Below are 114,137 nucleotides of genomic sequence, written 5' to 3'. Positions count from 1 at the left end.
GGCATTGACCAGGCGTCCATCCTGCTGCTTCCAGCCGGCGGCGGCAAAAAGCTGCGATGCCTCGCGCAGGAGCTTGCGGTCGTTGCCGCTGCCATCGCTGACCGGCTGCACCCAGACCTCGCCGAACACCTCCGGCATCAGGTCGGCGCGCAACGGCTCCAAGATCGCCAGCTCTTCCGGAGATGGCGCGCCGGTGGCGACGAAGTCCGAGCCCTCGAAGCAGGAGTTGGAATGGGTGCGCAGGCCGAAGAGGAGGTTGGCGTTGGTCCATTCGAAGTCGAAGCAGAGGTTGATCGCCCGCCGCACCCGGACATCCTGGAACCGCTCGCGCCGCTGGTTGAGCGCCCAGCACTGGAACTTCGGCCGCGTCTCCTCGGGAAACTCGCGCTTGACCACGCGCTTGGCCGCGACCGCCGGAAATTCGTATTCCGTCGCCCAGGCCCGGGTGGTGAACTCCTCGCGAAAGTCGATCTCGCCCTTCTTGAAGGCCTCGAGCGCCGGCTGCCGGTCGCGGAAGAAGTCGATGCGGATGGTCTGGAAGTGGTCGAGGCCGCGGGCGAAGGGGAGGTCCTTCGCCCAGTAGTCCGCCCGCTTCTCGTACTCGATGAACTGGCCGACCTTGAAGCGGCCGACGGTATAGGCGCCGCTGCCGGGAATTTCGGTGAGGTCGTTGGTCTCGAACGAGCGGTCCGCGAAGAAGGCCTTCGGCAGGATCGGAATGCCGAGCGCCTCCAGCGCCTCCTGCTGGGTCTGCTTGCCGGAGAAGACGATCTTCACCGTGCCTTCGTCGACCGCGACGACGTCGGTCACGGCTTTCAGGATCGTCATCAGCGCCGGATGGCCTTTCTCCTTGATCGTCAGATAGGAGAAGGCGACGTCCTCGGCGGTGACCGCCGCGCCGGTCGAGAATTTCGCCTCCGGCCGCAGGACGAAGGTGAAGCCGGTGCGGTCGGCCGAAAGACTGACGCTCGCTGCCAGCGCGCAGTACAGGCTGTCCGGCTCGTCCAGCGAGGAGACCATCAGCGCGTCGTAGAGCTTCTCGACGCGCGGCGGTGCGTTGCCGCGCAGCACGAAGGTGTTCAGCGTGTCGAAGGTCTGCGTCGACTGGTTGAACAGCCAGTTCGGCACCGAATAGTTGATCCGTCCACCCATCGGGGCGTCGACCGCGGCGTAGTCGAAGGCCTGGAAGTCGGGGCCGTATTTCAGGTCCCCGAAAGCCGAGACGCCGTGCAACGGAGTTTCCGTCGGCGTCGCGGCAAAGGCGAGGCGCGGCAAGGCCGCGGATGCGCCGGCCGCCACCAGCAGCTGGCCGAAACGGCGGCGCGTCAGACCGAGTGCCGTGCTCATCGCGCCGCCGGGATCTTGGCGGCCTTCGCCTGATCGTACCACCAGACCTGTGGCCAGCCGACGCTGTATTCCGGCAGCTTCTCGGGATGCGAGAAGCGGTCCCACATGGCGATCCGCTGGTCCTTCGGCACGTAGGAGGGGATGATGTACTGGTTGGCCAGCAGCACCCGGTCGAGCGCATGGGTCGCGGCGATCAGCGTCGGCCGGTCCTTCGCCTGCACCACCTCGCGCACCAGCGCGTCGACCGCCGGGTTCTTGATGCCGGCATAGTTCTGCGAGGCCGGCTTGTCGGCGGCCGCCGCGCTGAAATAGTCGTACTGCTCGTTGCCCGGCGACAGCGACTGCGCCTGCCCGCCGTAGATCATGTCGTAATCGCGGCCGCGAACCCGGTTCACGTACTGCGAGGGATCGACGGTGCGGATGCGCATCTCGATGCCGATCCGCTTCAAGCTGTCCTGGTACTGGGTGACGACACCCTCCAGCGCCGGCCCGTTCAGCAGCACCTCGAAGGACAGCGGCGCGCCGGTCTTCACCTCGACCATGCGGCCGCCCTTCTGCTCGTAGCCCGCCTGCTTCAGAAGGCCGACGGCGGCACGCAGATTGTCGCGGATCTTGGCGTTGTCGCCGGCGACCGGGTTGGCGTAGGGCGCGGTGAAGACGCTGTCGGGGATCTGACCCCGCAGCGGCTCGAGGAAGGCAAGCTCGTCAGCGCCGGGCACGCCCGAGGAGGCGAGCTCGGTGTTGAAGAAGAAGGAGTTCGGGCGGACGTATTCGCCAAAAAACAGCGTGCGCTGCATCGTCTCGAAGTCGAAGGCGAGGTTCAACGCCTTGCGCACGTTGATGTCCTGGAACACCGGACGGCGCAGGTTCGGGATGAAGCCGACCATCAGACCGGCGGTGCGATAGGGGTTCTCGTAGCGCGTCTTGGTCACGAAGCCGTCCCGCGCCGCCGGGAAGTCGTAGCCCGAGGCCCAGCGCGCGGCCTTGTTTTCCAGCCAATAGTCGAACTGGTTGCCCTTGAACGCCTCGAAGGCGACGGTGTCGTCGCGGAAGTAGATGTACTCGATCCGGTCGAAATTGTTCTGCCCGACATTCACCGGCAGCGCCGCGCCCCAGTAGTCGGGAACCCGGACATAGCTGATGCCGCGACCGGTCGAGACGCTGTCGACCTTGTAGGGTCCCGATCCCAGCGGCGGCTCGAGCGTCGTCTCGGTGATGTCGCGCGGCTGCCCGGCGGCGTTCTTGCCGGTCCACCAGTGCTTCGGCAGGACGATCAGCTGGCCGACGATGTTCGGCAGCTCGCGGTTGTTCTTCTCGTCGAAGGTGAAGGTCACCTCGCGCTCGCCGGTCGCCGCCGCCGACTGGACGTGGCGGTAATAGAAGCCCTGGCTCGGATTGACCTCCTTCAGCGTCTCGAAGGTCCAGATCACGTCGTCGGTGGTGATCGGCGTGCCGTCGTGCCACTTCGCCGAAGGGTTCAGACGGTAGGTCACCGAGGAGTAGTCGGCGGGATAGGAAATGGCGTCGGCGATCAGCCCGTAATTCGTCGAGCTCTCGTCGCTCGAGGGCGCCATCAGCGTCTCGTAGACGAGGGTGATGCCCTCGGCGACGTCGCCCTTGGAGAGGATCGGGTTCAGGCTGTCGAAGCTGCCGCTGCCGTCGAGCCGCACGGTGCCGCCTTTCGGGGCATCCGGGTTGACGTAGTCGAAATGCGGGAAGCCTTGCTTGTACTTCGGCTCGCCGATGAGGCTGGTACCGTTCCGCCAGTCGTGCGTCGCGGCCGCGGCAGGTGGGGCCGGGGCGATCTTCTCCGGCGTGTTCTCCAGCTTGTTCTCGGGTGCGTTGGCACCGGCGGCCGCAGCGGAACCTTGGTCCTGCGCCAGGCTGCCCGAGGGGGCAAGCGTTCCGAGGAGGCTGGCGAGAAGCAGAGCGCGGGCGGATCGCGAGAGCAGCGTCAAATAAGACCTCCGGTGCGGCAGACAGGTATTTTCCACCGTCGGGGCGGTTTGTGGCCTTCGTTCGGCGCGAGCGGCGCATGACGAAAGTTTCACCCGGCTGAAGCCCGCGGCAGCATCAGCCTTTTCATGCAGGCCCCGGTCCCACAAGTCAAAACTCCGGCAGCTTCGGCCCGCTTCCAGGGGCCCCCGCCCATAACAAAAAAGCCCCGGCGCGGGCCGGGGCTTCTGAAGGTCTGTAGCAACCGTCGATGCTGCTTACTTCGGGTTGCCGCTTTCGTCGAAGCTCGCGAGGTAGGCCAGCACGTTGGCGATGTCTTCCGGCTTCTTCAGGCCGGGGAAGGCCATCTTGGTGCCGGCGACGAGGCCCTTCGGGTTGGCCAGCCACTGTGTCAGCAGCTCCGGCGTCCAGACCGGGTTGGTGCCGGCGAAGGCCTTCAGTGCCGGCGAGAAGCTGTAGCCTTCGACGCCGGCGACAGCCTCGCCGATGATGCCGTTCAGCTCCGGGCCGACCTTGTTGGCAGCGCCCGCGCCGACGGCGTGGCAGGCCTGGCACTTCTTGAAGACGTTGGCGCCGGCCTTGGCGTCTCCCGCGGAAGCGGTCTGCGTCGCGGCAGGAGCCGCCGGGGCGGCTGCACCCTGCTGGGCGGGAGCGGCAGCCGGTGCGGCCGGGGCCGGGGCAGCAGGTGCGGCAGGGGCAGCGGGCGCTGCTGCAGGGGCCATGGCAGGCGCGCCGGCAGGAGCCGGTGCAGCCGGCGCCGGCGTGGCGGGCGGGGTCGCCGGCGAAGCAGGCTCAGGCGTCGAGGTTGCCGGAGCCGCTGCGGCTGGTGCAGGGGCCGCGGCTGCGGCGGCCGGCGGGGCGGCATCGGCGGTGGGGGCGGAACCGTCGGCTGCGGGCGCCGCAGCGGCATCAGCCGGCGCGGCCGCAGCCGGATCCGGCAAGGCTGCCGGGCTGGCGGCGAGGGTCCGGAGGTAGGCGATCAGGTCGGCGCGGCCCTGCGGGTCCTTCAGGCCGGCAAAGCCCATCGCGGTGCCCGGCACGTACTGCTTCGGTCCCTTGATGAAGTGGTAGAGGTGATCGTAGTCCCAGTTGACCGAGCTGCCCTTCGAGAAGTCCTTCATGCCGGCCGAATAGGAGAAGTCGCCGATCGAAGCGACCGGGCGGTTGACCACGTCCCAGAGATGCGGGCCGACCTTGTTCGGGCCACCTTCTTCGCCGCTGTGGCAGGCCTGGCACTTCTTGAACTCGGCCGCGCCCTTCTCGGGATTGGCGGAGGCGAGCAGCGTCGCGATCGGTGGATCCTCCGCGACGGCGGCTGCGCTCTCTCCGGCCGCCGGGGCTTCGGCCGCGACGATCGTGTAGCCCGCCGTTTCCGGCGTCTCGGAATGATAGATGCCGCCCGCGAGCAGGCTTCCGCCGAAAACGAGGAAGACCGTCGCCAGAACGGCGCCGGCAATCTTGTTGAACTCAAACGAATCCATGGACAGAGCGGCTCCCGGGTCGATGAGGCCGTCTGTTGCGGCCGTTTTGGCACTGAGCAGAAGACGCGTGAGACCCGGTCTTTTGCGGATTGAGGGCAACATCTGTAGAAGGCGCTGCGAAGCAACCTTTTGACACTCCGGTGCCGATCATTCAATCCGCTCCTTAGCATCTTTCCAAGTTTCGCCGTCATCCATGTTTCCCAGGGCCCCATGTCCATCCTGATCCTGATCCCGGCCCGCATGGCCTCCACCCGCCTGCCGGGAAAGCCGCTCGCCGACATCGCCGGCCGGCCGATGATCGTCCGGGTCGCCGAACGTGCCGCGGCCGCCGGCATGGGACGGGTCGTGGTGGCGACCGACACCGAGGCCGTGCGCGCGGCGGTGACCTCGGCGGGCTTCGAGGCGGTGATGACGCGCGCCGACCATCCGTCGGGCTCGGACCGGATCTTCGAGGCGCTGACGCGCCTTGACCCAGACGGCTCGGTCGAGACCGTGATCAACCTCCAGGGCGACCTGCCGACGATCGAGCCGGAGGCGGTCCGCCAGGTGCTGGCGCCGTTCGAGGATCCGCGCTGCGACATCGCGACGCTGGCGGTCGAGATCCGGTCGCAAGCCGACCGCGTCAACCCGAACATCGTCAAGCTGGTGGGGTCGCCGATCGCGCCGACGCGGCTGCACGCACTCTACTTCACCCGCGCGACCGCCCCCTGGGGCGAGGGGCCGCTCTACCACCACGTCGGCATCTACGCCTATCGCCGTGCGGCGCTGGCGCGCTTCGTCGCGCTGCCGCCCTCGACCCTCGAGAGCCGCGAGCGGCTGGAGCAGCTGCGGGCGCTCGAAGCCGGCATGCGGATCGACGCCGAGATCGTCGACACGGTTCCGCTCGGCGTCGACGCGCCGGAGGACCTCGAGCAGGCCCGCCTTCACTATCAGGCCAACGCTGGAGCTGCCCGATGAGCCGCAACAACCTCATCGCCTTCCAGGGCGAGGCCGGCGCCAACTCCGATACCGCTTGCCGCAACATGTTTCCCGACCGGGTGCCGCTGCCGTGCCCGTCCTTCGAGGATGCGTTCGCCGCCGTCACCAACGGCGAGGCGGATCTCGCCATGATTCCGATCGAGAACTCGATCGCCGGCCGGGTCGCCGACATCCACCACCTGCTGCCGATCTCGGGCCTCAAGATCGTCGGGGAGTACTTCCTGCCGATCCGCTTCCAGCTAATGGTGCTGCCGGGCGTGTCGCTCAGCGAGATCCGCAGCGTCCACAGCCATATTCATGCGCTCGGCCAGTGCCGCGCCATCATCCGCTCGCATGGCTGGAAGCCCATCGTCGCCGGCGATACGGCAGGCGCGGCGCGGATTATCTCGGAGGCCGGCGACCGGAGCGCGGCGGCGCTGGCGCCCCGCCTTGCGGCCGAGCTCTACGGGCTCGAGATCGCCGAGGAGAACGTCGAGGACGCCGACAACAACATGACCCGCTTCGTCGTGCTGTCGCGGCCGGGCCCGGAAGAGGACGCCCTCTGGACGGCACGAGACGCCGGCGGCGCGCCCGTCAGCCGCAACGTCGTCACCACCTTCGTCTTCCGGGTGCGCAACATTCCGGCGGCGCTCTACAAGGCGCTCGGCGGGTTCGCCACCAACGGCGTCAATATGACCAAGCTCGAGAGCTACCAGATCGGCGGCAGCTTCTCGGCGACGCAGTTCTACGCCGACATCGAAGGCCATCCGCACGATCCGGCCGTTTCGCGGGCGCTGGCGGAGCTCGCCTTCTTCTCAGCCGAGCTTGCCGTCGTCGGCGTCTACCCCGCGGCCCCCGACCGCCAGCAGTTTTTGACGCCGGCGGAATAGCCTCCGTCGGAAAATCGGCAAGTCGACTGAGCAGGCTCAGTCGACGAGGTCGACGAAGGCCTGCACCAGATGGTGCGCGATGGCGAAGGGTTTGGGCGCGGTGAGGCCGTCGGGATGCGTCTCGGCGATCATCGCCCGGACCTCGTCGCGGCCGAACCAGCGGCAGTCCTCGAGTTCCACCGTGTCGAAGCTGATCTCGGTCGAGGCGGCGAGCGCCATGCAGCCGATCATCAGCGATCCCGGGAAGGGCCAGGGCTGCGAGGAGTGGTATCGGACCTCGCCGACGGCAATTCCGGCCTCCTCCATCGTCTCGCGGCGCACCGCCTGTTCCAGCGTCTCGCCGGGCTCGATGAAGCCGGCGAGGCAGGACCACATCTTCTCGGGAAAACGCGGCGAGCGGCCGAGCAGGCAGCGACCGGCGCCGTCGTGGATCAGCATGATCGACACCGGATCGGTGCGCGGGAACTGCACGTCGTCGCAGCCGGGGCAGCGCCGCCGGTAACCGGCGGCATCGGCGAGCGTCGGCGTCCCGCACTTGCCGCAGAACCGGTTGCGCCCATGCCAGTTCAGGAGATGCTCGGCCTGTCCGAGCTGGCTTTCGGTGTCGGCGTCGAGCAGGCGTCCGGAAGCCAGCGCCCGCAGCGGCTCGGCCCGGATGCCAGTCTCCTCCTCCGGCGGCAAGGTGACGGCCATTGCGGCAAGGCGCGGCCCTAGCCCGTCGGGATCGTGGCCGAGAAGGACGATGTCGCCATCGCCCGCCAGCGCCAGGGCAGCGGCGGTGTCGAAGCTCGGATCTGCGCTACTGGCATCGCCGCGGCAGAGCCAGCGGCCCTCGTGCATCAGGTAGACCCGGGCCAGCGGATCGGCGAGCGCGTTCGCCAGCGTGTCCGACAGACGGTTCTCGCCATCGCGGACGAGGCGGTTGCCGGCAAAGCCGAGCGGCACGGTGCCCTCGGCCCTCATGGCGCGAGTACCCCCTCGCGGATCGTTCGCACGAACGCCTCGGCCGCATCCTCGGCGTAGGGAACGGCGGTGCCGACACCCCAGACCGGGCCGGGCCAGGCCGTATCGCCGACCCGCCGCGCGATGACGTGCATGTGCAGCATCGGCACGACATTTCCGAGCGCGCCGAGGTTCAGCTTGTCGGCCATCACCGTCTCCTTCAGGCATTTGGCGACGAGCGCGGTTTCGAAAGCCAGCATCGTCTGGTCGAGCGGGCTGAGGTCGTGCACCTCGGTGATGCCGTGGCGCTTCGGCACGAGGATCAGCCAGGGCCAGCGGCTGTCGTTCATCAGCCGGAGGTCGCAGAGACCGAGCGGCGTGACGGCCAGCGTGTCACGGGCGAGCCGGGGGTCGAGTTCGAAGCCGCGCATGGGGGATCCGTCGGAGGAGAAGGAGATGTCCACCATCTAGAGTCTCCTGGCGAAAAGGGGAATCGGTCTTCGCTGCAAAACATCAGGCGCCTGGGGGAAGCGTGCCGTCGGGGAGGGGCCAACGCCTCGATCTTGGCGAAGGCCGGATGCGGGTCTTGCGTTTCGACGGCAAAAGCGCGATATGAGCGCCGGGAGGTTGGTGGTGGACGAGCCACTCGCCAACCGGGTCAGATCCGGAAGGAAGCAGCCCCAACGAGCACGGCACGGGTCATCGTGCCAGCCTCCCACCTTTTCCCTCTTCCCGCGATAATATCCTGCCGCGATCCGGGCCGGTCCTTTCAGGGCCGCGGCCCTTGGGATCGTGGTTTTTCCGCGTGTCACGAGATCCGCAGCAGGACGGGCAGGATGCCGGTCTGCTGCAGCGTTTCCACCACCTCGAAGGCCGGTATGGCGACGAAGAACACCATCCCGTCGGTCAGCGTCCGGTAGACCAGGCGCGTGCGCACGGTCAGCTCGGTCTTGTCGCGAAACTGGCTGAAGCGCGGAAAGAACCGCGGAACCGCGTCGAGATAGGCCTGGTAGGCCGGACCGAACTGCACCGACAGATACTGCTCCTCCCGGCGGATGACGATGAGAAAGCTTGCGATGCAGGCGACGAGGAAGATCAGCGCCAGCAGAACGCTGCCGGTCTGCGCGCCGACACCCGCCGCCGCGATCGAGGAAAACACGTAAAGCGGGTTGCGGGTGATCGAGTAGGGCCCGGTCGAGACAATCTCCGAAGCCTTGCGGCCGCCGATATAGAGCGTGCACCAGATCCGGCCGAGAATGCCGACGACGATCAGGCCGCGGCCGATGGCCTCGACATATTCGTGGAACTGTCCGTCCGAACTCGAGCGCACCACCAGCAGCAGCAGGAAGGCGATGCCGATCAGAATGGCGAGCGCCAGTCGGCGGAAGGACTGGTATCGTGACAACGCCATGGAACGCTCCTGGGGGACATGCGCCCCCCCGGCGGAGGTCTGCATCGGTAAATCGTCTGCGGCGCGCGTTGCAGCGAAGGCTGTTGCGGCGTAGCGGGGCAGATGCGCGGAACTCATGGCCGGATTGCGGCGCTTCAAAAGCTTGCCGTCTTGCTCTACGCTCGTCTTGCAATCTTCCGGCAGCCGTTCCAGATGCGCTGCAGCACCGTATCGCCATACCCGCGGCCTACAGGGCGCTCCCAGTGTTCGTTTCAACGCGACGTTCGTGCTGCGATCTGTCGTAGGATCAACGGGGCGCAGCGGTAACCGAAGGACGACTGCCGAGGATGGACGATCAGGAAAAACCCGAGGCGGCCGAAGCCTACCGCGTGCTTGCGCGAAAATACCGGCCGACGAGCTTCGAGGACCTGATCGGTCAGGAGCCGATGGTGCGCACGCTCACCAACGCCTTCGAGACCGGCCGCATCGCCCAGGCCTGGATGCTCACCGGCGTGCGCGGCGTCGGCAAGACGACGACCGCCCGCATCCTCGCCCGCGCGCTGAACTACGAGACATCGGAGATCCACGAGCCGACGATCCACATGCGCACGCCGGGCATCCATGACCAGGCGATCATGGAAGGCCGGCATGTCGACGTGGTCGAGATGGACGCGGCCTCGCACACCGGCATCGACGACATCCGCGAGATCATTGCCCAGGTGCGCTACCGCCCGGTTTCGGCGCGCTACAAGGTCTACATCATCGACGAGGTCCACATGCTGTCGACGCAGGCCTTCAACGGCCTGTTGAAGACGCTGGAGGAGCCGCCGGAGCACGTGAAGTTCGTCTTCGCGACCACCGAGATCCGGAAAGTCCCGATCACCGTCCTGTCGCGCTGCCAGCGCTTCGATCTCCGCCGGGTCGACGCGGCGACGCTGATCGGCCATCTCGGCCGGATCGCCAAGGCCGAGAACGTCGAGGCCGAGGACGACGCGCTGCGGCTCATCGCCCGCGCCGCCGAGGGCTCGGTGCGCGATGCGCTGTCGCTGACCGACCAGGCGATCTCGCACGGCGCCGGCGCCATCGGGGCGGATACCGTGCGCGACATGCTGGGCCTTGCCGATCGCGGCCGGGTGATCGACCTGTTCGAGCATTTGATGCGCGGCGATGCGGCGGCGGCGCTCGGCGAGCTCAGGGCGCAGTACGATGCCGGCGCCGATCCCGTCGTGGTGCTGGCCGACCTTGCCGACTTCACCCATCTCGTGACCTCGCTGCGCTTCGTGCCGGATTCGGCCGACGACGCGACGCTGTCGCCGGCCGAATCCGGGCGCGGGCTGGAACTGTCGAAGACGCTGTCGGTGCGCACGCTCTCCCAGGTCTGGCAGATGCTCTTGAAGGCGATCGAGGAGGCGCGCGCCGCCACCTCGCCGCGCCAGGCGGCGGAAATGGCGATGATCCGCATCGCCTATGCCGCGGACCTTCCCTCGCCCGCCGACCTCGTGCGGCTGATCCAGACCGGTGCCGGCCTTCCCGCCGGCACGCCGCAGATCCCCGGCCCGCATGGAAACGGCGGCGAGGGCGGCGTTTCCCCCGGTGCAGCGCCGTCGACGCCGGCCGGCAGCGGCATGGCGCGAACGGGTGCGTCCGCCGTTTCGGCGCCGGTGATGGTCTCTCAGCCCGCGGCGCCGGTGATGGCGTCGCCGCCGCGGCTGATGCTGGCAGCGCAAGGCCAGCGTCCCGCAGCGCAGCCGGCCCCGCAGCCGATGGAAGCGATGCCGGACATCCGCAGCATGCAGGATCTCGTCGCACTGTCTGAAAAGCACCGCGACTCGCTGATGAAGGTGTCGCTGACGCGCTACATCCGGCCGGTGAAGATCGAGCCGGGGCGGATGGAAATCTCGCTGACCGACGGCGCGCCGCGCTCGCTGCCGGGCGATCTGCAGCGGCGCCTGCTCGACTGGACCGGCAAGCGCTGGGTGGTCACCATCTCCAACGAGGCCGGCGCGCCGACCATTGCCGAGGCTGCCGAAGCACGCCACACGGCGCTCGTCACCGACGCGATCGCCGATCCGGAGGTCGCCGCCATCCTGCAGCAGTTCCCCGGCGCCAAGGTGATCGACGTCCGGCTGCGCGGCGACGCCGCGGCCGAGGCGGAGGCGGTCGAGACCCTCTATCCTGGCAGCGCCGGCAGTGCCGACTTCACCCCCGAGCCGCCGCTCGAATCCGACGACGACGACGATTTCTGAGGAGAATAGACGTGAAAGACATCCTGGGCATGATGAAGCAGGCGAAGGCCATGCAGGAGAAGATGCAGGACCTGCAGCAGGAGATCGCCGACATCTCCGCCACCGGCCAGTCCGGCGGCGGCCTCGTCACGGTCCGGCTGAACGGCCGCACCGAGATGGTGCAGCTCACCATCGATCCCTCGCTGATGAAGGAAGACGAGAAAGACATCCTCGAGGACCTCATCGTCGCCGCGCATGCCGACGCCAAGGCCAAGCTCGAAGTGGTGATCCAGGAAAAGACCCAGGCGCTCACCGCCGGCCTGCAACTGCCGGGCGGGATGAAGCTGCCGTTCTAGGCGGGTTTGGCGAGGGCTGGCGTGACGGTGGCGGTTGAGGGCGCGGCGTTGACACTTCGCCGTTTAGGCCCAGGCTAGGGAACGTTGATAGGGCCTGGCGAAACCTCAACGCTTCGTCATCCCGGACTTGATCTCTGCGAAACCGAAGGTTTCGATGGGATCCATTCCTCTCCGCCGCGCCGGACGGTCCGGATCAGAACGACGGGAATGTCAACCGGACCGTTGATGTTCAGCGTAGAGGAATGGATCCCGGGTCAAGCCCGGGATGACGATTCTGAAGGGGTTGCGTCCCATCTCCACCGCCGCAAGGCAGCGCCCGCGCGATCAGCCCGAATTGCCATTTCTCACAACCTTGGCCCTACCGGTCGAGCCACACCCACCTCTCACCTCCACTGCGATTGATCGACCATGGCAAAACCCATCGCCGGCCCCGAGATCGAGCGGCTGATCCAGTTGCTCGCAAAACTCCCGGGGCTCGGGCCGCGGTCGGCGCGGCGTGCGACGCTGCATCTCGTCAAGCGCAAGGAGCAGCTGCTCGGCCCCCTGGCGCAGGCGATGAACCAGGCGCTGGAGCGGGTGCTGGTCTGCTCGGTCTGCGGTAACATCGACACGCAGGACCCCTGCACCATCTGCCGCGACCAAGCCCGCGACCAGTCGCTGGTGGTGGTGGTCGAGGACGTCTCCGACCTCTGGGCGCTGGAGCGGGCGAAGGCGCTGAATGCCGGCTATCACGTACTCGGCGGCGTGCTGTCGCCGCTCGACGGCGTCGGGCCGGAAGACCTCACCATCCCGCAGCTGGTCGAGCGCATCGCCAAGGGCGCGGTGCGCGAGGTGATTATCGCGGTCAACGCCACCGTCGAGGGCCAGACCACGGCGCACTACATCACCGACCAGCTCGCCGGCTTCGACGTCAAGATCACCCGCCTCGCACACGGCGTGCCGGTCGGCGGTGAGCTCGACTATCTCGACGAGGGCACGCTGTCGGCCGCGATGCGGGCGCGGACGGCCTTTTGAGACGGCAACGGCCCGGCTGACGGGCGAGGAGATGGAAATGACGCCGACAAGCCTTGCCGCCTATTGCCTGGCGCTCGCCATCGCCGCGGCCATTCCGGGCCCCGGGGTCGTCGCGCTCGTCGCCCGCTCGCTCGGCTCGGGCTTTCGGCACGGCCTCGCCTTCCTGGGTGGCCTGGTGCTCGGCGATCTCGCTTATCTCGCCGCCGCCTGCTTCGGCCTTGCCATCGTCGCCGAAGCCTTCGGGGAGGTCTTCACCATCATCCGCTATCTCGCGGCCGCCTATCTCGCCTATCTCGCCGTCGTCCTCTGGCGCTCGGCGGGCGAGATGGGGCGGATCGAGGCTATGGCGTCGGAGCGGATGTCGAAGAGCTTTCTTGCCGGCTTCGTCGTCACGCTGTCGAACCCGAAGACCATCTTCTTCTACCTGGCACTGCTGCCGACGCTGCTTGACCTCTCGCGGATCGGCCTCCGCGACTTCGCGGTGCTGGTGCCCGCGACCGCCCTGGTGCTCGTCGTCGTCCTGACGCCGTATGCCGCCCTGGCTTGGCGCGCCCGGGCCGCGCTGCGCCGGCCGGAAATGCTGGCGCGGCTCAACCGCTCGGCCGCCGCGATCCTTGCCGGGGCCGCCGTCTGGACCGTGATGCGAAGGGTTTGATGACATGAGAGCGAAGATGACCGCGCGCTTTGCCGCCGTGGCCTTGCTGTTGCTGGCGCCTGTCGCCGCGTCGGCGCAAGGAACTTCGGTCGAAAAGGGTTTCCAGACCTTCCTCGAGAAGGACATCTGGCCGGCTGCGAAAGTCCGCGGCGTTTCCCGCGCCGTCTTCGACGCCGCCTTCAAGGGCGTCACGCCGAACCTCAAGCTGCCGGACCTGCAGCTGCCGGGCGATACGGCGAAGGTCGAGGAGAAGAACCGGCAAGCGGAGTTCCAGAGCCCGTCGGCCTATTTCGACGAGAAGAGCATTTCAGGCGTCGCCGCCAAGGGCCGGGTGCTGGCGAAGACCCATGCGGCGGTGCTGGCGCGCATCGAGAAGCGCACCGGCGTGCCGGCCGCCGTGATCCTCGCCATCTGGGGCCGGGAATCCGGCTATGGCGCGGCGAAGATCCCCTACAACGCCTTCGAGGTGCTGGCGACGAAGGCCTATCTCTCCCGCCGCAAGGAGATGTTCCGCACCGAGCTCCTCTCGGCGCTCGACATCGTCGCGGACGGCCATCTCACCGTCGCCGACATGCGCTCTTCCTGGGCCGGGGCGCTGGGGCAGCCGCAGTTCATGCCGTCGAAGTTCATGGCCTATGCCGTCGACCAGGATGGCGACGGGCGTCGCGACATCTGGAAGTCGGTGCCCGACACGCTGGCCTCGATCGGCAACTATCTGCAGCAGTCCGGCTGGGTCGCCGGTCGCGACTGGGGATACGAGGCGAGCGTGCCCGCGGGCGTTTCCTGCACGCTGGAGGGACCGGACCAGGGCCGGCCGATCGCCGACTTCACCAAGGGCGGTGTCACGCGGATCTCCGGCAAGGCGTTCGCGCCCAGCGAAGCGCGGGCGACGGGGCATCTGATGATGCCGGCCGGCCGGCTCGGCCCGGCCTTCATCGCGACGCCGAATTTCTACGTCATCAAGACCTACAACAACTCCGACCTCTACGCCCTCTACATCAGCCAGGTCGCCGATCGCATCCGGGGCGGCGGCGCGTTCGAGGGCCGGTGGACGCGTGTCGAGGGCATGACCCGCGGCGACGTCGCGCGGCTGCAGGAGCGGCTGGTTTCCAAGGGCTACGACGTCGGCGGCGCGGACGGCCTGCCTGGCTTCAAGACGCGGCGGGTGATCGGCACGGTGGAGAAGAAGCTCGGGCTTCCCGAGACCTGCTGGCCGAGCAAAGCGCTGGCGGCGAAGCTTTAGAAGCTAGCTGATCTCCCCCCTTGAGGGGGAGATGTCCGGCAGGACAGAGGGGGGGCATAGGGCGCCGAGGTTTGAAGTTCTGCAGTTCAAGGGCAACGGCCAGCGTCGCGCTTTAGCAATCCTATCCAGCGTAACTGGGCAGCAGCTTGCCCCCCTCTGCCTGCCGGCATCTCCCCCTCAAGGGGGGAGATCGACAATTGCTTCACTCCGCGATCTGTCTCGCCACCAGCGGCTCGGCCTCGCCGAGTTCCACCAGCGCGATCTTCTCGCCGCGCTTCATGAGCTTCTCGGTCGAGACGAGGATCTGGTCGACGTCCCGCCCGGTCTGGGTGAAGTGCGTGCGGAGCGCGGCGACGCGGGCGTCGAGGCGGCTGAGGTCGTCGGTGAGGAGGCGTACTTCCTTCTGGATCAGGCCGGCTTCCTGGCGCATCCGGGCATCGCGCAGGATCGCCTGCACCACCTGGATCGACAGCATCAGCAGCGAGGGCGAGACGATCACCACCCGCGCCCGGTGCGCCTTCTGGACGATGTCGGGAAAATGCTCGTGCAGTTCGCCGAAAATCGACTCCGAGGGCACGAACAGGAAGGCGGTGTCCTGCGTTTCGCCGGGGATCAGGTACTTCTCCGAGATCGCCTTCACGTGCACGTCCATGTCGCGGCGCAGGCGCTGGGCCGAGAACAGGCGGTGCGCCTCGTCTTCCGCCTCGCGAAAGGCCGACCAGGCTTCCATTGGAAACTTCGCGTCGATGGCGAGCGAGGGCGCGCCGTTCGGCATCGAGATCAGGCAGTCCGGCCGCTTGCCGTTGGACAGCGTCGCCTGGAAGGTGAAGGCGCCGAGCGGCAGGCCGTCGGCGACGATCGCCTCCATCCGCCCCTGGCCGAAGGCGCCGCGGGTCTGCTTGTTGCTGAGGATGTCCTGCAGCCGCACCACCTCCCCGGCAAGGTCCGAGATCCGCCCTTGCGCCCGGTCGATCATCGCCAGCCGCTCGGCCAGCGCCGAGAGGCTCTCCTTGGTCTCCTTGGTGGTGTCGAGGATCGACTGGCCGACCCGGTTCGACATGCCGTCGAGCCTTTCTGCGAGGGTTCGCGCCATGTCGGCCTGCCGCTCGCCGAAGATCTCCGCCATGGTCTGCATCCGCCCGGTGACCTCGGCCTGCGAGCGCAGGATGGAGTCGAGCCGGTCGGAGGAATCAAGCGACAAGGCCTCCATCTCGCGCCGCAGCTGGCTGCGGCCGGCAAGGAGCATCAGGACGGCGAGCGACAGGACGAGGCAGAGCCCGGCAAGCGACGCCGTGCCGACGCCGACCACATGGCCGGACAGGACGAGCAGCGGTGCATCGAAGGCGTCGAGGACGGAGGTCATGCCTCAGCTGTAGCGCGGAAGGCGCGGATTGAGAAGATCAAAACAAGAACGCACTGGCCGGAAGGCAAGCGGCGGGGCGTTGCGGCCCGGTGCCTGCGGCGCGCCGGATTGACCGTAACGCCGGCAGGCATTACGTCAGCGCGATGACGATCAAGCCCCTCATCATCCTGCCCGATCCGGTCCTGCGCCAGGTCTCCCGCCCGGTCGAGACCGTCGATGCCGCGCTGCGCGCGCTCGCCGACGACATGCTGGAGACGATGTACGATGCGCCCGGCATCGGCCTCGCCGCGATCCAGATCGGCGAGCCCTTGCGCATGCTGACCATCGATCTGTCCGGCGAGGACGAGGAAAAAGCGCCGCGGGTGTTCCTGAATCCCGAGATCCTGTCCTCGTCAGACGAGCGGTCGACCTACGAGGAAGGCTGCCTGTCGATCCCCGAATACTATGCCGAGGTCGAGCGGCCGGCGACGGTCGTGGTTCGCTATCTCGGCCTCGACGGCAAGCTGCACGAGGAGGAGGCGAGCGGCCTTCTTGCAACATGCTTGCAGCACGAACTCGACCACCTCAACGGCGTGCTGTTCATCGACCACATCTCCAAGCTGAAGCGCGAGATGGTGGTGAAGAAGTTTACGAAGTTGGCGCGGCGGGGGTAGCGTTCCCTCGGGATGACGAGCCTTTGAGGCCTGCGCGGCACCAGCGCCACCAGTTCACCCGTCGTCGACAAACCCGGAGACCACCCCATCATGCCGCTGACTGTCGTCTTCATGGGCACGCCGGTCTTTTCGGTGCCGACGCTCACCGCCCTGTCGGACGCCGGGCATCGGATTGCCGCCGTCTACACTCAGCCGCCGCGTGCCGCCGGGCGCCGGGGGCTGACGCTGACGCCGTCGCCGGTGCAGGTCGAGGCCGAGCGGCTGGGGCTGCCGGTGCGATCGCCGCTGTCGCTGAAGGATCCGGCGGAGATCGCCGCGCTGAAGGACCTGAACGCCGACATCGCGGTCGTCGTCGCCTACGGCCTGCTGCTGCCGCAGGCGGCGCTCGACGCTCCGAAGCGTGGCTGCCTCAACGGCCACGCCTCGCTGCTGCCGCGCTGGCGCGGGGCCGCGCCGATCCAGCGGGCGATCGAGGCGGGCGACCGGGCGACCGGCATGATGGTGATGCGGATGGAGGCTGGGCTCGATACCGGCCCGGTGGCGATCACCGAGGAGATCACGATCGGCGACACCGAGACCGCGGGCGAGCTGCACGACCGGTTGTCGGCGGTGTCGGCCGCGGCGATGGTCGAGGCGCTGGCAAGGCTCGAGGCGGGCACGCTGAGCTTCGAGGACCAGGATGCGATGGCCGAGCGTACCGGCCGGCAGATGGTCTACGCCCGCAAGATCGACAAGGCCGAGGCGGAGCTCGACTTCACCGCGGGCGCCGAGGCCGTCGCGCAGAAGATCAACGCCTTCTCGCCGTTCCCCGGCGCCTGGACCTTGCTCGACTTCGGCGCCGGCCCTGAGCGGGTGAAGTTTCTGCGCGCGGCGTTCGAGGCCGGACGGGACGGTGCGGCGTCGGGCGATGTGCTGGACGACCGCCTGCTGATCGCTTCCGCAAACGGCGGCGCCGTGCGCGTGCTCGAGCTGCAGCGCGCCGGCGGCAAGCCGATGCGGGCTGCCGATCTCCTGCGCGGCACGCCGCTGCCGGCCGGCGGCCGGGCCGGCTGATGCCCCGCTACAAGCTGACCATCGAGTATGACGGCACGCGCTATGTCGGCTGGCAGCGGCAGAAGAACGGCTATTCCGTGCAGGAGGCGATCGAGACGGCGCTGGCCGGCTTCATCGGCGAGCCGGTGACGATCTTCGGCGCCGGGCGGACCGATGCCGGCGTGCATGCGTCCGGCCAGGTGGCGCATGTCGATTTCGCCAAGGAGTGGGAGACCGACACCGTCCGCGACGCGATGAACGCGTTCCTCCGCCAGGAGAGCGTCTCGATCCTCGCCGTGGACAGCGTGCCCGATGGTTTCGACGCCCGCTTCTCGGCCCGAAAGCGGCATTACCTCTACCGCATCTTCAACCGTCGTCCGCCGCCGGCGCTGCTCGCCGGACAGGTCTGGTGGGTCTGGAAGCCGCTCGACGTCGCCGCGATGGACAAGGCTGCCAAGCTGCTCCTCGGCACGCACGACTTTACCACCTTCCGCTCCACCCATTGCCAGGCGAAGAACCCGGTCCGCACGCTCGACCGGCTCGACGTGGTCCAGGGGCCGGGCCACGAGGTGCACATCCACGCCTCGGCACAGTCGTTCCTGCACAACCAGATCCGCTCGCTCGCCGGCTCGCTGAAGCTCATCGGCGAGCACCGCTGGACTGGCGACGACCTCGTCGCGGCGCTGGAATCGCTGGACCGCAAGCGTTGCGGCCCGGTCGCCCCGCCGGACGGCCTCTACCTCACCCAGGTCGATTATCCCTGACGTTCCCGCCTGCGGGAACGGCACCCTGACGTTCCCGCCTGCGGGAACGGCACCCTGACGCTCCCGCCTGCGGGAGCGGCGCCTGACGTTCCCGTTTGCGGGAGCGGCACCTGACGTTCCCGTTTGCGGGAGCGGCACCCTGACGTTCCCGCTTCCAAGCTTTGGCGAAGATCACGCCGGTCACGCGCGCGCCCTTGCAAAAAGGCCGTGCCTGCCATGCGTTTTCGCCGGCTAGGCACTCCGTCGTCACCCCGCTATCGCTAAGGCTTGCTTCTATATGGCGCCGTCCGATCGCGTCGGACCCGTCCCCGCCTGATTGGCGGGCCGCCGCGTGACGAGGCTCCGGAGACCGCCCGTGACCCATATCGCCCTCGACGAGAACGCTCCCCTTCGCCACGCCGGCGACGGGGTGCCGCAGGTGTCGCGCCGCGCCGGAGCGCTGACTGAACTTGCGCTCGCGACCGGCAGCTTCGCCATCGGCACCGGCGAGTTCGCGATCATGGGGCTGTTGCCGAACGTCGCCGACGGCCTGGCGATCTCGACGCCTGAGGCGGGGCACATCATCAGCGCCTATGCGCTTGGCGTGGTCATCGGCGCGCCGGTTATCGCCGTGGCCGCCGCCAAGCTCAGCCGGCGCTTCCTGCTCTTGTCGCTGGTGGTGATCTTCGCGCTGGCCAACCTCGCCAGCGCGCTGGCGCCGACCTATGGCTCGCTGCTGGTCTTCCGCTTCCTGTCGGGCATGCCGCACGGCGCCTATTTCGGCGTCGCCGCGCTCGTTGCGGCGTCGATGGTGCCGCACCACAAGCGGACCCAGGCGGTCGGCCGGGTGATGCTCGGCCTGACGGTCGCCACGCTGATCGGTACGCCGCTCACCACCTATGTCGGCCAGGTGTTCGGCTGGCGCTCGCTGTTCGCCATCGTCGGCGCCATTGCCGTCCTCACCTTTGTACTGGTCTGGACGCTGGTGCCGCAGGACAAGGTCAAGGAAGGCGCGAGCCCGATGCGCGAGCTCGGCGCGTTTCGGCGCAGCCAGGTCTGGTACACGCTCGGCATCGCCGCCATCGGTTTCGGCGGCATGTTCTCGGTGTTCAGCTACATCGCCGACACCGCCATGCAGGTCGCCGGCATGGACGCGTCGAGCGTGCCGATCATCATGGTGTTGTTCGGTGCCGGCATGGTCGTCGGCAACATCGTCGGCGCCTGGCTGGCGGACCGCTCGCTGATGGGCACGATTGGCGGCATGCTGGTGGTCGACACCGTGGTCCTCATCGTCTTCGCGCTCACCGCCGCGAGCCCGGTCATGCTGTCGATCTGCGTCTTCCTGATCGGCTGCGGCGTCGCCGTCGGGCCGGCGCTGCAAACCCGGCTGATGGATGTCGCGGGCGACGCGCAGACGCTGGCCGCCGCCCTCAACCACTCCGCCTTCAACGTCGCCAACGGCCTTGGCGCCTGGCTCGGCGGCCTTGCGATCGCGAGAGGCTACGGCCTTGCCGCGACCGGCTGGGTCGGCGCGGTGCTGGCGATCGGCGGCTTCCTCATCTTCCTCACGGCACTGGCGAGCGAGCGACGCGCCGGCGCACGGCAAACGCCTGCCGCCTGATCAGATGAGCGCGACGCCGGTCACGTCCATCACCGCGCCATAGGCGAGGAGCGAGGTGACGATCATCAAGGCCACGACGGCGATCGCGGCCGGCAGGTCGCGGCCGATCGCCGACGCCGCAAGCCGGATGGTGAGGACGATGGAGCCGAGGCCGACGGCGTAACCGATGCCGTCCATCACCGGGTTCGGGCCGGTGGCGTAGAGCAGCAGCCAGTAGGGCGCGAACAGCCAGGCGAGCAGCGCGCCGCCCCAGTTGGTGGCGACCACCAGCGGCACGATCTTGCGGCGGAAGCCGATCGACGTCGCCAGCACCATCAGCACCAGCACCGGCAGGATCCAGGCGAGTGCATCGGCCAGGGCGTGCGCCGCGTAGATCATCAGCGGCCCGGCATCGGTCACATGCCCCGCGCGCTCGCTGTTCTCGTACTCGATCCAGGACAGTACCAGCGGCGGGGCCGAGACGATCATCGCGAAGAACGATGTCCAGAAACCGTCGGCGGAGAGATCGAGCCGCCGCAACCCCTCCGGGTTTCCCGCCATCAGCTGCGCCGAGCCGGCGAAATACTGCAGCACCTCACCGACGGTCGGCGTCGTCTCGGGGGTCGGCGGGGAGCCTGCTGGAAAGGAAGACGTCATGGTATCCGTCAGCGAAGCGAGAGAAGCATCCGCTCCATTGGCCATGCCGGCGGTCGTCTCGACAAGCCCCCTCGCGTGGCCGTTGCGGCGATCGGGAGCAGCCGGGCAGAATGGCTTTTCCACAGGCAAGGAATTTCGCGCCAAGCCTCGCGCCATGTTTGGCGGCAATAGTTGCCAAAAGGTTGCAGTCCGGTGCACAACGTGATCGGCGCCCTGCTGGGGCCGCTTCCTGCCTTCTCGCTGCCATGTTTGGCATCGATCTGAATTCATGAACGATCTTTAACGTTCTCGGAGAACAGCATGCGATCAGCAACGAAAATGCTTCGGCGGTCCGTCACCCCTGCCAGCTTTCGTCCGATCGCCCTGATCGCCCTCTCCGCCCCGTTCTTCCTCACGGCCTGCGTCTCCAACCAGGCGGGCACCAAGACCAGCTCGCTCGAGCCAAAAAACCAGACGGGCACGCCGAGCGTCGATGCCTATGGCTACGCGCCGGTGCGGATCGCCGCGTTCAGCGATGGCAGCCGCATTGCCCAGCCCTCGCAGAAGCCCGACGCCGCCAAGCTCGCCGCCGCCCCGCCGGCACCAGCGCCGGCGCCCGTCGCCACAACCTCTGCCGCAGGCAAGACAGCGCGGCTTTCCGCTGCAACGCCGGCAGCGCCTGCCGCGGTCGAGCCGGCTCTCGAAGTGGCGGCCCTGCAGGCCGACGTCGCTGAGCGCAAGGCGACGACGCTGGCGCCCGAGATCCTCGTCATCGCGCCGGACGATCTCGTGGCACGCTCTGGCGTGGTGGCAGCGCAGAAGCGCCCGTCGGCGCTCGACAACGTCGCCGCCGTCGCCACGGCATTGAACCCGGTGAACGCCGTGCCGGCGACCGTCGCCGCCGTCGCCGATACTGCCGTCGCGGTGAAGATCGCCGCCGTCGAGACCGGCGCCAAGGCCTACAACGTCGTCACCGAGCGCTTCGGCGACACGTTCGGCGGCAAGGACACCATCACCGGCAGCGCGTCGATCGACAAGATGATCGAGCGGGCTGCGGCCGACAATGACATCCCGAGCGAGCTCGCCTATGCGGTCGTGCGGGTGGAAAGCCATTACAATCCGAAGGCGCGGGGCAGTGGCGTCTACGGCCTGTCGCAGATCCAGCCGTCGACCGCCCGTAGCCTCGGCTTCTCCGGCCAGGCCTCCGATCTCTACGATCCCGAGACCAACCTGCGCTACGGCATGAAGTATCTCGCCGGCGCCTGGAAGCAGAGCGGCCACGACGTCTGCGGCGCGGCGATGAAGTACAAGGGCGGCCACCGCACCACCGTGATGAGCCGTTCGGCCGCCGCCTATTGCGCCAACGTCAAGCGCCATATGGCCGCCATCGAGCGCCGCCGCGGCCCGGTCAATGCCGGAACGCTGGTCGCCGCCAACGAGCGCCAGCGCCAGGTCGACATCGCGTCGAACCCGGCGACGATCCGCGCCCGTGCTGCGATCGCCTCGGTCCGCAAGGGCACTGTCGCACCGGCCGGGACGGCGCCGGTCGCCATCATCGCCAGCACGGTACCCGCGGCGCCCGCCAGCCCTGGTGCGATCGCGCCGCTGCCGGGTGTTCGCCAGGGCATCGCGCCCGTCGCTGTCGCCAGCGAAGGCGGCCGTGGCGGTCGCATTCTCACCTCGGCCAAGCCGATGGCCGCCTCGCTCGCCTTCGACGAGTAGGCTCTCCTTCGATATTACGCCGACGCCGTCCGGGTCCTGCCCGCGACGGCGTCGTCGTTTTAGGGGAGATCAGCTGCGCAGCAGCTCGTTGATCGAGGTCTTCGAGCGCGTGCGCTCGTCGACGCGCTTGACGATCACGGCGCAGTAGAGGCCAGGGCCAGGCGTGCCGTCCGGGAAAGGCTTGCCGGGAAGGGTGCCGGACACCACCACCGAATAGGCCGGCACCTCGCCATAGCTGATCGCGCCGGTCGCGCGGTCGACGATGCGGGTGGACTGGCCGATGTAGACGCCCATGCCGAGCACCGAGCCCTCGCGCACGATGCAGCCCTCGACCACTTCCGAGCGGGCACCGATGAAGCAGTTGTCCTCTATGATCGTCGGGCCGGCCTGCATGGGCTCCAGCACGCCGCCGATGCCGACGCCGCCGGAGAGATGGACGTTCTTGCCGATCTGTGCGCAGGAGCCGACGCTCGCCCAGGTGTCGACCATGGTGCCGGTGTCGACATAAGCGCCGAGGTTGACGAAGGACGGCATCAGGATGACGTCGCGGGCGATATAGGCCGAGCGGCGGGCGATGGCGCCGGGCACCGCGCGGAAACCCGCCTGCCGGAACTCGGCATCGCCCCAGCCCGCCCACTTCGCCGGCACCTTGTCGAACCAGTGGGCACCGTCGGGGCCGCCGGAGACGGTCGACATCGGGTTCAGCCGGAACGACAGCAGCACCGCCTTCTTCAGCCACTGGTGCGTCGTCCAGGCGCCGTCCGCGCCGCGCGAGGCGACACGGGCCTCGCCGCTGTCGAGGAGGTTCAGCGCGGTTTCGACGGCGTCGCGGACCTCGCCCTTGGTGTCGGTCGAGACCGTATCGCGGGCCTCGAAGGCGGCTTCGATCGTCTGGGCCAGGGAATCATGGGTGGTCATCGGGCAGCTCTCCGGGTCGGACAATCGTTTTATCCTGCCGTCTTCGTCTAGTAGAAGGTCCCGAATCGGTCAATCGACGGCGGGCCTCGGGCCCTGGCGACCAGCGACAAGGCGATGCGCATGACGGAAGACGACACGGCCAAGGGCACCTGGGACCCGTTCCCGAGTTCGCATTCGGACAAGCAGGAACTCGCCGCCAAGCCCGATACGCCGCAGACGCGATCGCCGAGCTACCGCCTCGCCTATGCCGACGAGGATTTCCTGACCAGCGCGGCGATGCGCGGGGTCCGCCTGCAGCTCGAACTGGTGAAGACCGAGATGGCGCTGGTCGAGGCCGGGATCCTCTCGACCGTGGTGCTGTTCGGCGGCGCCCGCATCCCCGAGCCCGGCAAGGCCGCCTGGGCCGCGCGCAACCCGGCCCAGAAGGCGCGACTTGAAGCCAATTCGCGCTTCTACGCCGAGGCCCGGCGCTTTGCCGGGCTCTGTTCGCAGCACTCGGCCGATGCCTCCGGCAGCAAGGAGTTCGTCGTCGTCACCGGCGGCGGGCCAGGCGTGATGGAGGCCGGCAACCGCGGGGCCGGCGATGTCGGCGCGGTGTCGATCGCGCTGAACATCGTCCTGCCGCACGAGCAGGCGCCCAACCTTTATGCGACGCCGGAGCTCTGCTTCAACTTCCACTACTTCGCCATCCGCAAGATGCACTTCCTGCTGCGCGCCAAGGCGATGGCGATCTTCCCCGGCGGGTTCGGCACGCTCGACGAACTGTTCGAGGCGCTGACGCTGATCCAAACGCGGCGGATGCAGCGCATCCCCGTGGTGCTGTTCGGTTCGGAGTTCTGGCGGAAAGTGCTGAACCTCGATGCGCTCGCCGAGGAAGGTGTCATCGCGCCCGAGGACGTCGACCTCATCACCTTCGTCGACACCGCCGAGGAGGGCTGGGCGGTGATCCGGCAGTTCTACGGCTTCTAGCCCCTCCCCATGCGGCAGGAACCCGCCCGTGGACGGGGCGTTGAGAATCAAGGTTCGCATGGGCGAGCAAAGGAGATGAGCGTGGGCGACGGCGAAGATACCGATTCCGAAATGATGCGGATCCAGCAGGGCAAGGATGCCCCCGCGGCGATCGCTCCGGATGAGACCCATGCCCAGCCAGAGCGCGCCGACAGCGATCCGGAAAGCGCGGCAGGACGCGGTTCGGCGAAGGCCGGTGCGGCCCGCTATCCGCAGAACCAGCAGGACAAGGTCCTCTCCGACAACCAGCGGTCCGACTATTCCGCCGAGGCCGAGGTGCTGGAGAAAGGCGATCGTCCGGACAAGCCGCCGCTCGCCAGCGCCGGACGCTCGCTGCTCGGACGCTGACGCCGCAGACTGTTACCGCTGGCCGCGCCAACGCCACAGCGGCGCTGAGGCATGGCTGCGCCTGTGCTCAACGGATGGAGCGCAGGAAGCCGGTGAGATCTTCGGTGATGAAGTCGATGTGCTCGCCGTCGCGGCCCTCGTGCTCCCAGACGTCGCCGAGAACTTCCTCGAGGTTCGGAGGGACGATGAGCACGGTGCGCATGCCCAGGCGTTTGGGCACTTCGAGGTTGCGGGCGAGATCCTCGAACATCACCGCCCGTTTGCCCTCGATCCCGAACAGGGCGACGAACTTGTCATAGGTCGCCTGTGCGGGCTTCGGGTTGAGGCCTGCCGCCACGATGTCGAAGATGTCCTCGAAATGGTCGAGAATGCCGAGCGCGCGGGCAGTGCGCTCGGCATGGCCGCGGTCGCCATTGGTGAAGATGAACTTGCGGCCCGGAAGCCGCTGGATCTCGACGCCGAGGTCGGGGTCGGCGGCAAGGCCCGAATAGTCGATGTCGTGAACGAATTCGAGGAAGGCGTCGGGATCGACGTCGTGGACGCTCATCAGCCCGCGCAGCGTCGTGCCGTGTTCGCGGTAGAAGTCCTTCTGCACGCGCCGCGCCTCTTCGGGCGGCAGCTTCAGGAAGTCGGCGACGAAACTCGTCATCCGCACGTCGATCTGGGCGAACAGGTTGGTGCGGCGCGGATAGAGCGTGTTGTCGAGGTCGAACACCCACTCGCTGACATCGGCGAAATCGGCGGGAACGGCGTCGGCGGTCTTTCGAATATCGGTCATCTGGCTCGGGGGGCTGGAGAGGATCCGGTCGCCGCGGGCGGGACCAAGGTGCTAAGGCGGTAGGATCGTCAACCGGAATGCCGCCATGCCTTTGTGGATACCCCTTACCATCGCCGCGGCCTTCCTGCAAAACGCCCGCTCGACGCTGCAGAAACAGCTCAACGGCGAGCTGAAGATCACCGGCGCCACTTTCGCGCGTTTCGGCTTCGGCTTCCCCTTCGCGCTGATCTACCTGTTGGCCTTGAACCATCTCGGAATGGCCTGGCCCCGCGCGACGTCCGACTTCTTCGTTGCGGTGGCGCTCGGAGGTCTCGCGCAGATCGGCGGGACGTTCTTCCTGGTCAGCCTGTTCTCGCTGCGCAATTTTATGGTCGGCACGGCCTATTCGAAGACCGAGCCGGTGCAGGCGGCGCTGTTCGGCCTGCTGATCCTCGGCGAGACGATTTCGCTTGCCGGGACTGCGGCGATCGTCGTCGGGGTGATCGGCGTCGGCTGCATCTCGCTCGCCGGACGGACCGCGGCGACGGGGGGCTGGCGCGGAGCCCTGTTCTCGCGGGCGGCGGGGATCGGCGTTCTCTCCGGCGCGCTGTTCGGCATCTCCGCCGTCGCGTTCCGCTGGGCGTCCCTCGCCCTCGACGGCGGCGAGGTGATGATCCGGGCCGCCTATGCGCTGGCCTTCGCGACGGCGTTCCAGACGGTCGCCATGCTCGCTTGGCTGGCGGTGCGCGACCCGGCGGAGCTCCGGGCGATCGGGCGGTCGTGGCGACCGTCGCTCGCCGTCGGGCTCGTCGGCGTCGCCGGCTCGATCGGCTGGTTCACCGCCATGGCGCTGCAGAAGGTCGCCTATGTCAGGGCGCTTGGCCAGATCGAGCTGGTTTTCACCTTCGCCTCGTCGGTCCTGCTGTTTCGCGAGCGGATCAGGCCGATGGAGTTCATCGGCTGCGTCCTGATCCTCGCGGCGATCCTGGCGCTTCTGTCCGGGACCGCCTGAGAGGCAGGGCCGTCGCCCGCCGTGGTCAGCTCCGGCTGACCTCGTTGCGGCCCGCCGCGGTTAGCTCGGCTGGCGCTCGAGATGGGCGTTCTTCGGCATGGCGAGGAGCGCCAGCGCCGTTAGCACCGCGGCGAGCGACATGTAGTAGCCGACCGAGGCGAGGCCGCCATGGTTGGTGGCGAGCGTCGTCGCGATGTAGGGGGCGAGCGAGGCGCCGACGATGCCGCCGAGGTTGAAGGTCAGAGACGCGCCGGTGTAGCGCACCGAGGTCGGGAACAGCTCCGACAGCGCGGTGCCGAGCGGGCCATAGGTGCAACCCATCAGCCAGAAGCCGATGATCGAGAAGGCGACGGCGCCATAGCCGGTGCCCGAGCCGAACAGCGGCGCGAACAGGAAGCCGAAGAGGAAGATGAAGACGGTCGTCACCATCAGCGTCGTCTGCCGGCCGTAGCGGTCGGCAAGCTTTGCCGAGAACGGGATGGCAAGGCCGAAGAACACGACGCCGAGCATCTGGATCGGCAGCAGCTGGTCGCGGGTGAAGCCGAGCTTGGTCGTGCCCCAGCTGAGCGTGAACACCGTCATGAGGTAGAACAGCACGAAGGTCGCGAGCGCGGCGAAGGTGCCGACGAGGAGCTCCTTCTTGTATTCGGTGAAGACGGTGAGGAAGGGCACGCGGACGCGCTCGTCCTTGTCGATGGCCTCCTGGAAGACCGGCGTCTCGGTGATCTGCAGACGGACATAGAGGCCGACGAAGACCAGCAGCGCGCTGGCGAGGAAGGGGATGCGCCAGCCGAAGGAGAAGAACTGCTCATCGGTGAGGACGTCGCTGAGGATCAGGAAGCTGCCGGTGGCGCAGATGAAGCCGATCGGCGCGCCGAGCTGCGGGAACATGCCGTACCAGGCGCGCTTGCCCTCCGGTGCGTTCTCGGTGGCAAGCAGCACCGCGCCGCCCCATTCGCCGCCAAGGCCGAGGCCCTGGCCGAGCCGGCAGAGCGCCAGCAGCAGCGGCGCGACGATGCCGACCGAGGCGTAGGTCGGCAGCAAGCCGATGGCGATGGTCGAGACGCCCATGGTCATCAGCGCTGCCACCAGCGTTGCTTTCCGCCCGATCCGGTCGCCGAAATGGCCGAACAGCGCCGCGCCGATCGGCCGGGCGAAGAAGGCGATGGCGAAGGTCGCGAAGGACTGCAGCATCGCCGTGGTCTGGTCACCGCCCGCAAAGAACAGTTTCGGGAACACGATCACCGCTGCCGTGGCATAGATGTAGAAGTCGAAGAACTCGATCGTCGTGCCGATGAGGCTGGCGAAGAGAACCCGGCCCGGCGAATTGCGGGGCGTGACGGCGGCGGCTGAGGACACGGGGCTTCTGCTTTCCAAATACGCATGACGGCGAACAGGTTGCAGCCGCAGTACCGCAGGTTACGTCACGCCACAAGCAGAATCCGTAACGCCGGGTACGGTTGTGCCTGTCATAGGTGGCTCGGTTAAATTCTGTCCCAGCCAGTTAAGCAGTCGGGATCGGGGCGCAACTTCAAGCGGTCGTCATCCTCGGCCGCAGGCCGGGGACCCATGCCTCTTCACCGACACCGCCGCTCCGCTGCAGGAACAGGCGTGTCACGTCCGCGGTCTAGCACGTCGTCCGCGCCTCGGCATGGGTCCCCGCGCTGCGCGCGAGGATGACGAATCTTGAAGCAATGGCGGCACTTTTCTCGGCAGAGATTGCCGGAGCAGGATCTATCGCAAAGCCCTGAGGGAAGCGGCCCATGACCAGTTTCGCGCTCTTCGACGCATCGAGATATTTGGCCGACGAAACGGCGATCGCCGAATATCTCGCCGCCGCCCTCAAGGACGATGATCCCGACCTGCTCATCGCCGTCCCCGGCGACGTCGCCAAGGCGCTCCAGCGCGAGGATGAAGAGCTTGAAGTGCAAGATCATGCCTGCGCTCGGCGTCAAGCTCACCGTCTCGGTCTGACGCCCTACGGAACGATCAGCGTCCCTGCGCCGTGCTCGGTCAGGAGTTCCAGCAGCACCGCGTGACGGGTCTTGCCGTTGAGGATGACGACGCCCTCGACGCCGCGCTCGAGCGACTGGATGCAGGTCTCGACCTTCGGGATCATGCCGGCGGTGATGGTGCCGTTGCGGATCAGCTGGCGGGCCTCGGAGACGGAGAGCTCCTTGATCAGCTGGCCTTGCTTGTCGAGGACGCCCGGCACGTCGGTGAGGAAGAGGAGGCGCGAGGCCTTCAGCGCGCCGGCGATGGCGCCGGCGAAGGTGTCGGCATTGATGTTGTAGGTGTGGCCGTCGCGGCCGGGCGCCACCGGCGCGATCACCGGGATCATTTCCGAGCGCGCGAGAAGGTCGAGGAGGGTGCGGTCGACCTCGACGGGCTCGCCGACGAAACCGAGATCCAGCACCCGTTCGATGTTGCTGTCGGGGTCGATCACGGTCTTCTTGGCCTTTTCGGCGAAGACCATGTTGCCGTCCTTGCCGCAGAGGCCGATCGCCCATTCGCCCTCGGCATTGATGAGGGCGACGATTTCCTTGTTGATCGAACCGGCGAGGACCATCTCGACGATCTCGACGGTGCGCTCGTCGGTGACGCGTAGGCCGTGCTCGAACTTCGACTCGATGCCCATCTTGGCGAGCATCGCGCCGATCTGCGGGCCGCCGCCATGGACGACGATCGGGTTGATGCCGGACTGCTTGAGCAGCGCGATGTCGCGGGCGAAAGCCTTGCCGAGCTCGGCATTGCCCATGGCATGGCCGCCGTATTTCACGACGACGGTCTTGTGCTCGTAGGCCTGCATGAACGGCAGGGCTTCGGCGAGGAGCGCCGCCTGCTTCTCGCCGTCGGGGGAATGGGCGTCCATGCCGGAGTCCTTCGAAAGAATGCCATGAGGGTCGGGCGACGCTTTAACGGCATTCGCGCACAGCGGCAATCGGCTGGATGCGGTCACCGACCGTGAACGGTGCCGGACCCGGCGCCATGTGCCGCCGCCGCCAACGCCGCGCCGAAATCGCCGGCAGGCTGCACGACGAGCCTGTCGAGCCCGAGCCAGCCCGCCATCCGCCAAAGCTCGGCATGAAGCGCCTCCGCGGTCGCTTGTGGCGCTTGTGGCTCGGCATGCGCGGACAGCACGACGAGCGTTCCGGCTTTGCGGTCGGCCTTCAGGTCGACGCGGGCGACCAGCCGGTCGCCGAGGAGGAAGGGGAGGACATAGTAGCCGTGAACGCGCTTCTCGGCCGGCACGTAGATCTCGATCCGGTAGCGGAAGCCGAACAGGCGCTCGGTGCGCGCCCGCTCGAACACCAGCGGATCGAAGGGCGAGAGCAGCGCGGCGGCGGTAATCGCCCGCGGACGCCGCGCCGCCGGATCGAGAAAGGCCGGTTGCCGCCAGCCCTCGACGCTGGCCGGCAGCAGTGCGCCGTCCTCCAGCATCTCGGCGAGGCGTGGCCGGACGTCCGCGGGCGCCAGGCGGAAATAGTCGGCAAGGTCCGCCGCGGTCGCAATGCCCAGCGCCTTCGCCGCGATCAGCAGGAGGGCGCTGTGCGCGGCCTCGCTGCCGGGCGTCGGCGCCGCGACGATGCCCGCCGGCAGCACGCGCTCCGGCAGGTCGTAAACCCGCTCGAAGCCGCGCCGCGTCGCGGTGGTGATGCGGCCGGACCAGAACAGGAATTCCAGCGCCCGCTTGGTATCGCTCCAGCCCCACCAGCCGCCGGCGCCCTTCGGCGCCGCGAAGTCGGACGACGAGAGGGCTCCCTCCGCCGCGATGCGCTGCAGAACCGCTTCGATCGCGGCCGGCTGCTCCCGGGCGAAGCTTGCCAGCCCGCCGTAGATGCCCTCTCCCGCGGCGGCGCGCTGCATCCGCCAGCGCAGCAGCGGCTGCGTCTCCAGCGGCAGCAGCGAGGCCTCGTGCGCCCAGTATTCGAAGAGTTTTCGCGGCTTTCCCCAGGCCGCCTGCTCCAGCGCTGCCCGGGGATAGTCACCGAGCCGCGAGAACAGCGGCATGTAGTGGGCGCGGGCGGAGACGCTGACCGAATCGATCTGCAGCAGCCCGAGCCGCCCGATCACCCGGTTCATCCGCCGCCAGTCGGCGGCCGTTTCCGGGCGCTTCTCGGCAAAGCCTTGCGCCGCCAGCGCGATCCGGCGGGCGAGCCTTGCCGGAAAATGCTCCGTCATGCCGCCTGTCCCCGCCCTTCGGCTGTGCTGCCCGTCGTCCATCGCGGCGGACCTTCGGGGAGGCGGTCCGCCGGGTCAAGCGTCGCCGGTCGCTACAGCCCGAGGGCCCGCCGGAGGTCGTCGAGCGCGGTGGCATCCTCGATCGTCGCCGGCATGTCGAAGGGCGTCCGGTCGACGATCTTCTTCATCGTCCCGCGCAGGATCTTGCCCGAGCGCGTCTTCGGCAGGCGGTCGACGACGACCACCTTGCGAAAGGCGGCGACCGGGCCGATGCGCTCGCGCACGAGGTCGACCAGCTCGGCCTCGACCACCGCATCGCCGAGACGGTTGGAGTTCTTGAGGACGACGAAGCCGCAGGGCACTTCGCCCTTCAGCGCGTCGTGCATGCCGATGACCGCGCATTCGGCGACGGCCGGGTGGCCCGAGACCGCTTCCTCCATCTCGCCGGTCGACAGGCGGTGGCCGGCGACGTTGATGACGTCGTCGGTGCGGCCCATGACGAAGAGGTAGCCGTCCGCGTCGAGCGAGCCGGCGTCCGCCGTCGAGTAGTAGCCGGGAAAGGTCTCGAGATAGCCGGCGCGGAACCGGTCGTCGGCATTCCAGAGCGTCGGCAGCGTGCCGGGCGGCAGCGGCAGCTTCAAGGCGATGGCGCCGAGGCCGCCGGGTGGCAGCGGCGTGCCGGCCTCGTCGAGGATGGCGATGGTGTAGCCCGGCATCGCGACGCCGGGGCTGCCATACTTCACCGGTAGGATCCCGAGGCCGACCGGGTTGCAGGCGATCGGCCAGCCGGTCTCGGTCTGCCACCAATGGTCGATCACCGGCACGCCCAGCGCCCGCTCGGCCCAGCGGATGGTCTCGGTGTCGGCACGCTCGCCGGCCAGGAACAGGGTGCGGAAGGCCGAGAGATCGTGACCGCGGGGCAAATCCCCCTCCGGGTCCTCCTTGCGGATCGCGCGGATAGCGGTCGGCGCGGTGAAGAGGGCCGTCACCTTGTGCTCCGCGATCACCCGCCAATAGGTCGCGGCATCCGGCGTGCCGACCGGCTTGCCCTCGAACAGCACGGCCGTGCAGCCCTTCAGGAGCGGACCATAAACGATGTAGGAATGGCCGACGACCCAGCCGACGTCGGACGCCGCCCACCAGACCTCGCCCGCCTCGACGCCGAACACCGCTTCCATCGACCAGTGCAGCGCGACCATATGGCCACCATTGTCGCGCACCACGCCCTTCGGCTGGCCGGTCGTGCCGGAGGTGTAGAGGACGTAGAGCGGATCGGTCGCCTTGAGGGCCGCGCAAGGCACCTCGCGCCCTTCCGCGATGCTGTCGAGCGCGGTGGCGCGCAGGCTCGCCCAGTCATGGTCGAAGCCCTCGACCATCTTTGCCGTCGACTGCGGGCGTTGCAGGATCACGGTTGCATCCGGCCGGTGCCGGGCCTTGGCGATGGCGGCGTCGAGCAGCGGCTTGTAGGGCACGATGCGGGCCGGCTCGATGCCACAGGACGCCGACAGGATCACTTTCGGCCGGGCGTCGTCGATCCGCGTCGCGAGTTCGGCCGCGGCAAAGCCCCCGAACACCACCGAGTGGACGGCGCCGATACGGGCGCAGGCGAGCATGGCGACCACCGTCTCCGTCACCATCGGCATGTAGATGATCACCCGGTCGCCCTTGATGACGCCGAGGTCCTCGAGGCTCGCCGCCAGCGCCTGCACTTCCAGCAGCAGCGCCGAATAGGAGAGTGTGCGCTGCGTGCCCGTCACCGCGCTATCGTGGATGATCGCCGCCCGGTCGCCGCGGCCGGAAAGGACATGCCGGTCCAGCGCGTTGAAGCAGGTGTTGCAGGTGGCATCGGGGAACCAGCGGCCGTAGACGCCCGCATCGGCGTCGAATGCCGTCGTCGGCGGATCGAACCAGTCGATCGCCTTCGCCTGCTCCATCCAGAACGCCGCCGGATCCTGCTGCCACTCGGCATAGACGGCGCGGTATCGGCTCTCCATGCGTTCCCTCCCGGATGGGGCGGCCTTTCGGTCGCAGATCACGCAGGTCTCCGCCCGCTGTCATCCCCGGTAGTCTAGGCCCGGGGCCACCGGATGCAAATGGGACTTTTGCCGCCACTGGTGACTAGGTGGCTCCGCAGATTGCAGGCGAAGGCCGATTGCAACCGGCTGCTGCCCGCGGTTGAGTAAGGCCGGCATCTGCCAGTTCGAGCGGGGGGCGGCATGGCGCATGGCATGGCCCTCCACGTTTCCCTCTTCCTCGCCGCTTGCGGTTTCGCGCTGCTGGCGCCGACGCCGGCCCACTCCGGCGCCTGGACGCAGCCGAAGGGCAAGGGCCAGGTGATCGTCAGCGGCCTCTATAGCGAGGCGCTGGAGGCGTTCGACGGCAAGGGCCGCGGGGGCGCCATTCCGGTCTTCCACAAGGCGGAGCTCAGTGTTAACGCCGAATACGGTCTCGCCGAGGGGCTGACCGCGATCGCGCGAACGGAGATGAAGACGGAGGCCGCGGGCACGCCGATGGCGCTGGAGGATGCCCGTTTCGGTCTCTCTGGGCTCGGCGCGCGCCTGCGACTCTTTGAGGGTGACGGCACCGTTCTGTCGATCGAGGCAATGGGCCTTCTGCCGACGGGGCAGGGCGCCCGGCGGTGGGAGGGCGACCCGGACGCCGAGATCGACCTGCGGCTCCTTGCCGGCCATGGCTTCATGCTCGGCGACTGGAGCGGCTTTGCCGACCTCCAGGGTGCCTATCGCCTGCGTCCCGGGGCCGAGGCGGACGAAATCCGCGGCGACGTGACGTTGGGTCTTCGGCCGCGCCCGCGGCTTCTCTGGATGGCGCAGAGCTTCAACACGTTCTCGGTCGGGCACGCCGGCGACCATCGCGAGCACAAGGCCGAGGTGAGCGTCGTCTACGATCTGACGCGCAGCCTCTCGGTGCAAGTCGGGGGCATCGCCACCGTCGCCGGCGCCAACGCCTTGCGCGAGCGGGGTGTGATCACGGCCCTCTGGCTGCGCTTCTGACGTTTTTTCCCGGCGTCTTTCCCCAGCGTCGGCACCAAGACGTCCCGGTTCATCGGCCGAGGAAGCCATTTCCGTCGTTGGCTAGGATGAACCGACACGCAGCAGAATGTTCTAGCCGGCGCGCTGACGCTCGTGCTCGAGCACGGCGAGAAATGCCTCGCCATAGCGTTCGAGCTTGGCCTGGCCGACGCCCGGCAAGGCGATCATCGCGTCCAGGCTGTCGGGCGGGGTCAGCGCCATCGCCTTCAGCGTCGTGTCCTGGAACACGACATAGGGCGGCACGCCTTGCGCCTTGGCGATCTTCGTCCGCTCGGCCCGCAGCGCGTGGAATAGCGCCTGTGCCTCCGCCGGCAGGTCGACCGCCGCGGGGCTGGTCGATCGCCGCGCCTCGGTCGCCTTGCGCGGCCGGTCCTTGCGCAAGGTGATCTGCCGCTCGCCGCGGAACACGTCGCGTGCGCCCTCGCCGAGCTTCAGGGCACCGTGCGACTCGTGGTCGACGACCAGCAGGCCGCTGGCGGTGAGCTGTCGCAGCACCGACTGCCAGATCTTGGCATCCACCGCCTTGCCGGCGCCGAACACCGCCTGGTTCTCATGGCCGAAGCGCAGCACCTTCTCCGTCGCCTTGCCGGTGAGGACGTCGACGACGTGGCCGGCGCCAAACCGCTGGCCGGTGCGGTAGACCGCCGCCATCGCCTTCACCGCCGCATCGGTGCCGTCGAAGGTCTCGACCGGCGACCGGCAGGTGTCGCAATTTCCGCAGGCGTGGTCGTAGACCTCGCCGAAATAAGCGAGCAGCGCCTGACGCCTGCAGCCGGTGGTCTCGCAGAGGCCGAGGAGGGCGGTGAGCTTGCCGCGCTCGACGCGCTTCACCTCGTCGGGCGCCTGGCCGTCGTCGATCATCCGCCGGCGCTGCACCACGTCGCCCATGCCGTAGCTCATCCACGCATCGGCGGGCGCGCCATCACGGCCGGCGCGACCGGTCTCCTGATAGTAGGCCTCGATCGAGGAGGGGAGGTCGAGATGCGCGACGTAGCGCACGTCCGGCTTGTCGATGCCCATGCCGAAGGCGACGGTGGCGACGAGGCAGAGGTTCTCCTCTTTGAGGAAGGCATCCTGGTGCGCGCCGCGCTTCGAAGCGTCCATGCCGGCGTGATAGGGCAGCGCGCGAATGCCTTGCGCCGACAGCCAGGACGCGGTGTCGTCGACTTTCGCCCGCGACAGGCAGTAGACGATGCCGCTGTCGCCCTCGTGCTCTGCGAGGAACTTCAGCAGCTGGGATTTCGCATTGTCGCGCTCGACGATGGAATAGCTGATGTTCGGCCGGTCGAAGCTCGAGGAGAAGACGCGGGCGTCGCCGAGATCGAGGCGCTCGATGATGTCGGCGCGGGTCATCGGATCGGCCGTCGCCGTCAGCGCGATGCGCGGCACGCCTGGAAAGAGTTCGCCGAGATGCGAGAGTTCTCGGTAGTCCGGCCGAAAATCATGGCCCCACTGGCTGACGCAGTGCGCCTCGTCGATGGCGATGAGGGCAACCTTCGCGTCCTGCAGCATGCGGCGAAAGCCCGATGTGGAAGCACGTTCGGGTGCGACATAAAGAAGATCGAGCGTCCCGTCGGCGACCTGGCGGCGGATGTCGGCGGCCTCGTCCGGCGAGATCGACGAGTTCAGCGCGGCGGCGGCAACGCCGGCCTGGCGCAGCGCCTCCACCTGGTCGCGCATCAAGGCGATCAGCGGCGAGACAATGATCGCGACGCCCGGACGGCAGAGCGCCGGCACCTGGTAGCACATCGACTTACCGGCGCCGGTCGGGAACAGCACGACGGCATCGCCGCCGGACGTCACGTGCCGCACGACGTCTTCCTGCTGCCCGCGAAACGCCGCATGGCCGAAAACGTCCTGCAGGACGTCGGAGGGATCCTTCAACTGGCCGTGCTCCTTGGCGCCGTCAGCGCGGTAATGTCTGCTGGAACCAGCGTCTTCAGCTGGGACCGGCACCGGGATAGGTCAAGCGTCCAAGCGGCGTCAACATCACCCCGTCGGCCTTCCCGCGGTGCCCCACACAGTCGCTCGATCCAGGGCGGAGGGTTTCAGGCGATACACGCCGCGGACCGCGCCTCGGCGGAAGGCGGGGCTCAGGCCGGCTTGTTGCTTTCCGGCTGGACCCTGTCTGCGCCGGCCTCGTAGTCGTCGGCGCCGATGACGTCGGCGAGTTCCTCGCTGCTGAGCCCGCGCGCCTGCTCGAAGGGCGCATCCGGTCGATCGCCCTGGGCGATGGTGGCCCAGCCGGACAGCCAGTCGCCATGGGCCGGAGATCCTTCAGCGTGCGGGCAGGCTTCCCTCGGCTGACCGTTGCGGGCGGCGGCCGCGCCTTCGTCTTTCGCATTGGTCGTCATGTCAGGTCCCTGCCTTGGTGGTGCGAGGTATTGTTGGTGGTGCGAGGTCTTGGCGGAGCGAACACCGCTGAAAACAGCGTTGTGGCCTCCGGTCGCGCCGGAGAGAGAGGGCGCCGATCGCGGAGGCCATAAGATTAGTCGCTGTGCCCGGCAAGTGCCATCCCGTGCCGTCTCCAAGCGAGCGCGGCCCCGGCGGAGGGCGATGGCGACGTCAGGATTTCGGCTGCGTCTCGACAAAGCTCGGCAGCGCCTCGATCCGCTGCCACCAGTCGGCAATGCCCTCCGACGCGAAGAGCGCGTCCTTGTCCGGCGTCATCGTGACGTAGGCGATGACCGGCGCGAGATAGAGGTTTGCGAGACTGAGCTCGCCGGCGATGAACGGCGAGGATCCGCGGATCTTCATGAGATAGTCGATCAGTTTCCGACCCGTCTCGATCCCAGACTTGCGCATCTCCTCATTCTTGCCGCCAACGAAGTCGGGGAAGAGGTGATAGGCGGCGACGCCGCCCACGAGGGCATTGTAGCCGTAGGAATCGATCAGGCCGATCGTCATGTCCATCCGCGCCCGATCGCGGGCATTGCCGGGGGTCAACGATTTTCCCGGCAGCACGTCGTCGAGATAGCGGGTGATCGCCGACGTCTCGATCAGGCGAAGGTCGCCGTGATCGAGCACCGGTACCTTGCCGAAAGGATGGCGCGCCAGATGCTCCGGCTTTTGTGGCTCTCCGGCGAGAACGTCGACGGGAACCTGCTCGTAGTCGGTGACGCCCTTTTCCGCGAGCAGCATCTTGACGGTTCGCACATAGGTGGAGCCGTCGAAGCCCCAGAGCGTGATGTCGGCCATTGTGTCTCTCCCTCGGCGTGATGAACGACACCAGTTTATAGGCCGGAGCGCCCGCGCGGCATCCCGCACACGCCGATGTGAGCGATCTCGCGGCCGGGCTTCTGGCGAGTTGCGGGGCGCACGAGGTTCGTTTCACCGGCACTGATTTCCCCTCTGGCCTCTGACGCCGGAATGTTGTAGGGAACCCCAAAGCGCGGTGGACCGGCTCGTCATGAGCCGACGCCTCCGATGGCTTCAGCCGAAGAACAGGCGGGCGGCAACGTCCGGTGACGCTCTTAGACTGAAGCCACGTCATGATGGCATTCGCTACCCTGACAGCAAGTTTTGTGCGAAATAGCGTCCGACGCTGCCGATGCGGCCGGACCTGTCTACGTTAGGATTTTTTTTTGAGAGTCGAAGTTCGCGACAACAACATCGATCAGGCCCTCCGCGTCCTGAAGAAGAAAATGCAGCGCGAAGGCGTGTTCCGCGAGATGAAGGCACGCTCGTTTTTCGAGAAGCCTTCGGAGAAGCGCGTTCGCGAGAAGGCCGCGGCCGTCAGCCGCGCCCGCAAGAACGCCCGCAAGCAGCTGCAGCGCGAAGGCCTGCTGCCGAGCCCGAAGAAGAAGGTGTTCGAGCGCGGCGCTCCCGCCCCTCGCACCTGATCCTTCCGCGCCTTTCGGGGCGCGTGGGCACTTGATCCATTTCAACAGCGGACACACCGAAGATCGGCTGCGATCCTCGGTGTGTCCGCTGTTGTCGTTTTCAGATTGCCCTGCCGACCGGCGGGGGTTTGTTATCACGGGCGCACGCGCCCGGTTCTAGAAGGAATATCCCATGGCCCAGACCGGCATCGTCAAGTTCTTCAACATGAGCAAGGGTTTTGGCTTCATCACCCCGGACAACGGCGGCGCCGACCTGTTCGTGCACATCTCGGCTGTCGAACAGTCCGGCATGTCCTCGCTCTCCGACAACCAGAAGGTCTCCTTCGACGCCGAGCCGGACACCCGCGGCAAGGGCCCGAAGGCCGTTAACCTCCAGGCGCTCTGAGACCTTCCGGGCCACCCGCCCGGTCCACTCGCGCAAAATGCGACCCGCTGGCAGCGATGCCGGCGGGTTTTTTATCGCCCGGACGGTGCAGGAACCGGCTGGCCGTCGCGCAAAATATCGTTGGCGGCACAAGGCTTTGCAGCGGGTTCACAAAACCGCCTCCGCCATGCAACTCCAAAGCGTTAACGCTCGTTAATCTGCGACCGCGCTCTCGGCGCCTTGCAGGAACATCAGATGATCATCTCCTCATCCCGCCGTCCCGCCACCACTGTTTCTGCTGCACCGATCTGGCAGATCATGGCTACCGCCGCCGCCATGATGATGGTGGGAGCGATGGTTTTCGTCTGAGCCAGGATGACCGAAGAGATGGTGTCAGCCGTGCTTGAAGAGCCTCCGCCAGTGTCGGCGGAACCCGACCTCGAGTTCTCGCCACTCGGCGGTCTCGTCACGCGCGACGAGCGGACGGTTCAGGTGCTGATCTTCAGAATCGTTGGCAGCGACGGGGGCTGGGCCATGGAGGTCGTGGATATCAACAACACGACGACGAGCTGGGACACGCTCTTCAAAACGGAGCGCGAGGCGTACGAGGAGTTCAACCTCGTTCTCGACGAGAAGGGGATTGCGGTCTTTCTCGGCCCGGACGAACTGGCGAACTAAGCTGCTATTTTTACCCGTCTGTCCGGCGAAACTGGTTTGCCCATGACAGATAGCCCTCGTGCCGGCAGGCGTTTTCGAACCTGCCGGCGGTCGCCTTATTCCTCGGCGTAGCTGTCGTCTTCCTCGTCGTCGTCCGACTTGAAGCCCTCGCGCCAGAGATCGAATTCATCCGTCCCCTTCTCGTAGGGATTGGCGGAGATGCGCTCGCCGTCGGAAGCGGCGATCTTGCCCTCTTCGAAGGGACCTGCGTCTGCGTTCGACATGAAATGATCCTGTATTTGGAGCCGTGATGCTCGCAGGAATCACCGAACCGGCCTGCGGTTCCCTCGCGAACGCAAAGCAGCAAAATCGTTTTCTAGAAAGTCGTCTGCTGCACCACGGCTGAGCGCTTCGAACGCTCTCCGAAGCGTCGCCTCGGGCCGGCGGACGGCTCCGGCGCGCCTTCCGAAGGCGATGCAGAAATGACGCACCATCAGAGGCTTAACCAGAAGCCCTCACGCCTGTTAAGCTTTTGTTAACCACGCCGGCGGCATCGTGTCCTTGTCCACCAAGGAGGCCAAGATGAGCAACCGATACGCACCGAACGAGGCGGTCTGTCCCATCCCGTACGAACTCCTGGCCTTGCTGCTGCGATCGAACGCCGAGCGGGTGAGGGAGGTGGTTCTGCAGTTGTCGCCGACCCATCGCGCGAGCCTTGCCGTCTTCGCCTTCGGCCGGTCGCACATGCGCTCGCTCGGCCTCGCCGTCGCATCGGCTTGCGACGAACACTCCCTGGCCGAGGTGGCAGGCGTTGCCGGCGAGGCTCTGTTCGAGCAGTCGCGCGGCGAACCAAGCCCTGAACTCGATACCGCCACCCGCCATCGCCGTCCGATCTCGCTCGCCCGCGTCGCCTGATACTGCCGTCCGCTTTCCGGCACCGTTCAGGCGAGCTTCGCCATGGTCAGGGGATCTCTCTCCCCATCGAAATACTGGTCGAGCGCCGCGCGGAAGATCGTCTCCTCCGGCACTGCCGCGGCGAACAGCGTCAACGACGAGCAAAACTTCACGTCGTCGGGCGTGCCGAAGATCGCGTGCGCGCTTCGCCCCTCCACCGCGCAGACGAGGCGCACCGCCTCCCGTAGCCGGGTGCCGAGAACGCTGTCGCCGAGATAGGCCCGCGCCTCCGCAAGCGAGCCGAGCGCAAAGCGCCGGGCCAGCTCGCTCTGGCCGAGGCCGGCGATCTGCGGGAACACGAACCACATCCAGTGGCTCGTCTTGCGCCCCTGCCGCAGTTCCGCAAACACCGCATCGATGACCGGATCCTGAGCCTCGACGTAGCGGCTGAAATCATAGGCGGCCATGGCTTTTCTCCGTTGAGCGGGAAGCGGGCGCTCCGGCACGCACCGCGTCCGGGGCGACTGTGCCTGAAGCGAGCGCCGTGAGAAACGTTTCCGGGGTCGCCGTGTGCCGACATCGGCAGGTCGGCAGGTAAAGCTCGGCAGGTATCTGGCGCAGGCGGACGAAAAAGGCATCCAAACGGCGGTGACGACGTTGTGCGGGCAGGACGAGCCGGACGCACCGTTCGGTTCGCTTGACCTTGCCGGTCCCTCCGGGGATCGGCCGACAGCCTGGAGAAGCCGCATGAAGATCCCCAAGGGAGCCACCGTCGCCGTCCTCGACGGCCAGAAGCTCAGCCTGTTCCACAACACCGGCGACGAGGCGAACCCTTCGCTGAAGGCGTCCGCCGTGCCGACGATCAACACCGACAACAAGAGCGGCGGCGTCGGCCACCCCAGCAGCTCGGCAAATCCCTCCGACAGCCAGCAGGACGAGGACGGCTTCACCGCCGGCATCGCCGATTACCTGAACAAGCAGGCGATCGAGGGCAAGATGAAGGACCTTGTCGTGATCGCAGCACCGCGCGCGCTTGGTGAACTGCGCAAGCACTATCATGCCAAGCTCAAGGACATCCTCGCTGGCGAGCTCTCCAAGGACCTGACGGGCCAGAGCAGCGATGCCATCGAGAAGGCCATCGCCGCCGCCTGATCTGGCAGTCTCGATCAAACGAGAAAGGATCGCGCCCGGCGCGGTCCTTTTTTTATGCGGCCATGAGGCGGCTCACCCGTGATGGCGGTCGCGACCGCTTTTCGGCGCCAGCCAAAGCGATCCGCCGCCGACGTCGATGGCGGCGACCGTCTGCTCCACCGTCGCCTCGACCACCGACAGATGCCGCAGCATCGCCTGCGCGGCGCCCTCGGGATTGCCGTCGATAATGGCGGAGACGACGAGGCCGTGTTCCCGCTGCGAGCTCTCGATCCGGTGCAGCGCCTCGAACTGCAGCCGCCGAAACGGCTGAAGGCGCCGCTGCACCGACTGCACCAGCCCTTCCAGAAAAGCATTGTGCGCGCCGGCATAGAGGCTCTGGTGGAAGCGGTCATTGTGCAGGCGGTAGGGCTCGATGGCGCCGGCTTCGACCAGTGCGGCGCCGTCCGCATGCAACACCGCCAGCGCATCGCGCTCAGTGCCGGTCATGGCTTCCGCCGACATGCGCGCGCAGAGAGCCTCGAGCTCGCCCATCACGCGGAACATGTCGTGCAGTTCCGCCTCCGATATCTCGGTCACCACCGTCCCGCGGTGCGGGCGCGAGCAGGCGAGCCCGATAGTTTCGAGCTGGCGGAGGGCCTCGCGGATCGGCGTGCGCGACACCGCGAACTCCTCGGCCAGCGATGTCTCGTCCAGCGCCTCGCCGGGCCGAAGAATGCCGTGCACGATCCGGTCCGACAGAACCTCGCGGATCATCTCGGCCTGGGTGCGTTTCGGCGTGGGCGGCTTGGAACGTCTGGCCATGGGATGCGTCAGGCCGGCTTGGCCTTCGACGCCACATAGGCCCGCCAGCCGCCGAACCCGGTCACCTCCAGCGCCCCCTCGACCGCGGCCGGCTCGCAGATGAAGCCGGACACCAGCGTGCCGTCCTCTAGCGTCAGCTTGCCGATGCCGAGCGGCTGCGGAATGCCGGCGACGAAGCGTCCGAAGCCCGCGGCGTCGAGCGACCAGACCTCGACCGCAAGCCCCGGGCCGTCGAACCCCGGCGCGCGGATGAGGCCGGGCTTCGACGGCACGGTGCCGGCGAGGGCGTAGAGGCGGTAGTCGCCGGCCGTCTTCGTCTCCCGCACGAGGCGGCCGCCGAGCGCCGTCAGCTCGCGGTTCAGCGGCATGCCGGTGAGATGCGCGCCGACCACCACGACGGGGAGGCGGTCGTCGGGCAATGCGGGCACGGTCGGCGGAACGAAGTCGCGGTCGAGACCGGCGCCGGTGCCGGCCGACGCATGGAGAAGCGCGGCGAACGGGGCGAGCGCCGCGTCGGTATCCTCCGGCGCAACCAGCTGCACGCCGAAGGGCAGACCGGCCGGCGTGAACCCCGCGGGCACGGCGATCGCCGCGCAGCCGAAGAAGTTGGCGAAATTGGTGAAGCGGCCGAAACGCGCGTTCAGCGCCACCGGATCGGCGCGCATGGCCTCGACGCTCTGGATGTCGGGCGAGGTCGGCAGCAGCAAGGCGTCGACCGCGGCCCAGCTGGCCTCGGCTTGCCGCCGGAAGGCTTCGAGCCGGTACTGCCCCTCGAATGCATCGACCGCGGTCATGCCGCGCGCCCGCTCGATGATGCCGCGCACCGTCGGATCGAAGGATTCCGGGTGGGTGTCGAGGAAGGCGGAGACGGCATGCAGCCGCTCGGCGACCCAAGGCCCCTCGTAGAGGAGCGCCGCCGCCTCGCGGAACGGCCGGTAGTCGAACTCGACGATCTCCGCCCCGGCCGCCCGGGCCCGATCGATCGCCGCGTCGTAGAGCGCGCGATAGGCGGCATTGCCGAAGAACTCGCGCTCGGCCTCGGCCGGAACGCCGAGCCGGAGCCTTGCCGGCAGCGGCACGGCACCGAAGCGGCGGGCGTAGATGTCTTCGGCATCAAACCCTTCCGCCACGCGCCGCGCCTCGTCGGCATCGGCAATCCCAGCGGCGAAGATTGTGACGACGTCGATCGAGCGGCAGGCCGGCACCACGCCGGTGGTGGGGATCCGGCCGGGCGAGGGTTTCAGGCCGACGATGTTGTTGAAGGCGGCGGGAACGCGGCCGGATCCGGCGGTGTCGGTCCCCAGTGAAAAGGCGGCGAGCCCCGCGGCCACGGCGACGGCCGAGCCCGAGGACGAGCCGCCGGAGACATACGCCTCGTCGAAGACGCAGCGCGGCGCGCCATAGGGCGAGCGCGTGCCGTTGAGGCCGGTCGCGAACTGGTCGAGATTGGCCTTGCCGACGAGGAGCGCGCCCGCCGCCACCAGCCGCGCCACCACGGTGGAATCGGCGTCGGCGATATAGGCGAAGTCCGGGCAGCCGGCGGTGGTCGGTAGGCCGGCGACGTCGATGTTGTCCTTGACGACGAAGGGCATGCCCCAGAGCGGCAGCGAATTCGGCTCCGCCGCCCGCGCCACCAGCGCACGGGCCGCCGCCCGCAGCGCGTCCGGCGCCACACGCGTGATGAAGACGGCGGGGTCGGCCGCATCGAGGCGCGGCAGCAGCGCCTCCACCAGCGCCAGCGGGGTCAGGCCATCGGCATAGGCCTGACGCAGCCGGGCGAAATCGAGGATGGGGGGAAGCTGGGTCATATCCGGACTTTCGGCATTGCAAGGCATGGGCTCAGGGCGCGGGCTGAAGGCAGAACCAAGGGTTGGGCCCGAGGGTTAAGCTTGGGGGACAAGCATGCGGGACAAGCATGGGCTGGGCACTGGCGGCGCCAGGAACGACTTCACTCCGGGTCCAGCAAGCGCACCGGCTCGGCCCAGGAGATCAGCACCGTGCAGCCTTCCTCCGACCAGACCCGGTGCCGGCTGCCGGTCCTGTTCAGGACGACGTCGCCGGTGCGGTAGGTTCCGTGCTCGTCGCTCTGGCTGCCCGACAGGACGCAGATCGTCTCGAGGCCCGTATGCTCGTGCCGGGGCACGGAGGCGCCCGGCCGGTAGCGCAGCAGCGCGATCGCCGGTCCGGTCCCCGCCTCGGCCCGCTGCAGGTGGCAGATCTCGACACCCTCGCGGAAGGGTTCATAGGCGGCCTCGGCGAACCCGCCGGTGAGGAGGGCCGGAAACAGCAACGGGACGCTCATGGCAAGGCCTCCAGAAGGGCGTCGACGGTCGCCGTCCAGCCGACGATCCCGCCTTGGGCGCGGATCATCTCCAGCGTCGCTTGCTTGAAGGCGGGAAAATAGCTGGCCGTCGCGTCTTCGGCGAGAATGCAGTCATAGCCACGGTCGTTCGCCTCGCGCATCGTCGTCTGGACGCAGACCTCGGTGGTCACGCCGGCGAGGACAAGCTGGGCAAGGCCAAGGCGCTCGAGCTCGGCGGTGAGAGGGGTCGCGTAGAAGGCGCCCTTGCCGGGCTTGTCGATGACGGTCTCGCCGGGCAGCGGCGTGAGGGCCGGTACGATCTCCGCGCCCGGCTCGCCGGCAATCAGGATCCGCCCCATCGGGCCGGGATCGCCGATGCGCTGCCCCGGCGTGCCGCGCGCGCGCTTGGCCGGCGGGCAGTCCGAAAGGTCCGGCAGGTGGCATTCGCGCGTGTGGATCACCGGCAGACCCGCGGCCCGGAAGCCGGCGATGAGCCGGGCCACGGCCGGCACGATGGCGTTGACCGGTCCGACGTCGTTGCCGAGACTCTCGCCGAACCCGCCGGGCTCGAGGAAGTCGCGCTGCATGTCGATGACGACAAGGCCGATGCGCCGCGCGTCGAGCGGGAAGGGCGAGGGCAAAGCGGAAGCGACCAGCATCACGCGTGCCCCGCCATGGCGCGGCCGATCACATAGGGATCGGCGCCGGCGCCGCCTGGGGTCTCGAACACGATGCGGCCCTCGAACATCACCAGGATCCGGTCCGACAGGGCGACGACCTCGTCGAGATCCTCGGAGACGAGAAGCACCGCGGTGCCGCGGTTGCGGGCGGCGAGAATTTCCGCGCGGATGTCGGCGACGGCGCCGAAATCGAGGCCGAAGCAAGGATTGGCGACGACCAGCAGGTCGGTCTCGCCGTCGAGTTCGCGGGCGAGCACTGCCCGCTGCACGTTGCCGCCCGACAGCGTCGCGATCGGCGAGGACGGCGACTGCGTCTTCACCGAATAGGCCGCGATCAGCCGCTCGGCGGCCGCACGTACCGCGCTACGGTCGAGCAGCCGGCGGCGCCGGCCGGCGGTGTCGCGGTCGAACGAGCGGAAGGCGAGGTTGTCCGAGACGCTCATCGTCCCGACGCAGGCATTGCGCAGCGGCTCTTCCGGCAAGCAGCGCACCTTCATCGCCTGCGCCTCCCGGCGACTGGCGCGGTAGGGCTCGCCTTGCACGCTGAGCGCGCCTGAGGTGACGGGCGTCTGGCCGGAGAGCACCTCGACGAGCGTCGTCTGGCCGTTGCCGGAAATGCCGGCAATGCCGACGATCTCGCCGGCCGCGACCTGCAGATGCTCGATGCGGATCGCCCCGCGCTGGTCGGGAAGCCCGGCCTCCAGCGCTGCAGCTTCCAGCACCGCCGCCGAGGCCGGCATCTTGGCGCGCGCGGGAAAGTCGGTGAGGTCGCGCTCGCCGATCATCAACCGCGCCATCGCGTCGATCCCGAGATCGGCCACCCGGCCCTTTCCGACCTCGCGGCCCCGGCGCAGTACCGTCACCCGGTCGCAGAAGCCGGTGACCTCGGCGAACTTGTGGGTGATGAGAAGCACCGCCATGCCGCTGCTGCGGGCCAAATCTCGCAGGAAGGACAGCACCTCCTGCGCTTCGCCGGGCGTCAGCACCGAGGTCGGCTCGTCGAGCACCAGGACGCGCGAGCCGAGGTAGAGCTGTTTGAGGATTTCCGTCTTCTGCCGCTCGCCGGCCGACAGGCGGTCGACCGCCGTGTCCATCGGCACCTTCAGCGGCATCGTCGCCATGAAGCTCTCGAGCCGGCGCCGTTCGGCGGGCCAGTCGATGAAGGCGGGCACGTCGGCGCCGGCCATCACGAGGTTCTCGAGGACGGTCATCGAGGGCACCAGCGTGAAGTGCTGGTAGACCATGCCGATCCCCAGCCGGCGGGCGTCGCGCGGCGAGGCGATCGTCTGCTCCCGCCCGTCCAGCACCACGGCGCCTGCCTCCGGCCGGTAGTAGCCGAGGATGCATTTGACGAGGGTCGACTTCCCCGCCCCGTTCTCGCCGAGTAGCGCGTGGAACTCGCCGGGCATCAGCGCGATCGAGACGTCGTCGAGCGCGGTGAACGCGCCAAAACGCTTGGTGAGGCCGATCGCCTCCAGCAGCGGGCGCTCGGACGCCGGCGTGGCAGAAACGGCCACGGTCTCGGCGGGGCGGGAGAGAGCGCTCACGCCGCGGGTCCCGCCGGCGTGTCGGCGAGGCCGTCGATCAGCGCGGCGCTGGTCGCCACGGCACCGAAGACCCCGCCCTGCATCGTCACCATCTTGATCGCCGCGTCGTGGTTGCCCCTGTCGGTCGCCCCGCAGCAGTCCTCGAGGATGACGCATTCGAAGCCGCGGTCATTGGCCTCGCGCATCGTGGTGTGGACGCAGACGTCGGTGGTGATGCCGGTGAGGATGAGGTTGCGGATGCCGCGGGCATGGAGGATCAGCTCGAGGTCGGTCGCGCAGAACGAGCCCTTGCCCGGCTTGTCGATCACCACTTCGCCCGGCAGGGGCGCGAGCTCGGAAATGATCTCCCAGCCCGGCTCGCCGCGCACCAGGATGCGCCCGCAAGGCCCGTTGTCGCCGATCCCGGCGCCGATCTGCTGCGAGCGCCAGCGCTTGTTGGCGGGAAGGTCCGCAAGGTCCGGCCTATGCCCCTCGCGGGTATGGATGATCGAGTAGCCGCCGGCGCGCATGGCCTCGAGCACGGCCCGGATCGGCTCGATCGGCGCGCGGGTGAGCTGCAGGTCGTAGCCCATCTTGTCGACATAGCCGCCGACGCCGCAGAAGTCGGTCTGCATGTCGATGATGACGAGCGCCGTGTTGTCCGGCCGAAGGCTGCCGTCGAACGGCCAGCGGTAAGGGGTGGAGGCGATGGTCCGGTGCGGGGTGAGGGTGTCCACGGTCTCGTCTCCTCTCACTCGGCCGCAAGCTTCATCGGGCCGGCATAGAGGCGGGTCGGCGCCCGGAAGCCGCAGGGCGTGCCGTCTGTCACCTTCACCTCGTCCTCGTAGGGCAGGCGGTAGGTGCCGGCGACGAGGTCTTCCATGTAGGTGTACGGGCAATCGCCAGCGCCGCCCTTCACCGCGACATAGCCGCGATGGGCGAACTGGTAGGGGTTGTTCTCGACGCCCCAGCCGAGGCGGGCCTCGCGCACGAGGTCCGGGCGGACTTCGGCCGAAATGATCTCGTCGACCCGGCCGGAGGTGCCGTGCGCGATGACCGTGCCGTCGAAGTCGACGATCATGCCCTCGCCCATGGAATCGAACGAGCCGTCCGAGCCGCACATGCAGACATTGGCGGTGATCATCAGGTTGGAGAAGGCGTTGGCCTGGTTGGTGAAGCGCCAGGACTGGCGGATCGGCGCGGTGTAGCCGGCGGTGCGCAGCATGATCTCGGCGCCCTTGTAGGCGCACTCATGTGCCATTTCCGGGAACATGCCGTCATGGCAGATGATCAGCGCAAGCTTGGCGCCCTTCGGGCCGTCGATCACGGGAATGCCGAGATTGCCGGGCTCCCAGGGCTCGACCGGGACCCAGGGGTGGAGCTTGCGGTAGTTAAGGCGGATCTCGCCGGTGTCGTCGATGATCAGGCCTGTATTGTAGGGCATGCCGCCGGGGTTCAGCTCCATGATCGAGAAGCAGCCCCAGATCGCGTTGTCGCGGCAGGCTTTCGAGAAGGCTTCGACCTCAGGCCCGTCGATCCGGCACATGATCTCCGGATTGGTGTCCATGGAGAGGCCGTGCAGCGCGTATTCCGGGAAGACGACGAGGTCCATGGTGCCGAGATTGCGCCGGGCCTTGGCGACCATCTCGACAATCCTCGCCGTCTGCCGGGCGAGATCCGCGGGGGTGACCACGGTCGGCAATTGCAGCTGCACGCAGCCGATGACGACGCCGTGTTCCGACTTGTTCAGTCCGCCGAGACCGTTCATGCGGGTTGCTCCTATTTGGTGATGGACAGCTCGCGCGGGGCGCCTTCGAGGGCGCGCCGCGGCGAGGAGGTGAGGATGAGGATGGCAAGGGTCAGGACGTAAGGGGCGGCGTAGAAGAGGTAGTAGCCGCCGGTGACGCCGACCGACTGGAGCGCCGGGCCGAGCGCGCCGGCCCCGCCGAAGAGCAGGGCCGCCGCAAAGCAGGCGACCGGATTCCACCGCGCGAAGATGACGAGCGCGACGGCGATGAGGCCCTGGCCCTGCGAGATCCCCTCGTTCCAGGAGCCGGGATAGTAGAGCGAGAGATAGGCCCCCGCGACGCCGGCCATGAAGCCGCCGAAGGCGGTGGCGAGGATCCGCACCGGCAGGATCGCGTAGCCCATGGCGCGGGCGGCATCCGCGCTGTCGCCGACCATCCGCAGCACGAGGCCGATGCGGGTGCGGCGGAAGACGAAGCCGAGGCCGAAAGCGATGGCGATGCCGATCGGGAACAGCGGGCTGATCTGCAGCGCCGCCTTCACCGCCGGCTGGCTGGTCCAGAAGCCGAGGTCGATCGACGGCAGCATGGGCGCGGCCGGCTGGATCAGCGGCTTGCCGAAGAAGAAGGCGAGGCCCATGCCGAACAGCATCAGCGCGATGCCGACCGCGATGTCGTTGACGTTGCGCAGCGAGCAGAGCGCGCCGTGCAGCAGGCCGAACAGCACGCCGCAGAGACCGGCTGCGAGCACCCCGAGCCAGGGCGAGCCGGTATAAAGCGAGCCGCCATAGCCGGCCATCGCGCCGAAGACGAGCGTGCCCTCGAGCCCGAGGTTGATGCGGCCACTCTTTTCCGTGACGCATTCGCCGAGGCTGACGAAGAGGAACGGGACGGAGACGCGGATGGCGCCGCCGAGGATCGCGACGGCGACGCTCCAGAGGCCGAGATCGCCGCTCATGCCGAGGCTCCCGTCATTCTGCCGCGGCGGCGCACAAGGCGTCCCGCAAAGGTCTCGGAGACGAGGATCGACAGGAAGAGCACGCCTTGCAGCACCAGCATGGTGGCGTCCGGCAGGCCCATCCGCCGCTGCACCAGCCCGCCGGAAGCCTCGATGCCGCCGATCAGGATCGCCATTGGGATGATCGCGAGCGGGTTCTGGCGGGCGAGAAAGGCGACAAGGATGCCGGTATAGCCGTAGCCGGCGATGAGCGAGGCATTTGCCGAGCCTTGCACGGCGGCGACGTCGATCATGCCCGCGAGCCCCGCCGCCGCGCCACCGGCGACGGCGAAGGCGACGATCAGCCGGCCGACCGGCAAGCCTTGCACGGCCGCGGCCCGCGCATTGCCGCCGGCGATGCGGGCGGCAAAGCCGAAGGTCGTGCGCTGGATGACGAAGGCGGCGGCAAGGCAAGCGACGACGCCGACCGCAAACCCCCAGTGGACGTCGATCCCCGGTATCGTCCCAAGCTTCAGCTCGGGCCCAAGCGGCGCGGTCGAGGGCTTGTTCAGCGAGGCGGGGTCGCGCAGCGGTCCTTCCACCAGATGGTTGAAGACGGCGATGGCGATATAGGCGAGGAGCAGCGACGAGATCGTCTCATTGACGCCGCGCCGGTGCCGCAGCCAGCCGGCAAGCCCGATCCACACCCCGCCGGCCGCCATGCCGCAGGCGGCCATGACGAGCCAGGCGAGCGGGGCGGGGACGCCGGCCATCAGCGAGCCGCTGGCCGCCGCGGCAAGGCCGCCCAGCACGAAGGCGCCCTCGCCGCCGATGACGACGAGGCCAAGCTGCGCCGGCAAAGCGACGCAGAGCGCGGTGAGGAGCAGCGGCGCCGCGCGCTGCAGCGTGTTCGCGACCGAGAAGGCGGTGCCGAAGCCGCCGCGCCAGACCAGCTGGAAGAACTCGGCCGGCGACTTTCCGAGCGCCGCGATGAAGACCGCGAAGACCGCAAAGCCCACGAGGATGGCGAGGACCGGCAAGGCCACGGCCTCGATCCGCCGGGCCGCGGCCTCGGACAGCGCGGGGCCGCCGAGCCGGGCCACCGGGGAGGAGAGGGGTAGGGTCATATTGCCGGTCCCGCTCTCGCTCAGTTCGTCGAGCCGGTGACGCCCTCGACGAGGTAGTCCATGCTCTCCAGCTCGATCGCGGTCTCGGGATAGCGGGCGCCGGCAGCGACGACCTCCTTGCCCTTGTTGTCCTTCAGCGGTCCCTGGATGACGGCATAGCCGCCTTTCATCATCTCGGCCCGCACCGCGTCAGCCTGTTTGCGGGCGGGCTCGCCGACCATCGCGCCGTAGGGGCTCGACTTGACGAAGCCTTCCGCCAGGCCGCCGCGCAGGAAGTTCGGCAGCGCCTCGCCGGCCTGCGCCTTCTCGACGAAGGAGCGGTAGACATCCTCCCAGTTCCACTCGGCGCCCGTCAGGTAGTGATCAGGCGCGAGCGCTGCCTGGCTGGTGTGGTAGCCGCAGACGAAGGCGCCGCGGCCGGCGGCCGTCTGCGTCAGCACCTTCGGGCCGTCGACATGGCTGGTGATGACGTCGATGCCCTGGTCGACCAGCGCGTTGACGGCTTCCGCCTCCTTCACCGGCATCGACCAGTCGCCGGTGAAGATCACCTGCGTGGTGATCGAGGGATCGACCGAGCGGGCGCCGAGGGTGAAGGAGTTGATGTTCAGCAGCACCTGCGGGATCGGCTTTGCCGCGATGAAGCCGAGCTTCTTCGACTTCGTCTGGTGGGCGGCGATGATGCCGGAGAGATACTGCGCCATGCCGATATAACCGAAATAGGAACCGGCATTCTTCGGGTCCTTGTCGCTCCAGAGGCCACCGCAATGGCGGAACTGGACCTCGGGATTGGCGGCGGCGACGTCGAGCACGAAGGGCTTGTAGTAGCCGAACGAGGTCGGGAAGATCAGCTTTGCGTCGTCGAGCTCGACCATCGACTGCATCGAGCGCACCACTGCCTCGCTCTCCGGCACGTTCTCCTCCTCGAGCACCGTGACGCCGGCCATCGCCTTCACTGCGGCGGCACCCTGCGCATGCGCCTGGTTGTAGCCGAAATCATCCTTCGGCCCGACGTAGAGGAAGCCGATCGTCAGGTCTGCGGCACGGGCCGGTCCCGTCCGCAGGATGAGCGGGCTGGCCGCGAGAGCGGCGGCGCCGGTGAGGAACTGGCGGCGGTGAAGCGGGAGGAGAGCCATGGCAAAATCCAATCTCGGGGTCCGATATCGAGATTGCATGCAATGACCGTGCCAACGCCGCATCCGGCTGTATTGTCTGGATAATTATTGGTTTGGGAGGAGGGCGCCGATCTTCTCCTGCTTGTTTTGTAAGCAGACACAGGCGCGATCGCCGGCCGCTTGTGCAGTGCGGCAAGTTGGACGAGTCCTGGCTGAGGCGGCGGGTCGTCTTGCCTGATGACGATGGTGGGGGATGCCCGCGCCGGCGGGTGGGAACTGCGCCGGCCTTGTGTATGCTCCAGCGATTCGGGCGGCCGACGGCACCCCTTCTCGCCGCGCCACGGCCGGCGGCCCGCTCCCCTCGTTACAGGAAGCCGATGTGCCCTTGACCACCCTGCTGACGGCGCCATCGTGCCGCGAATTTGCTTCGGCCGAAGGCCGCCAGCTTCCGTCCGCGGGCCCTGTCGCTTGATCCCGGACCGGCGCCTGATCGACTGTGCCGGGGTGATCGGCGCGCCGGCGCTCGCCGCCACGCTGCCGGCGCGCCTGGAAATCTCCGGTGGGTCGATCGTGGCGGTCGCCGCCTCCGCCGGCTTGGCCGAAGGCGGGAAGCCGTCGCGCCGCGTCGCGATGCCGGTGCTGGCCAACGCGCATGATCATGCGCGGCCGGTGCGGGCCAGTTCCTTCGGGGCGGGCGGCAAGCCGCTCGAGCTCTGGCTCAGCCATCTCGCGCTGCTGCCGCACGTCGATCCCTATCTGTCGGCCTGCGCCTCGCTCGGCCGCAGCGTCCTCGGCGGCGCCGGTGCGGTGATGGTGCACCACACGCGGTTCCAGAGCGTCGACGCCCTCCCGCAGGAGGCGGCCGAGACCGCGCGGGCGGCCCGCGACATCGGGGTGCGCATCGGCTTCGCCCCGGCGCTGCGCGACATCAACCCGCTGGTCTACGGCCCGGCCGATCCGGTTCTGGCAGCGCTTCCGCCGCCGGCGCGCGCCGCCATCGCCCGGCGGATCGCGGCGCCGCCGCCGACCGTCGCCGAGCATTTGCGGCTGGTCGACGACACCGCTGCGGCGGTCGGGGACGGGGCTTGCGTGCAATAAGGACCCGCCGGCCCGCAATGGTGCAGCCCGGCACTCCTCGAGGCGGTCGCGGAGGCCTCGGCGCTGACCGGGCGCCGCGTGCACATGCATCTCCTCGAAACCCGCTACCAGCGGGCCTGGGCCGACGCCGCCTATCCGCGAGGCCTCGTCGCTTTTCTCGCCGAGATCGGTCTCCTGTCGCCGCGCCTGACGCTGGCGCACTGCACCTATGCCCGGCCGGACGAGCTGGCCCTGATCGCCGAGAGCGGCGCGACGATCGCCGTCAACACCAGCTCCAACCTGCAGATCCGCTCTGGCATCGCGCCGGTCGGCGACATGGTCCGGGCGGGATGCCGCATCGCCCTCGGGCTCGATGGCCTGGCGCTCGACGAGGACGACGACGCCTTGCGCGAAATGCGGCTTGCCAACCTCCTGCACCGCGGCTGGGGGTTCGACGAGGTCATCGCGCCCGAAGCGCTTCTCGACATGGCCATGCGGAACGGCCGGGCCTCGATCACCGGCTTTGACGCCGGCGGGCGGATCGCCGCGGGGGAGCCCGCCGATCTCCTGCTGCTCGACCTCGACCGGCTGGATGCCGACGCGCTCCTGCCGTGTTCCGATCCGCTCGACCTGCTGCTCGCCCGGGGCGTGAAGGCCGATATCGCGGAGATGATCGTCGGCGGTCGCAGCATCCTCGCCGAAGGCCGGCTGACCGGCATCGACCACCCTGCCGCGCAGCGCGAACTGATGGACCGGCTGCGGCACGGCATCGGCGCATCCGCCGACCTCGCCGCCGCTCTGCCGCATCTCGAGACGGCCTTGGGCGCCCATTTCAACGCCTCGCCTTGCTGCTGACGTTGCGCCGGCCTCCCGCCGGCAGCCTGACCCGAGGAGACCGACCGTGACCGCTTCCGTCGCCCGCCTTCACCGCGTGCCCGCCGCCGCCCCCGACGATGTCTCGGGTCTCCAGGCGCTCGTGCGTGCCGGCCGGCTCGATCCCGCCGGCATCGTCGCCATCCTCGGCAAGACCGAGGGCAATGGCTGCGTCAACGACTTCACCCGCGGCTTTGCCATCCGCGCCCTGACGGATTTTCTCGAAGCCGAGATCGGCGAGGCCGCCGCCCGCGTGGTCCTCGTGATGTCCGGCGGCACGGAAGGCGCGCTCAGCCCGCACTGGCTGGTGTTCGAGCGGACGGACGACGCCGAGACGTCGGGGGCCGGCGGCATGTCGCTGGCGCTCGGCGCCGCCATCACGCCCGACCTGCTGCCCGAACAGATTGGCCGGATGGCGCAGGTCGATGCGGTCCGCGCCGGCGTCGCCGCCGCGATGGCGCAAGCCGGGATCATCGATCCCGCCGACGTGCACTTCGTCCAGATCAAGTGCCCGCTGCTGACCTCGGCCCGGATAACGGAAGCGGCCGGGCGCGGCGCCGCCTGCGCCACCGGCGATACGCTGAAGTCGATGGGCCTGTCGCGGGGCGCGAGCGCGCTCGGCGTCGCGCTGGCGCTCGGCGAGGTCGACGCCGCAGTGCTCGACGACAGCCGGATCGGGGCCGGCATGGATCTCTATTCCGGCCGCGCCAGCACTTCGGCCGGGATCGAGCTGATGGGGCACGAGATCCTCGTCCTCGGCATGAGCGCAGGCTGGCGCGGGCCGCTGGCGATCGATCACGCGGTGATGACCGACGCGATCGATGCGGAACCCGTGCGCGCGGCGATGGCCCGGCTCGACATTCCCGCTGGCGCCGGCTTCCGGGCCTTGCTCGCCAAGGCGGAGGCCTCGCGCAGCGGCCGGGTGCGCGGCAGCCGGCACACCATGAACGACGACAGCGACATCTCGGCCACCCGCCATGCCCGCGCCTTCGTCGCCGGCGTGCTTTCCGGCCTCGTCGGCACGACCGAGATCTTCGTTTCCGGCGGGGCCGAGCACCAGGGCCCGGACGGCGGCGGTCCCGTCGCAATCATCGCCGAGCGGATGCTGACGGCTCGTTGATCGCGCCCACCCTGCCGAGGGCCGCGCGCCGAGGTCGGGCGGCTCGCCCTCTACGCCGGCCTTGGACTTCCGGGGGGGGGGCATTGGCATTCCCGGTGACGATAGCGCCGCGGCGATGGTGGCATGCTTGCGGGTCAGGCCCCGGCGCTGCTCCGGACGATCGCCATGATGCCGAGGAAGGACGCGGCGACGTGGGCGCGCATCAGCCGCAGCGCCTCCTCGCCGTCCTGCGCGAGGATAGCCGCGAGGATCGCCCGGTGCTCGGTCCGCGAGCTCTGGATGCGGGCGGTGCGGGCGCGGAACTGCGCGCCGCGCCACGGCAAGGTGCGCAGGCTGATATCGGCGAGCGTCGCCGCCAGCACGGGGTTGTGCGCGCCCTGGTGGATGGCGGCATGGAAGCGCGCATTGGCCTCGGCATAGTCGACGCCGTCCGCTTCGCCTTCCTCGACGATGGCCATCAGGCCCTGCCGTTCGACCTCGGTCATCCGCAGCGCGGCCAGGCGCGAGACCAGCCCTTCGAGCTCGCCGACCGCCTCGAACAGGGCCTGTAGTGCCAAGGGCTCCATCCGCCGGACCACGAAGGCGCGCCGTGCCCCGCGCTCGGCAAGACCTGCCGCGCTGAGGCGTTGCAAGGCCTCTCGCACAGGGGTGCGGGATACGCCGAAAGCCTCGGCCAGCGGCTGTTCGTTCAGGACGTCACCGGGCCCGAGCTTACCCTCGACGATCTGCTCGATGAGCGCGGAATGGATCTGATCCGCCCAGCCCCGGGGTGTCTGCATATTATCTACTCGTGCTTATTATTTAGGCTTGCAATTGTATACACAACTCCATCAAAGTCGACATCAGAAGATCGGCAGCGGAAAGAGGTCGCCCAGAAGAGGCTTTCGACGGGCCCCGGCGATGCGGACCACCGAGCTTTTCCCGTCGCCGTCGCGCGATCCGTTCCCACGGGAAGGGGACAACGGAGAGAGGTCCAGACATGACGAACGAGACTGCCGGCAAGATCGACCACAAGCGCGTCCTGGAAGAGCGCATCACGCTGCGCATGGGCCGCCGCACCCTCCTGAAGGGTCTCGGAGCGGGCATCCTCACCGCGGCCGGCGCGGGCTTCATGCCCGGCGAGGCGCGCGCCCAGCAGAGCGGGCACATCCGCATCGCCGCGATCAAGCACATCGACACGCTCGACCCGCACTTCACCTTCTTCCTGTCGGCCGTGCAGGTGATCAACAACATCCACAACGGCCTCCTGAAGGTGACCTATGACGGCACCGCGGTGAAGTTCGAGCCGGACCTTGCCGAGACCTGGGACCTCGAAGACGACAAGACCCACCTCTTCAAGCTGCGCCCCGATGTGAAATTCCACGACGGCACCCCCTGCGACGCCGAGGCGGTGAAGTTCTCGCTGATGCGCGTCAAGGCCGGCACGCCCGCCTCGCCGCATGCCTGGAAGCTGGAACTGCTCGACGAGATCGAGATCGTCGATCCGCTGACCGTGCGGCTCAAATTCTCGAAGCCCTACGCCTTCCTGCCGGTGGCGCTGACCGGTTCGACGGGCCGCGCCGGCACCATCGTCAGCCCGGCGGCGGCGCAAAAGTACGGCCTCGACTACGGCCGCAACCCGGTCGGCACCGGCCCGTTCAAGTTCGTCTCCTGGAAGGAGAACGATTCGATCGAGCTCGAGGCCAATCCCGACTATTTCGAGAAGGGCCTGCCGAAGCTGCAGCGTGCCTCCTTCATGCTCATCGACGAGGCCAGCACCGCCGTCGCTGCCTTGCTGTCGGGCCAGATCGACGGGATGACCGACTGCCCGATGCAGCTGGTGGCGCAGGTCAAGCAGATCCCGACGGTCACGCTCTACGGCGAGGTCGAGGGCAACTACACCTATATCGGCATGAACAACCGCGCAGCGCCGTTCGACGACGTGAACCTGCGCCGGGCCGTCGCCTTCGCCATCGACCGGGAGACCTTGCTCAAGCGGTCCTATTTCGGGCTGGCGCAGCAAGCCTTCAGCCCGATCTCGCCGCCGATGACCGGCTATTACGACCCGAAGATCGGCGAGACCGACCGCGGCCAACGCTTCGACCTCGCCAAGGCCAAGGAGTTCCGCGCCAAGGCGAAGAACCAGGGCGAGATCGCGGTCAGCTACATCATGGCCGAGCGTGGCCCGGTCGGCACCCGCGTCGCCCAGACCATCGTGCCGATGCTGGCCGAGATCGGCATCAAGGTGAACCTCGAGCTCCTGGAGCCGGCCGCCTGGGTCCAGCGCATGAAGGACGGCAAGTTCGAGATGCTCGACTTCGACTGGGTCGCCGATCTCGACCCGGAGGAGACAATCTTCCCCGAGTTCAAGACCGGCGGTTCCTGGAACTACTGGGGCTGGTCCAGCCCGGAATTCGACCGGCTCTGCATCGAGGCGCAGACCGAGATCGACGTGCAGAAGCGCGCCGCGCTCTATCATAAGGCCGAAGACATCCTGATGGACGAGGCGCCGATCGCGATGCTCGCGCACATGCCGATCTACAAGGTGTTCTCCAAGAAGGTGCAGGGCTTCGAGTACATTCCCTGCGACCTCGTCAACCTGCATGGCGTGAGCATGTCCTGATGCTGGCGCAGGCGGCAGGCAAGGTCTTCCAGACCCTCGTCGTCCTACTGATCGTCTCGGTCGCCAGCTTCTCGCTCCTGAAGCTGGCGCCTGGGGATCCGGTGATGTTGATGCTGGGCTCGGAATTCTCCCAGGAGAGCTACGACCAGCTGCGCACGGCGCTCGGCCTCGATCAGCCGGTCGTCGTCCAGTATGTCACCTGGCTCGGCAATTTCGTGACCGGCCATTGGGGCGTCTCCTATGTCGGGCGCGCCGACATCTTCGACTATGTCGTCCACCAGGCGCTGCCGGTGACGCTGACCCTCACCGCCTGCTCCATCGTGCTGGCGGTGCTGGTCGGCATTCCCCTCGGCGTCGTCTCGGCGGTGAAGAAGGACAGCCTGTGGGACGCCGGCATCGCGGTGTTCGCGCTGACCGGGACCGCCTTCCCGTCGTTCTTCCTCGGCATCTGCCTGATCTGGTTCCTCGCCGTGCAGCTCGGCGCCTTCCCGGTGATGGGCTTCGTCGCGCCCTGGGAGGATCTCCGGCTCGGCCTCTACCACATGGTGCTGCCGGCGCTGACGCTCTCGACCTTCTTCATCGGCATGATCGTGCGCATCACCCGCGCCTCGCTGGTCGACGTGCTCGACCAGCCCTACATCGCCGCCGCCCGCGCCCGCGGCGAGCCGGAATGGCGGGTGATCTGGGTGCATGGCGTGCGCAACATCGCCATGCCGGTGGTCACCATGATCGGCCTGCAGCTCGGCGGCATCCTGCAGGGCGCCGTCCTGACCGAAACCGTGTTCTCGCTGCCCGGCATCGGCCAGCTTCTCACCGGCGCGGTGCTCGGTCGCGAATACATGCTGGTGCAGGCCGCAGTGATGCTGACGGCGGTGCTGTTCATCGTCGTCAACCTCCTCGTCGACCTGTCCTATCCCTTCCTCGATCCGAGGCTGAAGCCGCGCTGATGACCGTTTCCGATACGCTGCCTGCCGCCGCCGGCCTGCCGGCCGCGACGCGGCCCCGTCGCCAGAGGTCGCTGTTCCTGCGCCGGCCGTTCTTCACCCTGGCGCTCCTCGTCACCCTCGGCTTCGTCGTCTGCGCCCTCTTCGCGCCGCAGCTCGCACCCTACAGCCCGACCGACCAGTCGATCGAGGCGATGATGGCGCCGCCGGGCGGCGCGCACCTCCTCGGCACCGACAGCTACGGGCAGGACATCTTCTCCCGCATCATTCATGGCGCCCGCTACGCGCTTCTGATCGGCGTCGTCTCCGTTCTCATCGGCGCGCTCGGCGGGCTCATCCTCGGCATCGCGGCGGGCCTTGCCAGCGGCTGGACCGAATGGTGGCTGATGCGGCTGATCGATTCGATCCTGGCGCTCCCCTCGCTGATCCTTGCCGTCGCCTTCATCGCCATTCTCGGCCAGGGCGTCGACAAGGTGATCCTCGCCGTCGGCTTCTCGCTGATCGGGCCGTTCGCCCGCACCGTGCGCTCCGACGTGCTGCAGGTGAAGGTGCAGCTCTTCGTCGAGGCCGCCGGCCTGATGAGCATTCCGCGCCACACCGTCATCCTTCGCCACATCCTGCCGAACGTCCTGTTTCCGCTGCTGGTGCAGGTGACGATCCGCGTCTCCGAGGCGATCCTCGTCTCGTCCTCGCTCTCCTTTCTCGGCATCGGCGTCACCCCGCCGACGCCCGACTGGGGGCTGATGATCGCCGAGGGCCGCGGCTTCGTCTCCTTCGCGGCCTGGATGTCGGGCATGCCGGGCCTGGCGCTGGCCTTGCTCCTCATCGCCCTCTCGATCGTCGGCGACGGCGTGCGCGAGGAGTTCGATCCAAAACTCCGGAGCGCCCGATGAACGCCGCCGTGACCCTCCACGCTTCCGCCCCCGTCGCCCCGGTGATCGCAGCGTCAAGCGCCGAGGCCTTGCTCGAGGTCGAGGGGCTGACGCTGCACCGGGGCGGCAAGCGCATTCTCGATGCGGTATCGCTCACCGTCGGGCGCGGCGAGACGCTGGCGCTGGTCGGCGAGAGCGGCGCCGGCAAGTCGACCATCGCCATCGCGCTGATGGGGCTCCTCGGACGCGGCGAGGCCGAGATCGAGGGTCGCGCCCGCTTCGACGACGTGCCGGACCTCGTGACGCTGAAGGAGAAGGGCTGGGCGAAGCTGCGCGGACGGCGCCTGTCGATGGTCTTTCAGGACGCCGGATCGGCGCTGAACCCTTGCTATACCGTCGGCAGCCAGCTCATTTCGGTCTTGCGCCGCCATCTCGGTCTGGACCGCCGCGCGGCGCGGCTGCGGGCCGTCGCGCTCCTCGAGGATGTCGGCATCAACGACGCCGCCGCGCGCCTTTCCGCCTTCCCGCATCAGCTTTCCGGCGGCATGCAGCAGCGGGTGATGGTGGCGATCGCGCTCGCCTGCAATCCGGACCTGCTGTTCGCCGACGAGCCGACTTCGGCGCTCGACGTGACGATCCAGGCGCAGATCGTCCGGCTGATCCTCGACCAGACCAAGGCGCGCGGCGCGAGCTGCATCTTCGTGCTGCACGATCTGGCGCTCGCCAGCCAGTCCTGCGACCGGATCGTCGTGCTCTATGCCGGACAGGTGATGGAGGCCGGCGACTGCCGCACCGTGCTGGAGCATCCGCGGCATCCCTATACACGGCTGCTGAAGTCCTGCGTGCTGGAGATCGGCACGACCGAACTCGAGCCGCCGGAAGGCGGCGTTCCGAGCTACGATGCGATGCCGTCCGGCTGCCGTTTCGCCAGCCGCTGCCCCGCCGTCCTGCCGCGCTGCGCCGCCGAGCGCCCGCCGCTCGCCGAGGTCGACGGCCGATCGCTCGCCTGCTGGAACCCGCAATGACCGCCCTTGCCGCACCGCTCCCGACGCAGACAGCGCCCTTCCCGGAAGGGCCGCCGCTGTTCGAGCTTCTCGACGTCGAGAAGGTCTACCAGGTCACCCGCCCGGCCGGCTTCCTGAGGCGACGGCAGCAGAACCTTGCCGCGCTCGACGGGGTGCGCCTTAGCATTCGACGCGGGGCGAGCGTCGCGCTCGTCGGCGAGAGCGGGTCCGGCAAGTCGACGCTGCTGCGCGTCCTCCTCGGCCTCACCGAGCCGTCGCAGGGCCTCGCGCTCTACCAAGGCAAGGCGGTGACCGAGATGCGGGCGGCGGGACCGGACTTCGCCCGCGACGTCGCGATGATCTACCAGGACGCCCGCGGCTCGCTGAATCCGCGGATGACCGTCGGCGCGCTCATCGCCGAGCCGCTGCGCCATTTCGCCATCTGCCGAGCGGACGAGATCGAGGCCCGGGTCGCGCTACTGCTCGGCCGCGTCGGCCTTGCCGCCGAGGTCGCCGCGCGCTACCCGGCCGCGCTCTCGGGCGGGCAGGTGCGGCGCGTCGCCATCGCCCGGGCGCTTGCCTCGAACCCGTCGGTGCTCGTCGCCGACGAAGCGGTGTCCGGCCTCGACGTCTCGACCCAGGCCCAGCTCCTCAACCTCCTGCGCAAGCTGCAGCGGGAGATGGGGCTGACGCTGTTCTTCATCACGCATGATCTCGGCGTCGCCAGCTATCTCTGCGAGGAGATCGCCATCATGTATCTCGGCCGCATCGTCGAGACCGGCCCGACCAATGCCGTGCTGGCGGCGCCCGCGCATCCCTATTCGCTGGCGCTACGCCATGCCTCGCCGGAGTTCTTCCAGCCGATCACCGATCCGCTGCCGGGCGAGATTCCAAGCCCGCTCGACCTGCCGAGAGGCTGCCGCTTCTCCGGCCGCTGCGCCTACGTCCAGGCCGACTGCCATGCCGACGACCCGGCGCTGGTGCAGCGCGTTCCCGGACGCGCCGCCGCCTGCTACCATCCCCTTTCCTGAGCAGCCCGAAAGCCTTTCCCCCATGTTCGACTTCTTCTCCGCCCGCCGCCCGACGACCTATGCCTCGACGGCGATGATCGCGACCTCGCACCCGCTGTCGACGGCGGCCGGCCTCGAAGTGCTGCAGGGTGGTGGCAACGCGGTGGACGCGGCGATCGCGGCGGTGGCGGTGCAGTGCGTCGTCGACCCGCTGATGACCGGCATCGGCGGCGATTGCTTTGCGCTCTATGCCCCGGCGGGCGGGGCGGTGACCGCGCTGAACGGCTCCGGCCGGGCACCGGCGGCCGCCACCGTCGCCGCCCTGAAGGCGGCCGGGCTCACCGACGAGATCCCGCAGACCAGCCCGCATTCGGTGACGGTCCCCGGCGCGATCTCGGCCTGGTGCCGGCTGCACGCCGACCACGGCTCGCGGCCGCTCTCGGCGCTGTTCGCCCGGGCGATCTCCTATGCCCGCGACGGTTTTCCGGTGACGCCGCGCGTCGCTATGGACTGGGCGAACACCGTCGCGACGCCGGCCGGCGACGTCCATGCGGCCGCGCACTTCCTGCCGGGCGGCAAGGCGCCTGCGGCCGGCGACCGCTTCGCCCAGCCGCTGCTCGCCGAGCGTCTGGCGGAGATCGCCGAAAAGGGTGCTGCCGGCTTCTACGAAGGCGACACCGCGGCGAAGATGGTCGCGCATCTCCGCTCGCTCGGCGGCCTGCATACGGTCGAGGATTTTGCCGCCGGAACTAATGGCGCGAACTGGGTCGAGCCGATCTCGGCCGACTATCGCGGCTTCACCGTGCACGAGTGCCCGCCGAACGGGCAGGGGCTCGTCGCGCTGGTCATCCTGAAGATCATGGAGGGCTTCGACGTCGCCGGCATGGGCGAGGCCGACCGCATCCATCTCCTCGCCGAGGCGACGAAGCTCGGCTACCACCACCGCGACGCGCTGATCGGCGACAGCGATCATTGCGAGGGCGTCGCCGAGACGCTGCTCTCGGAGCGGACGATCGCCGCGCTGCGGGCGCGGATCAAGATGGACCGGGCGCTGCCGCCGGCGCTGTGGGACGAGCCCGAGCACGAGGACACGATCTACCTCAGCGTCGTCGACGCCGCCGGCAATGCGATCTCGTTCATCAACTCGATCTTCCATGGCTTCGGGTCGAGCCGGCTCGACCCGGCGACCGGCGTGCTCTTCCACAGCCGCGGCGCTTCTTTCCGGCTGATCGAAGGCCATCCCAACGCGATCGCCCCGCGCAAGCGGCCGATGCACACCATCATTCCCGGCATGGTGTCGAAGGACGGGCGCACGATGATGCCGTTCGGCGTGATGGGCGGCCAGTACCAGGCGACCGGGCATGCCGCCTTCCTCTCCGGCCTCTTCGACCGCGGCCTCGATCCGCAGGCGGCGATGGACGAGCCGCGCAGCTTCGCCCATGCCGGCACGCTCGACCTCGAGCCCGGCATCGGCGAGGCGACCCGCGCCGATCTCGCCGCCCGCGGCCATGTCCTGACCACCGCGGCGAGCCCGATCGGCGGCAGCCAGGCGATCCGCATCGGCGATCACCTTCTCGAGGGCGGCTCCGACAGCCGCAAGGACGGCATGGCGCTCGGCTTCTGACCGCCGCGACGCCGGCAAGCCGACGTCGACCACGGCGAAAGCGTAGTCGATGCGGCGGCTTGCCAACATTGCCCGTCGAGCCGCTCGCACCACGCCGCTGGCTGCCAGCGAGCGAAATGCCGCTGCCGCACTGCTACCCTGAAGGGCGTTTGCCTTGGGCGCTGCTGCCGGCCAGTTGTGCTGGCCAGTTGTGCCGGCGCCCAAGGGCGTGGCGTCGGCTTCGGGCAGTGCCGTGCGGGGTGTGCGCGCCCAGTGGAATCAGCGATTGCCTTCACCTTTCGGCTTGCCTAGATGCAGACATCATCTTCAGGCTTGGTGAAGCATAGCCAGCTTGAGGCTTCATCGTACGCTGCATCGCAAGTCGATGCAGCGGCGGTCCCGCGCAGTTCCAAAAGTGTGATTTCCATGACAAAAAAAGCCTTGGTGACCGGCATTCTCGGTCAGGACGGCGCCTACCTCTCGCAACTCCTCCTGGACAAGGGATACGAGGTGTATGGGCTGGTCCGGCGCTCGAGCACCTCGGAAGTCAACGATGTGCGCCTGAAATGGCTGGGCGTTGCCGACCGGGTGCATCTCCTCGACGGCGACCTGCTCGATCTTTCCGGCCTCATCCGGACGGTGCGCGAGGTGGCGCCCGACGAGGTCTACAATCTGGCGGCCCAGTCCTTCGTGAAATCCTCCTGGCAGCAGCCGATCCTCACCGGCAACGTCACCGGCCTCGGCGTCACCAACGTCCTGGAGGCGGTCCGGCTGGAATGCCCCGGGGCCCGCTTCTACCAGGCGTCGTCCTCGGAGATGTACGGCCTCATCCAGGAGCCGATGCAGTCGGAGACGACGCCGTTCTATCCGCGCTCGCCCTATGCCGTCGCCAAGCTCTACGGGCACTGGATCACCATCAACTACCGCGAGAGCTTCGGCATCCATGCCTCGAGCGGCATCCTCTTCAACCACGAGTCGCCGCTCCGCGGTCTTGAATTCGTCACCCGTAAGGTCACGGACGGTGTCGCGCGCATCAAGCTCGGCCTTGCGAGCGAGCTTCGCCTCGGCAATATCGACGTCAAGCGCGACTGGGGCCATTCGCGCGACTATGTCGAGGCGATGTGGCTGATGCTGCAGCAGGACGAGCCGGACGACTATGTCATCGCCACCGGGCGGACGGTCACCGTGCGCGACATGTGCCGCATCGCTTTCCAGCATGCGGGGCTCGCCATGGACGATCATCTGGTGATCGACGAGAAACTGTTCCGGCCGGCCGAGGTGGACGTGCTCCTGGGCGATCCGACCAAGGCCCGGAACAAGCTCGGCTGGCAGTCGAAGACGACGCTGGAAGAGATGATCACGGAAATGGTCGACGCCGACCTGAAGCGCCTTCGGCCTTGAAGCTGCAGGCCGCGTCCCGCATGGTCGCGCCTGTTGCCCTAGAAGCCGTCGACGGAGAGCGAGCTTGACGAAACCCCGCGTGGCGGTCACTGGCGCGTCCGGCTTTGTCGGGCATTGGCTGATGCGCCACTTTGCCGAACTCGGCGTGGCAGCGGTGCCGTTCTTTCCGCCGGGCGTCCAGGGTCTTGGCGACACCGGCCTGATCCGGACGACGCTGACGGAGCTGCAGCCCGATTGCGTGGTGCATCTGGCCGCCATTGCGGCGCCCGCCGAGGCGCGCCGCGATCCCCGCGCGGCATTCGACGTCAACCTGACCGGCACCCTGAACCTGGCAGAGGCGATCCTGGCCTGCTCGCCGCGGACGCGGCTGGTGTTCGCCGGCAGCTCGGAAGCCTATGGCCGGAGCTTCAATCATTTCCCCGACGGCCTGACCGAGAGCGCGCCGCTCGAGCCAACCACCCTCTACGGCGTCACCAAGGCCTCGGCCGATCTGCTGCTCGGGCAGATGGCCGGCAGCGGGCTCGACACGGTGCGTTTTCGGCCCTTCAACCACACCGGTCCCGGGCAGACCGACGCCTATGTCGTCTCGGCTTTCGCACGTCAGATCGCCGAGATCGAGAAGGGCCGGCAGCCGCCGGTCCTGGCGGTCGGCGATCTGGCGGCGGAGCGCGACTTCCTCGACGTCCGGGACGTGGTGAAGGCCTATGCGCTGGCGGCGCTTTCGCCCAAAAGCCTGCCGCAGGGGATCGCGATCAATCTCGCCAGCGGCACCGCGCGCCGGATCTCAACCGTCCTGGAGGCGCTCCTGGCGATGAGCCCGCAGGCGATCACCGTCACCCAGGATCCGGCGCGGATGCGCGCCAACGAGATCGCGCGCGCGGTTGGCGACGGCGCCCGCGCGCAAGCGCTTCTCGGCTGGTCTCCGAGCATCCCCTTCGAGACGACGCTGCGCGATGTGCTGGACCATTGGCGGGCAGCGGACCGCCCTCTCTGAACCGCCCTCTCTGAAAGGTGCTTACGGCGGGCGCGAGGCACACTTGCGCCGATCCGTAGCTGGATATATCGGACCGCCGGTCCAGATGTCTTCCGACGCCGTCCCGGCACGGTCAATCTCTCGGGCGGCTCCGAGGCAGGAAGCGATTGTACATGGCAAATCCGTCGCACAAGATTCTGATGGTCATTCCGTCGATCGAGGGCGGCAGCCTGCTGGAGCGGATGCTGCCGACGCTGCGCTTCGCACCGTCCAGCATCGTCGTCCTCGACCAGGGCAGCACCGATACGACTGAGGCTGTGTGCGCGGCAGCCGGGGTCGAGATCGTCCAGCTCGGCCATCCCCATACCTATACGCAGGCCTGCAACATCGGCGCCGATCTGGCCCGGAGCCGCGGCCTCGACTATGTCTGCGTCTCCAACAACGACATCGTGTTCCGCACCGACGTGATGGGCCAGATGCTGGCGGAGATGGAAAGCGATCCGCGGCTCGGCATCGTTGCGCCCTCGCAGAACATCATCGAGCAAAACAGCGACGACGCGCCGTTGTCCTACAGGGTCTTCTGGAACCTCGACCGGGTTGACTTCTTCCACGATACCCACCCCGCCGAGGGGGCGGCGATGCGCCTCGAGTCCGATTTTTGCGAGCTGACCTGCGCGCTCGTCCGACTTTCGGTGATCGACGAGATCGGATTTCTCGACGACGAGTTCGGCTTCTACCACGAGGATGCCGATTTCGGGTTCCGCCTTCGGCAGGCGGGCTACAGCTGTGCCTACCTCCCGGCCGCGCAGATCGACCATTTCTCGAGCTCGACCTTCAACCAGGAGAAGCTGGCCCGCAAGGCCGACTACATCGCCAAGAACAAGCTCTACTTCGCCGAGAAGCATCTCGGCCTCGGCGTCCACCTGGCCGAGCCGGACCCGCGGTCACAGGAAGAGAAGGATGTCCGCACCGGGCTGCTGCATTCCTACCTCAGGCGCTTCGGGCTGCTCGACAAGAGTAAGCCGGAGCTCGTCCTGTCCGATGCGGACGCGGACACCAGCGACTACCTCTACACCAGCTTCGAGGCCGATAGCCTTCCCGAGGGCTGGCTTGCCCATAAGGACCGCTACCGCGCCGTCTTCGCCGCCTCGAGCCGGATGCGGGATGCCTTTGCCGACGCAGGGTTCGCCAACAGTTTCCACATCCCACGCGGGGTCGAGACGGACATCTTCCACCCGTCGGGCCCGGCAGTCCGTTTCTTCGACGAACCGACTTATCTCGCCGTTCTCGGCGCCGGAGAGCGTCGGTCCGCAGAGGCCATCCTGGCGGCATGGCGCCGCTTTGTGGCGGATGGAAAGTCGGCACGACTGGTCATGATGGGGCCGGGCCTTTTGACCGGACAGCTCGCCAAGCCGGACAGCAGCTATCGCTGGTCGAGTTTCGAGATTGGGTGTTTCGAAGCCGAGCGGATCGACGTCTACCAGACGCTTTCGCCGCTCAGCCAGCAGGAAAGGGCGCAGATCTTCCGGAGCGTCGACTTCGCGATCGCCAGCGAGAGCGCCGATCACGCCTTCATGACCGTCATCGAGGCCGAGGCCTGCGGGGTGCCGTGCCTGTTCAGCCGTGACGGAGCGCTCGGCGAACTCGCCTTCGAAGGGGGGCTCGCCTTCTCGGCGGGCGATGCGCTCGGCAAGGCTTCAGCGGAACAGGGGCCGGCGGATGCGTATTCCGACGGGCTGTCGCGCCAGCTGGAAGAAAGCTTTGGTCTCGGCCTTCCCGAGCGCAGACAGATCGGCGAGCGCGGGCTCTACGCGGTCCGCAACCGGCATACGCTGCGCCATACGGCGATGGCGCTGCGGCAAGCTCTGTCGGAGCTCCAGACGCGCGATCCCAGTGCCATCGTCGAAAGCCTGAGGCGCCGCCAGCCGCTGGTGCAGGCCATCGCCCTCGATGGCGAGCAGGCCGGGACCTCTTCCCTCATGGCCCGGCGTCTCAGCGGCCTCGCCGCGCGCCGGGTCCAGACCGCGGGACGCCTGACGCTGCAGCTTGGGACGCTCTGGGAGGAGCAGGGCTTCGGCAATGCCAGCCGGGCGACGCTCGGCGAACTCGGACACTTCCTGCGGTCTCGCTCGGACAGGGTGGTCCGTCTGCGGCAAGGGGCCGGCAACCGCCTGAGGCGGACGGGGCAGTCCGCCCTCGACGTCTACCGCCGCCGCATCGCGCCGCTCGCCGGCTCGGCGCTGCTGGTCGGCTACATCGATGCGCAGCTGGGGCTGGGGCAGTCCCTGCGCGGCATGGCGCTGGCCCTCTCGAAGACCGGCACGCCGTTCTCGATCTATCCCTTCGGCATCGGCGTGGAGGGACGTCGCGCGGGCCCTTACATGCCCGAGCGCTACGACCTGAACCGCGCCCATGCCGTCAACGTCATCGAGGTGACGCCCGACGAACTCGCGACCGTCTTCGACAACATCAGCGCGCTGCATTTCGATCGCAGCTACAATGTCCTGCGCACCTATTGGGAACTTGGAAAGGCGCCGGAAAGCTGGCGTCCGAAACTCGAGGCCGTGGACGAGATCTGGGCGCCCAACGACTTCGTGGCCGAGAGCTTCCGGACGATCTTCGACAAGACCATCACGGTGGTCCCGCCTTGCGTCATGCTGCCGGAGGTGGAGAGCGATGGCCGAACCCGGTTCGAGCTCGAGGACGATCGCCGGTACTTCCTGTTCTCCTTCGACTATTATTCGTTTCCGCAGCGCAAGAACCCGCTGGCGGTGGTGCGGGCGTTCCGAAAGGCCTTTCCCGATCCGTCCAGCCGCGTCGGCCTGATCGTCAAGTCGACGGGCGCGGAGGGCCATTTCCCGGAGATCAAGGAAGCGCTCCTCGCCGCCGCGCGGCATGACCGCCGGATCCGGATCATCGACCAGTCGCTGTCGCGTTCCGACATGTTCGCCTTGATGAACGCCGCCGATTGCTACGTGTCGCTGCACCGCGCCGAGGGCTTTGGCCTCGGAATGGCGGAGGCCATGGCGATGGGCAAGCCCGTCATCGCCACGAACTATTCCGGCAATACGGAATTTCTGCGCGACGATACCGGCTATCCCGTCTCCTTCCGCCTGAAGCGGGTGGGGCCCGACGACTATGTCTATGCCGAGGGACAGGTCTGGGCCGATCCGGACGAGGCGGCTTGCGCGGCGGCGATGGTCCGCGTCGTCGCCGATCCGCAGGAGGCAGCGTCGAAGGCCAAGGCCGGACAGGCCTTTATCGAAGAACGATACGGTCCGGCGAATGTCGGCCGGATCGTCGAGACGCGTCTGGCCGAAATCCATGCGGCCTTGCCCGAAACCGCCGCCCGCAAGCTCTGATCGCCGCGCGCCTTCCGGTCAGCGACCGGCCAGCTTCTTGAGGAGACGCCGAAAGGGCGCGGGAAGCGCACGGTAGGCAGGAGCAAGGAAACGGAAAATGCGGACCCGCATCGGTACCGCCGATGGCGGCGGGGCAAAGGCGGCCGAGGCCGGTGACACGTAGGGCGCGGGGAACAGGAAGTTCGGCTCTTCGGTATGGGCCTGCGTCGCCGCCATGAGGCTCGGTTCCGGGGTGTCCGGGCCGGAGGCCATGAGGACCGGCATCGCGATGCTGAGGAATCCCTGGCGCCGCGCCTCGACTGGAAACAGCCGCTCCATGCCATGCGCCATCGTCCCGTCGAGCTGCCCTTCCTCCGCCTCGAAGAGCGGCGGAAGCCCCTTATCCGCCAGTGCCGCCAGAGCGGGACGGCGAAACCAGAACATGCTGCCCGCGGCGAAATAGGCGCCCTCCATGTCCGCATCGGTGAGGCCGTCGCCAACCACCGACATGGTTCGCTGCATCGCCGGTCCGTTGACGAGGATCCAGGGCTTTACCGGCAGGCAGAAGCCCGAGGGTGTGACGAAGCCGATCCGCGGATCACCGGAGATCCGGGCGACGATCGCCTCGGTGCCTTCTGGTGATGGCAAGAGGGAATCCAGCAGTTCGGCCCGCCATTGCGCACCATCGGCCCGCTGCGGCGACTTCTTGGTGTGCAGCTTCAGGCCGATCCCAAAATCCTCGGTCTCGGCGAGCGCCCGCAGGAACGGCAGGATGTCGCGTCCCCGGTTCTCCACCATGATGAGGCGGTGGGAAAGGAGATGCGGCGTTTCCGGTACCGCGAGATCGTCCATCGGGCGCGACGTGGTCATCACCAGATGGAACGGAAGCCGCAGGCGCCGGGCGATTAGGTCCGACATCTCCCGCCAGATCTCGGGGTAGTGGATGTGGACGAGAACCGTCACCGGCGTCGCGGACGAAGATACGGGTAGCGGCATGATGGTCCCACCGAGCGACGAATTGCGGCCTTATCTCCGGCGGCATTGAACGGGTCAATGCAGTAAGCGCCCCGGGCTTTCCGACCGGCGGCTTTGTCTGCCGCGACGGCGCGGCAGTCGGCTGCCCTGGATCCCAAAAGACAGAGCGCCCGGCAGCGCTGGAAGAGCGGAGCCCTCTCAGGCGGAGTGCGATGACCGGCTTGCCTGGATGGCCTCGAGGCGTTCGAGAATCCGCACGCTGGCGGCCTCGACGGACAGGTGATCCTGGGCGTCGGCTCTCGCCCTCGCGCCGAGTGCGGCCGCCCTTGCCGGGTTGTCGTAGAGTTCGCGCATCAATCCGGCGGCATGGTCCGTCGAGGGCTCGGCCCAGTGGTAGGACGCCTCGTAAGGCGGAATGTCGCGGCCGAGCGGCACGATATCGCAGTCGACCAGCAGGCTGTTCTCGTCCGTCATGAAGTCGAGATTGCCGGAATATCGCGTGGCGATCACCGGCTTGCCGAGCATCATCGCCTCGGCCATCGTCAGTCCGAGGCCCTCGCTCCGGTGCAGCGACACGTAGGCGTCGCAGGCCTCGGTCAGCGACAGCGTCTCGTCCGCCGTGAAGGTCTGGTCGATGATGTGGATATTGGCGCCCTCGATGGCCTGCAGGAGTTCGCCGACTTCGCTGCCCTCATAGCCGTTGGTGGTGGTCTTCAGGATGAGGTCGACCGGTTCGGACGGATCGAACGCCTGGCGAAAGGCGCGGATGAGGCCGAGCGGGTTCTTGCGTTCCATGATGCTGCTCATGTGGAACGAGAAGAGGAAGGTGAAGCGTCCCTCGCGCCAGCCCGGCACGCCGAAAGCGTCGCGCGGGCGCACCTGGAACGGCGCCAGGCGGACGCCGGGGAACAGCGTCTGGACCGGGACCGTCAGGGTCTTCCGCAAGGCGCCGGCGACGAACTCGGTCGCCGCCCAGACCTCGTCGACCGTCGAGGCGCGCTCGGCCCAGTGCGCCGGCACCTCGTCGAACTCCCAGTACCAGTAGCCGATCCGGTAGGGTTTCGGCGAGCGCTCCGCCAGATCCGCCACCTCGTAGGCTCCGACGAAATGCGGGTCCGGCTGGGCATGGATGATGGTGACGTCGTAGGCTTCAAGGCCCCCAAAACTGTCGTGGTACGGCTCGTCGCGCAAGGTGGTGCGGAGGTCGCGCTGCGACACCCCGCCGCCGCCGACGGCGACCGCCCCCGTCAGGGATTCCGCCGAGACGCGGAGGCCCGACGGGTAACAGAAGTGCCCTAGGATATTCGCACCGGGAAGCGCGAGTTCTGCCGCCGTGCCGTCGCCGGCGCGATCGGCACACCACGAGGCCAGCCCCGCGTCCAGGGATCCATTGCCGCCGCTGAGCCAGGCAAGGAGTGCCGCCGCGCTCTCAGGGGTCGCGAAGGCGTTCGGATGCGCCGCCTGCCAGTCCGGGCGGGCATAGTAGGCAAGCCTCAGCTCCTCGCTCGGCGTCAGGCCTGGTAGCCAATGTTCGGGCCGCAGCCAGGACGCCGAGGATGGGATCAGATACCGCTCAGACAGCCAGAAGGCGAAGGCGTCGGCGCCGAACCGCGTCAAGCCGGCAGGGTGCGCCTGCTGCCAGGCCGGGGTGAAGCGGTAGGTCGTGACGAGGGCAGCCGCCGGATCCTCCGCTGTCGCCATCAGGAACCACCAGATTTCCTCGAGACGCAGTCCGGCCTCGTCGCCGCCGTGTCGTAGCAGCCAGACGGCCAGCCCCTTCTGGCCGGCCGGGACGAGGCCGAGCGGATAGGCCGCCCGGAGATCGCCGCGGTGGAAATAGGTGCTGAGGCAGGCGGCGCCGGGGTTGCCACCGACGGCATCGGCGACGTGACGACGCGCCTCGCCCGGCAGGTGAAGCTGGACGGCGCCCTCTGCTTCGAGCCAGCGGGCAAACGCGCCTTGTGAGCCTCCGCTGAGGGCCTTTGGAAACCGCTGGCGCAGATCCGGCCGCGTGCGCAGGAGATCGATGATCCAGCGTACCGCGCCCCAATGGTCCGCGATGGCCGCCATCGGTTGCGGCGGCCAGAGGAGCGAAGCCGAGGGCAGCTCCGTCGCCGCCTGGACCTCGGCGAGATCGTAGAGGTCGAGCTCGGTATCCCGCAGCGGGTGTTCCGACAGGAGACGCGCGACGATGGCCTTCAGATTGTCGCGGATGTCCGGCTCGCCTGGCTGGCGAAGCGCAATCGCCGGCTGGTGCGGGCTGAGAGCGAGATGCAGGAAGGGATCCTCGTCCGCACCGAGGCGCCGCACCTCATGCGCCGAGCGGGCCATGTCCTCCATCGGGTTCTCGTGCCCGCGGCTGGCACCCTCGTGATGGGTGAGGACGGCGAACGGCGTATAGGCGGTCCGCCAGCCGGCGCGGTGCGCGCGCAGGCAGAGGGCGACATCGCTGTTGGCGATGCGGTAGGCCTCGTCGAAGCCGCCGACGCGGTCGAAGACCACGCGCCGCACCATCTGGCAGGCGCCCATGATGGCCAGCCAGTTGCGGGTCTGGTTGGTCGAACCGAACGGGCCCCATGCGCTTTCGTCCGCCTTGTACGACAGCAGCGCGAAGAGGTGGATGCCGACACCGACGCCGGCATGTTGAAGTTCGCCGGTGGGATAGCGCAGCTTGGCGCCGACGATGCCGACGCTGGGAAGGCTCGCCACGCGCACCAGTTCGCCAAGCCAGCCGCTATCGACCACCTCGATGTCGTTGTTGAGAAAGAGCAGCAAGTCGCCGCGGGCTTCACGGGCGCCGCGGTTGCAGACGGCCGAATAGTTGAAGGCGCCGCTGAAGGTGACGACGCGCACCCGCTCGTCGCGCTCGAGCTCGGTATAGAGATCGAAGAGCGCCGCATCGTAGGAATTGTTCTCGACGATGATGATCTCGAGCCGCTGATAGGCGGTTTCGTCGAGAAGGCCGCGGACGCAACGCTGCAGCATTTCGGCATTGTTGCGGTTCGGAATGATCACCGAGACCAGCGGCGCGTCGGGAACAGCCCAGGACGAGCGCTGGGTCCCGTCGGGCTGCGTCTCGACCTCCGGCCCGTCGATGCCGAGCCCTTGCCAGTAACCCCGAAGCACCGCGCGGTGGTCCGCGGCCGCGATGCTCTCCGGCGCCGGGCGGTCCCGGTCGCTGCCGGGAACGCGGTGGCAGAAAACCTGCGGAACCCGCAAGATCGCCTCGCCGCCTGTCTCGGTGCGATCTGCCAGCCGGAGGTTCAGGCTCCATTCCGCCCCGGCTGAATCGCTCGGCCGAAAACCGCCGGCTGCGGCAACGGCGGTCCGCGCCAGGAAAGTTCCCCGGCCGAAATAGTTGTAGGCCTGCAGCAGCTGCGGCGAGAAGGACGGCTTGAACTGCGGCCGGCTGCGGCCGCCGCCGGCCGACATCTCGTCCTCGTCGCCGTAGACGGCGGCGATGTCGGGCCTGCCGTCGGCCACCGCGGCGACCGCCGCAAGACCGCCCGGCGCAAGCCGGTCGCCGGGGTCGAGGACGGTGACGAAACGGCCGCGTGCCTCTCCGGCCAAGGCGGCGAGAACCGCTCCCCGGCTGGCCGAGGCGGGGATCGTCACGCGCTTGATTCTTCCATCTTCGGCGATCGCCGCGGCATTTTCGGGCGTGGCGACGAGACATTCCCAGTCGGCGAAGAGCTGGCCCGTCAGCGAGGCGATCGTGGCGGCAAGCGCGCCCTCGTCGGCGGGCGCGCCGTCGGACGCGGCGCCCGGAACGAGAATGCTGAACCGCAGCACGGTGGCGCCGTCCGCATCGACCAGAGGTTCGGCCGGGCGGTCACCAAGCGTCTCGAACAGCTGGATCCAGTCCTGGTAGGCCTGGTTGTCGGGATCGGCGGGGGCGAACAGCGGCGCCAGCGTCTCCATCAGTTCCCCCGGCAGGCCGTGCGGCTCCCCGCGCTGGCGCAGGAGCGCGAGGCGCTGGCGCGTCTTCCACGGGGTCGCCGCCCACCAGAGTGCCTTGAGGACGCGGCGACCGTGCCACCGTACCGGTGACGGCACGCGCGACGCCAGCCGGAGCACGTGCGTCAGCACCTGCCACGACGTCGACGTCAGCACGGCATCGCGCTCGGCCCTGACGGCCGCGGTTGCCGCCTGCTCCGCGCTCAGCGCTGCCGCAAGGCTGGCAACCTCCATCTGGCGGTCGGCGCTTTCATGCGTCAGCCGCTCGATCTGCCTTTCGGCATTCTGGGTGCGCAGCGCGGCCTCGTTCGCGCGCTTGACGGCCTCGCTCGCCCGCCGCGCAAGCTCCCGCGCCCAGGCGCTCTCCCTGTCCCGCGCGGCGCTCGCCTTTTCGCGCGCCGCCTCGGCCCGGTCGAACGCCTGGCGAAGCGCTGCTTCGCTTCTCTCGAGCTCGGCGACCCGCTGGGCTGAAGCGCCGGCTTGCGTCGATGCCGGGTCCTTCGACAGTGCCGGCTCATCCTTGCCGGATGGGGCGTCGGACAGCGGGGGAGATGACGTCACGCAAGGCCTCTTGCCGGGTTGATCGAAGCCTCCGCCGCAGGCGCGAAGGCGTTCCCGGTACCCTTAAACGCTGCTTTGAGGCAATCCAACGTTCTGTCCGCGAAATGCGACCGTCCGCCGCTACGACGCCCGCAATGCATGGGCCGCCTCGGCAAAGTTCGTTGCGCCGTCAAACCGCGTCCGACTTTCCTGCGGACTGGCTCTCGTCTCAATAGCGAAAAAAGACGCCGGCAGGCCTGGTGGCCTCGGGGAAGCGGGGCACTTGTCGGTGCTCAAGAAATGCAGCGCCAGGGAATGAGATATTGCCCTTCAGCTGTATTCCTCGCCAGATCAGCGTGTATTTCGCCAGTCGATTCGGTTGTTGCTGTCGATACTCTGGCTCTGATACGGTCTCTGCGGTTTAATAATAATATATATACAATGGAAAGCATACGAAACAGGCGGAGGATGCCATGTTCCATTGTGCGCCGGGCGATGGGAATGCGGGCCTTTTCGGAGGATGTCTTTGCCAGCAGCCGGGCTTTGCGCGGATCAATGGTCTGCTGACGCAGCGGCTTTCGCGCCGCTCGGTCCTCTCGGGGGCGGGCGCCGTCCTGGCGGCTTCGGCGTTCGGGGCGGGGGAGGCCCGTGCCCGGTCCCCGGCGGCGCCGTCCGGGCCGGTCGTCTTCCGGAACATCAGGCTGTTCGACGGGGTGTCGGATCGGCTCCGCGACGGCATCACGGTGGTCGTCGCCGGAAACACGATCCTGTCGGTCGAGGCCGGCGAGCGGGTGGCCGGGCCGGATGACCTTATCATCGACGGCGGCGGGCGGACGCTGATGCCGGGGCTGATCGACAACCACTGGCACGCGATGATGGCGGCGATCAGCCTCCCGACGCTGATGACGGCGGATGTCGGCTACATCAATCTCGTCGCGGCGGACGAGGCCGAGAAGACGCTGATGCGCGGCTTCACCACCATTCGCGACATGGCCGGGCCAAGCTTCGGCCTGAAGCGGGCGATCGATACCGGACTGGTCCGTGGCCCGCGCATCTGGCCGTCGGGCGCGATGATCTCACAAACCTCCGGCCATGGTGATTTCCGGCTGCCCTACGAGGTGCCGGCTGCCTCCGACGCACCGCTCAGCCATGGCGAGGTCGTCGGTGGCGGCATGATCGCCGACGGGGTCGACCAGGTGTTGAAGCGGGTGCGCGAGCAGCTGATGCTAGGCGCCAGCCAGATCAAGCTGTCCGCGGGCGGCGGCGTCGCGTCGAACTACGACCCTCTCGACGTCAGCCAGTACACCGAGCCGGAGTTCCGGGCCGCGGTCGATGCGGCCGAGAACTGGGGCACCTATGTCGCCGTCCACGCCTACACGCCGCGGGCCATCCAGATGGCGGTCCGCAGCGGCGTGCGCTGTATCGAGCACGGACAGCTGATGGACGACGAGACCGCGGCGATCATGGCCGAGAAGGCGGTCTGGCTGTCTGCCCAGCCCTTCCTCGACGACGCGGATGCCAACCCGCAACCGGAGGGTTCGCCCAATCGGGCCAAACAGATCCAGATGTCGCGCGGCACCGACACCGCCTTCGCCTTGGCGAAGAAGCACGGGCTGAAGACGGCCTGGGGGACCGACACGCTGTTCGACGCGCAATTGACGACGCGGCAAGGCGCGCAACTGGCGAAGATGAAGCGCTGGTACAGCCCGATCGAGATCCTGAAGATGGCGACAGGCACCAATGCCGAACTTCTCGGCATGTCCGGTCTGCGCTCCCCCTATCCCGGCAGGCTCGGTGTCGTGGAGCCGGGGGCCCTCGCCGATCTCCTCCTTGTCGATGGGGATCCGACCGATGACATCGACCTCGTCGCCGACCCAGATGCGAACTTCAAGATCATCATGAAGGACGGGCTCGTCTACAAGAATGGATTGGGGGCGTGAGCGCGGGCCGGCGTCAGCGTTGGCTGCGGCTGGGGATGCTGCTTGTCGCCGTCGGCTGCAGCCTGCCAACCGGCGCAGGGGCCGCCGAACCCGCGCCGGCCGGCGGGAGGATGGCGGACGGCTGGACGGTCATCGTCAGCCCCTATGCCTGGGCCGCCTCGCTGGTGGGCGACGGCGCGCTCGCCGGCTTTGAGACCGATGTCGATATTCCCTTCTCCGACGTCTTTCGGCACCTCGACTTCGTCATGATGGGCAATGTCGAGGCCACCAACGGCCGCTGGGGCGTCTATGTCGACGGGCAGTATGTCCGAACCAGCCAGGACGAGGACGTCCTCGATCACGAGATCGGACTGGAGATCACCACGACGACGCTGTCGGCCGGCGCATTCTTCACGGCCTACGAGCGAGATCTCGGCGGCGATACCGTTTTCGGCGAGGCCCGGACATGGTCCGTCGAGCCGACGGCGGGCCTGCGCTGGACGGAGCTCGAGGCGAGGGTCGAAGGCCTGGGAGCGCACACCCGCAAGAGCGCGGACTGGGTCGACCCTTTCATCGGCCTTCGCACCAACCTCGATCTAGACGAGCGTTGGAATGTCTTTGCCGAAACCGACGTCGGTGGCTTCGGCCTCGGGTCCGACCTCAGCGTGAACGCCCAGGCCTATCTCGGCTACCGGACGTTCCTCTTCGACCAGCCGACCATCATCCGGGCCGGCTACCGCGTCCTCTACCAGGACTACGATACCGATGATTTCACCGGTACGAGCAAATTCGAGTGGGACGTGACCCAGCATGGTCCGGTGATCGGGCTATCGATGCTTTTCTAGGACATGTCTCGGACATGCCGATCGGGGATATGACCCGTCACTAGATTTTGGGGCCGGGCGATCTGGCGCGGTAGATTTCGAGAGGACGTTTTTCGACCGCAACGGGCAAAGCCGGGAGCATCGAACGGCCGCCAGCCAGCGGCGTCAAAGACCGGGCAGCAGCCCGGATGGGCGTCTGCTGTGACTTGTGCGGCATAAAGAATGAAGTGGTGCGCCCGAAGAGATTCGAACTCCTGACCCCCAGATTCGTAGTCTGGTGCTCTATCCAGCTGAGCTACGGGCGCGACCGGCCGGTGGAGAATGTGTCCCCGTCCGGCAGTGAGCGGGTACTAAAGGCTGGTGCCGGCAAATGCAAGACGGTCGGGCAAGAAAGTTGGGCAGGAAAGCCGCGGTCTTCGACAGGGGCCGGTGGAGACTGCTGCCGGCCCGGCGGTCGATCACCCCGCCGTGCCGACCGTGCCGGCCTGGCTGGCAAGGCTGACGCGCGCACCGGCGTCGGAGGGTGCGCGTGTTGCTGCGGCGGGCCGGGCGGGCAGGATGATGTCGAAGCGGGCGCCCGGCATATCGGGGCCGAGGGTGATGCTGCCGCCATGCGCCTCGATGATCTCGGCCGCGATGGCGAGACCAAGCCCGGTGCCGCCGGCGCGGGTCGAGCCGCGAAACGCCTTGAAGAGGTGCTGCCTGGCCTGTTCGGGCAGGCCCGGGCCGGTGTCCTCGACGGAGATCAGCGTGTCGCCGTCCGGCAGCTGGCGCGCCGCGATGGTGATGCGCCGCACCACCGCCTCGCTGTCCTCGCTCTCCAGGGCCTGAACCGAGTTGCGGCAGAGGTTGCTCAGCGCGCGGTAGAACTGGTCGGGATCGACGTCGATCTCGCACGCCTCGCCGACCGCGTTGACGACCTCGATGCTACTCGACACGACGAGGGTCTCGATCACATCCTCCACCAGCCGCCGCAGCCGCACCTTGCGCTTGGCCGGCGGGCTCTCGACCGCCCGGCCGTAAGCGAGTACAGACTGGGTGTAGACGAGGGCGCGGTCGAGGCTGCGGATCAGCTGCGGGGCGAAGCGCTGGATTCGCGGGTCCTCGAGGTCCGACAGCCGGTCCGAGATCAGCTGCGCCGAGGCGAGGATGTTGCGAAGGTCATGGTTGATCTTCGAGACGGCAAGCCCGAGATCGGCGAGGTGTCGTTGCTCGCGCAACGTCTTGGCGAGCGCCGTCTGCATTTCGGCGAGCTCCGCCTCGGCAAAGCCGATCTCGTCGGCGCGGCCGGACGCCACGATGATCCGGTCGGCATCCGCCGGGTTCTCGCCAAAGCGGACCATCGAGCGGGTCATGGCGGTGATCGGCCGGATCAGGAGCGCCGAGATCGCGAGATAGACGAGGATGGCGGCAAAGCTCGCGATCGCCAGCGACAGCACGAAGATGTTGCGGGAATAGCCCAGCATCGCCCGGCGGAGCGGAGCTTCCTGGACCACGACCTCCGCGGTCATCCCGCCGTCGCCGACCGGACCGTAGACCCGCATCGTCCGGTCGCTGCCGAACAGCAGCGTATCGAAGGCGCCGCCGATGAGGCGCAGCCAGCTCTGGGTGCCGAGGTCGACCTGTATCTCGATGGCGCCGAGCTCGTCGCTGCGGGCCAGCAGCCGCGACACGCCGCCGTCGACGATGGCGATCAACTGGGCGTCCAGCGCTCGCAGCAGGCCCGCCTGCTGCTCGATGCCGAGCACCGGCCCGCCCTCGACCGTGACCTGCTCGACGGTCAGGCCGGCGATCGCCGCGGTCTCGATCTTCTGGCGCAGCCATTCCTTGCGGAAATTGGCGACCGACGGCACGAAGATCAGCACTTCGGCGATCATCACCGCGACCATGGTCAGGACGAGCAGACGGCCGGACAGCCGGCGCAGAGGCGCCGTCGTCGCACCTTTCCGGCGCCATGACTCGGGGGTTTCACGCCGCCAGTACAATGAGATCTGATCCTTCGACGTCCTGCTGGGCGCGGGGGTGGCGGGCGAACTTTCCGGTTATCCGAGGAGAGCCAGGAAGCGCGTCGCCGCCCGAATGATTCCGCGGCGCCCATAGGGAGCAAAGTAGGCGGTCGCCGCCCTTTTTCCAATCTCGCCGAAGGTCGGGTAGGGGGAAATGAAATCCTGCAGCTGCCGCATGCCCATCCGCCGCGCCAAGGCGAGCGCCAGGAGGTTGGTGACCTCGCCTGCGCCGGCGCCCGCGACGCTCGCGCCGAGCAGCCGTCCCCGCCGTCCCACCACGAGCTTCAGCAGCCCGTCGGTGCGCTTTTCCGTCTGCGCCCGGTCGTTCTCGCCATAGCCGACCGTCAGCACCTCCACGCTGAGCCCGCGCGCAAGCGCTGCCGCCTCGGTGAGGCCGACATGGCCGAGTTCGGGGTCGGTGAAGGTCACGTGCGGCATGCCGTCGAGGTTCTCGCGCACCGGCAGCCGGAAGAGGATGGCCCGCGCGACGAGCCCGGCATGATGGTTGGCGCGGTGGGTGAACTGCGGGCCGCCCACGGCATCGCCGATGGCGTAGACCCGCCGGTTGGCGGTGCGCAGGCTCTTGTCGACGGTGATGCCCGACTTGCCCGTCGCGATGCCGGCTTCCCGAAGCCCGAGGGAGCTGGCGTCGACCTGACGCCCGACCGCGACGAGGAGATGGCTGCCGCTGACCGTCTCGCGTTCCCCGCCGGCACTGCCGAGCGTCAGGGCGATCTCCCCGGCGCCGCCGGAGACGCCGAGCACGTCCGTCGTCTCGCGGATGTCGACCCCTTCGCCGATCAGCCCGCGGCGGACGATGGCGACAAGGTCCGGGTCGTCGCGCTTCAGCACCGTGCCGCTGTCGACCAGCGTGACGGCCGAGCCCAGCCGCCGAAACGCTTGTGCCATTTCGAGGCCGATCGGACCGCCGCCGATGACGAGGAGGTGCCGGGGGAGGGTGTCGAGCGCGAACAGCGTCTCGTTGGTCAGGAAAGGCACGCCCGCGAGCCCCTCGATCGCCGGTATCCTTGGCCTCGAGCCGGTCGCGAGGACGAAGCGCCGGGCGCGGATTAGCCTGCCGCCGGCGATCACCGTGTGCGGATCGACGAAACGCGCCTCGGCGGCGATCACGTCGACGCCGAGGCGCCTGAACCGCTCGACCGAATCGGCCGGGGCGATCGCCGCGATCACCCCGCGGACATTCGCCATGACGGCGGGAAAATCGACCTGTGGCGGTCCCGCCGAAATGCCGAAAGCGGGCGCCGCGCGGATCGCTGCCGCGTGCCGCGCCGCGGCGATGAGGGCCTTGGACGGCACACAGCCGTGGTTCAGGCAGTCGCCTCCCATCTTGCCCCGCTCGACGAGGACGACGGAGGTGCCGAAAGCCGCGGCGGCCGCGGCAAGGCTGAGGCCGCCGGATCCCGCGCCGATGATGCAGATGTCGGGCGTCAGCACGCCGGTCTTGTGTTCGCCGCTCACGGTTGGCGAGCCGTGCCCGCCGCGGGGCCTGCCGCCGGATCCGGCCGGATGACCCATTTCTTCAGGCCGAGGCCCGCCAGCGACAGCGCCGTCAGCCCGACGAGTGCGACGGTCAGCTGCCAGGTCATCAGGTCACTCAGCGACAGGCCGTCGATCTTGCCTGCGATCTTCAGCGCCTGCTCGAGGCCGCTGCCGAGGAAGGCATAGGCCATCGCCCCCGGAATGATGCCGAGAAGGGTGGCGAGAACGAAGGTCTTCAGCGGGATGTCGAACAGTGCCGGGCCGATGTTGAGCGCGGCGACCGGCAGCAGCGGCGTCAGGCGGAGCGCCAGGAGGTAGGTGAAGGCGTCCCGGCGAAAACCCTCGGCAAAGCGCTGGACGCCGGTGCCCGCGCGGTTTCGCAGCACCGTTCCGAAAGCCGACCGGGCCGCGAGGAACAGGAGGGTTCCCCCGATCGTCGCGCCGAGAATGGCGATGAGGCCGCCGATCCACCAGCCGAACAGGAAGCCGGCGGCGACGGTGAGAATCACCGGGGCAGGGAAGATGAAGGCGATGGCGACGGTATAGAGAACCACCGATCCGGTCACGGCGAGGACGAAGTGCTTCGCGACGGCAGCCTTCAGCGCGGTCCGGCTTTCATAGAGCTGGTCGAGCGACAGGTATTCCTTGACACCGCAGGCATAGGCGAGCGCCAGACCGGCGACGATGAGCGCGATGGGCGCATAGCGCCACCATGACTGAACCTGCATTGGTATTGTCTAACCCTTGCCGCCAGTCTCGCCTTCTAGGGAGGATAGGCGCCGGCGTCCACCGCAGCAGCCTACGCGGGGCAGCTGCAGTGCGCTCTGCACGAGTTCGTGCGGGGAGGGAGTGTTGGACGGACAGCGCGGCCGCGCCGGAAGCTCATGGCCCTCAACGACGGCGACCGGGCGCCAGGCCCGGTCGCTCATGCCGATGAGGGAATGTCCCGTTCAGAGGCTCTTGGCGGCGCCCGAGGCCTTCTGGAAGGCTTCGCGGGCGGGCTTGGTCAGTTCCTGGGCCACCGACTGGACGAGCGACTGCATTTCCTTGGTCTGGTCGGTCGCTGCCTCGATCTGACGGCGAACGTAGCTGGTCTGCATCTCCACGACTTCGGCGAAGGATTTGGCCGCCATCATCTTCTCGAGATGAGCAAAGCCCATTTCGGCGTTGCTGCGCATCGCCTCGATGGCCTTCTTCGACAGCGACAGCGAACTCTGATGCATGTTGTCCATCGTCGACTCCATCGTCTTCGTGGCGTCGTCGGCGGCAGTTTTCATCCGCGAATAGGCTTCCTTCGACTGCTCCATCGACTTCTGCGTCATGGTGCGAAACGTCTCGGTCATCTTCGACGGGTCCATGCCCATCATCGACTGAGCCTGGTTCATCATGTCCTGCGCATTCTGCTGCGACGAATCTATCATATGCTGCGCTCCCGCTTGTCTCTCCCGCACCTCAGCCCAGCGCTTCGGTGGTGGACCTTTCTCATCTTCGACGGCGCTCCCGCCCGGGCCATGCCCGTCCTCCCGAAAGCGCCGGATCACTTATGGCACGGCGCCTGGCGGCATACCCTAAGCTGCCTATTTGATTAGCAGATTGCATTGTGCACTGCAACATAATCTGACGCCAGCGGGGGATCAGCTTAGAGCTTTAATTAACCCTTCTGCAAAGCCGTCGGGTGAGGGCGCCAAAGCTTCTGGATAAGCCTGCGGGCTGTGATTATTAATGAGACGTTAAGCCAGTGCTGGGGCGCCATGTCGCCAGCTCGCCACGGATCGGTTCGGAATGACCAGACTGCCAGGATCCTCGCCGCTCGCCATCATGACGCTGCGCGAAGTCCGTGAAGCCGGCGCCGCCGGTGCGGGCCTCGTCGCCTTCGACCTCACGCTCGGCGAGGTGCTCTGGGCCAACGCTCCCGGCCGCTCGGCGCTCGGGCTGTCGGTCGGCGAGACCAGCCTCGATGCTACCTCGGTCATCGCGCGGCAGATCAAGGCGTCCGCCCGCTCGGTCGAGAGCTGGGGCGAGGCGCGCATTCTCGTCCGTTCGTCGATCGGCCGCGCCTCCAAGGCCGTGGTCGCCACGCTCCGGCGCATCGAGGCGGGCGAACTGGTGCTGCTGACCTTGCCCGGCCTGCGGCCGGCGGTGAGTTCCGACGTCGCGTGGGCGGGGAGCCTTCTGGCCGACAGCCGGCTCGAGACTGCCGCCATCTACGACGCCGGCGGCGCCCTGGCCGCCACCACGGCGTTCCGCGCGACCGACAGCCTTGCGGAAGGCATCGCCTCGTTCATCGCGGCGGGGCAGGCGCTCGGCGAGGTCGAGGATCCCGCCACGCAGACGACGCTCGCTCTCGTTGGCGAAGGCCTGGTGCTGGTGCGGCAGGAGCCCCGGCCGGCAGCGCCGGCAACGCCTGAAGATGCGGCCGAGGCTCTCGATGCGGAGGAGGAGCCGACACCGCGCAGCTATTTCTCGGTCAAGCGCCGCAAGCTCTCCAGCGACCGCGGTGGCCGGATGAGCATGAACGGCCTTCTCCAGCGCTGGCACACCCGCCAGACCGGTGCCGATCAGCCCGAGTCCATCGAGGACCCCCTGCCGGAAGCGCCGGCCAGCGACGAAGCGCCGGACGCAACGCCGGATGCCAATCCGGGTGCGACGATGGCAGCGGAGCCGCAGGTCCCGGTGGCGCTGGACTCGGTCGAGCCGGTGACGCCCTCGCGTGCCGACGGCTCCTCCGAGGCCCCGTCTGCGTCGGCAACTCCCGCGCAAAGCGTCGAGGGCACGATGTCGTCGCTCGAGCCGGAGCTTCCGCTCGAAACTGAAGCAGACTGGGCGCCTGTCGAGATGGCGGATCTTTCTGCCGAGCCGGAAAGCGTCGTGCTGTTGGCCGACGAGAATGTGGCGATCGAGCCGCCTCTTGCATCAGATGAAGAGCCTGACGCGGCCGCCAACGGCGATCCTGCGGTGGCGGCTTCAGAGGCCGAGCCCGCCCCTCCGGGGACGGATGAACGGCATGCTGCTGAGTTGGTGTCAGAACCCGAGCCGGCGGACGAGCCCGCGCCTGCCGAGCTGATGACGCCGCAGCCCCTGGCCGCGCCCGACGCGGTTCCGCCCGCATCGGAGGCGGGCGCCGCCGCGTCCCCCTTCCAGCCGCGCTTCGACATGGCGCCGGTGCGCTTCGTCTGGCAGATCGACCGCGACGGCAAGTTCCGGACGCTGACCCCGGAATTCTCGGCAGCTGTCGGGCCGCAGGCCGCCGATGTGGGCGGCCGCAGCTTCAGGGAAGTCGCCACCGTTTTCGGTTTCGACGGGGACGGCGAGATCGCCCGCCTTCTCGACCGCCGCGATACCTGGTCCGGCCGCAGCATCCTCTGGCCAGTCGAAGGCAGCGACCGCAAGGTGCCGGTCGATCTCGCAGCCCTCCCGATCTACGCCCGCGACCGCAGTTTCGACGGCTTTCGCGGTTTCGGCATCGTCCGGATGAACGAGTCGGTTGGGGATCCCGAGGCTATCGGCATGATCCTCGGCGACCGTCCCGTCGCCGCCGAAACCGGCGCTCTGCCCGTCACCGACGTCTTGCCGGAGGAGGCTGCCGAGCCAGCGCCGGGCGCTGCCGCCGTGACCGCTCCGGAGGCTGCACAGAAGCCGCTGCTGAAGACTTTCGAGGGCGCATCTTTCGGGCGCCGGCCGGCCGTGCCGGTGGAGGAAGAGGCGACGTCCGAGGCGCTCGCGTCCAACCCGGATGCCGCGCCGACCAATGCCGCGCCGACAGATGGCGCGTCGACAGACGCCGCGCCGAAAGTCATCCAGCTGGAAGAGCGCCGCCGCCCGCGCGAAGGTGCGCTGTCCGACGCCGAGGAGGCGGCCTTCCGCGCGATCGGCCTGAAGCTCGGCGAGCGCGCCGGGATGGTGCCGAAGGCTGTCACCGACACGCTCGGCCCCGCGCCGACCGACGCGCGCGGTCAGCCGGTATCGCCGAGCCTTCCGGTGCCCGCCGACGAGCCCGATCGTCCAGCGGAAACGACGGCCGAGCCTTTGCTGCTGCCGGCAGACGACGCACTGCGCGCCGCCGATACGGCCGATGCCGATGCGGCGGAGATCGAGGTCACTGCCTCAGGCGTCGAACATGAACCGGCCGAACGCGGTCCCGCCACGGATGACCTCGCCGGCGGGACGAAGCCGCAGGCCGCGGAAGAACCCGCGCTGCAGGCCGTGGTGACGGTCTCGCCCTGGGCGTCCGCTCCGGCGGAGCGCTCCGCCGATGCGGGCAATAATGCGGGCGACGAAGCTGCGACGAGCGAGGTCTTGCCTGAAGAGGCCACGGCCGAAAAGGCCGCGACCGGCGAGACGACGGCGCGCCCGGTGTTTTCGCCTGTTCCCTCGGCTGAGCCTGAAGACGCGACCCTCGGCGTTGCCGACCTTACCACAGCGCCATCCGATGCGATTGCTCCGGAAGAGGACGCTCCCGTCGCCAGGGAAGCCGCGACCGCTGACGATGCCGAGGAAGCCGTGGTCGACGAGGCCGCGGAACAGGCGGCGCTGGCCGTGGATCTCGAAGCCGTCTTCGCCTCGCTGCCGCTCCCGGTTCTCGCCGAGGCGCACGGCCGGCTGGTCTATGGCAACCGCGAGTTCCAGGATCTCAGCGGCTATGAAAGCATCGAAGCGCTGGAGGCGGCCGGTGGCCTGGAGGCGCTGTTCGCCGACCGCGGCGATCTCAGCCATGCCGGCGAACTGGCGATCCGCCGGTCCAGCGGGCAGGTGATCGACGTGCGCGTGCACATGCAGCGGGCGACCTTCGGGGGGCGCTCCAGCCTGCTGATGTCGTTCACGCCCTCGCCGCGCGATGCCGCCGCCGTGGCACACCTGCCGGAGGTCCCGGAGGCCGCGCCGGAGACGGTCGATCTGCGCCAGCAGGTCGAGGAACTGCAGACGGTGCTGGACACCGCGACCGACGGCATCGTGCTGCTCGATCCCGCCGGCACCATCCGGGGCATGAACGGCTCGGCGCAGGCCCTGTTCGGCACGGCCGAGGGCGATCACAGCGGGCGGCATCTCTCCACCCTCTTCGCGCACGAGAGCCAGAAGGCGACGCTCGACTATCTCGACATGCTGCGCGACGACGGGCTCGCCGGCATCCTCAACGATGGCCGCGAGGTGATCGGCCGCGTCGCGCAAGGCGGCTTCATCCCGCTGTTCATCACCATCGGCCGGCTTTCGGGCGAGCGTGGCTGGTGCGTCGTCATCCGCGACATCGCCCACTGGAAGCGGATCGAGGAAGACCTCGTCAACGCCCGCCGGCAGGCCGAGGCGGCGAGCCTCCACAAGAGCCGCTTCCTCGCCAATATCAGCCACGAGCTGCGCACGCCGCTGAACGCCATCATCGGCTTCGCCGACGTCATGGCCTCGGAATGCTTCGGCCCGATCGGCAACGAGCGCTATCTCGAATATCTCGGCGACATCAAGCGCTCGGGCCACCACGTGCTCGACCTCGTCAACGACCTCCTCGACATCTCCAAGATCGAGGCCGGCAAGCTCGATCTCGCCTTCGAGGCGGTGTCGCTGAACGAAGTGGTGTCGGAGGTGGTGTCGCTGATGCAGCCGCAGGCCAACCGCGAACGGGTGATCGTGCGCTCCAACCTGCCGTCCTCGGTGCCGCCGGTGGTCGCCGACCGCCGCACCATGCGCCAGATCGCGCTGAACTTGGTGGCGAACGCCATCCGCTTCACCCCGGCCGGCGGCCAGATCATCGCCTCGACGACCTACACCGCCGATGGCGACGTGCTGCTGCGGTTCCGCGACTCCGGCATCGGCATGACCGAGCGCGAGATCGAGATCGCGCTGACGCCGTTCCAGCAGGTGCACGCGCCGAGCGCCAACCGCGGCGAGGGGACAGGGCTTGGGCTGCCGCTGACCAAGGCGATGGTCGAGGCGAACCGCGCCCAGTTCGCGATCAGCTCGACGCCCAACGAGGGAACGCTGGTCGAGATCGCTTTCCCCTCGCAGCGCGTGCTCGCCGACTGAAGCGGCGGTGGTGATCGGGATGGCGCGCCGGCGCAAGTCCCGCGCCTGCCGGGGCTCAGCTTCCGGACGTGCCTGAACCGCGGCGACGGCGGATGTCGGCGATCGCCTGCTTCACCGTCTGGATCTCGTCGTGCAGCGAGGCGACCTCCGGTGCAAGCGCGGCATCGCGGCGCCGCTCATCCTCCATCTCGACATTCTTCGCCAGCGAGAGCGCGCGGACACGGTCGCGCAGGGACAGGCGATCGGCGCTCGGCGCGGGCCGCGCGGCCCGTTCTCCGGCGCTGGCCAGTGGCAGGTCGGCGGCAGGCGTCGCGCTCTTTGTGACAGGCGCGGATGCTGCCTGCAGTCTTTCGAGATTGGCCTGAAGCAGGGCCTCCTCGCGGGTCGGCTGGCGGGTCGGCTGGGCGTCGAGGTCGAAGAGGCCGTCCGGCTGGGTCGCCGGAGCCGTGCCCATGGCGCGCAGGGCCGCCCGCGCGCGCCGGGCGGCATCGCTCAAACGGTCGTTCTCGGCGGCCTCGGCCTCCCACTGGCGGGCCATGGCTTCCTGACGCGCTGCCTGCTCTGACGCCTCCGTCATCGCGGCGGTGGAAACGGTCCGCTCGTGCTGCCTTGCCGCTTCTGCCTGCGCCTGGAACTCCCGCTCCCGCCGCATCGCTTCGGCTGCCGCTGCGGCCTTGGCCGCTGCAGTCTCCGCCGGATCCACATGGGGCATGCGGATCTCGATACGTTCCGGCGTCGCGCCCGAGTGCCCGGCGGAGGCTGCCGATGCGTCCGCCATCGCCGGGGTCGGCGCTGCTGCCGCGCGAAGATCCTCGACCACGACGCGCGGCCTTCTGCTTCGGCGGCGATCGGCGAACACCGCCCGTAGCAGCCGTGCGACGGCGAAGAGGGTGGCGAGGCCGATGCCGGCGATAAAGCCGAGCATGCCGCCGGCGAGCACCATCGTCTTGCGCGACATGCCGGTGGTCTTCTGCGGCGGCGTCGCCTGCGAGATGACGCGGACGTTGGCCGTGTTGAGGCTCTCCTGCTCACCGGTTTCGCGGGCACGCAGGAGGAAGGCCTCGTAGACGGCGCGGGAGGCGTCCACCTCGCGCTCGAGTTCGCGCAGCTTGACGAAGGAGCCGGAGGTCGTGACCTGCTTTTCCTTGAGGTCGGCGATCTGCGCGGTGAGGTCGCGCTCCGTCGTCTCGGCGCGGGCGAGTTCGGTCTGCGCCGCGGCAACGATCCGCGATAGTTCGGCGGCGATCGCCTGGCGCGAGGAGGACAGCGCGCCCTCGCTGGCGATGCGCTGGGGATGGCGCGTGCCGAGCTTGGTCGCGAGCGCCGCTGCCTGCTGGCTGAGGTCGGAATAGGTGGTGCGCAGCCGCACCAGCACTTCGGAGCTGAGCTCCTCCGGCAGCGTGCCGCGCACTACGTCCTCGACGCTGGCGCTGCGCATGGACTCGGCCTTTACGCGCAGCGCGGTGATGTCGCCGCGCGCCTTGGCCAACTGCTCGTTGATGCGGGTGATGTAGTCGTCGTCGACCAGCCGCCCGCCGACGCCGATCAGCGCGTTCTGGCTCTTGTAGTCCTCGACCGCCTGCTCGGCATTCACCACGCTCTTGCGCAGTTCCGACAGGCGGGAGGTGATCGCGGTGGTGGCGCGGCGGGCGGTCTCGGACTGCACCCGCCCTTGCTCGTCGATAAAGACGCTGGCGACGAGATTGGCGATTTCGGCTGCCTTGTCGGGCGACTGGCTGTCGACCGACAGGTTGATGACAAAGCTCTTGGTCTCGCGATCGACCGTCAGGGCATGCCGAAGCTGCGCCAGCGTTTCGTATTCCGGGTCTTCCGGGGCACCCTTGGCGCCGCCGAGGAGTGACTGCAGCGCCGCTGAGACGAGGGCCCCGAAACCGGTGCCCGCCTGGCCGTTGAACTCCGGATCCTGCTCCAGCTTCGCCTGCTCGATGACCCGCGAGAGGACGTTGCTCGACATGATGACCGCCGTCTGGCTCTCGATCAGAGCGAGGGTCGCGTCGGAGGGCAGGCCGTTCGGGGTGATCTCGTTGGCGACGACCTTCAGGTCGCGCGGGTCCATCAGGATCTGCGTCGTGGCGACGTATTGCTTCGGCGTATTGGCCGCGACGATGACCGCCAGTGCCACGCCGGCGACTGTCGCGCCGAGGATCAGGAATTTCGACTTCCAAACCGACCGCGCGACGTAGACCGGGTCGATCAGCGATGTCGGATTGGCGCGACGGCGGTCCTCCCGCCCGATCGGCGCCATCGCTGGCGCCGGGTCTGGCCGGGTGTCCGCAGCCTTCGTCGATGTTTCCTCGGACGTGAACATGGCACCAGTCGGAAAGAGCTCTTGAGGGAAAGTGAAGCAAGATGGAAAACAAAACGTTAACGCATCAGCGTGACATCATTTGGTCAGCAAGACAGTCTTTTTCGGATCAGCTCCAACCAGGGCTTCGGGCGGTAGTCGGCATCGAGCGGCAGGGGCCGGCAAGGCTTGCCGTCGCGGCGCGGCATCGCCTCCTCGATCCAGCTGTAGCGGTCGGAAATACCCCATGAGATCACCGCGTCGGGACGGCCCGCATCGAACACGCCATCGAGGAGGTCGCCGACGATCCGAAGGGCCGCGGCATCCTGTTCCTTAGGCCCCCCGCGGATGTTCCAGTCGATGATGTCGAGCTCGGTGACGGCGAGCGACACGCCCATTGCCTTCAGCGTCCGGCCGAAGGCCGCGACGGCGGGCACGTCGATCCTCTGGTCGGCATAGAGATGCCCCTGGAGCCCGACGGCGTCGATGCGGATCCCGGCGTCCTGCAACTGCCGCACGATCGACAGCGCGACTGCCCGGCGCATGTCGTAGCGTGGCCCTTCGAATTCGAGGTCGTAGTCGTTCAGCACCAGCCGCGCGCCCGGATCGGCCGTGGCCGCTGCCTGGAACGCGACCGGGATGTGGCGCGGGCCCATCACCTTCAGCCAGTAGCTGTCGCGCAGCGGCGCATCCTCCGTCGGTTCATGCGCGATCACCTCGTTGACGACGTCCCAGCTCTGCAGCCGGCCGCGGTAGCGTCGCATCACCGTGTCGATGTGCCGGACGAGCGCCGCCTCGGCCGCGCCGGGCGCGGTGATCGCCTCCAGCCAGGCGGGCACCACGTTCCACCAGACATGGGCGTGGCCGCGCGTCAGCTTGCCGTTAGAGGTCGCGAGGTCGACGATCCGGTCGGCCGGGGCGAAGTCGAACGTCTCGGCGCTCGGCCGCAGGAGGTCGGCGAGCTTCAGCTCGTTCATCGGCAGGATGAGGTCGCAATGGTCGAGGAAGGCCTTCGCATAGGCCGGGTCGCCGTCGAGCAGCTCGTTCTGGATCGCGGCGCCGAACGGCACCGGGCGGCACGCGGCGTCGGCCTTGCCGGTGGGCATCGGCAAGCTCAGCCCGAGTGCTGCGGCCCACGTGACGAACGAACGCCGCGTTAAGCCCGGGCCGGCTATAGCTGAGGTGGCGCCGGGGTCGATCGCGGGCGTCCGCGCCTCGTTCCGGCGGCGGCGTCTGTCGGGAATGGCCATGTTTGCTCGGGGATTGGCGATGCTGGGGCTCTGGAAGACGAGGCTAAGGGCCAATCTCGGCCTTGTCACGGATTATGCGAACCTGATGGGCGGCTCGCTCGGCCGGCTGGTGCTGTCGCTCGCCTATTTCGTCTCGGTCGCCAACGGGTTGACCGTCGCCGATTTCGGCCTGTTCGCCACCGCGTCGGCGACCGGCGTCGTGCTGTCGCGCATAGCGAGCTTCGGCTTCGTCTCGCCGCTCTACCGCGTCGCCACCGGGCGCCGCCGGCTGGTCGGCGCCTATACCGCCGGCTACCTCGCCGCGCTCGCCGCCTCCCTGCCGCTGGTCGCGCTGGCGGCGGCCGTCTTCTACGCCGCGTTCTTTGCCGGGCAGATGAGCGTCGCCGCCTTCGCCGCCGTGGTGGCGGCCGAGGTGGTCTTCTGGCGCTCGCTGGAGGTCGTCTGCATCGTCAACAACGGCCTCGGCCGCTTCGGCCGCGCGGCCATCCTCGTCATCCTCGGCTCGGCGATCCGGGCGGTCGGCGCGGTCGGCTTCGCCAGCCTGTCGGACGGCTCGCTGCTCGCCTGGGCGCTGACCTACATGGCCGCCAACGCGCTGGCGCTCGCCATGGCGGTGCTGTTCTTCTACCCGCGCATCCGCTTGCGCTGGACGCCGCACCTCTATCTCGCCCGCTGGCGCGACAGCGTCTCCGTCGCGGGCGCCGAGATCATCTTCTATCTCCAGTCCGAGCTCGACAAGCTGCTGGTCCTGTCGATCGGCGGCCCTGCCATCGCCGGCGTCTATGCCATCCTGATGCGGCTGGTCGACCTCACCGCGCTGCCGATCCGATCGTTCAACACGATGGTCGTGCAGAAGCTGATGAAGACGCCGAAATGGCTGGCGTCCTGGCGGGTGCGGATCTCGATCGAGGCGGGCATCGCCGCGGTGTCGATCGCCGGCCTCGCCTTCCTCGGCGGCTTCCTGCATTTCTTCCCAACCGCGCTCGGCCGCAACGTCGCAGACGCCGCGCCGCTGGTGCTGGTGGCGCTGCTGGTGCCGGCCTTCCGCAATCTCGTGGAGTACCAGAGCGAGCTGCTCTATGCCCGTGGCATGACCACCATCCGGGTGTTGGTGCTGGCCTTAGTCGGCCTCATCAAGGCCGGGCTACTGGTTCTGTTGCTGGCCGATGCCGATGCCGGCGAAACTGGCTGGATCGCCGGGCTGAACGGGCTCTTCCTGGTGCTCTGGCTGGTTTCGGGCGCGGCGACCTATTTCGCCTTCGACCGCAAGCAGCGGCCGAGGCCGCAGCCGGACGGCGTCACGCCAGTCCGGCAGCCCGCCGGATGAGCGCGGTGTCGGTACCGGTGAACGACTGGATGCCGATCGCCACCTGCTCGGGTGCCATCTCCGCGGCGAAATCCTGCAGCTCTTCCCCGTTCATCGCCGCGCCGCTCCAGTAGGTGCGGCAGAGGCGACGCTCGGACGCGAAATGCCGCGCCGGCTTCTTCTCGACCTCGTCGACGAAGCGGCCGTAGATCGTGCATTCCGAGAGCTGCCGACTGGCGGCAAGGCAGCTCATCGCCGACCGGCGCCCGACCGCCTCGATCCGCGCCATCATCTCCCGCGCGGTGTCGGTGCGCCAGGCGATGAGGGTTGCGATGTAGCCGGGATCGGTGACCTCCGGCTCGGCGATGCCGAGCAGCGCCCCGGCGCGGCGCGACCAGCTGATGTGATGGTCCATCAGTCCCGGCAGCACCGTCCGCAGCGCATCGGCGATCCGGTAGAACTCGACCGCCCCGCTTTGCTGGAAGCTGCCGACGTCGAACGGCTTCACGAAGACCACGTCGGAATCGCAGGACACCATCACCGTCTCGGGCATCAAGGCGGCGATCGCCAGGCGGCGGAGCTGCTGGACATGCCAGCCGCGCAGAGGCGGGCCTTTGGACGACAGCCAGACGCGCCGCTTGCCGAGGCTCAGCGGATCGGGAAACGGCCGTAGCCAGAACGGCAGGAGATCGCGTTCCGAGATGATCTCGCGCTTCGGGCCGGCGAGCCGCCGGAACAGCGCGACGTCGGCGGCCTCGACGAGGATCAGGTGGCGGGTCTGGCCGGTGACGCGGGCGTCGATGCTCTCGCACAGGAGGCGGCACCGCTCGAAGTCGCCGCGATAGCTGGCGGTGACGATCGCCGTCGGTAGCCGAGTGCCGCTGGTCTCGGCAGAGATCAACGCGGCCGCCTGCCCGTCGAGCGGCGCCATTCCACCAGAATGCGCAGCATGAAACGCGGATTGCCGAGGAGGTAGCGGCGCCACAGCCGCCGCGGCTCGATCATCAGCCGGTACGCCCATTCCAGCCGCAGCCGGCGGATGGCCGACGGGGCGCGCGGGACCTTGCCGGCCATGAAGTCGAGCAGCGCGCCGACGGCGATCGGCATGGTCGCATGCGCCGCGTCGAGGTGCCGGGCGATGAACAGCTCCTGGCGTGGCATGCCGAGCGCCACCAGGACGATGTCGGCGCGGGCCGCCCGCAACCGGCCGAGGATCTTCTCGGTCTCCGGTCCTTCGGCAAAGAAGCCGTGGCCGATCGGCAGGAAGACGTGCTGCGGATGGTCGAGGGTCAAGGCATCGGCCGCCCGCTCGACGATCCCGTCCGACGATCCGATCAGCGCGATCCGCATCGGGCGCGACAGCGTCGTCAGCAGGAAGGGCACGAAGTCGGTGCCGTTGAGGTTGTCGGGAAAGCTTTCGCCGAACAGCAGCTGGGCCCCGAGGTCGATCCCGAGGCCGTCGGGCAGCAGCACGAAGTCGCCGAGGGCGGCGCGGAAGGCCGGCTTGCCGGCGGCAAGGTTGACGCAATGGGCGTTGACGAAGCCGACCGGCGTATAGACGCCGTTCTCCAGCCGCTCGCACAGCATTTCGGCCGCCAGCCCGGCCGGGGCGGCGAGGATGTCGAGGCCGCAGATGCGCCGGTGCTCGGGCGCGGACCTGCTGTCGCCCATCGAGAGCGGCGGGGTGACGATGGCGCCGGCGAGGATCATCCGCGTGCTACTCCGCGCGGCGGCAGGACAGGGTTGGCCCTGCCGGCGGCGGCGTCTGTTTCGGTCGGGCGTGGCGGATCGGCCAGCGCGAGGGCAAGGTTGGCAAGGCCCGCTTGCACGCCGGCCGAGAGCGCCTGGCGCTGGGCCAGCATGAAGCCGAAACCGCTGCAGCGCTGGACGGCGCCCTGGCGCTCGCCGGCGACGCTCTCGCAAAGGGCTGCGGCGAAGCCTGCCGCATCGTCGGCGACGCGGACGTTCTCCGGCAGCCGGTCGACGCCGCGCAGCGCCGCGGTCGTCGCCACCGCCGGCAGTCCTTCCTCGAAGGTCTCGATCGTCTTCAGCTGCACGCCGGTGCCGCCCTTGGTGGCAAGCGCCATCACGCGGGAGGCGCGCACGAAGGCCTGCGCGTCGTCGACCCGGCCGGCAAAGCGCACATTGCTGGGGGCGGCGGGCGGCTTGCCGTCGAAGCGGCCCGCGATGACGATCGACAGCGTCGAGGGCAGCAGCGGCACCACTTCCTCGATGAACCAGTCGAGGCCGGCGCGGTTGGGCGCCCAGCTCCAGGTGCCGATCAGCCCGATGTCCTGGCTGCGCCGGCCATCGTCCGGCAGGAGTGCGCGGCCGATGCTCAGCGCCAGCGGGTGGCAGCGCGGATCGCCGCCGAGGCCGAGCGCGGTTCCGTCGTCGGCACTCAGCGTGTGCACGACCGCCGCGCCCGCGCAGACCGCCTGCTCCGCACGGGCGAGAAGCCCCGCCTCGCGCCGGTACAAAAGCCGCGCACCCAGCGAGCGCGCCGTCCCGGCATTCTCGGCGGCGGAGCGATGTTCGACATTGTGGGCGATGAAGACCGAGGGCTTGTCGCGGACGAGGAACGGATAGGCCGCCGGCATCTGGATCGAGTTGAGGACGTAGCCGTCGATCGGGCCGGCCTTGGCGATGGCGGCGCGCAGCTCTTGCTCGGAAAAAACCGCAAGTTTGGCGGCCGAGATCGGCAGGCCGCGGGCGACGGCCCGGATCAGCCAGGCGAGCTTCTGACCGCGGCCGACAGCGGCGTTTTCGATCGCCATCTCGCCGAGGTCGATCTCGCCCGTCCGCGACGGCGCGGCGCCCGGCCGCCGGAAACCGGCAAACGAAAGCCGCACGCCCTGCCGGGTATATTCCTCGATGATCGCCTGGTTGGCGATCTCGAAGCCGGACGCAGGCGCGCTGGTCGGCAGGAGGGAGGAGATGAACAGGAGATGCATTGGGTCGACCATGGCGGTGCAATCGCATCCTAGCATGGCGGCAACGCCTTGAGATTGCGCTAACGCGCCCCCTGGAAGCTGCTTGCCGTCTAAATTAGTCGGGATCACGGCGCGGCGCTTCAGCGCATCTTCACTAATCTATCGTCTGCTCCTCTCATGCGCCCGAGGCTTGGGCACGGACCGGGACGGTGCATGCGCCAATCCATCACCATCGAAGTGCGCTCGCCCCTCTTGAGCGATGCCGCCGTTGCGACGACGGTGGTCGTGACCTTGCCGACTTTCCGGCGGCCGGATCACCTTCTGAAGACGCTTGCCTCGTTGACGGCCCAGCAGACGACGCGGCGCTTCGCCGTCATCGTCATGGAGAACGACGCCGAGGGGAGAGCGGGGCTTGCCGCCGCCGCGCCGCTGTTTGCCGCGGGCGCGCTGACCGGCCTGGTGCTGGTCGCGCACGAGCGCGGCAACTGCTCGGCCTACAATGCCGGTTGGCAGACGGCCCTCGCCGAATTTCCCAGCCTCGAGCATCTCCTCGTCATCGACGACGACGAATGCGCCGGCGCGGACTGGATCGAGCGTCTCTGCGCAGCATCCGAGGCGCTCGGCGCCGATATGGTCGGCGGCCCGCAACGCCCGGTGTTCGAGCCGGGCGCAGCGCTCGGCTATGCCCGCCATCCGGTCTTCACCCCGCATTATGCCGTCACCGGGCAAGTGCCGATCCTCTACTCCTCCGGCAACGTCCTGATCCGGCGCCAGGTGCTGGAGGCGATGGGCGCACCCTTCCTCGACACCGCCTTCAACTTCATCGGCGGCGGCGACAGCGATTTCTATGCCCGCGCCCGCCGACGGGGCTTTCGTTTCGGCTGGTGCGAGGAGGCGCCGGTGTTCGAGACGACGCCGGCCCGGCGCACCGAATTCGACTGGATCCAGGCGCGGAGCCTGCGCAATGGCGCGATCTCCGCCATCATCGAGCGCCGTGCCGAACCCGGCGCGGCAGGCACCCGGCGGCGCGTCGCCAAGAGCCTCGCGCTGTTGGCAGCCTCGCCGTTCAGGGCTATCAGACAGGGATGGAAGGCACGTTCCGCCGCTATCGGTCTCTATCCCGTCCAGGTCGCCATCGGCCGGTTCCAGGCCGAGTTCGGGAGGGTGAATGAGCAGTACCGCCGCCCCGAACAGAACTGAGCCGTCGCTGGAGCAGCAGACCGTCGAGGCCGTCCGCACCATGCTCGGGGCGGCGGTGTTCGTCGTCCTGCTGGTCTCGTTCACGCCGTTCAACGTGCAGAGCGCGGCGACCGCCGACAGCGGCAATGTGATCAACCAGATCGGCTATGGCAGCCTGGGGCTGCTGGCGCTGTTCGGCCATCTGATGTTCACCGACCGCCGCGTGGCGCTGTCGCTGCTGCGCCCGACCTGGCTGCTGATGGCGGCCTGGCTCGTCTTCTCCATCACTCAGTCAAACTGGCCGGATCCAGCCTTCCGCGCCGTGCTGTTCTCGCTGTTCGCGATGATCGCGGCGACCGGCGTCGTCTGCCTGCCGACGACGGCGCGGGGGTTTCGCGTGGTGCTGATCGCCGGCGCGCTGGCGGTGCTCGGCCTGTCCTATGCCGGCCTCGTCGTCCTGCCCGATATCGCCATCCACACGGCGAGCGGCGACGAGCCCGAGCATGCCGGCCTCTGGCGCGGCATCTACAGCCACAAGAATGTCGCAGGTCCGGTCATGGCCGCGTTGTTCTTCATCGGCCTCTACCTCCTGCGCAGCGGCGAGCGCGGGTTCGGCTGGGTGATCACCCTCCTTTCCGCCCTCTTCGTCTACAAGACCGGCTCGAAGACCTCCGCCGCGCTGGTGCCGCTCGTCGCCTGCCTGATCGTCGGCGCGCGGATTTTTGGCGGGCGGGTGCTGCCGGTCGCGATCCTCGGCTTCGTCGCCGCGCTGATGGCGCTGATGACGCTGGGCGCTGCGGTGTCGCCGACGCTCGACGGCCTGCTGCAGGCCGTGCTGCCCGGTACCACCTTCACCGGCCGCATGGATCTCTGGCGGTTTGCCGTCGACACCATGGCGCCGCGGCAATGGACCGGCTGGGGCTTTGAATCCTTCTGGCTGACCTCGAACGTCCTCGGCGCCGAGACGCCGTTCGAGCTGTCCTGGGATCCGCGCGGCATCGTCCACTCGCACAACGGCTATCTCGACATCGCCATCGCCATGGGCTGGCCCGCGCTGGCGCTGGCGGCGGTCATGCTCATCCTGCTGCCGTTCGCCGACTATGTCCGCTGCCGGGCGGGCACCGAGAACGAGAAGCTGGCCGATCTCTTCCTGATGGTGCTCGCCTTCATGCTGCTGAACTCCTTCCTGGAAAGCTATCTCTTCAAGCGCGCCGACCCGTCCTGGATGCTCGCCTGGATCTCCGTGGTCGGCCTTCGGCTGCTGTCGCGGTTCCGCATCGCGCCGTGAAACGGTGGCGACGGGCCGAAATCCGTGCGAATGGCTGGGCGCGGCCGGGCTGCGGCCTATTTCCAGCGCGTCAGTTGCATAGCCAAACCGGAAGGCCCTTTCATGGATAGCCTGCGTCTCGATGCCGTCGATGCGGACGACCTCGCCATCCTGTCCGCCCATTGCCAGGACAGCGTGGTGCGGCTCGAGGACTGCAGCTATTCGGCAAGGAGCGGAACCTTCGATCTCCTGATGAACCGCTTCGTCTGGGAGAAGACCGAGGCCCGCGCGCGCTTCAGCCTGTTTCGCCGCCGCGACTACGAGCGGCGGCGTGCCGGCCTGCACTTCACCCGTGTCCGCGGCGTGCAGCGGATCGGCTTCGATCCCGCCGTCGGCGAGCAGGTGCTGTCGCTGCTGACGATGCGTTTCGAGCCGGGCGAATTGCCCTCGGGCCGGATCGAGCTTGTCTTTGCCGGCGGGTCCGCGATAAGGCTCGACGTCGAATGCGTCGAGGCGCGTCTGACGGATCTTGGCGCCGCCTGGTCCACCACCGCGCGCCCCGATCATGATCAGCCCGACGATCGCTAGAAGCCGGCACACGCCGGTCGGGCGGCCGGGCTCGGGGAGATAAGCCATTGCCGGTCAGGCTGACCACAAGCGCCGCTGATTTCGAAGCCAGCTTTGCCGCACTGCTGGGCGCCAAGCGCGAGGTCTCGGCCGACGTCGACGCCGTCGTCCGCGCCATCGTCGCCGATGTCCGCGAGAATGGCGACGCGGCGCTCATCGCGCTGACGGCGCGCTTCGACGGGCTTGAGCTGACGCCCGAGACGATCCGCATCGGTGCGGACGAGGTCGAGGAGGCCTATCGCCGCACCGACGCGGTGACGCTCGATGCGCTCGAACTCGCCCATGCCCGCATCACTAGCCACCACGCGCGCCAGATGCCGAAGGACGATTTCTATACCGATGCGATCGGCGTCGAGCTCGGCAGCCGCTGGACGGCGGTGGAATCGGTCGGGCTCTACGTCCCCGGCGGCGCCGCGAGCTATCCGTCCTCGGTGCTGATGAACGCCATTCCGGCGAAGGTCGCGGGCGTCGAGCGCATCGCCATGGTGGTCCCGGCGCAGAAAGGCACGCTCAATCCTCTGGTGCTGGCGGCCGCGCGCATTGCCGGCGTCGACGAGATCTACCGCGTCGGCGGGGCGCAGGCGGTGGCCGCGCTTGCCTATGGCACCAAGACCATTCGTCCGGTCGCCAAGATCGTCGGCCCCGGCAATGCCTATGTCGCCGCCGCCAAGCGCCAGGTCTTCGGCATGGTCGGCATCGACATGATCGCCGGCCCGTCGGAGGTCCTCGTCATCGCCGACGGCAGCAACGACCCCGCCTGGATCGCCGCCGACCTGCTGGCGCAGGCCGAGCACGACGCCGCCGCGCAGTCGATCCTGATCACCGACGACGCCGCTTTCGCGGATGCCGTGGCGGATGCCGTGGAGCTGCAGCTGACCCGCCTGTCGCGGCAGAAGACAGCCGCTGCCAGCTGGCGCGATTTCGGCGCGATCATCCTCACCCGCGATCTCTCCGAAGCCCCGCCGCTGGCCGACCGGATCGCGGCCGAGCACCTGGAGCTCGCCGTCGACGATCCCGACGCCCTGTTCGCGAAGATCCGCAATGCCGGCGCGGTGTTTCTCGGGCGCCATACGCCGGAGGTCATCGGCGACTATGTCGGCGGCTCCAACCACGTCCTGCCGACTGCGCGCTCGGCGCGTTTCTCGTCGGGGCTCTCGGTGCTCGACTTCGTCAAGCGGACCTCGACCCTGAAGCTCGGGCCGGACCAGCTGCGCCAGCTCGGCCCCGCGGCGATCGAACTGGCGCGCGTCGAGGGGCTCGATGCGCACGGACGGTCCGTCGCCATCCGCCTGAACCTCTAGGCAATCCGATGGCAAACACCCCCTCCGGCTCCCGGCTGATCGCCATTGATCTCGATGCCACCATCGGCCGCGCGACGCCCGACATCGAGCACGAGCGGGCGGTGGCGATCTTCGACCTGATCGAGGAGAACGACTTTCAGCCGGTGGGCCTTGCGCCCGGGCAATTCCGGCTGAAGCTCTCGCTGGTCGACAAGCGGCTGGTCTTCGACATCCGCGACGAGACCGAAGAGGCCGTCGTCACCCACATCCTGTCGCTGACGCCGCTGAAGCGGATCATCCGCGACTATTTCCTGATCTGCGACAGCTACTACCAGGCGATCCGCTCGGCGACGCCCTCGCAGATCGAGGCGATCGACATGGGGCGTCGTGGCATCCACAATGACGGATCGCAGGTTCTGCGCGAGCGGCTGGCCGGTAAGATCGAGGTCGACCTCGATACCGCGCGGCGCCTGTTCACGCTGATCTGCGTGCTGCACTGGCGGAACTGAGGCGATGGCCAGCGACGTGACGCCCGACGGCAAGGCAGCGCGGCGGATCGCCTCGGTGCTGTTCGTCTGCGGCATGAATGCCATCCGCTCCCCCATGGCCGAGGCGCTGGCCCGCTCGCTGCTGCCGCCCTCGACCTATGTCGTCTCCGCCGGCATTCGCGGCGGCGAGCGCGACCCGTTCGTCGACGTCGTGCTGGCCGAAAAGGGCCTCGGCCTCGGCACCCGCAAGCCGCAGGGGCTGGAGGAGCTTGCCGACGGCTATTTCGACCTGATCGTCACCATGGCGCCGGAAGCCCACCACACCGTGCTCGACACCACCGGCTCGCAGGCGGTCGACGTCGAGTTCTGGCCGATGCCGGATCCTTCCGTGGTCACCGGTAGCCGCCAGCAAATCCTCGACGCCTACCGCGACGTGCGCGAGCGGATCGAGGCGCGCATCCGCCAGCGGATGCTGTCCGAAGGCTGAAGCCAGCCCTCCAGCTTTTCAGTGCGCCTCGACCTTCACGCCGGCGTTCGGCCGCTTGATGAAGACCGACAGGACGACGAGGCACGAGAACAGCACCGTCAGCGTCAGGAAGACGTCGCCGAACGACATCACCATCGCCTCGCGCCGGACGATGCTCGACATCTGGCTGAGCGCCGTCATGTCGCCGTCGAGCCCGCGGGCGTTCATCGACGCCGCCATGTCGCTCATCCGGTCCTCGACGACACCGCGGCCCCAGCGCACGGATTCGGCCAGCCGCTCGTAATGCAGCGTCTCGCGGTCGGTCAGCAGCGTATTGATGATGGCGAGGCCGACCGCGCCGCCGAGGTTGCGCGTCAGGTTGTAGAGGCCCGAGCCACCCTTCATCTTCGCCGGCGCCAAGGTGCCGAGCGCGATGTTGTTGATCGGGATCATCGCCATCATCAGGCCGACGCCGCGCAGGATCTGCGGGATGAACAGCTCCCAGAAGTCCCAGTCGTGCGTCAGACCCGACATCAGCCAAGTGCCGAGCGCGAAGGACGAGAAGCCCATCGCCATCATCACCCGCGGGTCCATCTTGCCCGACAGGAAGCCGGACACCGGTGCCATGACGAACATGGCAAGGCCGGAGATAAACATCGTCTGGCCGATCATCAGCGAATCATAGTCGCGAATCCGGGCGAGATAGACGGGGTAGAGGTAGGTCAGGCCGTAGAGCCCGATGCCCATGACGAAGGAGAACAGCGAGCCGAAGGCGAAGTTGCGGTTGGCGAAGGCCGACAGGTCGACGATCGGCTCCTTGGCGGTGAAGGCGCGGTAGAGGAAGAGGATCCCGCCGAGCGTCGCGACGACGGCGAAGATGGAGATGCTGGTATCCTCGAACCAGTCGTTCAGCGGTCCTTCCTCCAGCACGTATTCCAGCGAGCCGAGGAAGGCCGCCATGCCGGCAAGGCCGAACCAGTCGAACTTCTTGAACAGGCCGAGGTCCGGCTTGTCGAAGTCGACGAGATACCAGGTCGAGATGGCGACGATGATGCCGGGCGGCACGTTGACGAGGAACAGCCAGTGCCAGGAGAAGGCATGGCTGAGATAGCCGCCGACGGTCGGGCCGATGGTCGGGGCCAGCGTCGCGACGAGGCCGATCATCGGCGAGACGATGTTGCGCTTCGACGGCGGGAAGACGGTGAACGCCGCGGCGAAGACGCTCGGGATCATGCCGCCGCCGATGAAGCCCTGGATCGCGCGGTAGACGATCATCTGGTCGATGTTGGTGGCGGTGGCGCAGAGCGCCGAGGCGGCGGTGAAGCCGGCGGCCGAGCAAGCGAACAGCACCCGCGTCGACAGCATCCGGCCAAGAAAGCCGGACAGCGGGATCATGATGACCTCGGCGATGAGGTAGGCCGTCTGGACCCAGGGGATCTCGTCCGAAGAGGCCGAGAGGCCGGCCTGGATCTCCGACAGCGAGGCCGAGACGATCTGGATGTCGAGGATCGCCATGAACATGCCGAAGACCATCGCGATGAAGGCGATCATCTTGCGCGTCGAGATCGTCTCGTTCGCCGCCATGGGTTTTGGCGCGCTGGCGGGAAGGGCGGAGGCGGTGGTGCTGGACATGGCGCGGAGCCTTGGGCCGGATGGGGGATCTGGGCCGGCCGAGGTCGGTCGATGAAAATTTGCTTGTCGGCTGTAGCGCCCCGCCGAACCCGAGGTTCAGGCGGGGAGCCGGCGGCTTTATCTTCCGAAACCTAGAACATTCTTCTTTGAATGGGCGAGCCCACCCAGTCGCAGGATGCTTTAGTTCGCGGTCGCCGCCACGTCTGCCGTGCGCCCGGATGAGCCGGCAGCGGCGGTGTCGGTCTTCGGCCCGGTGCGGATGTCGACCGACACCACGGCCGACAGGCCGGGGCGGAACACGCCGGCGAACTCGGACTCGTGGTCGATGGCGATCCGCACCGGCACGCGTTGGACCACCTTGGTGAAGTTGCCCGTCGCGTTGTCGGAAGGCAGCAGCGAGAACACCGAGCCGGACGCCGGCGACAGGCTGTCGATCGTTCCCTCGAACTTGCGGCCGGAGACGGCGTCGAGCTCGATCTCGACCTTCTGGCCGGGCCGGAGATCGCGCAGCTGCGTCTCCTTGAAGTTCGCGTCGATGTAGGTCCGGTCGAGCGGAACGATGGCCGCCAAGCGACGGCCGGCCGAGACGAGATCGCCTGGCTGGACGGCGAGGTTGCCGACGATGCCGTCATACGGCGCACGGATGGTGGTGAAGGTCAGGTCGCGCGCCGCCTGGTCGCGGGCAATCTCCAACTCGCGCACGGTTCGCTCGGCTTCCTTGCGCTGGGCATCGAGCACCGCGACGTTGGCCCTGGCGGCGGCGATCGACGCATCCGCGCCGGCAACCTTGGCGGCGGCCGAATCGCGCGTGCTTTGCGCCGTGTCCTTGCCGGCCTTCGTTCCAGCGCCGCTGGTGACGAGGTTGCTGGCGCGCGCGAGATCGAGCTCGGCCTGGGCGAGGTCGACGGAGGTTGCGTTCCGCGACGCCTGGGCTTCGCCGATCTGGGCTTCCGCCGCGTCGCGCTGCGAGCCGATCCGGTCGATCGCGGCGCGCTGGGTGGCGATCTTCGCCTCCGCCGTCTCCAGCGCAAGCGCAAAGTCGCCATCATCGATGATCACCAGCGGAGCGCCGGCGCGCACGATGTCGTTCTCCTTCACCGGCACGGTCTGGACATAGCCGGTGATCTTCGGCGAGACGATCGACATGTCGGCGCCGAGATAGGCGTCGTCGGTCGAGACCATGAACCGTCCCGTCGTCCAGTAGTAATGGCCGTAATAGCTGCCGCCACCGAGGGCGGCGAGGAAAACCAGGGAGAGGACGAGCTTCTTCTTCCAGGCGCGCTTCGGCTTTTGCGGAACAGCTGTCGCCGCCGGTGGAGCGGCCGACGCCTCGGTCTTCGCTTCCTGCTTCGGCGCGTCGACCGGTGTCTCGCGCAGCGTCGCCGGCGCTTGCGGCGCGGTCTTCACCGCAGCCGTTCCGGAACCGGTGGTGATTTCGGCGGCGTCGCCGGAAGGGCCCTGTTGCTTGTCCGCGATGTCGAGCACTGGTAAGTTCCTTCAATCGAACCGAACCGTTCAGTTCGATGTTGACGTAGCGGCCTTCATCACCCATTTCAAGATAGCCGGCGGAATTTCACGCCGTATTAAAATAGGTTCGGCAAACTGTGACGATTCGGCATCTTTCGATCTGCGGACAAACCGGCGCTTTCTCCAGGGCGACCGCACCGCGCCACGGCGCCCGGCGATGAGCGAGGTTGCCGTTCGCGCCGCCGCCGGCGAGGATCCGCTGAAGCGCGGGCAAATCCTCGAGGGCGCCCGTCAGGTGTTCAGCACGGTCGGTTTCGACGCCGCCAGCATGAACGATGTCACCCGGGCCGCCGGGGTCTCCAAGTCGACGCTCTACGTCTATTTCCGCAGTAAGGAAGAACTGTTCACGGCCCTGATCGCCGAGACGCGCGACGCCTATTTCGCGCGGATCGAGAAGATCTTCACCGATCCGACCCACCCGGCCGAGACACTGCACACCTATGGCGAAGCGCTGACCACCATGCTGACCACGGCGAAGATCATGCGGGTCAACCGCACGGTGATCGCCGTCGCCAGCCGCATGCCGGAGATCGGCATCGAGTTCTTCGCCAAGGGCCCGCAGCGGGCCATCGCCCTCTTGTCGTCCTACCTCGCCTCGGCCACCGCCGCGGGGCATCTGAAGGTCGGCGACCCGGTGATGGCGGCGCACCAGTTCAACGAGTTGGCGATGGCGGGGCTGTTTCGCTGCCGCCTGTTCAACCAGAGCATTCCCGAACCGACCGCCGACGAGATCGCCCGGACGGTCGATGCGGCCGTCGCGCTGTTCATGGCCGGCTACGGCGTCGCGGGTGTGGGCGCAGAGCCCGCTTTGGCCTAGGGCACTCTAGAGCGCCGTGCATCCGATCGGATGCACAAAGGACGTTCTAGCTCTCTGGAACTAGAGCATCTTTCCTTGATTGGGTAAGTCTACCCAATCGCAGGATGCTCTAGCGCTCCTCGGTGGCGAACGTCGTGATCGTCTGCTGCAACTCGGTCAGGCCAAGGTTCTTTTCCGAGGATGTCGCGATCAGCACGGGAAACGCTGCCGGCCGCTTGGCGATCAGCTTCAGCGTCGCCTCGATCAGTTTCGGCACGCCCTCCGGCTTGATCTTGTCGGTCTTGGTGAGGACGATCTGGTAGGAGACCGCGGCCTTGTCGAGGAGCGCCAGCACGTCCGCATCGTTGGTCTTGATGCCGTGGCGGGAATCGATCAGCACGAACACCCGCTTCAGCGTCGCGCGGCCGCGGAGATAGTCGAACACCAGACGTGTCCAGGCATCCACCTGGTCTTTCGGCGCCTCGGCATAGCCGTAGCCGGGCATGTCGACGAGGGCGATCGGCGGCAGGTCGCCGTTCTCGCCGGTATGCCCCCCCGGCACGAAGTAGTTCAGCTCCTGCGTCCGCCCCGGCGTGTTCGAGGTGCGGGCGAGGCCCTTCTGGCCGACCAGCGCATTGATCAGCGACGACTTGCCGACGTTCGAGCGGCCGGCGAAGGCGACCTCCGGCGGGCCTTCCGGCGGCAGAAACTTCATCGCCGGCACGCCGCGGATGAACACCCACGGCCGGGCGAAGAACAGCCTGTGGTCGCCGCCGGCCGCCGGGCCCTCGTTTTTGGTGAAGTCGCTCATCAGGGCCGTCTCCAGCTGGATTTAAGTGCCACGCCGGGCGGCAAGGATGGGGCAGGCACGGGGAGGGCGTCTCCCTTCATAGCGAATCGACGCCGGCCTGAAAACGCGAAGAGCCGGAGGCAGGACCTCCGGCTCTTCGATCTCGCCTGAACCGCTGGCTCAGGCTTCCTTCTTCGTCCGCTTGAACACGTCGCGGATGTTGTCGAACAGCTCGATCTTGGTGCCGTTGCGCTTCATGATCACCGACTGCTGGATGATCGAGAGCGTGTTGTTCCAAGTCCAGTAGATCACCAGGCCGGCCGGGAAAGTCGCCAGCATGAAGGTGAAGATCAGCGGCATCCAGGTGAAGATCATCTTCTGCGTCGGATCCGGCGGCGTCGGGTTCAGCTTCATCTGGACGAACATCGTCACGCCCATCAGCAGCGGCCAGACGCCGATCATCAGCGCATGTGGCGGCGACCAGGGGATCAGGCCGAACAGGTTGAAGAGGCTCGTCGGATCGGGTGCGGCGAGATCTTGGATCCAGCCGAAGAACGGCGCATGCCGCATCTCGATGGTGACGTAGAGAACCTTGTAAAGCGCGAAGAACACCGGGATCTGCACCAGCACCGGCCAGCAGCCGGCGGCCGGATTGATCTTCTCGGTCTTGTAGATCTCCATCATCGCCTGTTGCTGCTTCATCTTGTCGTCGGCGTATTTCTCGCGCAGCTCGACAATCTTCGGCTGGATGTTCTTCATCTTCGCCATCGACTTGTACGACTTCGAGGCGAGCGGGAAGAAGAACAGCTTGAGGCAGACGGTGACGATCAGGATGGCCGCACCGAAATTGCCGGTGAAGTTGAACAGCCAGTCGATGACGTGGAACAGCGGGCGGGTGATGAAGAAGAACCAGCCCCAGTCGATCAGCTGGCCGAACTTGGTGACGCCGGCCTCTTTCTCGTAGCCGTCGATGATGTCGACAACCTTCGGACCGGCAAAGGTGCGGGAGACCACTTTGCCAGTGGCGCCCGGCGCGACGGTGACCGGATCGCTGACATAGGAGCTGTTGTACTGCGGACGGCCGGAAGCCTGGTACAGGAATTCCGAAGCGAACGGACGACCGGTTTCCGGGATCAGCGCGGTCGCCCAATACTTGTCGGTCACACCGAGCCAGCCACTCGAAGCTTTCGCCGGCTGGACGCGGCCCTCGCTCTCGATCTTCGCGAAGGTCCGCTCCGTCACGCCCTCCTCGCCGAACACGCCGAGAAGGCCCTCGAACACCACCCAGGCAGACGCGACCTGCGGCTTGGTGAAGCGCACCACGCGACCGGCAGGCGAGACGGATACCGGCGCGGTGCCGGCGTTCTCGACCGTGTCGGTCATCGTGAACATGTAGTCGCCGTCGAGCGCGATCTCGCGGCGGAAGGTGACGGCCTTCTCGTTGGTGTAGGTGAGGACCACCGGTGCGGTGTGCGTCAGGGTCTGGTTGCCTTCGGCAGTCCACACCGTCTGCGAACCAGGCACGGAGCCTGCATCCTGACTGAGGTAACCGAACTCGGCGTAATAGGCGTCGTGCGTCGCCTCGGGCGACAGCAGGACGATTGTCGGGGAATTGTCGTCGACGGTATCGTGGTACTTGCGCAGCCGCAGGTCATCGAGGCGCGCGCCGCGCAGGTTGATCGAGCCGACCAGCGTCGGCGTGTCGATGGCGATCCGTGGCGCGCCGGCCAGAGCCTCTTCGCGCGTGGCGGTGCCCGGCAGCGGCGTGGTGGCGGAGGACGGGACGATGCTCTCGCGGCCGGCCGGGGCGGGGACGCTCTGCTGCGGCGTGCCGGCGGGGGTCTGCGGCGTCTGCAGCGAGCCCGGCGCGTTGCCGGCGGCGATCTGCGCCTGGCGCTGCGCTTCCATGCGCGGGCTGACCACGAGGAACTGCCAGCCGACCAGCACGGCGATCGACAGCGCCATGGCGATCAGGAAGTTGCGGTTGTTCTGCATGGATTATTCCCCGGTGGGTGCCCTGCCGGTGTCGACGGGCGCCGGCCGATCGCGCCGGGTCCGCGCGAAGCGCCGGGACAGCTCGTGCTTCAGCGTCGCGAAGGGCACGCCGAGAAGATCGCGACGGGCGACGACGACATAGTCGAAGCCCGAGGCCATGTCATTTCCACATTCCAGACGCACCGCCTCGCGCAAGCGCCGGCGGATGCGGTTTCGCTCGACGGCATTGCCCACCTTGCGGGTTACCGTCAGGCCCAGCCGGGCCTCATCCTCGTCCTTGCGGTCGAGCGCCTCGATGAAGAAGAGCGGGCCGTTGAGACGCCGCCCCTTACGCGCGGCGAGAAACTCGGCGCGCGTCTTCATCCGGCCGAAGCCCATGCCGGTTTAGGCCGAGAGGCGCTTGCGGCCCTTGGCGCGACGCGACGCGATGACCTTGCGGCCGCCGACCGTCTCCATGCGCGCACGGAAGCCGTGGCGACGCTTGCGGACGAGATTGCTCGGCTGGAAAGTGCGCTTCATTGTTCCATCCCCGCAGCCGTGCCGCAGGCCTCTTGATCGTGCGAAAAAATTACCGGAGACCGGATCGTCGTCTATTGGACGGCGGCATCATGGCATGCGCGAAACCCCGCGCAGACGCCGTCCGCTCGTTTGGGTGCTTATAGGAAGAGGCTGGGACAAAAGTCAATCGCCGGTGCGCAGCGTGCGCTGCATCCTGCCGGCGGAAATTCGGCTGCCCGGGCGCGCGGCGGGCGCTGAGGGCGGGGCGGGGCGCCCGGGCAGCCGAAGGATGGTTCTAGTTCTGGACGGCCTGGACGGAGCCGCCATCGACGCGCACGTTCGAGCCGTTGATGAACGAGGCGCGGTCGGAGACCAGGAGGGCGATGACCGCCGCCACCTCGTCGACGCGGCCGCGCCGCTTCAGCGAGATGCCCGGACGCTCCTCGTCGAGGAAGCTCTCGATCGCCTCGTCGAAGGAGACGCCCTTCTCCTCGGAACGCTTCTCCATCATGCCGTCGGTCATCGGCGTCTCGATAAAGGCCGGGGAGACGGTGTTGCAAAGGATGCCGTGCTCGGCCTCCTTGTAGGAGAGGTTCTTGACGAAGGTCGCGAGCGACGCCTTGGCGGCGTTGTAGGTCGCCTCTTCCCAATAGGGCTGGACGGCGTTTTCCGAAGTGATGCAGACGAAGCGGCCCCAATTTGCGGCGCGCATGGTGGGGAAGGTGGCGCGGGCCATGCGGACGGCGGAGAAGAAGTCGATCTTCCAGGCCTCTTCGTAGTCCTCGTCCTTCATCTCCAGCGGGTGACCCTTGGCGCCGGTGATGCCGGACATGTGGACGACGATGTCGATGCGCCCGAAGCGCTTCAGCGCTGCCGCCGCGATGGCGTCGACATCGGCCTGCCGGGTGACGTCGGCGGCGACGCAGACGGAATCGGTCGGAAGGTCGGCGGCCTTCTTTTCCAATTCATCCACCTTCATGTCCGACAGGACCAGCAGCGCGCCCTCGGCCGCCAACTGCCTTGCCGTCTCGAAGCCCATGCCGCCGGCAGCACCGGTGATGATCGCGACGCGACCCTTGATACCCAAGTCCATGAAACAATCCTTCTCTGTTCGCCCGACAACGGGGCTGGGGACTTTCGGTTTCGCGAGGAGAGGCGTTAAGAACGGCGATGCCCGATCACGACTTCCGCAGCCCCCGCCTCTTCGTCGATGCCGACCTTCTGGCAGATGCGCCCATCGAGGCGACGCCCGAGCAGTTCAACTATCTTGTCAACGTCCTGCGCTTGACGGCGGCGGATGGCGTTCTCCTGTTCAACGGCCGCGATGGCGAGTGGCTCGCCGGCCTGCAGCAGCCGTCGAAGAAGCGCCTGTCGCTGACGCCGCAACGCCTTGTGCGGCCGCAGACGCCGGTGCCGCCGCTCGAATACCTGTTCGCGCCGCTGAAGCAGGCGCGGCTCGACTACATGGTCCAGAAAGCGGTGGAGATGGGGGCCGGCGTTCTGCAGCCGGTGATGACGCAGCACGTGCAGGCGCCGCGCATCAAGACCGAGCGCATGCGCGCCAATGCCGTGGAGGCCGCCGAGCAGTGCGGCATCTTGTCCATCCCGGACTGCCGAGACATGCTGCGCTTCGCCGATCTCCTCGCTGCCTGGGACGGCACGCGAACGCTGGTCTTCTGCGATGAGCGGGCCGGTTCGGCGAGCCCGATTGATGTGCTGCGCGCCGCGGTTGCCGCGACCGCAAGGCCGCTATCGCTGCTGATCGGGCCGGAGGGCGGCTTTTCCGCGGACGAGCGTCGGCAGCTGCACGCGGTCGATGGCGTCATCGTGATGTCGCTCGGCCCCCGCATCCTCAGGGCCGATACCGCCTCGGTGGCAGCGCTTGCGGTTCTCCAGGCGGCCGTCGGGGACTGGAATGCGAGCGCTGCGTGAGGCGATGTAAGAGCGGGGCAGCCGCACCGTTCACCCGATTCCGCTTGCGAAACGTCCTGAAAGATTTCAGACAGCGATCCCTGCAACAGACGCGCCCTTCCGCCCGGACGGGTCGCGACCGAAACTTCGAGGGCATTCCATGGCGCGCGATACCACCGATCTGACGCCGATTGCCGGAATGGAAGACCTCGTCCAGCACATGCGGGACGGCGAGAAGCCGGAAGAGGCTTTCCGCATCGGCACCGAGCACGAGAAGTTCGGCTTCTATACCGCCGACCTGTCGCCGGTGCCCTACGAGGGCGAGCGGGGCATCCGCAAGCTGCTCGAAGGCATGCAGGCGCTGTCCGGCTGGGAACCGATCATCGACGACGGCCGGCTGATCGGCCTTGCCGGCGCCGACGGCATGGGCGCGATCTCGCTGGAGCCGGGTGGCCAGTTCGAGCTCTCCGGCGCGCCGGTGAAGACGATCCACGACACCTGCCGCGAATCCAACCAGCACCTGGCCCAGGTTCGACAGGTCGCCAAGCCGCTCGGCATCGACTTCCTCGGCCTCGGCTCCAGCCCGACCTGGACGCTGGCCGAGACGCCGATCATGCCGAAGTCGCGCTACGACATCATGCGCAACTACATGCCGAAGATCGGCACCCGCGGTCTCGACATGATGTACCGCACGACGACGATCCAGGTGAACCTCGACTTCTCCTCGGAGCGCGACATGCGCCGGAAGATGCAGGTCGGCATGCGGCTGCAGGCGGTCGCCTCGGCGCTGTTCGCCAACTCGCCGTTCACCGAGGGCAAGCCGAACGGCCTCGTGTCCTGGCGCTCCGACGTCTGGTCGGATGTCGACAACCAGCGCTCCGGTCTCCTGCCCTTCGTGTTCGAGCCGGGCTTCACCTACGCCGACTATGCCGACTGGGCGCTCGACGTGCCAATGTATTTCGTCATGCGCGACGGTCGCTACCGCGATGCCACCGACATCACCTTCCGCCAGTTCCTCGACGGCGCGCTGGAAGGCAAGGTCAGCGATCCCGCGCCGAACATGGGCGACTGGACCAACCACCTCTCGACGCTCTTCCCCGACGTGCGGCTGAAGCGCTTCCTCGAAATGCGCGGCGCCGATGGCGGTCCGTGGCGCCGCATCTGCGCACTGCCGGCCTACTGGGTCGGCCTGCTCTACGATGCGACGGCGCTCGACGAGGCCGAGGAGATGACGAAGGATTGGGGCTTCGAGGAAGTGTCGGCGCTGCGCACAAGGGTGCCGAAGGAAGGCTTCCGCACCCCGTTCCGCTCGGGCACCGTGCTCGACCTCGCCCGGCAGAGCCTCGATATCTCCCACGCCGGGCTGAAGCGCCGTGCCCGCCTCAACGACGAGGGCAATGACGAGAGCGTCTTCCTCGCGCCGCTGAAGGAAGTGGTCGACCGCGGTACCACGTCCGCCGAGGAACTCGTCCGCCTCTACGAGGAGGAGTGGGGCCGCGACATGGGCAAGGTCTTCAAGCACCTTACCTACTGATCGGCACCGCGCCTACTGATCGGGCCCGCCCCGCCCCGGACGGCACGCCGGGCATCCGCGCGTGCAGATGCCAGTGCCGGGCCGCCGCTGACGGGCGGCGCGGATGCCTTTGCATCGCCACCGAAAGCCGTTCATTCTCGCCGCTTGGGGCGCGTCGTTCCGGTCGGGAAGGCCGGTAGCGCTCCCGTGGGAGATGGCGATGGCAGGGTTCGAGGACTGGCGGGTGGTCACCGACCCCAACCTTTTGGCGGAGACCATGGCCGAGCAGTTCCGGCTCAGCCGGAACGAGCTGGAAAAGGCCCAGGCCGCGCTGCAGCCGGCCTTCGCGCTCGGCCTGGAGAAGGCGATGGCGAGCCCGGCCGCGTGGACCGACCTTGCCCGGGCGTTCAGCGCCATGGTGCCGGGCGACGGGGGAGCGATGCCCGGCACCGAGCGCGGCCGCGCCTTCACCGATACCGTCTTCGGCTCGGACGCCTTGACGGCAGCGATCGCCCGGCAGGCCTCGCTGTTCGCCGGCATCGCTCCCGACACCTTGCAAAAGCTGATGCCGGGGCTCGCGCTGCTCAGCATGGAAACGATGGTGCGACAGGTCATGGCGACCCTCTCCCGGCAGCAGCCGGCGGGGCTTGCCACCGGCGACATCGCCGGGGCCACCGCCGAGATGATGCGGCGCGGCGCCAATGCGGTGGAGGCGCTGGGCCGTCCCTCGGATGCGCCGGGTGCCGGGCTCGGCCCCGGCTTCTCCGCCTTCGCGCCCCGTCATTTCGCCGACGCCTTCAATGACGCGCTGAGGCAAGGCATGGCGTTCATGCCCGCGGTGCCGCCCTTGCCGGGCCGGGCGACGCCACAAGCTCAAGCGGCGCCCGAGACCTCGAACCCGATGCTGCCCTTTGCCGCCATGTTCGAGGCTTTCGCCGAGGGCATGCGGGGCGCGCTCGATGGCGCTGCATCACCTTCGGCGAGGGCCGCCGCAACGGCGCAAGCCTCGAAGGTACCGGCGCCGCCTGCCGGCGATCCGCCGCCTTCGTCCGCCGCCGACGCGCCGGCCGCTGCCGATGACGGTCTGGTCGCCGATCTCATGCGATCGGGCCAGCAGATCCAGGCCGATTATGCCCGCGAGATGGCCACGCTGTTCGAGCGCTACCAAGGGAAGTCCGAGCCTAATTAAGGCCCGGCGACCGCGGATGGGCGACAAGGCCGGGGGTTCTATGGCATAGCTCGACCTTGAACCTTGTGCATTGCGGCAGCTTGTTCTGCCGGAAGGGCTTTGCCCGCAGCATGTCAGGGCGAGACTTGGTGCTTGGATTGTCTGTCCCCGGCGCTATCTCGATTTGCAAAGACGGCCGGAAATTCGGCCCGCAACCGGTGGTGAAATGCTTCTGATCAACTTTTTGATCGTCTTTTTCCTGATCATTCTCAACGGGTTCTTCGCGATGTCGGAGCTGGCCATGGTCTCGGCCAAGCGCTCCCGCCTGCAGCAGCTGGCCGACGATGGCAGCCACGGCGCCCGCCGCGCGCTGAAGCTCGTCGACGATCCCACCGGCTTTCTTTCCACCGTCCAGGTCGGCATCACCCTCGTCGGCATCTTCGCCGGTGCCTATGGCGGCTCGGTCTTCGCCGAGCCCCTGGCCAAGGTCCTCGAGCCTACGCTCGGCACCTCGTCCATGACCACGGCCTTCATCATCGTCGTCGTGGTCATCACCTATCTCTCGCTGATCCTCGGCGAACTCGTGCCCAAGCGGTTCGCCATGACCCGCGCGGAAGGCATCGCTGTTGCCGTGGCGCCGATCATGCAGGCGCTGGCGACCATCGGCGCGCCGATCGTCTGGCTGCTGCGCGTCTCGACCGTCGCGGTGTCGAGCCTCGTCGGCGCCAACTCGGCCGATTCCAGCATGGTGACCGAAGAGGACGTGAAGGCGATGATCGCCGAGGGCACGCAGAGCGGCGTGTTCGAGGAGAAGGAGCGCGAGATGCTGGAAGGCGTGCTGCGCATCGCCGACCGCTCCGTGCGTTCGATCATGATCCCGCGTCCGGACACGGTCTGGCTCTCGGTCTCCGACAGCCAGAGCGAGATTCTCGACGAGATCCACTCCTCCGGCCATTCCCGCTTCCCGGTCATGGGCGCGGACGCCGAGGACATTATCGGCGTCGTGCAGGCAAAGGATCTTCTGGAGCAGCAGCGCCAGGACCATGGCATCGATCTCGCCAAGGCGGTGCGCGATCCGCTCTTCGTTAACGAGACCATGCCGATCCTGAAGCTGCTCGACCGGTTCCGCGCGGTGAACCTGCACATGGCGATCGTGCTCGACGAATACGGCTCGTTCGAGGGCATCGTCACGCCGACGGATATCCTCGTCGCCATCGCGGGGTCCCTGCCGGAAGGCCAGAACGACGAGTACAGCGCGGTCCGCCGGGCCGACGGCTCCTGGCTGCTGGACGGCGGCATGCCGATCGACGACCTCGAGCGCGCCCTCGACTGGTTGCGGTTGCCGAAGGACCGCGATTACGAGACGCTGGCCGGCTTCGTGCTGGAGCAGTTTGGTCATATTCCGGGCGTCGGCGAGGGTTTCGACTGGGCCGACTGGCGCTTCGAGGTGATCGATCTCGACGGCCGCCGCATCGACAAGGTGATGGCGATGCCGATCGCCACCAAGCCGGACGAGGGCGACGATACCTCGCTCTGAGCGATCCGTTCCCGGAAGATCCTCGACGACAGACGCTGAAATGCAAACGGCCCGCCAAAAGCGGGCCGTTCATGTGTTGGAGGGGTCGGGGCGGGCAGTCCTCATAGACCGCGGCGGCGCTTCGATGCCTTCACGGCGAGCTGGAAGGTCGGGTCTTCGCGCCAGCCGCGGTGCAGCGCCTCGTGCACGTCGTCACGCTTCAGCCCGACATCGCTGAGGAGGTAATCCGGCAATTCCGAGATCTGGTAGGCGGCGCGGCGGTTGCGGATCATCCGCAGCACGGCGAAGGCGCCTGCGTAGAGAATGCCAGGCGAGGGGATGCGGGGAAGCGACCTCGTCGAGGGTCTTGAGAAGATCGTCATGGCTGTAAACTCCTGTCGAGCCAGTTTGTGTCGGCGCCGGGCATGGCTTCGCCGTCTCCCGCAAACCGTGTTTTGCGAGAACCGAAGAGGCGAAATGCTCCTGACGAAGCGGTTCTAGCCGGGAGCGATTGATCAAGCCAACGAATGTTGGTTATATGATCCATCAACAAGGATGATGGAGGCCCGCATGGCATCGCCACTCGATCTCGACCAGGTCCGGACCTTCGTCGCCATCGTCGACTCCGGCAGCTTCACGCGCGCCGCCGACGAGGTTTTCAAGACCCAGTCCGCCGTCTCGATGCAGATGCGCCGGTTGGAAGAGCGCCTGTCGGTGCAGCTGTTCGAGCGCGCCGGGCGAGCCACCCGGCTCACCGACGAGGGCGCAAGGCTCCTCACTTATGCCCGCAAGATGCTCGCGCTCAGCGAGGAGACGCTCTGCGCCTTCGACGAAGAATCAATCGAAGGCTTTGTGCGCATCGGCCTTCCCGACGACTATGCCGAGCGCTTCCTGCCCGAGATCATGGCGCGGTTTTCCCGGTCCAACCCCAAGGTCGAGCTGCAGATCGCCTGCGAGCCGACGACCAACCTCATCGAACACGTCGAGAAGGGCCATCTCGACGTCGCGCTGGTCTGCCCGACGCGGACGATGCAGGCCGAGGTGGTCCGGCGCGAGCCGCTGCACTTCGTCACGTCGGCGGCCCATTCGGTGCATCTGGAAAAGACCTTGCCGCTGGCCATCGGCCGGTCCGACTGCCACTGGCGCAAGCAGTGCATCGACGCGCTGAACCTGATGGGCCGCGAGCACCGGATCCTGTTCACCTCCTGGTCGGCGACCATCGTCACCTCCGCCGTGCTGTCGGGCCTGGCCGTCAGCGTTCTGCCGGAATGCGCGCTGCGCTCGGGCATGCACGTGCTGGGCGAGGCCGAGGGCTTTCCGCGGCTCGAGGACGCCGAGATCGGCATGATCCGCGCCAAGAACTCGTCGCGCCCGGCGATCGAGGCGCTGATCGCCCATATTCGCGAAAGCCTGCAGAACATGGTGCCGCCCCAGGCAGCCCAGGCCGCCGGCCGACTGCAGGACAACCGCGCCATTCCCGCGCCGCGCCAGCGCTCGGGCATGGTGGCCGCCGGGTGGTGAGACGCCACGGCCGCGAGCGCGCGCTTGACCTTCGCGCCTTCCCGCTGACAATGGCCGCATGAGCCTCCTCGATCCCGCGCCCAGCAATGTCACGGAATATTCGGTCTCGGAGCTGTCCGGGGCGCTGAAGCGGACGGTCGAGGAAACCTTCGACCATGTGCGCGTCCGCGGCGAGATTTCCGGCTATCGGGGACCGCACTCCTCGGGTCATGCCTACTTCGCGCTGAAGGACGACCGCGCCCGGCTCGAAGCCGTGATCTGGCGCACCTCGTTTTCCAAGCTCGCCTTCAAGCCGGAGGAGGGGCTGGAGGTGATCGCCACCGGCAAGCTCACCACCTATCCCGGCTCGTCGAAATACCAGATCGTCATCGAGCAGATCGAGCCGGCCGGCGCCGGCGCGCTGATGGCGCTGGTCAACGAGCGTCGCTTGCGGCTGGAGGCCGAGGGCCTGTTCGCGGGCGAGCGCAAGCAGCTGCTGCCGTTCATGCCGAATGTCATCGGCGTCGTGACCTCGCCGACCGGCGCCGTCATCCGCGACATCCGCCACCGCATCGCCGACCGCTTCCCGGTGCATCTTCTGGTCTGGCCGGTCCGGGTGCAAGGCGAGACCTCCGGTGCCGAGGTGGCCGCGGGGATCGAAGGCTTCAACGCGCTCGACGGCAGCGCCGGCATTCCGCGGCCCGACGTCATCATCGTCGCCCGCGGTGGCGGCAGCCTCGAGGATCTCTGGGGCTTCAACGACGAGATCGTCGTGCGTGCGGCGGCCGCCTCCGCCATCCCGCTGATCTCGGCCGTCGGCCACGAGACCGACTGGACGCTGATCGACCACGCCGCCGACGTCCGCGCGCCGACGCCGACCGGGGCGGCCGAAATGGCGGTGCCGGTGCGGGCCGATCTCGTCGCGACGCTCGCCGCTCTCCACGCCCGCCACGGCCAGGCGGTCTCGCGCCGCCTCGGCGAATCCCGCCGCACGGTGGTGGGCGCGGCCCGCGCTTTG

At 68.0% G+C, this 114,137-nt stretch carries 98 protein-coding genes, 1 tRNA gene, 1 other RNA gene and 2 pseudogenes (2 of these 102 running past the window's edge); 52 read left to right on the top strand and 50 right to left on the bottom strand.

Annotation, left to right across the window (positions count from 1 at the left end):
- The 3 genes and pseudogenes from ACZL02_RS18240 to ACZL02_RS18230 form a co-directional block, all read right to left on the bottom strand.
- Positions 1–1,347 carry the 5' portion of an extracellular solute-binding protein gene (locus ACZL02_RS18240; protein ID WP_472940308.1) on the bottom strand. Its footprint begins 531 nt before the window's first position, so the window shows 1,347 of its 1,878 coding nt (coding positions 1–1,347); it begins with the start codon at positions 1,345–1,347; its stop codon lies off the left edge, out of view.
- Positions 1,344–3,305, bottom strand: a complete 1,962-nt coding sequence (locus ACZL02_RS18235) for an extracellular solute-binding protein (RefSeq protein WP_472940307.1) — start codon at positions 3,303–3,305, stop codon at positions 1,344–1,346. Before ACZL02_RS18235 ends, ACZL02_RS18240 begins: the two co-directional genes overlap by 4 nt.
- A gap of 708 nt (positions 3,306–4,013) precedes the next feature.
- Positions 4,014–4,784 (bottom strand): annotated as a pseudogene (locus ACZL02_RS18230) (c-type cytochrome); the annotation flags it as partial.
- A gap of 210 nt (positions 4,785–4,994) precedes the next feature.
- On the opposite strand from ACZL02_RS18230, the gene ACZL02_RS18225 reads away from it, so the two are divergent.
- A complete protein-coding gene (locus tag ACZL02_RS18225; RefSeq protein WP_472940306.1) occupies positions 4,995–5,741 on the top strand; it encodes a 3-deoxy-manno-octulosonate cytidylyltransferase in 747 nt (248 codons plus the stop codon).
- Positions 5,738–6,631 (top strand): prephenate dehydratase, encoded by an 894-nt coding sequence (locus ACZL02_RS18220; protein ID WP_472940305.1) that lies wholly within the window; start codon positions 5,738–5,740, stop codon positions 6,629–6,631. The genes ACZL02_RS18225 and ACZL02_RS18220 overlap by 4 nt, the downstream gene beginning before the upstream one ends.
- 36 nt (positions 6,632–6,667) lie before the next feature.
- Here ACZL02_RS18220 and nudC read toward each other — a convergent pair whose 3' ends face one another.
- The gene (gene nudC, locus ACZL02_RS18215; RefSeq protein ID WP_472940304.1) at positions 6,668–7,594 is read right to left on the bottom strand and encodes an NAD(+) diphosphatase; all 927 of its coding nucleotides are present in this window, start codon (positions 7,592–7,594) and stop codon (positions 6,668–6,670) included.
- On the bottom strand, positions 7,591–8,004 hold the full coding sequence (locus ACZL02_RS18210; RefSeq protein ID WP_472940378.1) for an HIT domain-containing protein: 414 nt from the start codon (positions 8,002–8,004) through the stop codon (positions 7,591–7,593). The genes nudC and ACZL02_RS18210 overlap by 4 nt, the downstream gene beginning before the upstream one ends.
- A gap of 191 nt (positions 8,005–8,195) precedes the next feature.
- On the opposite strand from ACZL02_RS18210, the gene ffs reads away from it, so the two are divergent.
- Positions 8,196–8,292, top strand: an RNA gene (gene ffs, locus ACZL02_RS18205) — signal recognition particle sRNA small type.
- A gap of 89 nt (positions 8,293–8,381) precedes the next feature.
- Here ffs and ACZL02_RS18200 read toward each other — a convergent pair.
- The gene (locus ACZL02_RS18200) at positions 8,382–8,984 is read right to left on the bottom strand and encodes a methyltransferase family protein (protein WP_472940303.1); all 603 of its coding nucleotides are present in this window, start codon (positions 8,982–8,984) and stop codon (positions 8,382–8,384) included.
- 326 nt (positions 8,985–9,310) lie between these two features.
- On the opposite strand from ACZL02_RS18200, the gene ACZL02_RS18195 reads away from it, so the two are divergent.
- From ACZL02_RS18195 to ACZL02_RS18175, 5 genes are all read left to right on the top strand, one after another.
- Positions 9,311–11,209 carry a DNA polymerase III subunit gamma/tau gene (locus ACZL02_RS18195; RefSeq protein ID WP_472940302.1) on the top strand — a complete coding sequence of 633 codons (1,899 nt, stop codon included), beginning with the start codon at positions 9,311–9,313 and terminating at the stop codon, positions 11,207–11,209.
- Positions 11,210–11,220: 11 nt separating this feature from the next.
- Positions 11,221–11,544: a YbaB/EbfC family nucleoid-associated protein gene (locus ACZL02_RS18190; RefSeq protein WP_472940301.1), complete on the top strand. Its 324-nt coding sequence runs from the start codon at positions 11,221–11,223 to the stop codon at positions 11,542–11,544.
- Between the two features lie 408 nt (positions 11,545–11,952).
- Entirely contained in the window at positions 11,953–12,558 is a 606-nt protein-coding gene (gene recR / locus ACZL02_RS18185; protein WP_472940300.1) for a recombination mediator RecR, read from the top strand.
- A gap of 37 nt (positions 12,559–12,595) precedes the next feature.
- Entirely contained in the window at positions 12,596–13,213 is a 618-nt protein-coding gene (locus ACZL02_RS18180; protein ID WP_472940298.1) for a LysE family translocator, read from the top strand.
- Positions 13,214–13,229: 16 nt separating this feature from the next.
- A complete protein-coding gene (locus ACZL02_RS18175) occupies positions 13,230–14,456 on the top strand; it encodes a lytic murein transglycosylase (protein WP_472940297.1) in 1,227 nt (408 codons plus the stop codon).
- A gap of 202 nt (positions 14,457–14,658) precedes the next feature.
- Here ACZL02_RS18175 and ACZL02_RS18170 read toward each other — a convergent pair whose 3' ends face one another.
- Positions 14,659–15,819: a DNA recombination protein RmuC gene (locus ACZL02_RS18170; protein WP_472940296.1), complete on the bottom strand. Its 1,161-nt coding sequence runs from the start codon at positions 15,817–15,819 to the stop codon at positions 14,659–14,661.
- 143 nt (positions 15,820–15,962) lie between these two features.
- On the opposite strand from ACZL02_RS18170, the gene def reads away from it, so the two are divergent.
- From def to ACZL02_RS18150, 4 genes are all read left to right on the top strand, one after another.
- Positions 15,963–16,472: a peptide deformylase gene (gene def, locus ACZL02_RS18165; RefSeq protein ID WP_472940295.1), complete on the top strand. Its 510-nt coding sequence runs from the start codon at positions 15,963–15,965 to the stop codon at positions 16,470–16,472.
- 90 nt (positions 16,473–16,562) lie between these two features.
- A complete protein-coding gene (gene fmt, locus ACZL02_RS18160) occupies positions 16,563–17,525 on the top strand; it encodes a methionyl-tRNA formyltransferase (RefSeq protein WP_472940294.1) in 963 nt (320 codons plus the stop codon).
- Positions 17,525–18,268 carry a tRNA pseudouridine(38-40) synthase TruA gene (truA, locus tag ACZL02_RS18155; RefSeq protein ID WP_472940293.1) on the top strand — a complete coding sequence of 248 codons (744 nt, stop codon included), beginning with the start codon at positions 17,525–17,527 and terminating at the stop codon, positions 18,266–18,268. The genes fmt and truA overlap by 1 nt, the downstream gene beginning before the upstream one ends.
- A 355-nt stretch (positions 18,269–18,623) precedes the next feature.
- A complete protein-coding gene (locus ACZL02_RS18150) occupies positions 18,624–19,868 on the top strand; it encodes an MFS transporter (RefSeq protein WP_472940292.1) in 1,245 nt (414 codons plus the stop codon).
- On the opposite strand, the gene ACZL02_RS18145 is transcribed toward ACZL02_RS18150, so the two are convergent.
- Positions 19,869–20,504, bottom strand: coding sequence for a hypothetical protein (locus ACZL02_RS18145; RefSeq protein WP_472940291.1), 636 nt, complete (start codon positions 20,502–20,504; stop codon positions 19,869–19,871).
- 300 nt (positions 20,505–20,804) lie between these two features.
- Between ACZL02_RS18145 and ACZL02_RS18140 the strand changes: the two genes are divergently transcribed.
- Entirely contained in the window at positions 20,805–22,205 is a 1,401-nt protein-coding gene (locus tag ACZL02_RS18140) for a lytic transglycosylase domain-containing protein (RefSeq protein ID WP_472940290.1), read from the top strand.
- A gap of 69 nt (positions 22,206–22,274) precedes the next feature.
- On the opposite strand, the gene dapD is transcribed toward ACZL02_RS18140, so the two are convergent.
- The gene (dapD, locus tag ACZL02_RS18135) at positions 22,275–23,123 is read right to left on the bottom strand and encodes a 2,3,4,5-tetrahydropyridine-2,6-dicarboxylate N-succinyltransferase (RefSeq protein ID WP_472940289.1); all 849 of its coding nucleotides are present in this window, start codon (positions 23,121–23,123) and stop codon (positions 22,275–22,277) included.
- Between the two features lie 114 nt (positions 23,124–23,237).
- On the opposite strand from dapD, the gene ACZL02_RS18130 reads away from it, so the two are divergent.
- The gene (locus ACZL02_RS18130; protein WP_472940288.1) at positions 23,238–24,092 is read left to right on the top strand and encodes an LOG family protein; all 855 of its coding nucleotides are present in this window, start codon (positions 23,238–23,240) and stop codon (positions 24,090–24,092) included.
- 81 nt (positions 24,093–24,173) lie between these two features.
- Complete coding sequence (locus ACZL02_RS18125) at positions 24,174–24,479, top strand: hypothetical protein (RefSeq protein WP_472940287.1); 306 nt, start codon at positions 24,174–24,176, stop codon at positions 24,477–24,479.
- 67 nt (positions 24,480–24,546) lie between these two features.
- On the opposite strand, the gene ACZL02_RS18120 is transcribed toward ACZL02_RS18125, so the two are convergent.
- Positions 24,547–25,257: a pyrimidine 5'-nucleotidase gene (locus ACZL02_RS18120; RefSeq protein ID WP_472940286.1), complete on the bottom strand. Its 711-nt coding sequence runs from the start codon at positions 25,255–25,257 to the stop codon at positions 24,547–24,549.
- Positions 25,258–25,342: 85 nt separating this feature from the next.
- Between ACZL02_RS18120 and ACZL02_RS18115 the strand changes: the two genes are divergently transcribed.
- Entirely contained in the window at positions 25,343–26,248 is a 906-nt protein-coding gene (locus tag ACZL02_RS18115; RefSeq protein WP_472940285.1) for an EamA family transporter, read from the top strand.
- 60 nt (positions 26,249–26,308) lie between these two features.
- Here ACZL02_RS18115 and ACZL02_RS18110 read toward each other — a convergent pair whose 3' ends face one another.
- Complete coding sequence (locus ACZL02_RS18110) at positions 26,309–27,607, bottom strand: MFS transporter (RefSeq protein WP_472940284.1); 1,299 nt, start codon at positions 27,605–27,607, stop codon at positions 26,309–26,311.
- A 404-nt stretch (positions 27,608–28,011) separates the two neighbouring features.
- Here ACZL02_RS18110 and ACZL02_RS18105 point away from each other — a divergent pair, with 404 nt between their 5' ends.
- Positions 28,012–28,287: a helix-turn-helix domain-containing transcriptional regulator gene (locus ACZL02_RS18105; RefSeq protein ID WP_472940283.1), complete on the top strand. Its 276-nt coding sequence runs from the start codon at positions 28,012–28,014 to the stop codon at positions 28,285–28,287.
- Here the strand turns inward: ACZL02_RS18105 and argB are convergent.
- From argB to ACZL02_RS18090, 3 genes are all read right to left on the bottom strand, one after another.
- Positions 28,227–29,120, bottom strand: coding sequence for an acetylglutamate kinase (gene argB, locus ACZL02_RS18100; protein WP_472932156.1), 894 nt, complete (start codon positions 29,118–29,120; stop codon positions 28,227–28,229). The genes ACZL02_RS18105 and argB overlap by 61 nt on opposite strands.
- An 83-nt stretch (positions 29,121–29,203) precedes the next feature.
- A complete protein-coding gene (locus tag ACZL02_RS18095) occupies positions 29,204–30,430 on the bottom strand; it encodes a winged helix-turn-helix domain-containing protein (protein ID WP_472940282.1) in 1,227 nt (408 codons plus the stop codon).
- 92 nt (positions 30,431–30,522) lie between these two features.
- A complete protein-coding gene (locus ACZL02_RS18090) occupies positions 30,523–32,424 on the bottom strand; it encodes a propionyl-CoA synthetase (RefSeq protein ID WP_472940281.1) in 1,902 nt (633 codons plus the stop codon).
- 234 nt (positions 32,425–32,658) lie between these two features.
- Here ACZL02_RS18090 and ACZL02_RS18085 point away from each other — a divergent pair, with 234 nt between their 5' ends.
- A complete protein-coding gene (locus ACZL02_RS18085) occupies positions 32,659–33,441 on the top strand; it encodes a hypothetical protein (protein ID WP_472940280.1) in 783 nt (260 codons plus the stop codon).
- Positions 33,442–33,552: 111 nt separating this feature from the next.
- Here ACZL02_RS18085 and recQ read toward each other — a convergent pair whose 3' ends face one another.
- The 3 genes from recQ to ACZL02_RS18070 all read right to left on the bottom strand — a co-directional run bounded on the left by recQ (position 33,553) and on the right by ACZL02_RS18070 (position 36,678).
- Entirely contained in the window at positions 33,553–35,364 is a 1,812-nt protein-coding gene (gene recQ / locus ACZL02_RS18080) for a DNA helicase RecQ (protein WP_472940279.1), read from the bottom strand.
- A gap of 209 nt (positions 35,365–35,573) precedes the next feature.
- A complete protein-coding gene (locus tag ACZL02_RS18075; protein WP_472940278.1) occupies positions 35,574–36,011 on the bottom strand; it encodes a ribosome modulation factor in 438 nt (145 codons plus the stop codon).
- A 34-nt stretch (positions 36,012–36,045) separates the two neighbouring features.
- Positions 36,046–36,678 (bottom strand): glutathione S-transferase family protein, encoded by a 633-nt coding sequence (locus ACZL02_RS18070; protein WP_472940277.1) that lies wholly within the window; start codon positions 36,676–36,678, stop codon positions 36,046–36,048.
- Positions 36,679–37,064: 386 nt separating this feature from the next.
- On the opposite strand from ACZL02_RS18070, the gene rpsU reads away from it, so the two are divergent.
- The 3 genes from rpsU to ACZL02_RS18055 all read left to right on the top strand — a co-directional run bounded on the left by rpsU (position 37,065) and on the right by ACZL02_RS18055 (position 38,364).
- On the top strand, positions 37,065–37,322 hold the full coding sequence (gene rpsU, locus ACZL02_RS18065) for a 30S ribosomal protein S21 (RefSeq protein ID WP_472932165.1): 258 nt from the start codon (positions 37,065–37,067) through the stop codon (positions 37,320–37,322).
- Positions 37,323–37,494: 172 nt separating this feature from the next.
- On the top strand, positions 37,495–37,707 hold the full coding sequence (locus tag ACZL02_RS18060) for a cold-shock protein (protein WP_472940276.1): 213 nt from the start codon (positions 37,495–37,497) through the stop codon (positions 37,705–37,707).
- A 354-nt stretch (positions 37,708–38,061) separates the two neighbouring features.
- Positions 38,062–38,364, top strand: a complete 303-nt coding sequence (locus ACZL02_RS18055; RefSeq protein ID WP_472940275.1) for a hypothetical protein — start codon at positions 38,062–38,064, stop codon at positions 38,362–38,364.
- 95 nt (positions 38,365–38,459) lie between these two features.
- Here ACZL02_RS18055 and ACZL02_RS18050 read toward each other — a convergent pair whose 3' ends face one another.
- A complete protein-coding gene (locus tag ACZL02_RS18050) occupies positions 38,460–38,627 on the bottom strand; it encodes a hypothetical protein (protein WP_472932168.1) in 168 nt (55 codons plus the stop codon).
- 298 nt (positions 38,628–38,925) lie between these two features.
- Between ACZL02_RS18050 and ACZL02_RS18045 the strand changes: the two genes are divergently transcribed.
- A complete protein-coding gene (locus ACZL02_RS18045) occupies positions 38,926–39,258 on the top strand; it encodes a hypothetical protein (RefSeq protein ID WP_472940274.1) in 333 nt (110 codons plus the stop codon).
- Positions 39,259–39,284: 26 nt separating this feature from the next.
- Here ACZL02_RS18045 and ACZL02_RS18040 read toward each other — a convergent pair whose 3' ends face one another.
- Positions 39,285–39,704 carry a DUF1810 domain-containing protein gene (locus ACZL02_RS18040; RefSeq protein WP_472940273.1) on the bottom strand — a complete coding sequence of 140 codons (420 nt, stop codon included), beginning with the start codon at positions 39,702–39,704 and terminating at the stop codon, positions 39,285–39,287.
- A gap of 280 nt (positions 39,705–39,984) precedes the next feature.
- Between ACZL02_RS18040 and ACZL02_RS18035 the strand changes: the two genes are divergently transcribed.
- A complete protein-coding gene (locus ACZL02_RS18035) occupies positions 39,985–40,389 on the top strand; it encodes a host attachment family protein (RefSeq protein WP_472940272.1) in 405 nt (134 codons plus the stop codon).
- Between the two features lie 72 nt (positions 40,390–40,461).
- Here ACZL02_RS18035 and ACZL02_RS18030 read toward each other — a convergent pair whose 3' ends face one another.
- The 10 genes from ACZL02_RS18030 to ACZL02_RS17985 form a co-directional block, all read right to left on the bottom strand.
- Positions 40,462–41,190, bottom strand: coding sequence for a GntR family transcriptional regulator (locus ACZL02_RS18030; RefSeq protein WP_472940271.1), 729 nt, complete (start codon positions 41,188–41,190; stop codon positions 40,462–40,464).
- 8 nt (positions 41,191–41,198) lie between these two features.
- Positions 41,199–42,998 (bottom strand): allophanate hydrolase, encoded by a 1,800-nt coding sequence (gene atzF / locus ACZL02_RS18025; RefSeq protein ID WP_472940270.1) that lies wholly within the window; start codon positions 42,996–42,998, stop codon positions 41,199–41,201.
- A 140-nt stretch (positions 42,999–43,138) separates the two neighbouring features.
- Positions 43,139–43,492, bottom strand: a complete 354-nt coding sequence (locus ACZL02_RS18020) for a cupin domain-containing protein (protein ID WP_472940269.1) — start codon at positions 43,490–43,492, stop codon at positions 43,139–43,141.
- The gene (locus tag ACZL02_RS18015; RefSeq protein ID WP_472940268.1) at positions 43,489–44,151 is read right to left on the bottom strand and encodes a cysteine hydrolase family protein; all 663 of its coding nucleotides are present in this window, start codon (positions 44,149–44,151) and stop codon (positions 43,489–43,491) included. The genes ACZL02_RS18020 and ACZL02_RS18015 overlap by 4 nt, the downstream gene beginning before the upstream one ends.
- Positions 44,151–45,689, bottom strand: a complete 1,539-nt coding sequence (locus tag ACZL02_RS18010; protein ID WP_472940377.1) for an ABC transporter ATP-binding protein — start codon at positions 45,687–45,689, stop codon at positions 44,151–44,153. The genes ACZL02_RS18015 and ACZL02_RS18010 overlap by 1 nt, the downstream gene beginning before the upstream one ends.
- A 26-nt stretch (positions 45,690–45,715) precedes the next feature.
- Positions 45,716–46,435, bottom strand: coding sequence for a biuret amidohydrolase (gene biuH / locus ACZL02_RS18005; protein WP_472940267.1), 720 nt, complete (start codon positions 46,433–46,435; stop codon positions 45,716–45,718).
- Positions 46,436–46,449: 14 nt separating this feature from the next.
- Complete coding sequence (locus ACZL02_RS18000) at positions 46,450–47,466, bottom strand: formamidase (protein WP_472940266.1); 1,017 nt, start codon at positions 47,464–47,466, stop codon at positions 46,450–46,452.
- Between the two features lie 11 nt (positions 47,467–47,477).
- Positions 47,478–48,401, bottom strand: coding sequence for an ABC transporter permease (locus tag ACZL02_RS17995; RefSeq protein ID WP_472940265.1), 924 nt, complete (start codon positions 48,399–48,401; stop codon positions 47,478–47,480).
- Positions 48,398–49,507, bottom strand: coding sequence for an ABC transporter permease (locus ACZL02_RS17990; RefSeq protein WP_472940264.1), 1,110 nt, complete (start codon positions 49,505–49,507; stop codon positions 48,398–48,400). The genes ACZL02_RS17995 and ACZL02_RS17990 overlap by 4 nt, the downstream gene beginning before the upstream one ends.
- Positions 49,508–49,527: 20 nt before the next feature.
- A complete protein-coding gene (locus ACZL02_RS17985; RefSeq protein ID WP_472940263.1) occupies positions 49,528–50,640 on the bottom strand; it encodes a BMP family ABC transporter substrate-binding protein in 1,113 nt (370 codons plus the stop codon).
- Positions 50,641–51,087: 447 nt separating this feature from the next.
- Here ACZL02_RS17985 and ACZL02_RS17980 point away from each other — a divergent pair, with 447 nt between their 5' ends.
- The 3 genes and pseudogenes from ACZL02_RS17980 to atzD all read left to right on the top strand — a co-directional run bounded on the left by ACZL02_RS17980 (position 51,088) and on the right by atzD (position 53,689).
- Positions 51,088–51,717, top strand: coding sequence for a hypothetical protein (locus ACZL02_RS17980; RefSeq protein WP_472940262.1), 630 nt, complete (start codon positions 51,088–51,090; stop codon positions 51,715–51,717).
- Between the two features lie 15 nt (positions 51,718–51,732).
- Positions 51,733–52,551: pseudogene (locus tag ACZL02_RS17975) on the top strand (amidohydrolase family protein); the annotation flags it as partial.
- 46 nt (positions 52,552–52,597) lie between these two features.
- Positions 52,598–53,689 carry a cyanuric acid amidohydrolase gene (atzD, locus tag ACZL02_RS17970; protein ID WP_472940261.1) on the top strand — a complete coding sequence of 364 codons (1,092 nt, stop codon included), beginning with the start codon at positions 52,598–52,600 and terminating at the stop codon, positions 53,687–53,689.
- 134 nt (positions 53,690–53,823) lie between these two features.
- On the opposite strand, the gene ACZL02_RS17965 is transcribed toward atzD, so the two are convergent.
- Positions 53,824–54,468 (bottom strand): GntR family transcriptional regulator, encoded by a 645-nt coding sequence (locus ACZL02_RS17965; RefSeq protein WP_472940260.1) that lies wholly within the window; start codon positions 54,466–54,468, stop codon positions 53,824–53,826.
- 200 nt (positions 54,469–54,668) lie between these two features.
- Between ACZL02_RS17965 and ACZL02_RS17960 the strand changes: the two genes are divergently transcribed.
- From ACZL02_RS17960 to ACZL02_RS17920, 9 genes are all read left to right on the top strand, one after another.
- Complete coding sequence (locus tag ACZL02_RS17960; RefSeq protein ID WP_472940259.1) at positions 54,669–56,291, top strand: ABC transporter substrate-binding protein; 1,623 nt, start codon at positions 54,669–54,671, stop codon at positions 56,289–56,291.
- Complete coding sequence (locus ACZL02_RS17955; protein ID WP_472940258.1) at positions 56,291–57,238, top strand: ABC transporter permease; 948 nt, start codon at positions 56,291–56,293, stop codon at positions 57,236–57,238. The genes ACZL02_RS17960 and ACZL02_RS17955 overlap by 1 nt, the downstream gene beginning before the upstream one ends.
- Entirely contained in the window at positions 57,238–58,128 is an 891-nt protein-coding gene (locus ACZL02_RS17950; RefSeq protein ID WP_472940257.1) for an ABC transporter permease, read from the top strand. The genes ACZL02_RS17955 and ACZL02_RS17950 overlap by 1 nt, the downstream gene beginning before the upstream one ends.
- Positions 58,125–59,132, top strand: coding sequence for an ABC transporter ATP-binding protein (locus ACZL02_RS17945; protein ID WP_472940256.1), 1,008 nt, complete (start codon positions 58,125–58,127; stop codon positions 59,130–59,132). Before ACZL02_RS17950 ends, ACZL02_RS17945 begins: the two co-directional genes overlap by 4 nt.
- On the top strand, positions 59,129–60,142 hold the full coding sequence (locus ACZL02_RS17940; protein ID WP_472940255.1) for an oligopeptide/dipeptide ABC transporter ATP-binding protein: 1,014 nt from the start codon (positions 59,129–59,131) through the stop codon (positions 60,140–60,142). Before ACZL02_RS17945 ends, ACZL02_RS17940 begins: the two co-directional genes overlap by 4 nt.
- 22 nt (positions 60,143–60,164) lie before the next feature.
- Entirely contained in the window at positions 60,165–61,745 is a 1,581-nt protein-coding gene (locus ACZL02_RS17935; protein WP_472940254.1) for a gamma-glutamyltransferase family protein, read from the top strand.
- Between the two features lie 405 nt (positions 61,746–62,150).
- Positions 62,151–63,125, top strand: coding sequence for a GDP-mannose 4,6-dehydratase (gene gmd / locus ACZL02_RS17930; protein WP_472940253.1), 975 nt, complete (start codon positions 62,151–62,153; stop codon positions 63,123–63,125).
- A gap of 64 nt (positions 63,126–63,189) precedes the next feature.
- Positions 63,190–64,119, top strand: a complete 930-nt coding sequence (locus tag ACZL02_RS17925) for a GDP-mannose 4,6-dehydratase (protein ID WP_472940252.1) — start codon at positions 63,190–63,192, stop codon at positions 64,117–64,119.
- A gap of 152 nt (positions 64,120–64,271) precedes the next feature.
- Positions 64,272–67,460, top strand: coding sequence for a glycosyltransferase (locus tag ACZL02_RS17920; RefSeq protein ID WP_472940251.1), 3,189 nt, complete (start codon positions 64,272–64,274; stop codon positions 67,458–67,460).
- Between the two features lie 18 nt (positions 67,461–67,478).
- Here ACZL02_RS17920 and ACZL02_RS17915 read toward each other — a convergent pair whose 3' ends face one another.
- Together ACZL02_RS17915 and ACZL02_RS17910 are read right to left on the bottom strand one after the other, a co-directional pair.
- The gene (locus ACZL02_RS17915; RefSeq protein WP_472940250.1) at positions 67,479–68,435 is read right to left on the bottom strand and encodes a rhamnan synthesis F family protein; all 957 of its coding nucleotides are present in this window, start codon (positions 68,433–68,435) and stop codon (positions 67,479–67,481) included.
- 177 nt (positions 68,436–68,612) lie between these two features.
- Positions 68,613–72,932, bottom strand: a complete 4,320-nt coding sequence (locus ACZL02_RS17910; protein WP_472940249.1) for a glycosyltransferase — start codon at positions 72,930–72,932, stop codon at positions 68,613–68,615.
- Positions 72,933–73,384: 452 nt separating this feature from the next.
- Here ACZL02_RS17910 and ACZL02_RS17905 point away from each other — a divergent pair, with 452 nt between their 5' ends.
- Both ACZL02_RS17905 and ACZL02_RS17900 read left to right on the top strand, forming a co-directional pair.
- Positions 73,385–74,851 carry a metal-dependent hydrolase family protein gene (locus ACZL02_RS17905; RefSeq protein WP_472940248.1) on the top strand — a complete coding sequence of 489 codons (1,467 nt, stop codon included), beginning with the start codon at positions 73,385–73,387 and terminating at the stop codon, positions 74,849–74,851.
- Complete coding sequence (locus tag ACZL02_RS17900) at positions 74,848–75,675, top strand: porin family protein (protein WP_472940247.1); 828 nt, start codon at positions 74,848–74,850, stop codon at positions 75,673–75,675. The genes ACZL02_RS17905 and ACZL02_RS17900 overlap by 4 nt, the downstream gene beginning before the upstream one ends.
- A gap of 207 nt (positions 75,676–75,882) precedes the next feature.
- Here the strand turns inward: ACZL02_RS17900 and ACZL02_RS17895 are convergent.
- From ACZL02_RS17895 to ACZL02_RS17875, 5 genes are all read right to left on the bottom strand, one after another.
- Positions 75,883–75,959 (bottom strand) — tRNA-Arg (locus tag ACZL02_RS17895).
- A 153-nt stretch (positions 75,960–76,112) separates the two neighbouring features.
- A complete protein-coding gene (locus ACZL02_RS17890; protein WP_472940246.1) occupies positions 76,113–77,639 on the bottom strand; it encodes a sensor histidine kinase in 1,527 nt (508 codons plus the stop codon).
- Between the two features lie 57 nt (positions 77,640–77,696).
- Positions 77,697–79,139, bottom strand: coding sequence for a dihydrolipoyl dehydrogenase family protein (locus ACZL02_RS17885; protein ID WP_472940245.1), 1,443 nt, complete (start codon positions 79,137–79,139; stop codon positions 77,697–77,699).
- Positions 79,136–79,888, bottom strand: coding sequence for a TVP38/TMEM64 family protein (locus ACZL02_RS17880; protein ID WP_472940244.1), 753 nt, complete (start codon positions 79,886–79,888; stop codon positions 79,136–79,138). The genes ACZL02_RS17885 and ACZL02_RS17880 overlap by 4 nt, the downstream gene beginning before the upstream one ends.
- Before the next feature lie 222 nt (positions 79,889–80,110).
- Positions 80,111–80,581 (bottom strand): phasin family protein, encoded by a 471-nt coding sequence (locus ACZL02_RS17875; protein ID WP_472940243.1) that lies wholly within the window; start codon positions 80,579–80,581, stop codon positions 80,111–80,113.
- 361 nt (positions 80,582–80,942) lie between these two features.
- Here ACZL02_RS17875 and ACZL02_RS17870 point away from each other — a divergent pair, with 361 nt between their 5' ends.
- Positions 80,943–85,172 carry a histidine kinase dimerization/phospho-acceptor domain-containing protein gene (locus ACZL02_RS17870; protein WP_472940242.1) on the top strand — a complete coding sequence of 1,410 codons (4,230 nt, stop codon included), beginning with the start codon at positions 80,943–80,945 and terminating at the stop codon, positions 85,170–85,172.
- 55 nt (positions 85,173–85,227) lie between these two features.
- Here ACZL02_RS17870 and ACZL02_RS17865 read toward each other — a convergent pair whose 3' ends face one another.
- On the bottom strand, positions 85,228–87,438 hold the full coding sequence (locus tag ACZL02_RS17865; protein ID WP_496258534.1) for a Wzz/FepE/Etk N-terminal domain-containing protein: 2,211 nt from the start codon (positions 87,436–87,438) through the stop codon (positions 85,228–85,230).
- Positions 87,439–87,584: 146 nt separating this feature from the next.
- Entirely contained in the window at positions 87,585–88,583 is a 999-nt protein-coding gene (locus tag ACZL02_RS17860) for an endo-1,4-beta-xylanase (RefSeq protein WP_472940240.1), read from the bottom strand.
- A 163-nt stretch (positions 88,584–88,746) separates the two neighbouring features.
- Between ACZL02_RS17860 and ACZL02_RS17855 the strand changes: the two genes are divergently transcribed.
- Positions 88,747–90,054 (top strand): lipopolysaccharide biosynthesis protein, encoded by a 1,308-nt coding sequence (locus tag ACZL02_RS17855; RefSeq protein WP_472940239.1) that lies wholly within the window; start codon positions 88,747–88,749, stop codon positions 90,052–90,054.
- On the opposite strand, the gene ACZL02_RS17850 is transcribed toward ACZL02_RS17855, so the two are convergent.
- Genes ACZL02_RS17850 through ACZL02_RS17840 form a run of 3 tightly spaced genes read right to left on the bottom strand, consistent with a single transcriptional unit; the run spans position 90,026 to position 92,999 of the window.
- Positions 90,026–90,934, bottom strand: a complete 909-nt coding sequence (locus tag ACZL02_RS17850; RefSeq protein WP_472940238.1) for a DUF6492 family protein — start codon at positions 90,932–90,934, stop codon at positions 90,026–90,028. The genes ACZL02_RS17855 and ACZL02_RS17850 overlap by 29 nt on opposite strands.
- Positions 90,931–91,743 carry a WecB/TagA/CpsF family glycosyltransferase gene (locus ACZL02_RS17845; RefSeq protein ID WP_472940237.1) on the bottom strand — a complete coding sequence of 271 codons (813 nt, stop codon included), beginning with the start codon at positions 91,741–91,743 and terminating at the stop codon, positions 90,931–90,933. Before ACZL02_RS17845 ends, ACZL02_RS17850 begins: the two co-directional genes overlap by 4 nt.
- The gene (locus tag ACZL02_RS17840; protein ID WP_472940236.1) at positions 91,740–92,999 is read right to left on the bottom strand and encodes a glycosyltransferase family 4 protein; all 1,260 of its coding nucleotides are present in this window, start codon (positions 92,997–92,999) and stop codon (positions 91,740–91,742) included. The genes ACZL02_RS17845 and ACZL02_RS17840 overlap by 4 nt, the downstream gene beginning before the upstream one ends.
- A 180-nt stretch (positions 93,000–93,179) precedes the next feature.
- On the opposite strand from ACZL02_RS17840, the gene ACZL02_RS17835 reads away from it, so the two are divergent.
- The 6 genes from ACZL02_RS17835 (at position 93,180) to ACZL02_RS17810 (ending at position 98,294) form a co-directional block, all read left to right on the top strand.
- A complete protein-coding gene (locus ACZL02_RS17835) occupies positions 93,180–94,166 on the top strand; it encodes a glycosyltransferase family 2 protein (RefSeq protein WP_472940235.1) in 987 nt (328 codons plus the stop codon).
- Positions 94,135–95,433, top strand: coding sequence for an O-antigen ligase family protein (locus ACZL02_RS17830; RefSeq protein WP_472940234.1), 1,299 nt, complete (start codon positions 94,135–94,137; stop codon positions 95,431–95,433). Before ACZL02_RS17835 ends, ACZL02_RS17830 begins: the two co-directional genes overlap by 32 nt.
- Positions 95,434–95,535: 102 nt before the next feature.
- Entirely contained in the window at positions 95,536–96,000 is a 465-nt protein-coding gene (locus ACZL02_RS17825) for a DUF2948 family protein (protein WP_472940233.1), read from the top strand.
- Between the two features lie 47 nt (positions 96,001–96,047).
- On the top strand, positions 96,048–97,340 hold the full coding sequence (gene hisD / locus ACZL02_RS17820) for a histidinol dehydrogenase (protein WP_472940232.1): 1,293 nt from the start codon (positions 96,048–96,050) through the stop codon (positions 97,338–97,340).
- Between the two features lie 8 nt (positions 97,341–97,348).
- Positions 97,349–97,828 (top strand): UPF0262 family protein, encoded by a 480-nt coding sequence (locus tag ACZL02_RS17815; RefSeq protein ID WP_472932210.1) that lies wholly within the window; start codon positions 97,349–97,351, stop codon positions 97,826–97,828.
- 4 nt (positions 97,829–97,832) lie between these two features.
- Complete coding sequence (locus tag ACZL02_RS17810) at positions 97,833–98,294, top strand: arsenate-mycothiol transferase ArsC (protein ID WP_472940231.1); 462 nt, start codon at positions 97,833–97,835, stop codon at positions 98,292–98,294.
- An 18-nt stretch (positions 98,295–98,312) separates the two neighbouring features.
- On the opposite strand, the gene ACZL02_RS17805 is transcribed toward ACZL02_RS17810, so the two are convergent.
- Together ACZL02_RS17805 and ACZL02_RS17800 are read right to left on the bottom strand one after the other, a co-directional pair.
- Positions 98,313–99,905, bottom strand: a complete 1,593-nt coding sequence (locus ACZL02_RS17805) for a DHA2 family efflux MFS transporter permease subunit (RefSeq protein WP_472940230.1) — start codon at positions 99,903–99,905, stop codon at positions 98,313–98,315.
- 180 nt (positions 99,906–100,085) lie between these two features.
- Positions 100,086–101,339, bottom strand: a complete 1,254-nt coding sequence (locus ACZL02_RS17800; RefSeq protein WP_472940376.1) for an HlyD family secretion protein — start codon at positions 101,337–101,339, stop codon at positions 100,086–100,088.
- Positions 101,340–101,589: 250 nt separating this feature from the next.
- Here ACZL02_RS17800 and ACZL02_RS17795 point away from each other — a divergent pair, with 250 nt between their 5' ends.
- A complete protein-coding gene (locus ACZL02_RS17795; protein ID WP_472940229.1) occupies positions 101,590–102,249 on the top strand; it encodes a TetR/AcrR family transcriptional regulator in 660 nt (219 codons plus the stop codon).
- Between the two features lie 109 nt (positions 102,250–102,358).
- Here ACZL02_RS17795 and yihA read toward each other — a convergent pair whose 3' ends face one another.
- The 5 genes from yihA to ACZL02_RS17770 all read right to left on the bottom strand — a co-directional run bounded on the left by yihA (position 102,359) and on the right by ACZL02_RS17770 (position 106,604).
- Positions 102,359–103,039: a ribosome biogenesis GTP-binding protein YihA/YsxC gene (yihA, locus tag ACZL02_RS17790; protein ID WP_472940228.1), complete on the bottom strand. Its 681-nt coding sequence runs from the start codon at positions 103,037–103,039 to the stop codon at positions 102,359–102,361.
- Between the two features lie 159 nt (positions 103,040–103,198).
- The gene (yidC, locus tag ACZL02_RS17785) at positions 103,199–105,013 is read right to left on the bottom strand and encodes a membrane protein insertase YidC (protein WP_472940227.1); all 1,815 of its coding nucleotides are present in this window, start codon (positions 105,011–105,013) and stop codon (positions 103,199–103,201) included.
- Between the two features lie 3 nt (positions 105,014–105,016).
- On the bottom strand, positions 105,017–105,376 hold the full coding sequence (rnpA, locus tag ACZL02_RS17780; RefSeq protein ID WP_472940226.1) for a ribonuclease P protein component: 360 nt from the start codon (positions 105,374–105,376) through the stop codon (positions 105,017–105,019).
- Positions 105,377–105,397: 21 nt separating this feature from the next.
- Positions 105,398–105,532 (bottom strand): 50S ribosomal protein L34, encoded by a 135-nt coding sequence (gene rpmH, locus ACZL02_RS17775; protein ID WP_472932217.1) that lies wholly within the window; start codon positions 105,530–105,532, stop codon positions 105,398–105,400.
- Positions 105,533–105,806: 274 nt separating this feature from the next.
- The gene (locus tag ACZL02_RS17770; RefSeq protein ID WP_472940225.1) at positions 105,807–106,604 is read right to left on the bottom strand and encodes an SDR family NAD(P)-dependent oxidoreductase; all 798 of its coding nucleotides are present in this window, start codon (positions 106,602–106,604) and stop codon (positions 105,807–105,809) included.
- 77 nt (positions 106,605–106,681) lie between these two features.
- Here ACZL02_RS17770 and ACZL02_RS17765 point away from each other — a divergent pair, with 77 nt between their 5' ends.
- The 4 genes from ACZL02_RS17765 to ACZL02_RS17750 all read left to right on the top strand — a co-directional run bounded on the left by ACZL02_RS17765 (position 106,682) and on the right by ACZL02_RS17750 (position 111,640).
- Positions 106,682–107,443, top strand: a complete 762-nt coding sequence (locus ACZL02_RS17765) for a 16S rRNA (uracil(1498)-N(3))-methyltransferase (protein ID WP_472940224.1) — start codon at positions 106,682–106,684, stop codon at positions 107,441–107,443.
- Positions 107,444–107,582: 139 nt separating this feature from the next.
- On the top strand, positions 107,583–108,956 hold the full coding sequence (locus tag ACZL02_RS17760) for a glutamate--cysteine ligase (protein ID WP_472940223.1): 1,374 nt from the start codon (positions 107,583–107,585) through the stop codon (positions 108,954–108,956).
- A gap of 199 nt (positions 108,957–109,155) precedes the next feature.
- On the top strand, positions 109,156–110,124 hold the full coding sequence (locus ACZL02_RS17755) for a hypothetical protein (protein WP_472940222.1): 969 nt from the start codon (positions 109,156–109,158) through the stop codon (positions 110,122–110,124).
- A gap of 205 nt (positions 110,125–110,329) precedes the next feature.
- On the top strand, positions 110,330–111,640 hold the full coding sequence (locus ACZL02_RS17750; protein WP_472940221.1) for a hemolysin family protein: 1,311 nt from the start codon (positions 110,330–110,332) through the stop codon (positions 111,638–111,640).
- A 101-nt stretch (positions 111,641–111,741) separates the two neighbouring features.
- Here the strand turns inward: ACZL02_RS17750 and ACZL02_RS17745 are convergent, their stop codons facing one another.
- Positions 111,742–112,002, bottom strand: coding sequence for a DUF1127 domain-containing protein (locus ACZL02_RS17745; protein ID WP_472940220.1), 261 nt, complete (start codon positions 112,000–112,002; stop codon positions 111,742–111,744).
- 187 nt (positions 112,003–112,189) lie between these two features.
- On the opposite strand from ACZL02_RS17745, the gene ACZL02_RS17740 reads away from it, so the two are divergent.
- Both ACZL02_RS17740 and xseA read left to right on the top strand, forming a co-directional pair.
- Positions 112,190–113,140: a LysR family transcriptional regulator gene (locus ACZL02_RS17740; RefSeq protein ID WP_472940218.1), complete on the top strand. Its 951-nt coding sequence runs from the start codon at positions 112,190–112,192 to the stop codon at positions 113,138–113,140.
- A 58-nt stretch (positions 113,141–113,198) separates the two neighbouring features.
- A protein-coding gene (gene xseA, locus ACZL02_RS17735; RefSeq protein WP_472940217.1) for an exodeoxyribonuclease VII large subunit crosses the window boundary here: on the top strand, positions 113,199–114,137 show its 5' portion. 651 nt of this gene lie beyond the right edge of the window; the window shows 939 of its 1,590 coding nt (coding positions 1–939); it begins with the start codon at positions 113,199–113,201; the stop codon falls past the right edge of the window.

This window comes from Mesocryomonas fontinalis, from assembly GCF_055730125.2.
Note: the sequence above shows the minus strand (reverse complement) of the source record. Positions and strands in the feature narration are given on the sequence as shown.

Bases quoted from the DNA above. Each gene is read 5' to 3' on its own strand.
- ACZL02_RS18225 (WP_472940306.1), top strand. From the start codon at position 4,995: ATGTCCATCCTGATCCTGATCCCGGCCCGCATGGCCTCCACCCGCCTG.
- ACZL02_RS18220 (WP_472940305.1), top strand. From the start codon at position 5,738: ATGAGCCGCAACAACCTCATCGCCTTCCAGGGCGAGGCCGGCGCCAAC.
- nudC (WP_472940304.1), bottom strand. From the start codon at position 7,594: ATGAGGGCCGAGGGCACCGTGCCGCTCGGCTTTGCCGGCAACCGCCTC.
- ACZL02_RS18210 (WP_472940378.1), bottom strand. From the start codon at position 8,004: ATGCGCGGCTTCGAACTCGACCCCCGGCTCGCCCGTGACACGCTGGCC.
- ACZL02_RS18200 (WP_472940303.1), bottom strand. From the start codon at position 8,984: ATGGCGTTGTCACGATACCAGTCCTTCCGCCGACTGGCGCTCGCCATT.
- ACZL02_RS18195 (WP_472940302.1), top strand. From the start codon at position 9,311: ATGGACGATCAGGAAAAACCCGAGGCGGCCGAAGCCTACCGCGTGCTT.
- recR (WP_472940300.1), top strand. From the start codon at position 11,953: ATGGCAAAACCCATCGCCGGCCCCGAGATCGAGCGGCTGATCCAGTTG.
- ACZL02_RS18180 (WP_472940298.1), top strand. From the start codon at position 12,596: ATGACGCCGACAAGCCTTGCCGCCTATTGCCTGGCGCTCGCCATCGCC.
- ACZL02_RS18175 (WP_472940297.1), top strand. From the start codon at position 13,230: ATGACCGCGCGCTTTGCCGCCGTGGCCTTGCTGTTGCTGGCGCCTGTC.
- ACZL02_RS18170 (WP_472940296.1), bottom strand. From the start codon at position 15,819: ATGACCTCCGTCCTCGACGCCTTCGATGCACCGCTGCTCGTCCTGTCC.
- def (WP_472940295.1), top strand. From the start codon at position 15,963: ATGACGATCAAGCCCCTCATCATCCTGCCCGATCCGGTCCTGCGCCAG.
- fmt (WP_472940294.1), top strand. From the start codon at position 16,563: ATGCCGCTGACTGTCGTCTTCATGGGCACGCCGGTCTTTTCGGTGCCG.
- truA (WP_472940293.1), top strand. From the start codon at position 17,525: ATGCCCCGCTACAAGCTGACCATCGAGTATGACGGCACGCGCTATGTC.
- ACZL02_RS18145 (WP_472940291.1), bottom strand. From the start codon at position 20,504: ATGACGTCTTCCTTTCCAGCAGGCTCCCCGCCGACCCCCGAGACGACG.
- ACZL02_RS18140 (WP_472940290.1), top strand. From the start codon at position 20,805: ATGCGATCAGCAACGAAAATGCTTCGGCGGTCCGTCACCCCTGCCAGC.
- dapD (WP_472940289.1), bottom strand. From the start codon at position 23,123: ATGACCACCCATGATTCCCTGGCCCAGACGATCGAAGCCGCCTTCGAG.
- ACZL02_RS18130 (WP_472940288.1), top strand. From the start codon at position 23,238: ATGCGCATGACGGAAGACGACACGGCCAAGGGCACCTGGGACCCGTTC.
- ACZL02_RS18120 (WP_472940286.1), bottom strand. From the start codon at position 25,257: ATGACCGATATTCGAAAGACCGCCGACGCCGTTCCCGCCGATTTCGCC.
- ACZL02_RS18115 (WP_472940285.1), top strand. From the start codon at position 25,343: ATGCCTTTGTGGATACCCCTTACCATCGCCGCGGCCTTCCTGCAAAAC.
- ACZL02_RS18105 (WP_472940283.1), top strand. From the start codon at position 28,012: ATGACCAGTTTCGCGCTCTTCGACGCATCGAGATATTTGGCCGACGAA.
- argB (WP_472932156.1), bottom strand. From the start codon at position 29,120: ATGGACGCCCATTCCCCCGACGGCGAGAAGCAGGCGGCGCTCCTCGCC.
- ACZL02_RS18095 (WP_472940282.1), bottom strand. From the start codon at position 30,430: ATGACGGAGCATTTTCCGGCAAGGCTCGCCCGCCGGATCGCGCTGGCG.
- ACZL02_RS18090 (WP_472940281.1), bottom strand. From the start codon at position 32,424: ATGGAGAGCCGATACCGCGCCGTCTATGCCGAGTGGCAGCAGGATCCG.
- ACZL02_RS18085 (WP_472940280.1), top strand. From the start codon at position 32,659: ATGGCCCTCCACGTTTCCCTCTTCCTCGCCGCTTGCGGTTTCGCGCTG.
- ACZL02_RS18070 (WP_472940277.1), bottom strand. From the start codon at position 36,678: ATGGCCGACATCACGCTCTGGGGCTTCGACGGCTCCACCTATGTGCGA.
- ACZL02_RS18060 (WP_472940276.1), top strand. From the start codon at position 37,495: ATGGCCCAGACCGGCATCGTCAAGTTCTTCAACATGAGCAAGGGTTTT.
- ACZL02_RS18055 (WP_472940275.1), top strand. From the start codon at position 38,062: ATGACCGAAGAGATGGTGTCAGCCGTGCTTGAAGAGCCTCCGCCAGTG.
- ACZL02_RS18050 (WP_472932168.1), bottom strand. From the start codon at position 38,627: ATGTCGAACGCAGACGCAGGTCCCTTCGAAGAGGGCAAGATCGCCGCT.
- ACZL02_RS18045 (WP_472940274.1), top strand. From the start codon at position 38,926: ATGAGCAACCGATACGCACCGAACGAGGCGGTCTGTCCCATCCCGTAC.
- ACZL02_RS18040 (WP_472940273.1), bottom strand. From the start codon at position 39,704: ATGGCCGCCTATGATTTCAGCCGCTACGTCGAGGCTCAGGATCCGGTC.
- ACZL02_RS18035 (WP_472940272.1), top strand. From the start codon at position 39,985: ATGAAGATCCCCAAGGGAGCCACCGTCGCCGTCCTCGACGGCCAGAAG.
- ACZL02_RS18030 (WP_472940271.1), bottom strand. From the start codon at position 41,190: ATGGCCAGACGTTCCAAGCCGCCCACGCCGAAACGCACCCAGGCCGAG.
- atzF (WP_472940270.1), bottom strand. From the start codon at position 42,998: ATGACCCAGCTTCCCCCCATCCTCGATTTCGCCCGGCTGCGTCAGGCC.
- ACZL02_RS18020 (WP_472940269.1), bottom strand. From the start codon at position 43,492: ATGAGCGTCCCGTTGCTGTTTCCGGCCCTCCTCACCGGCGGGTTCGCC.
- ACZL02_RS18015 (WP_472940268.1), bottom strand. From the start codon at position 44,151: ATGCTGGTCGCTTCCGCTTTGCCCTCGCCCTTCCCGCTCGACGCGCGG.
- ACZL02_RS18000 (WP_472940266.1), bottom strand. From the start codon at position 47,466: ATGAACGGTCTCGGCGGACTGAACAAGTCGGAACACGGCGTCGTCATC.
- ACZL02_RS17995 (WP_472940265.1), bottom strand. From the start codon at position 48,401: ATGAGCGGCGATCTCGGCCTCTGGAGCGTCGCCGTCGCGATCCTCGGC.
- ACZL02_RS17990 (WP_472940264.1), bottom strand. From the start codon at position 49,507: ATGACCCTACCCCTCTCCTCCCCGGTGGCCCGGCTCGGCGGCCCCGCG.
- ACZL02_RS17985 (WP_472940263.1), bottom strand. From the start codon at position 50,640: ATGGCTCTCCTCCCGCTTCACCGCCGCCAGTTCCTCACCGGCGCCGCC.
- ACZL02_RS17965 (WP_472940260.1), bottom strand. From the start codon at position 54,468: ATGCAGACACCCCGGGGCTGGGCGGATCAGATCCATTCCGCGCTCATC.
- ACZL02_RS17960 (WP_472940259.1), top strand. From the start codon at position 54,669: ATGACGAACGAGACTGCCGGCAAGATCGACCACAAGCGCGTCCTGGAA.
- ACZL02_RS17955 (WP_472940258.1), top strand. From the start codon at position 56,291: ATGCTGGCGCAGGCGGCAGGCAAGGTCTTCCAGACCCTCGTCGTCCTA.
- ACZL02_RS17950 (WP_472940257.1), top strand. From the start codon at position 57,238: ATGACCGTTTCCGATACGCTGCCTGCCGCCGCCGGCCTGCCGGCCGCG.
- ACZL02_RS17945 (WP_472940256.1), top strand. From the start codon at position 58,125: ATGAACGCCGCCGTGACCCTCCACGCTTCCGCCCCCGTCGCCCCGGTG.
- ACZL02_RS17940 (WP_472940255.1), top strand. From the start codon at position 59,129: ATGACCGCCCTTGCCGCACCGCTCCCGACGCAGACAGCGCCCTTCCCG.
- ACZL02_RS17935 (WP_472940254.1), top strand. From the start codon at position 60,165: ATGTTCGACTTCTTCTCCGCCCGCCGCCCGACGACCTATGCCTCGACG.
- gmd (WP_472940253.1), top strand. From the start codon at position 62,151: ATGACAAAAAAAGCCTTGGTGACCGGCATTCTCGGTCAGGACGGCGCC.
- ACZL02_RS17920 (WP_472940251.1), top strand. From the start codon at position 64,272: ATGGCAAATCCGTCGCACAAGATTCTGATGGTCATTCCGTCGATCGAG.
- ACZL02_RS17915 (WP_472940250.1), bottom strand. From the start codon at position 68,435: ATGCCGCTACCCGTATCTTCGTCCGCGACGCCGGTGACGGTTCTCGTC.
- ACZL02_RS17905 (WP_472940248.1), top strand. From the start codon at position 73,385: ATGTTCCATTGTGCGCCGGGCGATGGGAATGCGGGCCTTTTCGGAGGA.
- ACZL02_RS17880 (WP_472940244.1), bottom strand. From the start codon at position 79,888: ATGCAGGTTCAGTCATGGTGGCGCTATGCGCCCATCGCGCTCATCGTC.
- ACZL02_RS17875 (WP_472940243.1), bottom strand. From the start codon at position 80,581: ATGATAGATTCGTCGCAGCAGAATGCGCAGGACATGATGAACCAGGCT.
- ACZL02_RS17870 (WP_472940242.1), top strand. From the start codon at position 80,943: ATGACCAGACTGCCAGGATCCTCGCCGCTCGCCATCATGACGCTGCGC.
- ACZL02_RS17865 (WP_496258534.1), bottom strand. From the start codon at position 87,438: ATGGCGCCGATCGGGCGGGAGGACCGCCGTCGCGCCAATCCGACATCG.
- ACZL02_RS17860 (WP_472940240.1), bottom strand. From the start codon at position 88,583: ATGCCCACCGGCAAGGCCGACGCCGCGTGCCGCCCGGTGCCGTTCGGC.
- ACZL02_RS17855 (WP_472940239.1), top strand. From the start codon at position 88,747: ATGCTGGGGCTCTGGAAGACGAGGCTAAGGGCCAATCTCGGCCTTGTC.
- ACZL02_RS17845 (WP_472940237.1), bottom strand. From the start codon at position 91,743: ATGATCCTCGCCGGCGCCATCGTCACCCCGCCGCTCTCGATGGGCGAC.
- ACZL02_RS17840 (WP_472940236.1), bottom strand. From the start codon at position 92,999: ATGGTCGACCCAATGCATCTCCTGTTCATCTCCTCCCTCCTGCCGACC.
- ACZL02_RS17835 (WP_472940235.1), top strand. From the start codon at position 93,180: ATGCGCCAATCCATCACCATCGAAGTGCGCTCGCCCCTCTTGAGCGAT.
- ACZL02_RS17830 (WP_472940234.1), top strand. From the start codon at position 94,135: ATGAGCAGTACCGCCGCCCCGAACAGAACTGAGCCGTCGCTGGAGCAG.
- ACZL02_RS17825 (WP_472940233.1), top strand. From the start codon at position 95,536: ATGGATAGCCTGCGTCTCGATGCCGTCGATGCGGACGACCTCGCCATC.
- ACZL02_RS17815 (WP_472932210.1), top strand. From the start codon at position 97,349: ATGGCAAACACCCCCTCCGGCTCCCGGCTGATCGCCATTGATCTCGAT.
- ACZL02_RS17810 (WP_472940231.1), top strand. From the start codon at position 97,833: ATGGCCAGCGACGTGACGCCCGACGGCAAGGCAGCGCGGCGGATCGCC.
- ACZL02_RS17805 (WP_472940230.1), bottom strand. From the start codon at position 99,905: ATGTCCAGCACCACCGCCTCCGCCCTTCCCGCCAGCGCGCCAAAACCC.
- ACZL02_RS17795 (WP_472940229.1), top strand. From the start codon at position 101,590: ATGAGCGAGGTTGCCGTTCGCGCCGCCGCCGGCGAGGATCCGCTGAAG.
- yihA (WP_472940228.1), bottom strand. From the start codon at position 103,039: ATGAGCGACTTCACCAAAAACGAGGGCCCGGCGGCCGGCGGCGACCAC.
- yidC (WP_472940227.1), bottom strand. From the start codon at position 105,013: ATGCAGAACAACCGCAACTTCCTGATCGCCATGGCGCTGTCGATCGCC.
- rnpA (WP_472940226.1), bottom strand. From the start codon at position 105,376: ATGAAGACGCGCGCCGAGTTTCTCGCCGCGCGTAAGGGGCGGCGTCTC.
- rpmH (WP_472932217.1), bottom strand. From the start codon at position 105,532: ATGAAGCGCACTTTCCAGCCGAGCAATCTCGTCCGCAAGCGTCGCCAC.
- ACZL02_RS17770 (WP_472940225.1), bottom strand. From the start codon at position 106,604: ATGGACTTGGGTATCAAGGGTCGCGTCGCGATCATCACCGGTGCTGCC.
- ACZL02_RS17765 (WP_472940224.1), top strand. From the start codon at position 106,682: ATGCCCGATCACGACTTCCGCAGCCCCCGCCTCTTCGTCGATGCCGAC.
- ACZL02_RS17760 (WP_472940223.1), top strand. From the start codon at position 107,583: ATGGCGCGCGATACCACCGATCTGACGCCGATTGCCGGAATGGAAGAC.
- ACZL02_RS17755 (WP_472940222.1), top strand. From the start codon at position 109,156: ATGGCAGGGTTCGAGGACTGGCGGGTGGTCACCGACCCCAACCTTTTG.
- ACZL02_RS17750 (WP_472940221.1), top strand. From the start codon at position 110,330: ATGCTTCTGATCAACTTTTTGATCGTCTTTTTCCTGATCATTCTCAAC.
- ACZL02_RS17745 (WP_472940220.1), bottom strand. From the start codon at position 112,002: ATGACGATCTTCTCAAGACCCTCGACGAGGTCGCTTCCCCGCATCCCC.
- ACZL02_RS17740 (WP_472940218.1), top strand. From the start codon at position 112,190: ATGGCATCGCCACTCGATCTCGACCAGGTCCGGACCTTCGTCGCCATC.